Annotated in this window: 82 protein-coding genes (2 of these 82 running past the window's edge); 36 read left to right on the forward strand and 46 right to left on the reverse strand. The window is 70.3% G+C overall.

What is annotated here, in order from left to right; all coding sequences use genetic code 11:
- Nucleotides 1-2887: the 3' portion of an OTU domain-containing protein gene (locus OV427_RS30580; protein ID WP_267859729.1), read on the forward strand. Its footprint begins 1955 nt before the window's first position; only the last 2887 of its 4842 coding nucleotides appear in the window; the start codon falls outside the window, past its left edge; the stop codon is at nt 2885-2887.
- Here OV427_RS30580 and OV427_RS30585 read toward each other — a convergent pair.
- The 7 genes from OV427_RS30585 to OV427_RS30615 are packed head-to-tail and all read right to left on the reverse strand — an operon-like array spanning nt 2853 to nt 12410.
- Nucleotides 2853-4094 (reverse strand): cupin domain-containing protein, encoded by a 1242-nt coding sequence (locus OV427_RS30585; protein WP_267859730.1) that lies wholly within the window; start codon nt 4092-4094, stop codon nt 2853-2855. The two genes, OV427_RS30580 and OV427_RS30585, sit on opposite strands and share 35 nt — an antisense overlap.
- 11 nt (nt 4095-4105) lie before the next feature.
- A complete protein-coding gene (locus tag OV427_RS30590; RefSeq protein ID WP_267859731.1) occupies nt 4106-6241 on the reverse strand; it encodes an ABC transporter ATP-binding protein in 2136 nt (711 codons plus the stop codon).
- Nucleotides 6238-8976: an ATP-binding cassette domain-containing protein gene (locus OV427_RS30595; protein ID WP_267859732.1), complete on the reverse strand. Its 2739-nt coding sequence runs from the start codon at nt 8974-8976 to the stop codon at nt 6238-6240. The genes OV427_RS30590 and OV427_RS30595 overlap by 4 nt, the downstream gene beginning before the upstream one ends.
- On the reverse strand, nt 8973-10163 hold the full coding sequence (locus OV427_RS30600) for an HlyD family secretion protein (RefSeq protein WP_267859733.1): 1191 nt from the start codon (nt 10161-10163) through the stop codon (nt 8973-8975). The genes OV427_RS30595 and OV427_RS30600 overlap by 4 nt, the downstream gene beginning before the upstream one ends.
- A gap of 1 nt (nt 10164) precedes the next feature.
- Entirely contained in the window at nt 10165-11406 is a 1242-nt protein-coding gene (gene fes, locus OV427_RS30605) for an enterochelin esterase (RefSeq protein WP_267859734.1), read from the reverse strand.
- Between the two features lie 26 nt (nt 11407-11432).
- A complete protein-coding gene (locus OV427_RS30610) occupies nt 11433-12188 on the reverse strand; it encodes a hypothetical protein (RefSeq protein ID WP_267859735.1) in 756 nt (251 codons plus the stop codon).
- 36 nt (nt 12189-12224) lie between these two features.
- The gene (locus OV427_RS30615) at nt 12225-12410 is read right to left on the reverse strand and encodes a hypothetical protein (protein ID WP_267859736.1); all 186 of its coding nucleotides are present in this window, start codon (nt 12408-12410) and stop codon (nt 12225-12227) included.
- A 332-nt stretch (nt 12411-12742) separates the two neighbouring features.
- Between OV427_RS30615 and OV427_RS30620 the strand changes: the two genes are divergently transcribed.
- Nucleotides 12743-16300 (forward strand): endopeptidase, encoded by a 3558-nt coding sequence (locus tag OV427_RS30620; protein WP_267859737.1) that lies wholly within the window; start codon nt 12743-12745, stop codon nt 16298-16300.
- Between the two features lie 80 nt (nt 16301-16380).
- Here the strand turns inward: OV427_RS30620 and OV427_RS30625 are convergent, their stop codons facing one another.
- Nucleotides 16381-16731, reverse strand: a complete 351-nt coding sequence (locus OV427_RS30625) for a hypothetical protein (RefSeq protein WP_267859738.1) — start codon at nt 16729-16731, stop codon at nt 16381-16383.
- 237 nt (nt 16732-16968) lie between these two features.
- Between OV427_RS30625 and OV427_RS30630 the strand changes: the two genes are divergently transcribed.
- The 4 genes from OV427_RS30630 to OV427_RS30645 all read left to right on the forward strand — a co-directional run bounded on the left by OV427_RS30630 (nt 16969) and on the right by OV427_RS30645 (nt 25730).
- Nucleotides 16969-18798: a S1C family serine protease gene (locus OV427_RS30630; protein WP_267859739.1), complete on the forward strand. Its 1830-nt coding sequence runs from the start codon at nt 16969-16971 to the stop codon at nt 18796-18798.
- 293 nt (nt 18799-19091) lie between these two features.
- Nucleotides 19092-23591: a myxosortase-dependent M36 family metallopeptidase gene (locus tag OV427_RS30635; protein ID WP_267859740.1), complete on the forward strand. Its 4500-nt coding sequence runs from the start codon at nt 19092-19094 to the stop codon at nt 23589-23591.
- A gap of 162 nt (nt 23592-23753) precedes the next feature.
- A complete protein-coding gene (locus tag OV427_RS30640) occupies nt 23754-25319 on the forward strand; it encodes a hypothetical protein (protein WP_267859741.1) in 1566 nt (521 codons plus the stop codon).
- Nucleotides 25320-25322: 3 nt separating this feature from the next.
- Complete coding sequence (locus OV427_RS30645) at nt 25323-25730, forward strand: hypothetical protein (protein WP_267859742.1); 408 nt, start codon at nt 25323-25325, stop codon at nt 25728-25730.
- Between the two features lie 3 nt (nt 25731-25733).
- Here OV427_RS30645 and OV427_RS30650 read toward each other — a convergent pair whose 3' ends face one another.
- Nucleotides 25734-26927, reverse strand: coding sequence for an alpha/beta hydrolase (locus OV427_RS30650; protein WP_267859743.1), 1194 nt, complete (start codon nt 26925-26927; stop codon nt 25734-25736).
- A gap of 270 nt (nt 26928-27197) precedes the next feature.
- Between OV427_RS30650 and OV427_RS30655 the strand changes: the two genes are divergently transcribed.
- Nucleotides 27198-31232 (forward strand): myxosortase-dependent M36 family metallopeptidase, encoded by a 4035-nt coding sequence (locus OV427_RS30655; protein ID WP_267859744.1) that lies wholly within the window; start codon nt 27198-27200, stop codon nt 31230-31232.
- 127 nt (nt 31233-31359) lie between these two features.
- Here the strand turns inward: OV427_RS30655 and OV427_RS30660 are convergent, their stop codons facing one another.
- Entirely contained in the window at nt 31360-33228 is a 1869-nt protein-coding gene (locus tag OV427_RS30660) for a Hint domain-containing protein (RefSeq protein WP_267859745.1), read from the reverse strand.
- A gap of 323 nt (nt 33229-33551) precedes the next feature.
- Here OV427_RS30660 and OV427_RS30665 point away from each other — a divergent pair, with 323 nt between their 5' ends.
- Complete coding sequence (locus OV427_RS30665) at nt 33552-35525, forward strand: hypothetical protein (RefSeq protein ID WP_267859746.1); 1974 nt, start codon at nt 33552-33554, stop codon at nt 35523-35525.
- A 58-nt stretch (nt 35526-35583) separates the two neighbouring features.
- On the opposite strand, the gene OV427_RS30670 is transcribed toward OV427_RS30665, so the two are convergent.
- The 9 genes from OV427_RS30670 to OV427_RS30710 form a co-directional block, all read right to left on the reverse strand.
- The gene (locus OV427_RS30670) at nt 35584-36492 is read right to left on the reverse strand and encodes a hypothetical protein (protein WP_267859747.1); all 909 of its coding nucleotides are present in this window, start codon (nt 36490-36492) and stop codon (nt 35584-35586) included.
- Nucleotides 36493-36678: 186 nt separating this feature from the next.
- Entirely contained in the window at nt 36679-36936 is a 258-nt protein-coding gene (locus OV427_RS30675) for a hypothetical protein (protein ID WP_267859748.1), read from the reverse strand.
- Between the two features lie 11 nt (nt 36937-36947).
- A complete protein-coding gene (locus OV427_RS30680) occupies nt 36948-37937 on the reverse strand; it encodes an FAD binding domain-containing protein (protein ID WP_267859749.1) in 990 nt (329 codons plus the stop codon).
- Between the two features lie 18 nt (nt 37938-37955).
- Nucleotides 37956-40436, reverse strand: a complete 2481-nt coding sequence (locus OV427_RS30685; protein WP_267859750.1) for a xanthine dehydrogenase family protein molybdopterin-binding subunit — start codon at nt 40434-40436, stop codon at nt 37956-37958.
- The gene (locus tag OV427_RS30690) at nt 40436-41080 is read right to left on the reverse strand and encodes a (2Fe-2S)-binding protein (RefSeq protein ID WP_267859751.1); all 645 of its coding nucleotides are present in this window, start codon (nt 41078-41080) and stop codon (nt 40436-40438) included. Before OV427_RS30690 ends, OV427_RS30685 begins: the two co-directional genes overlap by 1 nt.
- 157 nt (nt 41081-41237) lie before the next feature.
- Nucleotides 41238-43280: a tetratricopeptide repeat protein gene (locus OV427_RS30695; protein ID WP_267859752.1), complete on the reverse strand. Its 2043-nt coding sequence runs from the start codon at nt 43278-43280 to the stop codon at nt 41238-41240.
- Entirely contained in the window at nt 43277-43774 is a 498-nt protein-coding gene (locus OV427_RS30700; protein WP_267859753.1) for a hypothetical protein, read from the reverse strand. Before OV427_RS30700 ends, OV427_RS30695 begins: the two co-directional genes overlap by 4 nt.
- Nucleotides 43771-44364: a hypothetical protein gene (locus tag OV427_RS30705; protein WP_267859754.1), complete on the reverse strand. Its 594-nt coding sequence runs from the start codon at nt 44362-44364 to the stop codon at nt 43771-43773. Before OV427_RS30705 ends, OV427_RS30700 begins: the two co-directional genes overlap by 4 nt.
- Nucleotides 44361-45002: an RNA polymerase sigma factor gene (locus tag OV427_RS30710; RefSeq protein ID WP_267859755.1), complete on the reverse strand. Its 642-nt coding sequence runs from the start codon at nt 45000-45002 to the stop codon at nt 44361-44363. The genes OV427_RS30705 and OV427_RS30710 overlap by 4 nt, the downstream gene beginning before the upstream one ends.
- Before the next feature lie 139 nt (nt 45003-45141).
- On the opposite strand from OV427_RS30710, the gene OV427_RS30715 reads away from it, so the two are divergent.
- The 6 genes from OV427_RS30715 (at nt 45142) to OV427_RS30740 (ending at nt 49869) form a co-directional block, all read left to right on the forward strand.
- Nucleotides 45142-46164 carry a hypothetical protein gene (locus tag OV427_RS30715; protein ID WP_267859756.1) on the forward strand — a complete coding sequence of 341 codons (1023 nt, stop codon included), beginning with the start codon at nt 45142-45144 and terminating at the stop codon, nt 46162-46164.
- 259 nt (nt 46165-46423) lie between these two features.
- On the forward strand, nt 46424-47182 hold the full coding sequence (locus tag OV427_RS30720) for a hypothetical protein (RefSeq protein ID WP_267859757.1): 759 nt from the start codon (nt 46424-46426) through the stop codon (nt 47180-47182).
- Nucleotides 47182-47778, forward strand: coding sequence for a toxin-antitoxin system YwqK family antitoxin (locus tag OV427_RS30725; RefSeq protein ID WP_267859758.1), 597 nt, complete (start codon nt 47182-47184; stop codon nt 47776-47778). The genes OV427_RS30720 and OV427_RS30725 overlap by 1 nt, the downstream gene beginning before the upstream one ends.
- Nucleotides 47759-48919, forward strand: coding sequence for a S1 family peptidase (locus OV427_RS30730; protein ID WP_267859759.1), 1161 nt, complete (start codon nt 47759-47761; stop codon nt 48917-48919). The genes OV427_RS30725 and OV427_RS30730 overlap by 20 nt, the downstream gene beginning before the upstream one ends.
- A gap of 120 nt (nt 48920-49039) precedes the next feature.
- A complete protein-coding gene (locus OV427_RS30735) occupies nt 49040-49666 on the forward strand; it encodes a hypothetical protein (protein WP_267859760.1) in 627 nt (208 codons plus the stop codon).
- The gene (locus tag OV427_RS30740; RefSeq protein ID WP_267859761.1) at nt 49663-49869 is read left to right on the forward strand and encodes a hypothetical protein; all 207 of its coding nucleotides are present in this window, start codon (nt 49663-49665) and stop codon (nt 49867-49869) included. The genes OV427_RS30735 and OV427_RS30740 overlap by 4 nt, the downstream gene beginning before the upstream one ends.
- Here the strand turns inward: OV427_RS30740 and OV427_RS30745 are convergent.
- Complete coding sequence (locus OV427_RS30745; RefSeq protein WP_267859762.1) at nt 49866-50111, reverse strand: hypothetical protein; 246 nt, start codon at nt 50109-50111, stop codon at nt 49866-49868. The genes OV427_RS30740 and OV427_RS30745 overlap by 4 nt on opposite strands.
- A gap of 21 nt (nt 50112-50132) precedes the next feature.
- Here OV427_RS30745 and OV427_RS30750 point away from each other — a divergent pair, with 21 nt between their 5' ends.
- Nucleotides 50133-51413: an MFS transporter gene (locus OV427_RS30750; protein WP_324290008.1), complete on the forward strand. Its 1281-nt coding sequence runs from the start codon at nt 50133-50135 to the stop codon at nt 51411-51413.
- Between the two features lie 165 nt (nt 51414-51578).
- Nucleotides 51579-52403, forward strand: a complete 825-nt coding sequence (locus tag OV427_RS30755) for an SDR family oxidoreductase (RefSeq protein ID WP_267859764.1) — start codon at nt 51579-51581, stop codon at nt 52401-52403.
- Nucleotides 52404-52435: 32 nt separating this feature from the next.
- Here OV427_RS30755 and OV427_RS30760 read toward each other — a convergent pair whose 3' ends face one another.
- The 7 genes from OV427_RS30760 to OV427_RS30790 form a co-directional block, all read right to left on the reverse strand.
- Nucleotides 52436-52576 (reverse strand): hypothetical protein, encoded by a 141-nt coding sequence (locus OV427_RS30760; RefSeq protein ID WP_267859765.1) that lies wholly within the window; start codon nt 52574-52576, stop codon nt 52436-52438.
- Between the two features lie 42 nt (nt 52577-52618).
- Nucleotides 52619-53386 carry a phage tail protein gene (locus OV427_RS30765; protein ID WP_267859766.1) on the reverse strand — a complete coding sequence of 256 codons (768 nt, stop codon included), beginning with the start codon at nt 53384-53386 and terminating at the stop codon, nt 52619-52621.
- Nucleotides 53383-55830 (reverse strand): hypothetical protein, encoded by a 2448-nt coding sequence (locus tag OV427_RS30770; RefSeq protein WP_267859767.1) that lies wholly within the window; start codon nt 55828-55830, stop codon nt 53383-53385. The genes OV427_RS30765 and OV427_RS30770 overlap by 4 nt, the downstream gene beginning before the upstream one ends.
- Nucleotides 55831-56069: 239 nt before the next feature.
- Complete coding sequence (locus OV427_RS30775) at nt 56070-56606, reverse strand: hypothetical protein (RefSeq protein ID WP_267859768.1); 537 nt, start codon at nt 56604-56606, stop codon at nt 56070-56072.
- A gap of 21 nt (nt 56607-56627) precedes the next feature.
- Nucleotides 56628-57158 carry a hypothetical protein gene (locus OV427_RS30780; protein ID WP_267859769.1) on the reverse strand — a complete coding sequence of 177 codons (531 nt, stop codon included), beginning with the start codon at nt 57156-57158 and terminating at the stop codon, nt 56628-56630.
- A 109-nt stretch (nt 57159-57267) separates the two neighbouring features.
- Nucleotides 57268-57813 carry a hypothetical protein gene (locus OV427_RS30785; RefSeq protein WP_267859770.1) on the reverse strand — a complete coding sequence of 182 codons (546 nt, stop codon included), beginning with the start codon at nt 57811-57813 and terminating at the stop codon, nt 57268-57270.
- Nucleotides 57814-57961: 148 nt separating this feature from the next.
- On the reverse strand, nt 57962-58546 hold the full coding sequence (locus tag OV427_RS30790; RefSeq protein ID WP_267859771.1) for an RNA polymerase sigma factor: 585 nt from the start codon (nt 58544-58546) through the stop codon (nt 57962-57964).
- A 219-nt stretch (nt 58547-58765) separates the two neighbouring features.
- Here OV427_RS30790 and OV427_RS30795 point away from each other — a divergent pair, with 219 nt between their 5' ends.
- Nucleotides 58766-59875 (forward strand): hypothetical protein, encoded by a 1110-nt coding sequence (locus OV427_RS30795; RefSeq protein ID WP_267859772.1) that lies wholly within the window; start codon nt 58766-58768, stop codon nt 59873-59875.
- Nucleotides 59876-59981: 106 nt separating this feature from the next.
- Here OV427_RS30795 and OV427_RS30800 read toward each other — a convergent pair whose 3' ends face one another.
- From OV427_RS30800 to OV427_RS30815, 4 genes are all read right to left on the reverse strand, one after another.
- Complete coding sequence (locus tag OV427_RS30800; protein WP_267859773.1) at nt 59982-60563, reverse strand: hypothetical protein; 582 nt, start codon at nt 60561-60563, stop codon at nt 59982-59984.
- A 111-nt stretch (nt 60564-60674) separates the two neighbouring features.
- A complete protein-coding gene (locus tag OV427_RS30805) occupies nt 60675-60902 on the reverse strand; it encodes a hypothetical protein (protein WP_267859774.1) in 228 nt (75 codons plus the stop codon).
- Nucleotides 60903-60962: 60 nt separating this feature from the next.
- A complete protein-coding gene (locus OV427_RS30810; RefSeq protein WP_267859775.1) occupies nt 60963-61907 on the reverse strand; it encodes a hypothetical protein in 945 nt (314 codons plus the stop codon).
- A gap of 166 nt (nt 61908-62073) precedes the next feature.
- Nucleotides 62074-62964 (reverse strand): RNA polymerase factor sigma-32, encoded by an 891-nt coding sequence (locus OV427_RS30815; RefSeq protein ID WP_267859776.1) that lies wholly within the window; start codon nt 62962-62964, stop codon nt 62074-62076.
- Between the two features lie 314 nt (nt 62965-63278).
- On the opposite strand from OV427_RS30815, the gene OV427_RS30820 reads away from it, so the two are divergent.
- The 3 genes from OV427_RS30820 to OV427_RS30830 all read left to right on the forward strand — a co-directional run bounded on the left by OV427_RS30820 (nt 63279) and on the right by OV427_RS30830 (nt 66773).
- Nucleotides 63279-63728 carry a hypothetical protein gene (locus OV427_RS30820; RefSeq protein ID WP_267859777.1) on the forward strand — a complete coding sequence of 150 codons (450 nt, stop codon included), beginning with the start codon at nt 63279-63281 and terminating at the stop codon, nt 63726-63728.
- 146 nt (nt 63729-63874) lie between these two features.
- Nucleotides 63875-65707, forward strand: a complete 1833-nt coding sequence (locus OV427_RS30825; protein WP_267859778.1) for a hypothetical protein — start codon at nt 63875-63877, stop codon at nt 65705-65707.
- 112 nt (nt 65708-65819) lie between these two features.
- On the forward strand, nt 65820-66773 hold the full coding sequence (locus tag OV427_RS30830; RefSeq protein ID WP_267859779.1) for a hypothetical protein: 954 nt from the start codon (nt 65820-65822) through the stop codon (nt 66771-66773).
- A gap of 1 nt (nt 66774) precedes the next feature.
- On the opposite strand, the gene OV427_RS30835 is transcribed toward OV427_RS30830, so the two are convergent.
- A complete protein-coding gene (locus OV427_RS30835; protein ID WP_267859780.1) occupies nt 66775-67182 on the reverse strand; it encodes an AAA family ATPase in 408 nt (135 codons plus the stop codon).
- The gene (locus tag OV427_RS30840; protein WP_267859781.1) at nt 67065-68045 is read right to left on the reverse strand and encodes an AAA family ATPase; all 981 of its coding nucleotides are present in this window, start codon (nt 68043-68045) and stop codon (nt 67065-67067) included. Before OV427_RS30840 ends, OV427_RS30835 begins: the two co-directional genes overlap by 118 nt.
- A gap of 176 nt (nt 68046-68221) precedes the next feature.
- Between OV427_RS30840 and OV427_RS30845 the strand changes: the two genes are divergently transcribed.
- Both OV427_RS30845 and OV427_RS30850 read left to right on the forward strand, forming a co-directional pair.
- Nucleotides 68222-68422 carry a hypothetical protein gene (locus OV427_RS30845; RefSeq protein WP_267859782.1) on the forward strand — a complete coding sequence of 67 codons (201 nt, stop codon included), beginning with the start codon at nt 68222-68224 and terminating at the stop codon, nt 68420-68422.
- A 122-nt stretch (nt 68423-68544) separates the two neighbouring features.
- Entirely contained in the window at nt 68545-69390 is an 846-nt protein-coding gene (locus OV427_RS30850) for a DUF2911 domain-containing protein (RefSeq protein ID WP_267859783.1), read from the forward strand.
- A gap of 29 nt (nt 69391-69419) precedes the next feature.
- Here OV427_RS30850 and bshA read toward each other — a convergent pair whose 3' ends face one another.
- The 3 genes from bshA to bshC are packed head-to-tail and all read right to left on the reverse strand — an operon-like array spanning nt 69420 to nt 72999.
- A complete protein-coding gene (gene bshA, locus OV427_RS30855) occupies nt 69420-70583 on the reverse strand; it encodes an N-acetyl-alpha-D-glucosaminyl L-malate synthase BshA (protein ID WP_267859784.1) in 1164 nt (387 codons plus the stop codon).
- Complete coding sequence (gene bshB1 / locus OV427_RS30860; RefSeq protein WP_267859785.1) at nt 70580-71377, reverse strand: bacillithiol biosynthesis deacetylase BshB1; 798 nt, start codon at nt 71375-71377, stop codon at nt 70580-70582. The genes bshA and bshB1 overlap by 4 nt, the downstream gene beginning before the upstream one ends.
- Nucleotides 71374-72999, reverse strand: coding sequence for a bacillithiol biosynthesis cysteine-adding enzyme BshC (bshC, locus tag OV427_RS30865; RefSeq protein WP_267859786.1), 1626 nt, complete (start codon nt 72997-72999; stop codon nt 71374-71376). The genes bshB1 and bshC overlap by 4 nt, the downstream gene beginning before the upstream one ends.
- A 153-nt stretch (nt 73000-73152) precedes the next feature.
- Between bshC and OV427_RS30870 the strand changes: the two genes are divergently transcribed.
- From OV427_RS30870 to OV427_RS30915, 10 genes are all read left to right on the forward strand, one after another.
- A complete protein-coding gene (locus tag OV427_RS30870; RefSeq protein WP_324290009.1) occupies nt 73153-75639 on the forward strand; it encodes a PIG-L family deacetylase in 2487 nt (828 codons plus the stop codon).
- Entirely contained in the window at nt 75636-75791 is a 156-nt protein-coding gene (locus OV427_RS30875) for a hypothetical protein (protein ID WP_267859788.1), read from the forward strand. Before OV427_RS30870 ends, OV427_RS30875 begins: the two co-directional genes overlap by 4 nt.
- Complete coding sequence (locus OV427_RS30880; RefSeq protein WP_267859789.1) at nt 75788-77500, forward strand: sodium:solute symporter; 1713 nt, start codon at nt 75788-75790, stop codon at nt 77498-77500. Before OV427_RS30875 ends, OV427_RS30880 begins: the two co-directional genes overlap by 4 nt.
- Before the next feature lie 13 nt (nt 77501-77513).
- A complete protein-coding gene (locus OV427_RS30885; protein ID WP_267859790.1) occupies nt 77514-78332 on the forward strand; it encodes a hypothetical protein in 819 nt (272 codons plus the stop codon).
- 164 nt (nt 78333-78496) lie between these two features.
- On the forward strand, nt 78497-82495 hold the full coding sequence (locus OV427_RS30890; RefSeq protein WP_267859791.1) for an annexin: 3999 nt from the start codon (nt 78497-78499) through the stop codon (nt 82493-82495).
- Nucleotides 82496-82506: 11 nt separating this feature from the next.
- Nucleotides 82507-83463, forward strand: a complete 957-nt coding sequence (locus OV427_RS30895; protein ID WP_267859792.1) for a hypothetical protein — start codon at nt 82507-82509, stop codon at nt 83461-83463.
- A gap of 69 nt (nt 83464-83532) precedes the next feature.
- Nucleotides 83533-84843 carry a serine/threonine-protein kinase gene (locus OV427_RS30900; protein ID WP_267859793.1) on the forward strand — a complete coding sequence of 437 codons (1311 nt, stop codon included), beginning with the start codon at nt 83533-83535 and terminating at the stop codon, nt 84841-84843.
- A gap of 182 nt (nt 84844-85025) precedes the next feature.
- Nucleotides 85026-90941 (forward strand): alpha-2-macroglobulin, encoded by a 5916-nt coding sequence (locus OV427_RS30905; protein WP_267859794.1) that lies wholly within the window; start codon nt 85026-85028, stop codon nt 90939-90941.
- Nucleotides 90938-93250: a penicillin-binding protein 1C gene (pbpC, locus tag OV427_RS30910; protein ID WP_267859795.1), complete on the forward strand. Its 2313-nt coding sequence runs from the start codon at nt 90938-90940 to the stop codon at nt 93248-93250. The genes OV427_RS30905 and pbpC overlap by 4 nt, the downstream gene beginning before the upstream one ends.
- A 75-nt stretch (nt 93251-93325) precedes the next feature.
- Nucleotides 93326-94288, forward strand: a complete 963-nt coding sequence (locus OV427_RS30915; RefSeq protein ID WP_267859796.1) for a hypothetical protein — start codon at nt 93326-93328, stop codon at nt 94286-94288.
- A gap of 199 nt (nt 94289-94487) precedes the next feature.
- Here OV427_RS30915 and OV427_RS30920 read toward each other — a convergent pair whose 3' ends face one another.
- From OV427_RS30920 to OV427_RS30930, 3 genes are all read right to left on the reverse strand, one after another.
- Entirely contained in the window at nt 94488-95159 is a 672-nt protein-coding gene (locus OV427_RS30920; RefSeq protein ID WP_267859797.1) for an SRPBCC family protein, read from the reverse strand.
- A 218-nt stretch (nt 95160-95377) separates the two neighbouring features.
- Nucleotides 95378-98767 (reverse strand): DUF4082 domain-containing protein, encoded by a 3390-nt coding sequence (locus tag OV427_RS30925; RefSeq protein ID WP_267859798.1) that lies wholly within the window; start codon nt 98765-98767, stop codon nt 95378-95380.
- 328 nt (nt 98768-99095) lie between these two features.
- Nucleotides 99096-100508, reverse strand: a complete 1413-nt coding sequence (locus tag OV427_RS30930) for an L-serine ammonia-lyase (protein WP_267859799.1) — start codon at nt 100506-100508, stop codon at nt 99096-99098.
- 473 nt (nt 100509-100981) lie between these two features.
- On the opposite strand from OV427_RS30930, the gene OV427_RS30935 reads away from it, so the two are divergent.
- From OV427_RS30935 to OV427_RS30945, 3 genes are all read left to right on the forward strand, one after another.
- Entirely contained in the window at nt 100982-102187 is a 1206-nt protein-coding gene (locus OV427_RS30935; protein ID WP_267859800.1) for a DUF4157 domain-containing protein, read from the forward strand.
- A 1644-nt stretch (nt 102188-103831) separates the two neighbouring features.
- Nucleotides 103832-104425, forward strand: a complete 594-nt coding sequence (locus tag OV427_RS30940; protein ID WP_267859801.1) for a hypothetical protein — start codon at nt 103832-103834, stop codon at nt 104423-104425.
- A gap of 234 nt (nt 104426-104659) precedes the next feature.
- Nucleotides 104660-105157 (forward strand): hypothetical protein, encoded by a 498-nt coding sequence (locus OV427_RS30945; RefSeq protein WP_267859802.1) that lies wholly within the window; start codon nt 104660-104662, stop codon nt 105155-105157.
- A 57-nt stretch (nt 105158-105214) separates the two neighbouring features.
- Here OV427_RS30945 and OV427_RS30950 read toward each other — a convergent pair whose 3' ends face one another.
- Nucleotides 105215-105361, reverse strand: a complete 147-nt coding sequence (locus tag OV427_RS30950; RefSeq protein WP_267859803.1) for a hypothetical protein — start codon at nt 105359-105361, stop codon at nt 105215-105217.
- 132 nt (nt 105362-105493) lie between these two features.
- Between OV427_RS30950 and OV427_RS30955 the strand changes: the two genes are divergently transcribed.
- Complete coding sequence (locus OV427_RS30955) at nt 105494-106603, forward strand: hypothetical protein (protein WP_267859804.1); 1110 nt, start codon at nt 105494-105496, stop codon at nt 106601-106603.
- 96 nt (nt 106604-106699) lie between these two features.
- Here the strand turns inward: OV427_RS30955 and OV427_RS30960 are convergent, their stop codons facing one another.
- The 6 genes from OV427_RS30960 to OV427_RS30985 form a co-directional block, all read right to left on the reverse strand.
- The gene (locus tag OV427_RS30960) at nt 106700-108346 is read right to left on the reverse strand and encodes a DUF4041 domain-containing protein (protein ID WP_267859805.1); all 1647 of its coding nucleotides are present in this window, start codon (nt 108344-108346) and stop codon (nt 106700-106702) included.
- Nucleotides 108347-108474: 128 nt separating this feature from the next.
- On the reverse strand, nt 108475-111318 hold the full coding sequence (locus OV427_RS30965; protein ID WP_267859806.1) for a heavy metal translocating P-type ATPase: 2844 nt from the start codon (nt 111316-111318) through the stop codon (nt 108475-108477).
- Between the two features lie 19 nt (nt 111319-111337).
- A complete protein-coding gene (locus OV427_RS30970) occupies nt 111338-112318 on the reverse strand; it encodes a vWA domain-containing protein (protein ID WP_267859807.1) in 981 nt (326 codons plus the stop codon).
- Entirely contained in the window at nt 112318-113253 is a 936-nt protein-coding gene (locus tag OV427_RS30975) for a vWA domain-containing protein (protein ID WP_267859808.1), read from the reverse strand. The genes OV427_RS30970 and OV427_RS30975 overlap by 1 nt, the downstream gene beginning before the upstream one ends.
- A gap of 65 nt (nt 113254-113318) precedes the next feature.
- Nucleotides 113319-114644 (reverse strand): hypothetical protein, encoded by a 1326-nt coding sequence (locus OV427_RS30980; protein ID WP_267859809.1) that lies wholly within the window; start codon nt 114642-114644, stop codon nt 113319-113321.
- Nucleotides 114645-114776: 132 nt separating this feature from the next.
- A protein-coding gene (locus tag OV427_RS30985; protein WP_267859810.1) for a hypothetical protein crosses the window boundary here: on the reverse strand, nt 114777-115343 show its 3' portion. The gene runs 258 nt beyond the window's last position; only the last 567 of its 825 coding nucleotides appear in the window; its start codon lies beyond the right edge, outside the window — the gene reads right to left on this strand; it ends in the stop codon at nt 114777-114779.

The raw sequence follows: 115343 nt of genomic DNA on the forward strand, positions 1-115343 counted from the left end.
CGTGTCGGGCAGCACGTCGGTCGAGCACTGTGATGGCACGCTGGAGGTCGGCGCGCTGTTCCAGGGCATCAGCGGCAAGGTGGATGCCTACACGGTGTTCCCGGCCCAGGTGGGGACTCAGTCCACCCTGGCCGTCTCGAAGTTCCGGCCCTGGCTGATTCCAGACCTGTTCGAGCAGGATGACACCTCCGCGGAGCTGGTGAAGAAGCTCGTCAACAAGGTGCAGTCGAGTTTTGTCTCGGGCCACTTCAAGACCTCGCACGGTCTGCTCGAGTTCATCCAGGGCCACAACAAGGACTTCACGCCCCAGCACCGGATGAGCGCGAGCGCCTATGACAAGGTTCTCCCCATCTGCGGCAGGGCGGACCGGTGGAAGCTCGGCTTCAAGTCGACCTGGGCGATTCCCTTCCCGCATGCCCTGGCGCTCGAGGAGGAAGCCGAGTTCTTCCGGCCCCGGGAGCAGCTCTCCGCGCCCCTGAAGCCGTTCGCGTTCCTCCTGGCGAAGGAGGCGGGGCAGACCCTCAAGAACCTGCGCGCCTACGCGGAGAAGCCGGCGAAGGCGAAGAAGCTCGAGGAGCTGATGCTGGTCGCGCGAGAGCTGAGCGACCACCTGCCCATCGTCGCGGAGCTGCTGCTCATCGACAACGAGGCCGCCGCGGAGGAGGCGGTCGTCGAGGCGCCCATCGAGCTGTTCAGCGTGAAGCCCGTCGCGTCCAGCGAGCTGGAGGAGCGGGCCACGGCGTACGAGAGCGCGGCGACGCTCCCGGCGCGGGAGAAGGCGCTGGAGGAGCTGACGGGCTGGTGGAGCAAGACCTACGATGCGACCGCCCCGACGGATGCCGCGCAGCGGCGGTTCCAGCGCGCCCTCCAGAAGTGGGACACCATCGTCGAGGCCCGCGAGAAGCGGGCCGACGACGACAGCCGCCAGTCGTCGCGACCGGCCCTCAAGCCGGAGGAGCCGCGAAAGAAGGAGGACAAGAAGACGCTCGCCGTCCACCTCCATTCCGTCGCGCTCGGGGCTCGCGACAACGCGGGTGGGGGCGACTGCCTCTTCCGCAGCCTCGCGCAGCTCGTCTTCGGTGACGAGAACCGCCACGACGAGGTGCGCCAGGCCTGTGTGAACCACCTGGAGGACCTGCTCGCCGGGCGCTCCCTCGACGCGGCCGGCCGCGTGGGCGACATCACCCAGGGAGAGTTCGCCACACGGCTGGGGCAGCTCCACGACTGGCACCGCGTGCAATGGCCGAACGCGCTGGCCTACCGGCGCCTCCCCGGGGTGGACCGCTGGCAGCAGTTCTGCCTCGGCATGAGCCGGGGAGGGGAGTGGGGCGACCTCATCATCCTGTGCGCCGCCTCGCACCTCTTCGGCGTCCGCTTCCGCGTCTACGTGCAGCTCGGGGGCGGCGCCTACTACAACGATGAGGTGGACTTCGTGAACCGCGCGCTCGGAGCGCGTCCGGAGCTGACGCTCGTCAATTACGGCAACTACCACTTCGTCGCGGCGGTGCCGACCGCGCGCGAGGCGCTCATCGACGCCAGGGTGGGTGTGCCCGAGGGCTGGGAAGGGCTGCGCGCGCGTCGCGACCGGGCTCCGCCGCCGCTTCCGCCTCAGCAGCCCGCGCCGGAGACGGGGAAGCCAGCGACCTCCAGCCCCCCCACCACGAGTGCGCCCAGGCCCTCCGGCCGGGTCTTCCGGTGGCCCGCCAACGTGCCCTGGTCGCTCGCCGACGCCAATGGCGCTCCTGGCTGCCTCTTCCTCTTCGGAGAGAATGGGGTGAACAAGGGGAGCCGGATGTTCCAGCCCTCCACCCAGGCCTGCATCCGTCCCGCCGCCAACGCCGTCGGCATCCGCACCTGCTGGAAGCCCGGCGCGGACGAGAGCGACCAGGGCGCGATGCTCGACGGCGAGCTGGCGAAGAACAAGAAGGCGATGGACGAGGACTTCCGGGAGAGCCTCCATCGGCTGCGGACGGGCCGCTACACGACGCTCGTCATCCCCTGGGACACCACGAAGAACATGCCGGCGCTGGGGACGGGCGTCGCGAAGCTCCCGGATCGGGCGAAGAATACCTATGCCCACCTCTGCGAGTGCACCGCCTGGCTGATGAAGTGGGCCGAGGACAACCTGGGGAGGGTGCTCTTCTGCCCCTTGGACACGGGACTCACCGAGCAGAGCTGCAAGAGCGACCCGGAGTCACTGTTCATCCATGAGGTCAACTGCGGCCTCGATAACCCTGACGCCCTGAGGGGGTGGGTGGGGAGGTCCCGCCTGTTGCAGCTTCCGAACGTTGGGCCCGTCCGCACCGGGAGGACATGGTTCCCCCCCATCCAGGATGCGAAGCTGGCGGAGAACACCCGGTTGCTCGGTCTCGACTTCGACGCGCTGGAGATGGCGGTCAAGTCGGGCCGGTTCCGCCGCGTCGTCTACCCCGAGGCAGGCCATGCGCTCGGTCAGGAGGCCGACCTCCAGAACACCGCTCCCAACACCCACGCCTACGTGCAGAAGCGGCTGAAGCAGCTCGCGGACCTGTGCGGCGCGACACCCGCGCCCCTCCTGGCGTCCGTGCCGACGTCGCCGCCGGTGTCGAGCTCTTCATCGCATTCCGACCTGGTGATCGAGGACCTCGACGCCGGGGACGATGACCCGTCGACCCGGGAGGCGGATGGGCGTCCGACCAAGTCCCAACGGACGGCGCGGGAGGGCGATGTCAGCAGCAATCTCCCGAAAGCGGAGCCGGACGCCGACGCGCAACCGCCGGTGGCAGTGCATCTTCCTCCTCCGCAGCAGCCCCCGCTGGAGCAGCAGCCCCCTCCGCAGCAGCCCCCTCCGCAGGAGGAACCCCCGAACCCTTTCAAGCGCCGGAAGACGTTCGTCGAGGAGGAATAGCGGGTCGCCGCCGGTCGTCTTCCGGTGCCCCGTCGGCGACTCGCAGCAGCCCCTCGCGGACGAGGCGCCGGCACAGCGTCACCCGGGCCTCTTCGGTCAGTGTCTCCGGCAGGTCCCGAATCCGGAACCGGGACTGCTCGAGGACGTACCGGAGCGCGGGCTCGCAGAACGCGGGGGCCACCAGCGCGCCTCCGTTGAAGCCCAGGCTCACCTCGTCTCCGTTGCGGGACAGCACGCTCGCGTGTCCCGGCCGGGTCTCCAGCTCGCTGTCCGGGCGGAGCGCACCCAGGTGCTCCAGGGAGCGCAGGTAGCCTCCCGGCCCGGGGCCCACCACCTCGTCCGCCTGCATGAGCTGCGCTTCCAGCGTCTCCAGCAGCGGGTCGAGCGGGCCCAGCCCGCGAATTTCGTCCGACAGTTGCTCCGCGAGCTCGAGGATGCAGGGCACCTGTCGCAGGCCTCGAGTCCGGACGGAAGCGACCGAGCGGCGCCAGTGGGCATGCCTGCTCACCACTGTCCTGACCAGCTCCGCGAGCACCGCGTCCATGAGCAGCGGCCGGACGCCAATCGACAGGTGGACGGAGCAGCAGTCATCGGTGACGGCCGAGTGCGGGGTGCCCCTGGGCAGGTACAGCAAGTCCCCCGCCGTCAGCTCGACTTCGCGGACCGGTGCTCCCCAGTCCTCGGTGCCCATCTTCCGGCCTTCGAGTGGGAAGTCCTCCTGCGCCGCGTACAGGCGCCACCGCTTCCGGCCGGACGTCTGCAGGACGAAGACGTCGTGCCCGTCGTGGTGGGTGCCGAAGCCCTGGGACGCCGGGCCGGTGATGTACGCGTTGCCGTTGGCGTAGCACCGGAGCTGGCGCTGCACGGCATCCACGAGCGCATGCACCGCGGGCCAGCGCCGGTGCACGCCGTTGAGGTTGAGGGTGTAGCCCTCGCGAAAGGCCTGGAACACCGTGCGCGGCGGGGCCTCCTCCTGCTCATGGAAGATGATGTCCGGCTTCCCCATGGCCACCAATCGCAGCTCATTGCCGCGCGGCTTGACGGTGAAGAGGTACTGCTCCACTTCATCGAGCCCGAACAGGCCGGCGTAGTGGTCGGGCGTCTGGCGTTGGACGTGGAGGGGTTCCTTCTCCCAGTACGCCTCCAGGAACGCTGGCAGGGAGAGTGGGTCGAGCAGCTTCGCGATGGCACGGTCGACTTCTGACATGGTGTGGCTCCTCAGGGATGGGCGATGACCATCAGGCTGGGGACCCGGGCCGCGACGCACTGGTAGCAGCGGCGCAGCGTCTCCGGGTCCAATGCGGCGAAGCTCTCGTCCAGTACGAGCAGGTCCGCCTGTTGAATCAGCGCGCGGGCGATGAAGAGGCGGCTGCGCTCCCCGTGGGAGAGCTGCCAGCCCGTCTCTCCGACAATCTGCATGATGCCGGCGGGCATCCGCGCGAGCAGGTCCCCCAGCCCCAGCTCCTCGCAGACGTTCGTTGCCAGCTCCAGGTCCTCCGGCTTCGGCGGCCAGGTCCGGCTCATCAGCAGGTTGAACGCGAGCGTGCCGGAGAACACGTGGTTCTCGTGGAACTGCGGCGCCGCGACGACGCCGTCCCGCCAGCGGTCGGGGCCGAGCGTGCGCCTGTCCAACCCATTCAGCAGCAGCAGTCCCGACTGGGGCTGGCGCAGTCCGGCCAGCAGCGCGCCCAGCGTGGACTTGCCTCCGCCGGAGGGGCCTTCGAGCAGGACGTGCTCGCCCCGGTGCACCCGCACATCGCAGCCGTCCAGCACCGGAGTGCTCCGCTCCGGGTAGCGGAAGACGAGGTGCTGCGCTTCCAGCAGCACGTCATTCCCCCGGGGCCCCGAGGCGGACGCGCTGACCGTGGACAGCACCGGCAGGGCGGCGTCCTCCGTCCGGCTCGCGGCATGGAAGAGGCTGGAAATCTGCTTCCAGGCACTGCCCGACTCGGCGAGCGCGGACAGGCCCATCACCAGCCGGTTGAAGGCGCGCCAGGCCAGCAACACGCCGCCCACGCCGATGGCGAGCGTCACCGGTGCCGTGCCCCCCAGCGCGAGCGACAGGGCAAGGCCCGTCATCCCCAGCAGCAGCCAGCCGCGCGGCATCAGCCCGGTGAGCAGCACCTCGCGCCGGTCCAGGTGCTCCGAGACACGCTGGTACTTTTCGAGCGCGTGGTCCTCGCCGTCGTGCCAGCGCTCCCGGGACTCCTGCGCCAGCCGCGTCCGGTGGCCGACCATGCGCTCGATGAGGTCATTGGTCATCCCCACGCGCGCGTCGTTCCAGCGCTGGCGGGCCTTGATGCAGCGCCAGCCGCCCAGCAGCGTGAGCGCCGTCCATCCGAACAGCAGCAGCGCGGGCACCGGCCCCACGCCGGCAGCCAGCACCGCCACCGCGAAGAGCAACTCCAGCAGCGCGAGGAGCCCCGCGAGCCCGCCATTCAGGGCCATCGCCTCGAAGGCATCGGCCTCCAGCACGCGCCCCAGGAGCTGGCCCGCGCCCTGGCTGCGGACCTGCTCCACGTCCATCCGCAGCGCCCCGGCGAGCAGCCGCTGCTTCAGCAGTCCTCCGGCCCGGACGCTCAGCCGCGCGGACACCTGGTGGGCCAGCATCTGCACCGGCACCTGGGTGAGCAGGAGCATCGCCCACGCGAGCATCCACCCCCGGTCCACCTGTCCCTGGAGCAGTCCCTTTCCGATGAGCCACCACGACAGGAGGCCCAGTGCGTACTGCGTGGTGTGCGCCGCGAGGAGCACCGCGAGCTGTCGGTGGATGCGCGCCTGCCGGAGCTGCGTGCGGAAGGCCCGGCCCGGGGGAAGGCGCAGCAACCAGCCCACGTCGAGCCACAGCGTGCCCAGCCGCTCGCCCAGGATGAGCGTGCGGACCTGGAGACGGCGGCGGGAAGGCACCTGCGCCTGTTCGAGCAGCGCCTCCACCGAGGGCCGCACGGGCGCCTCGATGTCCTCGCAGAGCGCGCCGTGCAGAGCGCTCCATTCGATGACCTCCACCTTCGAGTCCGGGCCCAGCACACGCAGCCGGCCGCGGCGCTCTCCGAGCAGGACGAGGATGCGCGGCTCGGCCTCTCCGGGCAGCTGGATGAGCGCGGGCCCCGCGCGGTGCAGCAGGGCGGGCAGCTCCGCGTAGCGCGTCCCGACGGGCTCCGCCTCGAAGCCCAGGAAGGTGGCGGCGGCCTCAATCCAGGGACCGAGGGGCTGCTCACCCCGCCGGAGACACGCGTCGGGGACGGGCATCCGCGAGATGGAGCGGCCCGGCATGCCGCTGTGGTGCGCGAGTCGCTGGAGGGCCTCGCACAGTCGGGCCACGGGCCAGCAGAGCTCTGAGAGGGATTGCGTCATGCCACGGCCTCCTCCACCCACGTCTTCAGCTCCAGTCGCTCGCGCGGCGCCGTCACCAGGACGCCGTCCACCATCCGGGCGCGAGTCCACGCGTCGTTGGACCAGACCTCCGCCTTCGCCTGGGCCTCGGCTTCGAGCAGGGCGCGGTAGCGCGAGCCCGGCATGGCGGCCAGCACGGACGGCTCGCCGTGCTCCACCACGCGTCCGCCTTCCACCACGAGCACCCGGTCGAAGCCGCGCGTCTCCGCGACGTCGTGGGTGATGCACAGCATCGTCGCGCGGGCCCACTGCCGGCGGGCCCGCTCCAGCAATTCGTGGCGCCGCTCCCGGTCCAGGCCCCGGAAGGGCTCGTCGAGGATGGCCAGCCGGACGTCGGGCCGCAGCAGGGCCCGGCCGAAGCGCACGCGCTGGCCCTCGCCACCCGAGACTCGCGCGCCCCCTTCACCCAGCGACGTCTGGAGTCCATCCGGCAGGCGCTCCAGCACGGAGAGCAGGTCGGCCGACGCGATGACGGGGCTCAGCGACGCGGGCAGCTCCGACGCCGAGCCATACGTGAGGTTGTCCAGGAAGGAGCGGTTCCAGAGCTGGACGGCCGGGTCCACCCACGCGGTCTCCCGCCGCAGTCGCTCCAGCCGCGCGCCGTCGAGCGGCGCGCCGTCCACGAGCAGCGTCCCCGTGGAGGCGCGATGCCAGCCGACCAGCAGGCCCACGAGGCTCGACTTGCCGGCGCCCGAGGGGCCGACAATCGCCACGTGGGTGCCCGGGGCGATGGACAGCGCCACGTCTTCGAGCACCGTGTGCCCGCCCGCCTTGATGCTCACGCCCTGGAAGTCCACGGCCACGCCCGGGTGCTCGGGCCCGGTGGGCCCGGATGCTTCCGCGTCGCCCGAGGTGTCGCCCATCTCGTCGCGCGCCCCGAGCGGCTCCATCAGGCGCAGCGTCACGTTCCGGTGCAGCGGGTACTGCCGGGCGAGCTGCGCGAGCTCCTGTCCCAGCAGCGGCAGGTTGAGCGTCCAGTAGAGGAACAGCAGTGAGCTGCTCTGCGCCCCGGTCCTCGACAGGTGCCCGAAGACGAGCGCCACCGCGAGCCCCAGGGTGGCCAGCGACAGCAGTCCCTCCACCACCACCGACACCCGCTGGAGCGCCGCCGACGAGCGGGCCCACTCCACCACATGGCCCTCATGCTCACGCCGGAGCGAGCGCTCCGCGCCGTGCGCCCGCACCGACACCAGGCCGAGCAGCGCATCGAGATAGAACCGGGAGATGGCGGCGGAGTGGCTGCGCACCCGCAGCTCGCGCTCGGCGAGCACCGGCTGAACCGCGAGCGGCGTCAGCAGTGCGGTGAGCATCAGCCCCAGCGCCAGGAACGCGCTGCCGGGGTCCAGCCAGATGAGGCCCGCGGTGGTGAGCAGCAGCTCGAAGATGCCAAGGACGAGCTGCCCACCCAGCCCGGGCAGCAGGCGCAGCCGGTGCAGGCTGTGGCAGCGCTCGGCCATGTCGGAGTGGGGACGGCTGCTGAAGTAGCGGTCATGCATCCGGGGGAGCTTCTCGAGGAAGGCCATCCGGAAGCGGACCTCGAGCCGCCGGCCCAGCCGACGCATGGACAGGCCGTTGAGCAAATCCAACCCCAGGCAGATGGACAGGAAGACGCAGAGCGCGAGCAGGGCCTGGAGCCACTGCGAGAGGAGGCTGAGCCGGCTGCCGACCTCCATCAGTCCCCGCAGGAGGAGCGCCTCTCCGACGGTGCCGAAGGCGGCCAGTCCCAGGCCCGCGAGCAGCGCGGCCGGCGCGAGCACGCCATCGGTGCGCAGCATGCGCAGCAGCTCGTGTCCGGGACGGGGCGGGGGCTCGGCCAGCGCGGCGGCGAGCTCCTCGGGCAGGCCCTCCTGCGGCGCTCCCGCGGGTGCGGCCTGACGACGGCGGGAGGCGTGCACCAGCACCGCGCCTCGGAAGACGAGCCGTGTGTCCGCCTCGCTCTCGCCCGGAAGGGGCATCACCGGCCAGTAGGGACGGGAGACGGTGATGGGCTCGAAGGGAGACTCCCGCAGCGCCTGGTGGAAGAACGTGTCCACGGCCCGCGCCGCCGGGCGTCCCGCCGTCAGCCCGCCGGAGCGCACGAGGTAGCCGACCATCTTCCGCGTGGCATCCAGCGCCGCGAGCGAATGCCACCCCGCGTCCGCGAGAGCCTCGCGCAGGTGTCCGTCAATCTCGTCATCACCCAGCCCCAGCGCGCGCAATTGGCCCCGGAGCACCGCGAGCATCGTCTCGGAGCCGGCCCAGTCCCGCCACGCGGGCGCCGGGAGCGCGGTGGTGTGCAGGTACACCTCTCCGATGAGCGCGCGGAGCGACACCCAGCGGCGACCCCGGCTGGGGTCCATGACCTGCACCAGCTTGCCGTGACGGCGCCACACCACCACGAAGTGGGTGGCCCCGCTCGGAAGCTGCACGACGACGATGGCGGGCAGCGCCTCGGAGGCCGGCTCGAGCAGGTGGTCGACCGGGAGGAGTTGCTGCTCGGCGTCGAGGCCGCAGCGCCGGGCGACCTCCTCCAGCGTGTCGATGGAAGTGCCATCCACATCCGTCTGGCAGGCCTCGCGCAGGCGGCCGTAGCTGACGGGGATGTCGAAGCCCTCCAGCAGGCACTTGAGGGCCGCGGGGCCGCAGTCCATCCACGAGGACTGGATGACCTCCGGGGCGAAGCGCCGGGGGCCGTCCGTGGGGCGAAGGCGAATCATGAGGCACCTCCCACCGTGGCCGGACGCGGAGTCGACGGAGCGCCCAGCCGCTGTCCCGCCTCGCGGAGAATCAGCGTCGCGGGCGAGAGGTCATCCACGGCGACCTCCAGCGTGCCGGGCAGGCCGTGCTGGCGCGGAATCTTCGAGGAACCGTCGGGCCGCAGCTCGCACTCCACGCGGACCTTCCCGTCCCGCGCTTCCGACGCGAGCCTGCTCACCGTGGCGGTGAGGGCGCCGTACTCCGCCCAGGGGAAGCCCTGGAGGCGCAGCCGGGCCGTCTGCCCGGGGCGGATGCGGCCCAGCGCATCGGAGGGAGGGAAGTCGGCGACGACGCGGAGCTTCCCGGGCGGGACCAGCACCGCCAGCTTGTCCCCGCGCCGCACCTCGGAGCCGGGCTGGAGCCGCGCCACCTCGCCCACCTGTCCGCTCGAAGGGGCGCGCACCACGAACTGCTCCAGGTCGTGGGTGAGGGAGGCGATGCGTGCCTTGGACGTGGTGATGAGCCCCTCCATGGCGGCCTGCTCCCGCTCCAGCCGTGCCACCTGTGCCAGGCCCTGGCTCTGCCGGTTCAGGCGCTCCGACTTGAGGCGGTCGGCCTCCTGCTCGACGGCGTCCAGGGCGGCGCGCCGCTGCTCGCGATCCGCCTTCACCTTGAGGTACTCCAGCTCGCCAATCGCCTGGCTCTTCGCGAGCGGCGCGAGCCGGGACTGCTCCTCGTCGGCGTAGGACAGCGCGGCCTGGGCCTCCCGCTGCCGGGCCCGGGCCTCGCTCAGCCCCGAGCTCGACGCCAGCCCTTCCGCGCCGAGCGCCTTCTGCTGGGCCGCCAGCTCGCTCCGGAGCGTCTCCAGTTGCGGAAGCAGGGTATCGAGGCGGGCCTGCTCCTCCTGGAGCTTCAGCCGCTGGGCATTCGAGTCGAGCTCGAGGAGCACCTCGCCCTTCTCGACCTGCCGGCCGATGTCCAGGCGGCTGGTGAGGACGCGCCCGTCCACCTGGGCCTCCACCGGGAACACGGCGCTGTCCACCTCGAGCCGCGCATTCTCCGAGACCTCGTACACGGTGACGCGCGCGAAGACGAACCACGCGAGCCAGCCGCACACCAGCAGCACCACGAAGACGAGGGCACGGCCTGGCCGCCGGAAGCCGTCCTCACGAAGGGCGCGCAGCGAGTGGGTGAAGTCCGCCGACATGTCAGGCCTCCCGTCCCAGCAGGGACATCAACCCGTCGGCCAGGCCCCCCGGCCAGCCGATGTAGTCATGGCCACCGTTGAGCTCGCGATAGGTGACGTCGTAGCCCCGGGCCCGCAGCACGTCGCGAAGGTGGCGGTTGGCGACGAGCTGGCTCGGGCTGTTCTTCGGGGAGGGGCCGCGCTCCAGGAGTCCGACGTTGAGATAGAAGCGGACGTCCCGGCGGGGCACCGAGGCGAACCGGGAGGTGAGCCACTCGTGCTCCTCCGCGTCTTCCGGTGCCCACCAGAACGAGCCGGACTGCGACAGCACGTTGCCGAAGACCTCCGGGTGGCGCAGCCCTGCGAACGCCGCCGCGAGCCCTCCGTAGCTCCAGCCCCCAATCACCGTCCGGGCGGGCAGGGCGGGGATGCGCAGCTCACCGCACACGCGCGGCAGCAACTGCGTGGCCAGCTCCTCCGCGAAGGTGTCGTTGCACGTCAGCTCCACTTCCCTGTCGGGGTGGTGCAGCAGGAGACAGACCAGCGGGGGGATGCGCCCGTCGGCGACGAGGTTGTCGAGGACGTCCATGACGCCGAGCTCGAGGTGGCCCTCGCCGTCGCAGAGCACCAGCAGCGCGGGCTCCGTCGTCGTCGAGTCACCCAGGGCGCGATACAGCCAGAAGGTGCGCTCACGGCCGGAGCGGGCGTCGCGGAACAGGCCCTGCTCGAGTCGGCCCTCCGGCACGTCCGGGCGGCGCGCGGCCCAGTGTCCGCCCGGCGCGTCCGGCAGCTCGATGACGGACATGGGCGGCAGCGAGGGGTTGGGGGAGAAGTGGCGGGGGTTGAGGGCGTCGGAGCGCCAGACCTTCATCCGCTCCTGGAGGTAGCGGGCCTCCTCGTCGGGCTCCAGCTCGTGGAGCGCGCGGAGCGGCTCGTCGGGGGAGAAGCAGTACGTCGTGCGCAGGTCTCTCCGCACGCGCCAGGTGCGGTGCCACAGGTCCGTGCCGGGCATCCGCTCCAACTGGTTGGGCCCCGGGTTCCAGATGCACTCCAGGCCGGGCACCACCACCACGTTGCGCACCGGCGCCTCCGCCCTCCAGACGAGGGTGAGGAGCAGGTGCTCCCGGTCGCCCTCCAGCGCTTCGAGCAGCGGCGTCCCTTCCCGGGTGAGCTGGTGCCAGAAGGTCTCGACGGCGGAGGTGTCCCCCGCCTCGACACGACGGCGCAGCTCCTGGATGCGCGGACTGATGACAAGCTGGCTCACGATGTCTTCCCCCCTCACGACAAAACTCAGGCGAACGCGGTCTGCGGATTGCCCTTCGCGCGGCCGACCTCCTCCAACGTCAGCTCGTTGAGCTGGACGATGCGGGTGGGAGCGATGTCGAGGATGAAGTCGGCGTCCTCCGACGCCAGGGCCCGGTCGATGAGTTGCGCCGTGTAGCCCACGTGCCGCGACTCGTCCCACATGAGCCGGTCGAGCATGCGCGTCAGGCGCTCCCGCGACTCCTCCGGGCAGTACGTCATGAGCACCGGGCGGGCCAGCAACTGGTTCACCAGGGTGCGAATCTCCGCGACGTTCATCTGGAGCAGGTTGTCCAGGATGGCCTGGCCGCTGTACGGCGGCAGCCGCTCCGGCTTGTCGCCGAAGCGGTAGATGGGCGCGAGCGTCTTGAAGTCGGCCCGGAGCGCATCGGTCACCGTGCCGGGGAAGATGCGCTCCACCATGCTTTGATACATGCGCGAGTGTCGCGCCTCATCCATGGCGTGCTGCTGGATGAGTGAGGAGATGGCTTCGTCGGGTGTCTTTCCGGCCAGGTACCAGAGCTTCCCGGAGCCCCAGCCTTCCGTGGACGCATTGCCCACGATGATGTTCGCGAACCACTCGCGGTCGTGCGCCATCTCCCGGAACTGGTCGCCGTACCAGTCGGCGCTGAAGGGGGGAGGATGCGCCTCGAAGGTGCTCCTGAGGCATTCGCTATAACGCTCGAGCGGTCCGACTCCGTGTTGTCCGAGCGATTCGAGGGTGATTTCAGCAACGACGTTCATGGCGCATCCTCCCTTTCTGCTCTTCACGGGTCCGGGTTACAGGTGCTCAGGCGCGAACGGGGCGTTGCGCGCGAAGTAGATGCAGTCGAACCCCGTGGCGAGGCCGGCGCGCACCGCGGTCTTGATGTTCAGCTTGCCGCTGGACGACTGGCGCGACTCCTCGATGGACTTCAGCTGGGTCTCCTTCAGCTCGAAGGAGATCTGCTCGTTCTGGGTCTGCATGTGATGCACTCCTCATGTTCGGGTTTGAGTCGAGGTCTCGGTGGCCGGGACTGGCCTTCCGCGTCCCTCAACTCGATGGAGCGGGCGAAGCGGGGCGTGTGATGCGCACGGTGCGCGCGTCAGACGCGGCACCTGGTCGCACGCCCTGCTTCCGGAGAACCATCCACCAGTGAACAAGCAGACAGGCCAGACCAGGCCGAAATACTTGGAAATAAAACATATCCGGAAATCAACGCCCCACGGAGGGCGCACGGGGGGTTCGATGGGTTCCGCGCTCCCGGTGTGGGGGCGTCGAAGCCAACCCATCGCCACCGGACTCCTGGGGGGACCGTATGCGCCATCCGTCGAAGTGGGTCGCCTGTCTCGTGTTGTGTCTCAGCGCAGTGGGGTGGGCCCTCCAGCCCGCCCAGCAGAGCACGCTGGCGAGCCAGGCCTTCTTCAAGCCCGAGCTGTACCTCCCCATCTCCAACATGCCGTTGGAGCAGGCCCGCTCGAAGCTGAAGGGCGTGGGGCCGAGCGCGTGGGACGACTTCTTCGCGCGCAACGGCCGTGACTTCCACGTGTACCTGGACCCGCTGACGGGCATGCCCTCCGCCATCCAGGGCTCCATTCCGCTCATCCCCGGCACGGGCGTGGGCAACAAGGTCAGCCTCGGCGGCGTGCAGCAGCAACTGGGCCGTTCCGTGGGGCAGGTGGACGAGGCCGTCGTCGCGGACCTGCTCTTCAAGTTCATCAGCGACAACCAGGCCGCGCTCGGCGTGGACATGCTGCAACTGGGCGAGCCCCGCGTGACGCAAGTCACGGACTCGCTGTGGCAGGTGCTGATTCCCCAGCAGGTGGACGGCATCCCCGTCCGCCATGGCCGCCTCGTGGCCACCCTCAACCATGGCAACCTCGTGCTGCTGGGCACCGAGGCGTGGAGCAACGTCACCGCGCCCACGCGGCCCACGCTGGACGCGCAGCAGGCGCTCACGGCCGGTGGCGAGCGCTTCGGGCTCCTGGAGTCTCCCGGGCAGCTCTGGATGCAGCCCGCCCTGGAGCTCGCCCCGCTGGCCCAGGCCGATGCGAAGGGCTTTGGCGAGGGCTACCGCCACCAGCTCGTGTGGACCTACGGCTTCCAGAATCCGGGGGAGCAGGAGCGCTGGAAGGTGACGGTGGACGCCGACACCGGCGAGGTGCTGGCGCTCGAGGATGACAACCACTACCTGGACGCCACCATCAAGGGCGGCATCTACCCGCTGACCAGCACGGAAATCTGCACCGCGAACGAGGCGTGCGGGACGATGCAGGTCGACACGCCCATGCCGTGGGCCAACACGGGGCTCGCCTCCCCCAACAACTTCACGGACGGCGCCGGTGTCTTCGCCTACAGCTCCGGCACCGTCACCACCACGCTGGCCGGCAAGTACGTGCGCGTCAGCGACACCTGCGGCGCCGTCAGCTCCAGCTCCACCAGCGGCAACGTGCAGATGGGCGGCACCAACGGTCAGCACGACTGCACCACCGGCGGCGGCGGGGCGGGCAACACGCCGGCCTCACGCTCCGCCTTCTACGAGGTGAACCGGATTGCCGAGCTGGCGCGCGGCTGGCTTCCCAGCAACACCTGGCTGAAGGGACAGGTCACCGCCAACGTCAACATCAACAGCACCTGCAATGCCTTCTGGAACGGCTCCACCATCAACTTCTACCGGAGCGGCGGTGGGTGCCGGAACACGGGCGAGATTGCCGCCGTGTTCGACCATGAGTGGGGCCACGGCATGGACGACTTCGACTCCGGTGGCGCGCTCAGCAACTCCAGCGAGGGCTACGCGGACATCGCGTCCATCTACCGGCTGCAGGCCTCCTGCGTGGGCTACGGCTTCTTCCACACCAGCGACCGCGGCTGCGGCAAGACGCCGGACGGCACCGGCTACAACCAGAACGAGGCCCAGACGGGCGCGGCCTGGTGCAACAGCAAGTGCTCGGGCGTGCGTGACGCGGACTACCTGGCGCACGCCAACCAGACGCCGGCCACGCCGCAGAACTTCGTGTGCCCCAAGTGCAGCTCCAGCACGGGGCCCTGTGGCCGGCAGGTGCACTGCGCCGCCGCGCCCGCCCGCCAGGCCGCATGGGACCTGGTTGCGAGGGACCTGCAGGCCGCGCCGTTCAACTACGACTCCAACACCGCCTTCATCCTCGGCAACAAGCTCTTCTACCAGGGCAGCGGCAACATCGGCGCGTGGCACGCCTGCAACTGCACCGCGGGCACGTCCGACGGCTGCGGCGCGAGCCACGGCTACATGCAGTGGCTGGCCGCGGATGACGACAACGGCAACCTGAACGACGGCACGCCGCACATGACGGCCATCCACGCCGCCTTCAACCGCCACGGCATCGCCTGCTCCACGCCCGCGCCCGCCAACTCCGGCTGCGCGAGCGGCCCGGCCACGGCGCCCACCGCCACGGCCACCGGCAGCGACGGCCAGGTGGCGCTGAGCTGGAACGCGGTGCCCAACGCCAGCGAGTACTGGGTGATGAAGACGGAGGGCTACGCCGGCTGCGACTTCGGCAAGGCGAAGGTGGCCACCGTCACCGGCACCAGCTACACCGACGGCGAGGTCGCCAACGACAGGCGGTACTGCTACTCGGTGGTGCCCGCCAGCTCGAGCGCCTGCTTCGGCCGCGCCGCCGCCTGTGTCTGCGCGACGCCGGGCGGCCCCTGCACGCCGCCGGGTGTGGCCACGCTCTCGCTGCCCGCGGACACGGCGATGGACGTGGCGCTGTCGCCGGTGCTCGACTGGGCCGACGTGGCGGGGGCCACCTCCTACGAGGTGCAGGTGGCCACGGACGGCACCTTCACCACCGTGGTGCGCTCGGCCACGGCGCTGGAGGCCAGTACGTGGACCGTGTCTCCCGCGCTCGCCAATGGCACCCGGTACTACTGGCGCGTCCGCGCGGTGAACAACTGCGCCAACGGCACCTACAGCTCCGCCTTCAGCTTCAACACCACGGAGACGACGTGCCAGCCGCCCGCGGCGCCCGCGCTGGCGAGCCCCGGGGACGCGGCGACGGGTGTCGCGCTCTCCCCGGTGCTCGACTGGGGCGACGTGTCGGGCGCCACCTCCTACGAGGTGCAGGTGGCCACCGACAGCGCCTTCACCAGCGTGGCGCGCTCGGCCACGGGGCTCGGTGCCAGCACGTGGACGGTGTCTCCCGCGCTCTCCGCCAACACGCAGTATTTCTGGAGGGCGCGCGCGGTGAGTGGCTGCGGCGCGGGCAACTACAGCGGGGCTTTCCGCTTCACCACCCAGACAGGAGGCGGGACGTGCCAGGCGTCGCTCGCGGCCTATGACGCCTCGCGCGGGACGCCGGCCTGCGGCAACGGGTGCGGGTGTGACACGGGCACGCTGGTGACGAGCCGCGGAAGCCAGTTCCCCACCGCCGAGCCCAACCAGCCCAACGCGCTCGACGGCTGCCCGGATGGGCCCTTCGGCTTCTACCACTTCGACGAGAGCATCGACCGCGTCGTGCTGAAGAGCGTGGACGGCGGCCCCATCACCCCGGGCAAGCAGGTGAAGGTGGACGTGACGGTGTGGTGCTACGACGCGACGGACCGGCTCAACCTCTACTACACGACGAACCCGGCCCTCCCGCTGTGGAGCTCGCTCGCCACGGGACTGGCGTGCACCGGGAGTGGGGCGAAGACGTTCAGCCACACATTCACCGTGGGCAGCGGCGTCGGGCAGCACGCCATCCGGGCCCAGTTCGTGGAGGCCAGCAGCCCGCTGACGAGCTGCACCTTCGGCCTCTACGACGAAAACGATGACGTCGTCTTCGGTGTGGCGGCCGCCGTCGCATCGGGGCAGCCGTCGAAGTCGCCCACGCGGGGACGGGCGCGCGCGGCCCGATAGGTCCGTCGCCGCCCGCCTCCGGCGAGCTCGAGCATGAGGAGGTCCCCTGAAGGACGATGCCGTCCTTCGGGGGACTTCCCTCAGGCCTTGCAGTACCAGGTGATCTGCCGCGACGTCGTCGAGTGATACACGTCGACGTACGTCGTCCCGACGTCGCACGTCGTGTATTCCGTCGAGCTTCCACACAGCCAGCGGAAGCGATTGTCGGACACGTTCACGCGCGTCGTCGTTCCGCGAGGAATGGTGACGTACGAGCCGCTGCTGTTGAGCACCTTCAGCACCGAGCTGCACTGGTCGATCGTGGTCCCCAGCAGGATGGGCTGGGTGACGGTGTCCACCTCGGCGGTGGCGACCTCTGCGTCCTCGTTGCCCACGCCGCACCCGACCAGCAGCGTGGTGGCAGCGCACATCGCAATCATAACTCGCTTCATCGTGGCCTCCAGGGCAGGTGATGATTCACTTGCTGGCGTCGGCGGAGAGCACGGCACATGCCAGCGGGTGGACGACACGGCGCCACTGGGAAGGGGGAAGCCGGGCATGCAGACATTGCCTGGAATGGCCGGCAGGTCTTGCCTCATGGGCCGGCAATCCCTGCCGGGGGGACTGCTGGCGCGCTATGGTCTCTCGCGGACCTGGCGCGGCGGCGCGGAGCAGGTGGCAGCGGGGACATGGCGAAGATGTCGGATTCGGTCGAGGTGAGGTGCCTCCGGTGTGGTGCGCCGGATGCAGGGGAGCGTGCGCGCTGCGTCTGTGGTGCCAGCCTCTTGATGGATGTGGTGCTGAAGGGCGCCATGGTGGACGAGCGCCAGCGCTTCGGGCTCGCGAGAGCGCTGGCCCTGCTCGGCCCTCCGGCGCCCTCGTTCTCCGAGGCCCGGGTGGCGCTGGCGATTCCGGGCAACCGCGTGGTGCGCGGCGTCTCCAGCGCCTTCGCGCAGAAGCTCCTGGCGGTGCTCTCCGCGCATGGCGCCGACGCGTACCTCCAGCCCTCGGAGCTGCCCGAGGCCGCTGCGCCCCGGCGCTCCTCGCGAGCGGCCCTCGCCGCGGCGCTCGGCGTCCTCGTGCTGGGCGGCGTGGCGTTCGGAGCCTGGGCGACCCGCTCGCCCAGGCTTCGGCAGCTCTCCGGCTGGGAACCGGGCACCTCCGCGCAGGAGGCCGTGAAGGCTCCCGAGGAGGGCACCCTCTCCACGCAGGACATCGCCAGGCTCGCCTCGCCTGGCACGGTGAGCCTGCGGTGCGAGGGCAAGACGGGCTCCGGCTTCTTCGTGGACGCGGAGTTGGTGCTGACCAATGAGCACGTGGTCTGCCCGGCCGGGAAGATGATGACGGTGATGTTGCCGGACGGGCGCCAGCTCCTCGGGGAGACGCTGAAGACCGACGTGGACCTGGACCTCGCCACCGTACGCGTGGTGGGGGCCAAGGCGGCGCCGCTGAGGGTGGGCGACGTCACGCGCCTGGAGCCGGGAGACAGGCTCGTCTTCATCGGCAGCCCCAAGGGGCTGGACTTCACCGTGCACGAGGGGAAGGTGGGCTTCGTGGGCCGGGAGTACCTGGGCAACGGGTACGTGCAGTTCAACGCGTCGGTGAATCCTGGCAACAGCGGCGGGCCGCTGCTCGACGGGCGCGGCGAGGTGGTGGGCGTCGTCTCCATGAAGGTCAACGACGCGGACGGCATGGGGCTGGCGCTGCCCATCCCGTATGCCAGCAAGCTCATCACCGTCCCCACCACGCCCGAGTCGACGGCGCGCTGGGATGCGCTGCTGGCGCGGGTGTCGCGCGACGAGCAGCGGGAAATCCAGCGCTACCAGCAGGAGACGGCGGAGCCGGTGCTCCTGTCGGTCCGCCGCGTCGAGCAGCTCGGCCTGGTGGCGTTGCTCATCGAGCGCTTCGACGCGCCCCCGCGCCGCGTGGTGCGCCGGATGGAGCTGGAGTCCGAAGGGCAGAAGTGCTCGCTGACGGTGGACTTCGAGTACTGGCGGCCGGTGCGCGACACGATGTCCGCGGCGGAGGACTCGCGGCGCCTGCGCTGGTTCGCGGCGCGAGGACTGTCGGAGGGCATCCACGTGGGCGCGGCGCGGCTGCCGGTGGAGGACTGCTCGCTCACCGGGGCGGGGAATGCCTCGCTGAAGCTGGAGGGCGCGGGTGCGCAGGCCGAGCGCTTCGACGTCCCGATGAAGGACTTCCACGCTTCGCGTGAGGACTGGAAGCGCAACAAGGGCGGCATCCAGATATGGCAGCAGAGCCTCTGGCAGCGGCGCGAGGAGGCGGACCGCTCCCGGCAGGAGGCCGACGAGTGGCGCAACAACTTCAGCCGGGCGCGGTCCCGCATCGCCACGCTGGAGGAGGAGAAGCGCAAGCTGCTGGCGGCCGAGGCCGCCGGAGGCCCCTCCACCAAGCGGCGCTGGGAGGTGGAGGTGGAGCTGAAGCTCGCCCAGGGGCAGCTCGCGGACCTGGAGCGGTACGCCACCGAGAAGCGCGTGCCCGCCGCGTGGCGGCAGTAGGGCTCGCCGTCGGCTCCGGTAGTCCACGAGAGTGATGGCGTTGGCCGCTTCCCGAGTTCGGGATGCAGCGGCTCCTGGATGGACTCGCCGTGTGGCTCGAGGCGCCGCGGCGCCATGCCCGCCCTGGACGTGGGAGCTCGCACTCACGGTGATAGGAATTGTCGTCAATTCATGGATTGTCTTCGCTTGGAGGCATGGCGCGACGTGTCGTGTGCCAGTTCTCCAGGGTCCGCGCGTATCTCTAGAAGGCTCTAGAAAGAGGGGGCAACGTGACGCGTGGCCAGCTGGCGTTGATGACATTCATTGTGGCGGTGGTGGCACGTCCCGCGTCCGCCGCCCGGGAGCTTCCGACGGTGGATGCCTTTGCGCGCGTCCCCCCGTCCGGGAGCGAGCCGAGCGCCCGGGAGCGAGCGAAGGGCGTCGACGTCGTCCACGAGGAGCCCCGGCTCGGAGTGCCCACCTTCGTCTGGGGTGTGCGTCCCGCGCAGGCCAGCGCGAAGAGCCTCCAGCCGGCGACGCCCGAGCAGGCGGAGCAAGCGGCGCGGAAGTACCTGGACCAGCAGGCCGGGCTGTACCGGCTGGGCAGCACCGACGCGCCCCACCTTCCGGTCAAGGACGTCCACCGCACGCGCAAGGGCGCGAGCATCGTCACCTTCGGGCAGGAGGTGGAAGGCATCGAGGTCTTCCGCCAGTCGCTGAAGGTGCTGCTGGACTCGGACAGCCAGCTCGTCGCCATGTCCGGCTACCTGAGCCCGGTGGCCTCCACCTCGCGGTTCGACAAGAGCGCTCCGGCCTTCACGCTGGAGCCGCGCGAGGCCATTGCCCTGGCCTGGAAGGACCTGCACGGAGACCTGCTCCCCGCGGTGAGCCTGACGCCCACGGGGCGTGCCCAGGGCGCCTACAGCCACTACGCGCTCACCCCGGGGCCGAGGACGGTGGTGTTCTCCTCGCCCGCGCGCGTGAAGAGGGTGTTCTTCCCGCTGCCCGACGTGCTGGTGCCCGCGTACTACGTGGAGCTGGACACCACGCCCGTCACCTCGACGGATGGAGACCGGTACGCCTACGTCATCTCCGCAGCGGACGGCCAGGTGCTCTACCGGCACGACCTGTCCTCGCACCAGAGCTACACCTACCGCGTGTGGGCGGACACCCAGAGTCCCTACCTTCCCCATGACGGCCCGCAGGGCACCGCGGGCTCGCCGCACCCCACGGGCCTGCCAGACGGCTACCAGGCGCCCTTCGTCGCGCCCAACCTGGTGACGCTGCGGAACGCGCCCTTCAGCCGCAATGACCCGTGGCTGCCCGCGGGGGCGACGCAGACGACGGGCAACAACGTGGAGGCCTATGCCGACCTCGCCTCTCCCGACGGCTTCGGCCCGGGCGACCTGCGCGGCACCCTCGGTGGCTCGGGCGTCTTCGGCGACGGCTACGACTTCACGCTCGCGCCGAGCGCCACGGATGCACAGCAGACGAGCCCGGTGGTGCAGCTCTTCTACGTCACCAACTTCCTGCACGACTGGTTCTACGACTCCGGCTTCGACGAGGCGGCGGGCAACGCGCAGGCCGACAACCACGGCCGAGGGGGCATCGAGGGAGACAGCCTCCTCGCCGAGAGCCAGGACTTCCTCGGCCGCAACGGCCCGAACATGTCCACGCCCGCGGACGGCGCGCGGCCCCGGATGGAGCTGCAGGTCTTCGATACGCGCGGGGTCCGGGCCGCAGACGTATTTGGGGAGACGATGATGGGCCGCTATAAACTGGGCGGTGCCACCTTCGGGCCCCAGCAGTTCAACGTCCTGGGCTTCGTCGTCATGGCCCAGGATGGTGTGGCGGGTCCCGGTGGCAGCACGACGGATGCGTGCGAGCCGCTGACCAATGCCGCCGCGGTGGCCGGAGAAATCGCACTCGCGAACCGGGGGGGCTGTGACTACACCGTGCAGGCCGCCACCGCCCAGGCGGCCGGCGCCTTGGCGCTCGTCATCGCCAACGACGGGTTCAATCTGCCGGAGTTCGAGATGTACGGCCGGGATCCTTCCATCACCATCCCCGTCGTCTCCGTATCCTATGGCGTGGGGTCGTCCCTGGCTCGGAGCAGCAAGAATACCAACGTGACGCTCATCCGGCAGGGGGCGGACCGCGACGGCGCGCTCGACAACACCCTCGTCGCCCACGAGTGGGCGCACTACATGTCCAGCCGCCTCGTCGGTGACGCCAACGGCCTGACGAACAACCAGGGCCGCAGCCTGGGCGAGGGCTGGAGCGACTTCGCGGCGCTGTTGATGATGGTCCGTGAGGGAGATGCCCAGTCGTTCTCCAACGATGACTGGAGCGGCGTCTACGCGCAGGGCGCCCACGTCGACAGCGGTGGTGAGAACCAGGGCTATTACTGGGGCAGCCGGCGCTACCCGTACAGCACCAACCCGCGGAAGAACCCGCTCACCTTCCGTCATCTCCAGAAGAACGTCGCCCTGCCTGGCGACATCCCGGTGAGCTTCGGCAGCTTCGGCAATACCAACGCGGAGATTCACTCCTCGGGCGAGGTGTGGGCGGTGATGCTGTGGGAGTGCTACGCCGCGCTGCTGCGGGACAAGCAGCGGCTCACCTTCGCCCAGGCCCAGCAGCGGATGAAGGACTACCTCGTCGCGTCGATGAAGCTCACCCCCAACGCGCCCACCTTCCTGGAGGCGCGCGACGCGCTGCTCGCGGTGGCCTACACCCAGGACACGGCGGACTACCTCCTCTTCGCACGGGCCTTCGCGAAGCGCGGCGCCGGGTCGCGGGCCGTCGCGCCTCCTCGGGATTCGACGGACCATGCCGGGGTGGTGGAGAGCTTCGACATCGGCAAGGACGTGGTCCTGGTCAGCGCGGAGGTGGTCGAGCAGGTGGGGACGACGGCGTCATGTGACGATGACGGGGCGCTCGACACCGGAGAGACGGCGCTCGTGCGGATGACCTTCCGCAACAACGGCATCGCCCGGCTGACGCAGACGAGCGTGACGCTCTCCAGCGACATTGCGAACCTGTCCTTCCCCCAGGGGGCGACGGTGTCCGTGCCGCCCACCGATCCGCTCGAGCTCGTCACCCTGGAGGTGCCGATCCGGCTCTCCGGCCCGGCCACTCCGGGCATCCTTCACCTGACGCTGACGTACCGGGACGCGGAGCAGACGTTCCCGAAGGACCAGAAGCAGATGCTGGTGCTGCGGGTGAACACGGACGAGCTGCCGGGCACGGGCACCGTGGAGACGGGGGACACGTTGAGCTCGCCGTGGCTCCGCGTCGCTTCGCCGGGCGCCCTCCCGTGGACGCGCGAGCAGGCTCTGAACGACCCGAACGGGTTCTTCCACGGCCCGGACAAGGACGGTGTCTCGGACATCTCCCTGGTCTCGCCGCCGCTCCAGCTCTCGGCGACGGCGGCCTTTCGCTTCACCTTCCAGCACCGCTTCCTCTTTGAATCCGGCGACGGAGGCATCCTCGAGCTGAGCGAGGACGACGGAGCGACCTGGACGGACCTCGGCGAGTTCCTGAACCCCCGCCCCAACGGATACGTGAGCGAGAGTGAAGGGAATCCCATCGGGGGCCGGATGGCCTACAACGTCCAGAGCGAGCGCTACCCGGCGTTCATCCCGGTCGTCGCCGACCTCGGCACCGCCCATGCCGGGAAGACGGTGCGCATCCGCTTCCGCATCGGTACGGACCGGACTGTCGGCGAGAAGGGCTGGGACGTGGACGACATCCGGTTCGAGGGGCTGGTGAACACCCCGTTCACGACGTTCGTCCCCCACCTGGGCCAGTGCATCAACCGGGCGCCCGTGGCGAACGCGGGGCCCTCGCAGACGCTCAGCGAGGGACGCCAGGTGACGCTCTCGGGTAGCGGCATGGACCCCGAGGGCGCCGCGCTGACCTACGCGTGGACGCAGACGGCGGGCCCGCAGGTGGTGCTCAGCAGCACGAGCGTGCCGGCGCCCACCTTCACCGCGCCGGAGGTGACGCAGGCCACGGACCTCACCTTCGAGCTGCGGGTCAACGACGGGGTGAGCACGAGCGCTCCGTCCGCGGTGACGGTGCGGGTGAGGAACTTCACCGCGGGGAATCAGGCGCCGGTGGCCGGCGCGTCACCGGCCGCCCCCGTGAACAAGGGGACACGCGTGACGCTCGTGGGGAGCGGCACGGACCCCGAGGGCGTCGCGCTCACCTACGCGTGGACGCAGGTGGGCGGCCCCGCCGTCACCTTGACGGACGCCACCGCTCCGAGCGCGGGCTTCATGGCGCCGCAGGTCGACTCCGACACGGAGCTGTCCTTCCAGCTCGTCGTCAGTGATGGAGAGCTGGACAGCGCGCCCGTCGTGGTGACGGTGCTCGTCTGGGGTACCTTCAATGCGCTGCCGGTGGCCCAGGCGGGTGAGGACCCGAGCGTCGACGAGGGCGCGCAGGTGACGCTCAGCGGCGAGGGCTCGACGGACCCGGACGGCACCGCCCTGACGTATGCCTGGACGCAGGTGGACGGCCCCGCCGTGGACCTCACGGTGGACGGCGCGAATGCCACGTTCACCGCCCCCTCGGTGGACGGGGACACGGAGCTCTCCTTCCAGCTCGAGGTGACGGATGCCCGGGGAGGGCTCAGCGAGGACACGGTGAAGGTGCGCGTGGCGGACGTGCCCGCGCAGGACACGGGCTGTGGCTGCTCCGCGGGGCAGGAGGGCTCCGTGCCCGGGGCCGTCGTCATGCTGCTCGCGGCGCTCGGCTTCGCGATGCGGCGTCCCCGCGCGCGGGCCGTGGCGGTTCCGAAGCACTGACGTCAGTGGGGACGCGCCGGGCGGAGCAAGACCCGGCGCGCCGTGCCCACGGGCTCCTCCCTTGCTGTGTTGCTCGAAACACCCGCGAGCCACCGGGTACTGGACGCGGGAACACGCACTCACAGTAGAATGGGGAAGTCTCGAAAAAGGGGGGCAGTCGAAATGAAGATTCAATCCAGGGTACCCACGCAGACACCACGCAGGCCCGATGAGTCCGGGAAGGAGCCCTCGGGGAAGAGGGCGGAGGGTTCGCCCAGGCCCGCGGGCGAGGCGACGGCGCGCAGGGCCGGCTTCTCGACGGTGAGTGAGTTCGCCCGCCCGAAGCCCGACGTGCAGTCCGAGTTCCGGCGCGAGTTCGGCGCGTTGGCCTCCGACAAGAAGAAGTTCCACGACACCATGCGCACGGTGTTCGGCGACGGCTACAACGCCGTCCAGGCCGAGCAGTACCGGCAGAAGGCGCAGGCCGGAGACTTCAGCTGGCTGCCTCCGGTGAAGCAGGTGCCCGCCGACCAGTTGAATGGGGCCAACGGCGCCTACGACGCCGAGTCCGGCACGGTGTACATCAACCAGGACCTGGACCCCGCGCTGGCCGCGTCGACCTATGTGGAGGAGGCGGGCCACCACCTCGACACGAAGCTCAACTCCAAGGACTCGGCGGGTGACGAGGGCGAGCTGTTCCGCCGCATCCTCTCCGGCGAGAAGCTGACGCCCTCCCAGGTGTCGGAGATTCGCGCCGAGAACGACAAGGGCACCATCTACGTCGACGGCAAGGCGAAGGAGGTCGAGTTCTGGAACCCCTTCAAGGCCGCGGCGAAGGCCGTGGGCAGCGCCGTGAAGGCGGTGGGAGGCGCCATCAGCAGTGCGGCGTCGGCCGTCGGCAACGCCGTGGGCAGTGCCGCGAAGGCCGTGGGCAGCGCGGCCTCGGCGGTGGGTAGCGCCATTGGCGGCGCGGCGAAGGCCGTGGGCAGCGCGGCGAAGTGGGTCGGCGTGCGCCTGTTCGACGGCGTCCGCGGCCTGGCCACGGGCGCGCTCAACACCGTGGTGGGCGCGTTTCGCAACGTCGGTGAGGGGCTCGGCACCTTCTTCGGAGGCGTGGGCAAGCTCTTCCAGGGGAAGTTCGGCGAGGGGTTCAAACAGATGGGCCTGGGTCTGGTGAAGACGTTCGTCCAGACGCCCGTCGACGCGTTCCTGATGATGGGCGGCCGGGCCCTCAGTGCCATCCAGACGCTGATTGGCGTGGAGCCGCCGGGCCGCAAGCTCAGCAGCGACGAAATCGCCACCCTGCGCACCGTCTACGGCGACAGCATCGACTACTCGTCCATGCGCATCAAGGAGGGCAACTCGGGGCTCTTCAGCCTCTCCGGCCGCGCCTTCACCCATGGCAACACCATCTACATCCCGCCGGACGACCTGCCGCTGACGCCCGACCTGCTGGTGCACGAGTCCGCCCACGTCTGGCAGCACCAGAACGGCGGCACGGACTACATGAGCGAGGCGCTGTGGGCGCAGAACGTCGGTGACGGCTACGAGTTCGAGAAGGGCATCAAGGAGGGCAAGTCCTGGAGCCAGCTCAACCCCGAGCAGCAGGCCGAGCTCCTGCAGCAGGCCCAGCGCGCGGGCTTCTTCGACCCCACCAGCGGAGGGACGTTCAACTACAACGGCACGGACTACACCGCCTACCTCAACTCCGCGCTCGCCCAGATTCGCGCGGGCCAGGGAGCCCCGTAGCTCATGAGGTCGTCACGCGCCGCCACGCTGCTGCTCGGCTTCACCCTCCTGCTCTTCACCGCCTGCCGTCCGAGAATCCAGGTGGCGCTGGCGTCCGGGGGCGAGCGGCTTCCGTCCCCCCGCTTCGTGGTGGAGGACCCCGAGCACGAGGACCGTCCCCGCTACGACACCGTGCAGGTGCTGGACCGGGCGGGGCAGGTCTTCTGGCAGGTGCGTGCCGAGCCGTTTGGCGACATGGCCAGCGTCCGTCAGTTCACCTATGGCGAGACGCTCCAGGGCTTCGCCGTACTGGAGGAGCCCAAGCCCCTCCAGCCTGGCGGGCGCTATGTCGTCTTCGTCCTGGGAAGCAACCGGGGCTCCCTCCACTTCGACGTGGACGCGGAAGGCGGTGCCCACGCCGTGGAGCCCTGACTCTCAGGGGTGGGGGCGGGCGCTGGCAGGCACGTACTGCTGGAGGAACCGCCCCACCACGGCCTGCGCGAGCTGGCGGCCGAAGCCGCCGTCCCAGACGTCGAAGGCGTGCTCCGCGTACGGCAGCGTGAAGAACTGGTGCGGCACGCCGGCCTGGGCGAGCCGCGTGGCCAGCACCTGTGAGGCGTGGAGCGGCACCACGGTGTCCGCGCCTCCGTGGACGAGGAGCGTGGGCGGGGCTTTCGGGCCGACGTGCGTGAGCGGGGAGAGCAGCGCGTACAAATCCCGGTGCCCGTCCAGGGGCACACCCGTGAAGCCCTGCAGGACCCGCCGCGAGCCCGCGCGGTGCCCGGCCTGGGAGGCCAGGTCGGTGGGCGCGTAGAAGCTGATGATCGCCTTCACCGACGTGTCCGGAGCGTCGCAGGAGGCGGGAAGCCGCGCGTCGCCCGTGGCGTAGCCGACGAGGGTGGAGAGGTGCCCGCCCGCGGACTCGCCGAACAGGACGAGCCGGTCCGGGTCGATGCCGTAGGTGGCCGCGTGGGCCTTCACCCAGGCGATGCCGCACTGGAGGTCTCCTGGCGCCTTCAGTCCGGCCGCGGGCGGGAAGAGCCGGTAGTCGAGGCTGATGACCGCGTAGCCAAGCGAGGTGAGGAAGCCGGCCCAGGCGCGGGCGTAGCCGCGCTCTCCTCCGCTCCAGCCTCCCCCGTGGACGTAGAGGACCGCGGGCCGGGCGGCGGAGGACGGGACGTCGGGGAGGAACAGGTCGGCATGCAGCTCGACGCCGTCGACGGTGGCGAAGCGCACCGTCTGGCTCGGGAGCGGCCGTTGCGCCACGAGGGGGCGGAAGTATTCGCGGAGGCTGAGCGGGATGCCGTGGGTCCGCGCCATCCACCACGCGGAGGCGGCGGGCATCAACGCCGCGTAGAGCAGGAGCAGCACGGCGGCCACCGAGCCCCAGCGCAGCCAGCCCCACTTCCCGGAATGAATCACATGGGCGGTGAGCAGCGCGGACACGAGCACCGGCAGCAGCAGGAGGAGGCTGTACTCCCGCAGGATGCCCTTGAGCAGGTTCACCAGCGAGGGCGCCCAGGGTGGCGCGAAGAACACCGCCACCAGCAACAGGCAGCCCACGGGGTTCAGGACCGCCAGGACGGTGAGCAGTGGAAGGAGGCGGGAGATGCGGAACAGGCGTTTCATCCGGAAGGGGGCAGGTCGTTCGCGGTGGAAGGCGCATGCTGGCCGGCTTGGAGGTCCACGACAATCATCCATCCGCGGGCCTTCTTCGAGCCGGACCGGGCCTTGGGCGCGTCTTCGGCCGAAAAGCAACCGGGCCCCTCCATTTCCGGCGTACGCCTCGTGAAACCCGGGGGTATTTGCAGTTTGATTGCGACATGAGCTTGCATTGTGCCGTATCTCCTAGAGTTGGTTGGAGGGGGCCGGACTCTGGAATCGGGAGCGTGCAAGGTGATGCGCAGTCTGCTGGTAGCTACGACAATCTTTGTGGCGGTAGGGGGACGACCCGCCCAGGCGGCCCGGGAGCTCCCCGCGGTGGATGCCTTTACACGCAGCCCTCCGTCCGGGAGCGAGCCGAGCGCCCGTGAGCGGGCGAAGGGCGTGGACGTCGCACACGAGGAGCCCCGGCTGGGCGTCCCCACCTTCGTCTGGGGAGCGCGCGCCGCGCAGCCCGGCGCGAAGAGCCTCCGGCCGGTGCCGCCCGAGCAGGTGGCGCGGACGTACCTGGGCGAGCAGGCCGGGCTGTACCGGTTGGGCCGCACCGACGCGCCGCACATCCCCGTGAGGGGCGTCCACCGCGCGAGCAACGGCGCGAGCATCGTCACCTTCGGGCAGGAGGTGGAAGGCATCGAGGTCTTCCGCCAGTCGCTGAAGGTGCTGCTGGACGCGGACAACCAGCTCGTCGCCATGTCCGGCCATCTGAGCCCGGTGGCCTCCAATCCCCGGCTGGAGAAGGAGGCTTCGGCCTTCAGGCTGGAGCCGCGCGAGGCCATTGCCCTCGCGTGGAGGGACCTGCACGGAGACCCGCTGCCCGCGGTGAGCCTGTCGCTCATGGGGCAAGCCCAGGGCGCCTACAGCCACTATGCGCTCAGCCCCGGGCCGCGCCTGGTGGTGTTCTCGTCCCCCGCGCGCGTGAAGCAGGTCTTCTTCCCGCTGCCCGAGGTGCTGGTGCCCGCCTGGTACGTGGAGCTCGACACCACGCCCGTCACCGCGACGGACGGCGACCAGTACGCCTACGTCATCTCCGCGGTGGATGGGCAGGTGCTCTACCGCCACGACCTCTCGTCCCACCAGAGCTACACCTACCGCGTGTGGGCGGACACCCAGAGTCCCCACATTCCGTATGACGGCCCGCAGGGCAACGCGGCGACGCCGCACCCCACGGGCCTGCCGGACGGCTACCAGGCGCCCTTCGTGGCGCCGAACCTCCTGACGCTGCAGAACACGCCCTTCAGCCGCAATGACCCGTGGCTGCCCATGGGGGCCACGCAGACGGTGGGCAACAACGTGGACGCGTATGTCGACCTCGTCGCGCCCAGCGGCTTCGGCGCGGGGGACCTGCGCGGCAGCCTCGGCGGGTCGGGCATCTTCGGCGACGGCTACGACCTGATGCTCGCGCCGAGCGTCACGGACGCGCAGCAGATGAGCTCGGTGGCGCAGATCTTCTACGTCACCAACTTCCTGCACGACTGGTACTACGACTCCGGCTTCGACGAGGCGGCGGGCAACGCGCAGACCGACAACTACGGGCGCGGGGGCCTCGGCGCGGACAACCTCCGCGCGGAGGGGCAGGACTACGTCGGCCGCAACAACGCGAACATGTTCACGCCCTCGGACGGCGCGCGGCCCCGGATGCAGATGTACGTGTACGACACGAAGGGGCCCCGGGGCATGGACGTCTCGCTGGAGCACCCGCTGGGAGGCCGCCTGCCGGTCGGTGTCTCCGCCTTCGGGCCCCAGCAGTTCAATGTCACCGCCGCCGTGGCCTTCGCCGAGGACGGCGTGGCGGGCCCCGAGGGCAGCGTGGCGGACGCGTGCCAGCCGCTGACCAACGCCGCCGCCGTGGCCGGGAGGATTGTCCTCGCGGACATGCAGGGCTGTGACTACACCGTCAAGGCCACCCATGCGCAGGCCGCCGGCGCAGTGGGCCTCGTCATCGTCCCCCAGGGGGAGATCGGGTCGCAGTTCTTCGTGCCCGGCCGGGCGCCCTCCATCACCATCCCCGTCGTCTCGGTGGAGCAGTACGTGGGGGGCTGGTTCCGCTTCCAGGCTCCGGAGAGCGTGACGCTCCTCCGGCAGGGGGCGGACCGCGACGGCACGCTCGACAACACCATCATCGCCCACGAGTGGATGCACTACATGTCCAACCGCCTCATCGGCGACGCCAACGGCCTGACGAACAACCAGGGCCGCAGCATGGGCGAGGGCTGGGGCGACTTCGCGGGCCTGTTGATGGTGGTCCGCGAGGGAGATGACCAGCTGCCCTCCAACGCGAACTTCAACGGCGTCTACGCGCGTGGCGCCTACGTCAACAGCGGCGGTGCGAACCAGGGCTACTACTGGGGCAGCCGGCGCTACCCGTACACGACGGACCTGACGAAGAACCCGCTCACCCTGCGCTACATCGAGAATGGTGTCCGGCTGCCCGCCGGCATCCCGGTGAGCTTCGGCAGCTCCGGTGTGAACAACGCGGAGGTCCACTCCTCGGGTGAGGTGTGGGCGGTGACGCTGTGGGAGTGCTACGCGGCGCTGCTGAGGGACAAGGAGCGCCTCACCTTCGCCCAGGCCCAGCAGCGGATGAAGGAATACCTGGTCGCGTCGATGAAGCTCACCCCCAACGCGCCCACCTTCCTGGAGGCGCGCGACGCGCTGCTGGCCGTGGCCCATGCCACGGACAGGGCGGACTACATCCTCTTCGCCCAGGCCTTCGCGAAGCGCGGCGCCGGGACGCGGGCCGTCGCGCCCTCGCGGGACTCGACGGACCATGTCGGGGTGGTGGAGAGCTTCACCAGCGGCAAGGACGTGCTCCTGGCCAGCGTGGAGGTGGTCGAACAGACGGGGACGGCGCTGTCGTGTGACGACGACGGGACGCTCGACACGGGCGAGACGGTGCGCCTGCGGGTGACCCTGCGCAACAGCGGCATCGAGCGGCTGACGCAGACGAGCGTGACGCTCTCCAGCGACACGACGGACCTGTCCTTCCCGGAGGGCGCGACGGTGTCCGTGCCTCCCACCGACCCGCTCCACCTCGTCACCGTGGAGGTGCCGGTCCGGCTCTCCGGTCCGGCCAGCCCGCGCGTCATCAACCTGACGCTGGCGTACCGGGACGCGGACCAGACGGTTCCCGGGGACCAGACGCAGACCCTCACGCTGAGGGTGAACACGGACGAGTTGCCGGGCACGGGCACCCTGGAGACGGTGGACGCGGCCAACCACCCGTGGCTCCTGGCGGAGCAACAATATCCGGACGCCTTCCCGTGGACGCGCCAGCACGCCGCGGGTGACCAGGACTGGTACTTCCACGGTCCGGACAACGACACCAACTCGGACACCCTCCTCGTCTCGCCGCCCCTCCATGTCTCGGCGACGGGCGCGTTCCGCTTCACCTTCCAGTACCGCCATGTCCTGGAGCAGGACTACGACGGGGCCGTCATCGAGCTGAGCGAGGACGGCGGGCTGACCTGGACGGACCTCGGAGCGTTCCTGAGCCCGTCCTACACCACGCTCATCCAGCCGGAGGGAGGCAATCCCATCGAGAACCGGATGGCCTACAGCGGTGAGAGCGAGGGCTATCCCGCGTTCATCCAGGGTGTCGCCGACCTCGGCACCACCTATGCCGGGAAGACGGTGCTCATCCGCTTCCGAGTCGGCACGGACGCGAGCGTCGGCGCGCGGGGGTGGGACCTGAACGACCTCCAGTTCGAGGGACTGGCGAACACCCCGTTCACGACGTTCGTCCCCCACCGGGGCCAGTGCATCAACCGTGCGCCGGTGGCGAACGCGGGGCCCGCTCAGGTGCGCTATGAGGGCCTCATCGTCCAGCTCACTGGCAGCGGCACGGACCCCGAGGGCGCCGCGCTGACCTACACGTGGACGCAGACGGCGGGGCCGGCGGTGGTGCTCGCCAGTTCGAAGTCGCCGCGGCCCTTCTTCCGCGCGCCAGCGGTGACGAAGGACACGGACTTCACCTTCCAGCTGCGCGTCCACGACGGTGTGAATGTGAGCGCCCCGTCGTCGGTGACGGTGCGGGTGCGGAACATCCCCGGAGGGGGCCCCGCGCCGCTGGACAAGTCCACCCCCGAGCTCGGCGCGGAGGACGCGGCGAGCGTCACCGGGGCCAACGGGCCCGTGACGGAGTCGGCTCCGGGCTGGGGCTGCTCGTCGGGTCCGGAGGGCTCCGTGCCGGGAGCCGCCGTCCTGCTGCTCGCGGCGCTCGGCCTCGCGATGCGGCGTCCCCGCGCGCGGGCCGTGGCGGTTCCGAAGCACTGAAGTCGTCGAGGACGCGCCGGGCGGAGCAAGGCCCGGCGCGTCGTGCTCACGGGCGCGTGCCGCCGTCAGGGGAGGCGAAGGTCCATGCCTCCACTTCCCCTGACGAGGGCCTCACGGAGCCTTGGGCTCAGTGCGCGACGGTGGGCTTGATGCCGTTCTTGAAGTCCTTGTGCCAGGCCTTCGGCAGGCGCTCGAGGAGGGAGAGCTGCGGCCCATCCTTCGGCTGCTGGAGGACGTCCTGCATGCTCAGGTCGCCCACCAGGAAGCCGCCAGCGAAGAGCGTGCGGCCATTCTTCGCCACCTTCAGCAACTCCTGGTCCGTCCCCAGCCGCAGGTTGTACACGCGGGCCTTCTCCGCCGACACGGGGGTGATGGAGGTGAGGGTGGCCGTGCCGCTGTCGGTCTGCACCCGGTCCTTCACCTTCAGGTTCTTCGCGGCGACCACCTCACCCGTGGACTTGATGACCGGGTGCATCTCGGTGAGCGTCACGTCGTGGCCCGCGTTGTCGCGCAGGCGCACGAGCGGCTTGACCTCGTTGCCACGCGCCACGTCCGTCACCGTCAGCACCGTCCCCTGGGCATTGGCGATGACCTGGTCACCCGTCTTCACCTGCTCCACCGTCGTGACGCTGCCGTCGGCCAGCTTCACGCGCGTCCCCTCCGCCATGCAGCTGTTGCGGAAGAAGATGTTGGGGGTGATGCCCGAGGTCGTGGTGGGGTAGGTGACGAAGAACTTCTTGTACACCGTGTTGCAGCGCACCTCGCCGGACACGAGGATGGAGTAGCGGGTCATCTCGTTGACGATGGTCTCCGCCTTGCAGTCGTTCGGGCTGGTGCCCGTGCCGGCCGTGTTGAACAGGCGGTTCATGTTCGTCAGCACGTTGATGTTGCTGGTGGTGCTACCCGTGCCGATGGCGCCGATGAACTGCGCCTCGTTGAGGCAGGTGCGGCCCGACACGCCGGCGATGAGCTGGATGCGCGCGCGGTCGACCTTGGTCACCACGCACTGGAAGCCGCCGAGGGCGCCGCCCACCAGCGTGCCGCGGACGGGCACGTAGAGGTTCTCGTAGTTGTAGGGGGCGTTGAAGGTCCAGTAGTCGCTGCCGTTCAGGATGCCCGGGTTGTTGGGGTAGGTCGCGGCCACACCGGTCGGCGTGGGCGGATACGGCGTCAGGTTGCCGCCCGCGTAGCCGGCGACCGCGTAGTCACAGTCCGCGCCGCCGCGGAGCTGGCAGGCCATGATTTCGGCCTGGGGCGCCTGGGCGAGCACCTTGCGCGGGTGGGTGAAGTCCAGCTTGGGCTGGGAGTCCAGCGCCGCCGCGCGCTCCACGATGTACGAGGTCTGGTCCAGGTTCGCGCCCAGCGCCATCACCAGCGACTCCATGCGCAGGGTGCGGCCCTTGCCCGTGGCCACGGTGGCGGGCGCGGTGACGTCATCGAACGCCAGGCCGTCGCCGTACTCCTCACCGGACGCGGAAGACAGGAGGACGGAGTTCGTCTCCGCGTCGTTCACGTCGTAGTTGAAGAGGTCGGCGTACACGTAGTCCGCGCCGTCCTTGCAGGACACCTGCACCACCGGGAAGAAGGTGGTGTAGCCATTGGCGGTGATGGGCGGGCTGCTGTACTTGAGGAAGTGGTTGCACCACGCTCCCTCCACGGCCAGCGAAGCGTCGCCGCTGGCCTTGCGCGTGAGGGCGCGCTCACGCATGTAGTCCAGCCGCCGGAAGAGCTCCGGCGCGTTCTTCTCGCTCTTGCCAGCCGAGGTCAGCCGGCCGACGAGGAAGGACCAGTCCGCGTCGTCCGACAGGTCCAGGTCGATCTGGTACACGCCGGGCTGCTGGGTGGCGACATCGAACTTCTGCACCAGGCGCTGGGACTCCTTCGGGTTGGCCTGCGGGGGGCTGAGCGGGTTCGACCAGCCCGCGGTCATCAGCATGAGGCCAGCGAGGGGAACGGCCTTGGCCAGCTGCTTCCACATTCCTCGAGTGCTTTGCATGTCCTCTCCTTTGCGGCGTGTACGGCATTTCCCACGTGAGGGGTGTGACACGTGGAAACCCACTAATTCCTCTCCAGGAGCCGGCTGAATCCGGGCCGCTGGCGCTGGCAATCAATCGCGGATATGAATCACATCCGCAGAACAGAAAAAGCCGCGAAAATTGATTTAAATGATAGAGCGGCATGGTGATTGGATAGCCACTTGGTTGCAATAGTGGGTTGTCACGATGCCTTGCGAAAACCGTTCGTGGTCCTGGAGGTCATATGTTTGTGACGTCAACTCCCCGACGTTTGGGTTTGCGGGGCCCTTGCTGCCTGCTTTTCATGCTGTGGGCCCTGCCGCTGCTGTCGGGCTGCTCCTCCGAGGAGTCCGGGGACGGTGACGGCGGCACGTCCCAGCAGGACGCCGGGGTGGACTCGGGCGTGGGTGCGGACGCTGGAGTGGATGCGGGGACGGACGGTGGAGCGGACGCCGGAGGGGACGCGGGGACGGATGCCGGAGGGGACGCGGGGACGGACGGTGGAGCGGACGCGGGGACGGATGCGGGAACAGATGCCGGAGCGGATGCTGGGACGGACGCTGGGACGGTCCAGGACACCGGTGCGGTGTGCAGCGAGGACGGGTGGTGCTGGGCGAATCCCACGCCTCATGGCGAGTCGGTGACGGCGGTGTGGAGCACGGCGGCCGGTGAGCTGTGGGCAGGCGGCCCTGGTGGCCAGGCCCTGCATTGGGATGGCTCGCGCTGGACGGCGCTGGCCACGGGCCTTTCCGGGGACCTGCTCCTCCTGTCCGGCTCCGGTGCCTCCGACGTCTGGGCGGCGGGAGCGGGCGCGGCGCTGGCCCGCTGGGACGGACGCTCCTGGGGCGTCGAGTCCCTGCCGGAGGGAGGCCTTCCGGGTGGACTCTCCATGCTCTCGCCCTCGGACGGGTGGCTCACCCAGCTTCCCTCCACCGAGGCGCCAGACGGACGGCTCTGGCGCCGGACGGCGGCGGGCTGGCGGCTGGTGAGCGGGGCCACGGGCTTCTCCGCGCTGTGGGGCCGCTCATCGACGGAGGTGTGGGCCCTCGCTGGAGGCCAGCGGCTCTCCCGCTGGGATGGAATGGACTGGGTGGGCCTGGGTGGTGCCCTGCCGGTGCCAGGCGCCGGAGGTGAGCGCTACACCGCGCTGTGGATGTCGCCCGACGCCAGCACGGGCTGGGCCGTGGCGACCTCCGGCGCCATCGCGCGCTGGAGCGGCTCGGGGTGGACGGCCATGCAGTCTCCGCGTGCGGTGCGCTTTCATGGTGTCTGGGGCAGCGGCTCCGCTGACGTCTGGCTGGTGGGTGCCCAGGGCACGCTCCTGCATTGGGACGGTCAATCGCTCGCACTGGTCGAGTCCGGAACCCGGGAGGACCTCCTCGCCGTGCATGGCACCGGCCCTGGTAATGTCTGGGTGTCGGGTGGCGGGGGAGCGCTGCTCCACCGGGATGCGCGCGGCTGGCACCTGCTCACGAGGGACCTGGCGCCCGGCGTGAGCTGGAGCGCCGTCACGGGCTCGGCCGCGGACAATGTCTGGGTATTCGGCCGCGCGGGCGCGGACGGTGTCGCCCTTGTCTGGGACGGCGAGGCCTGGCGCGTGGCCACGCCTCCGCCGGGCCCGGTGAGCTGCGCGTGGGTCATCGGCCCCGACGACGTGTGGGCCGTTGGCGCGAGCGCCCATCACTGGAATGGCCAGCAATGGCAGAGCCACGCCCTGCCCGCCGGGCTCGAGCCTCACGGCATCCATGGCACCGGGCCGTCGGACATCTGGATGGTGGGTGCCGGGGGGCGGCGCGCCCTGTGGACGGGCAGTGCCTGGGTGGATGGCGGCACGGCGGACTTCACCCTCCACGATGTCTGGGGACTCTCGCCCGAGCACTACTGGGCGGTGGGCGAGGGCGGAGCGCTCGAGTTCTACAACGGCGCGGTGTGGACTCCCGTGGAGGCCTCCCTCACGCCGCACGCGCTGCGCGGCGTCTGGGGCGTGGGCCCGGAGGACGTCTGGGCGGTGGGCGACGAGGGCGTCCTGGTGCACTACAACGGAGGGACGTTCGACGTGGACACCACCAGCGCCGCGGGCGTGCGGCTCAACGACGTCTGGGGCGGCGCGAGCGATGACGCCTGGGCCGTCGGAGAGGGAGGCGCGGTGTTCCACTTCGACGGCACCCGGTGGCGGCGGCAGCTCAGCGGCACGACGAAGTCACTGGTGGGCACCTGGAGCACGCGCGCCAGCGCGTGGACCGCGGGCAGCGCCGGTCAGGTGCTGCACCGCCGCTAGTCCCGGAATGGCGGGAGGAGGGCGGTGCCCCTCCTCCTCCGGGACATCCCCACTCCGGCTACCGGGAGGTCTCTTCCGGTGCCCTGGCGGAGATCTGGCACGTGGGATATCGCAGCGTGAGGTACGGGTCATTGGTGCTGCAGAGCCGGCACACGGAGCCGTCGCAGTACGAATCGCCGCCACAGCAGTAGCCGTTGCAGACCATGCCGCCATTCGGACAGCAGGTCCGGTCTCCCGAATAGCAGGCGCCGTTGCCCGCGCAGTAGTCGCCCTGGGTGCAGGAGTCGCCGTCGCTGCACGAGCTGCCGTACTGGCGGGGCGCATACTGGCAGGTGCCGTTGGTGCACGTACCCGCCGTGGCGTAGCACTGGCCCGGCGGGCTGTTGCAGGTGATGGGAGTGCCCTGGCACACGCCGCTGCCGCTGCACGTGTCCCCCAGGGTGCAGGCATTCGAGTCATTGCAGGCCGCGCCCACCTGCTTCAGCGGGTACACGCAGGAGGCGCTGTAGCAGGTGCCATTGGGCTCGTGGCACGGGCTCGGGGGCGTGTTGCAGGCGCCGCAGGTCGACGGCACTCCCTGGATGTCGAGCTGGAAGTTGCCACAGGCCACGCCCCGTCCATCCACGGCGATGCGGACCTCCTGGTTGGCGGCCAGGTTGACGGTCACCGTGGACCGGGAGGTACCCCCCGCGTCGTCATTGCAGCCGAGCGACGCGCTGTCGGCCCACCGGGTGATTTCCAGGACGGTGTCGAAGGTGGTCCCCGGCCCCTGGGTGCTGAAGGTGAAGGCGCCGTCATAGGGCGCCACCCAGTGGTGGCTGAACTCCGGAGCGCTGCTGCCGACGCAGGCTGGACTGACCTCGTTCGAGCTGCCGCAGGTCCGCCCGAGTGACACGCCCGTCCCCGTGCGGCTCCGGATGTCGATGTACGAAGACGACACGACCAGCGCCGCTTCCCGGGTGGACATCACGGCCCCGGGGGGCGGGGCTTCGCCAGACACCACAGGTTGCTCGCAGCCGGGAAGAGCAAGGCACCACAGCAGGGTCAATGCTGTCGTGGAAATCCCATACAAACTGGTTCGTGACATGGACGCCCCCTTTTGCAGGAGGCGAAGCCTATCACGGATGCAAGGGATTGAGCCGGGGCTATCTGGCTATTCCAGAATCTTCGGCCCGTCCGTCGGGTCCTCCGTGGGCTCGCGGAAGCAGGCCCGAGCCCCGCCACAGGAGTGCGGGTGCACGATGTCATCATCCGGCCCCACGCTCTCTCCGGTGGCGACGCACCAGAACGTCGCCGTCGACACGTAGCCCGTGTCCCAGTCCACCGCCGCCTCGTACCGGTAGCCCGGCGTCCCCTTGGAGCGCAGGCGCCGGCAGACGGTGGGCGGCTTCGGCTCGCCGTGCGAGTCCATGCGTGCCTCCCTCAGGCCTTCGACGCGGCGAGGACCGTCCTGCGGACCACCGCTTCCAGGACGGGCACCTTGTAGGCGTTCTTGGACAGCGGCGTCGCGCCGCTCACCGCCGCCTTCGCGGCCTGGCGCGCCAGCTCCTCGTCCAGCGGCTTGCCCACCAGCAGCTTCTCGGCCTCCGTCGCACGGCGGGGCGTGGGCGCCACCCAGCCCATGGCAATCGCGGCCTCGCGCACCACCTTGCCGTCCATGCGCAGCACCACCGCGACGTCGCAGATGGGCCAGTCGTAGCTCTCGCGCTCGCCCTGCTTGTGGTACGCGCTCTTCGTCCCCGCCGCGAGCGCGGGGAGGCGCACGCGCGTCAGCACCTCGTTGGGGGCGATGACGGTGTCGCGCGGGCGCTTCATGTCCGGCGGCAGCAGGAACTCGGACACGGGCACCATGCGTGTCTTGCCCCCGGGGCCGGTGAGCTCCACCGACGCGCCGTAGGCCACGAGCGCCGTGGCCGGCGTGGAGGCGTGCACCATCACCGTGCGCTGGTTGTCGAAGATGGCGTGGTACTGGTTCTCCCCCTCGCGCACCCGCTCGACGTCGTTGCCGCCCAGCTGGTGGAAGTGCTCGCTCCGGAAGTACCAGCAGCGGGGCCGCTGGAGCAGGTTGCCACCCAGGGTGGCGGCATTGCGCACCTGGGGCGTGGCCGCGTGCCCGGCCGCGTCCGCGAGCGCCACGTAGCGCCCACGCACCTCGGGCTCTCGGGCAATCCGCGCCAACGTCACCAGGGCGCCCAACTCCAGGCCCTGCTTCGCGTCGAAGCGCACGCCATCCAGGCCCTTGATGGACTTGAGGTTCACCACCCGGTGCGGCGAGACGACGCCATTCTTCATCAAGTCGAGCAGGTCCATGCCGCCGGCCTTCGCCATGACGGGCTGGCGCTCGCTCGACTCTCCCAGCAGGGAGACGGCCTGCTCCACGGATTCCGCGTCGACCCACTCGAAGCTCTGCATGCTTCCTCCGAATCCGTCTCAGGTGGTGCGCAGCGCCGCGAGCACGTTCGCCGGCGTCATCGGGAGCGTGCGGATGCGCTTGCCCGTCGCGTTGTAGAAGGCATTGGCCACCGCCGCCGCTGTCGCCACGTTGGCGGGCTCGGCCACTCCGCGCGCGTCCGTGGAGGACTGCGCGCCGAGCTGCTCCAGGACGATGACCTCGATTTTCGGCACCTCGCGCGAGCCGACAATCTTGTACTGGTCCACGTTGGCGTTGAGCTGGTGGCCGCTGCCCGGGTCCAGGTGGCGCTCCTCGTAGAGCGCGTAGCTGACGCCCTGAATCACGCCGCCGAAAATCTGGCTCTCGGTGAGCTTGGGGTTGATGGGGCGCCCGCAGTCGTGCACGGCGACCACGCGCTCCACCTTGACGATGCCCGTCTCCGTGTCGACCTCGACTTCGGCGAACTGCACCCCGCCGATGCCGTGCCGGCTGATGCTCATGTCCGGGGTGGACATCGCGTAGCCCTCGTAGTCGTCACGGCGGTCGGCGCGGTGGGACAGCTCGCGCACGCCGGACTTCTTCACCGCGTCGCGGAAGGGCAGCGCGGAGGACGCCTTGCCCTTCACCATCACCTTGCCGTCGGCGAAGACGATGTCGTCCGCGCTCGCCTCGAACAGGGGCGCGATTCGCGCGGCCAGCTCGCGGGCACAGCGGTGGGCGGCATTGCGCGCGGCGGGCGTCAGCGAGCTGGTGACGCGGCTGCCGCCCGAGGCCGGCCCCTGCGGGTAGCGCGAGTCACCGACGTACGCGCCGATGTCCTCGGGCCGCAGGCCGAACTCCTCCGCCACCACCTGCGCGAGGATGGTGCGCGTCCCCGTGCCGATGTCCTGCGTCGCGCTGAAGGCCTCGACGGAGCCATCCCCGGACACGCGCACCTCACACGAGGTGTTGCGGTGGACGAGGTAGACCCACTGGGACTGGGCGACGCCCATGCCCCGTTTGATGGGCCCCTTGTCCGAGCCCGCGGGCCGACGCTTGTTCCAGCCGACCTTGTCGGCGCCCACCTTGCGCTCCTGGGCGCGGGCCCGCGCGTCGTCCGTGTCGGAGACGTCAATCTTCGCCCGGAGCGCGAGCGCGTCCATGCCGATGCGCTCGGCCAGCTCGTCGATGGTCTGCTCGAGGGCGAAGATGCCCTGGACCTGGCCGGGCGCACGGAAGGCGGCACAGGGGCCGGCGTTGGTGAAGACGTCGTACTGCTCCACGTGCACGTTGGGGCAGTCGTAGAGCGTGGAGTGGCAGAAGCCGACGCCCGCGCCTCCGGCCACGCCGCCGCTGCCGTAGGCCTGGAGCTGGATTGCGACGAGCGAGCCGTCCTTCTTCGCGCCTACCTTGAGTCGCTGGATGCTGTTGGGGCGATTGCCGCCCGACACGTGCTCCTCGCGGCGGTCCAGAATCATCCGCACCGGGGCCCGGGCCTTGCGCGAGAGGTGGATGGCGAGCAGGCCGTAGTTGCCGATGCCGTACTTCGCGCCGAAGCCGCCTCCGGTGAAGTCGCTGATGACGCGCACCCTGTTCTTCGGAAGTTCGAAGAGCTCGGCGGCCTCGTCCCGCACGCTGGCCACCCACTGGGTGGACGCGTAGAGGGTGAGCAGGTCGTCCTTCCAGTCCGCGACGAGCCCGTGCGGCTCCATGGGCACGTGTGTCTGCACCTGGGTGCGGTACTCCGCTTCGACGACCACCTCGGACTCGCGGAAGCCCTTCGCCACGTCGCCGCGTGGGCCCATGCCTCGCGGCTTCGTGTCCGGGCCGCGCACGTTGCCCTTCTGCGGCAGGCCCGGGGGTGCGCCTCCGCCTCCCGCGGTGGCGGGCTGCTCGGTGGGGCCGGGGAAGACGCGAGGCGCGTCCTCCTTCATCGCCTCTTCGATGCCGGTGACGTGCGGGAGCGGCTCGTACTCCACCTTGATGAGGCGGGCGGCGGCCTCGGCGGCGCGGGGCGAGTCCGCCGCCACCGCGGCGATGGGCTGGCCCGCGTAGCGGACGGTGGGGTAGCGGCCCTGCTCCGCCTTCGGGTCCCTCAGCTTCGCCGTGGAGAGCAGGCGCTCCAGGATGTGGACGGCGCGCACGCCCGGGTAGCGCTCGGCCGCCGAGGTGTCGATGGACTTGATGCGCGCATGCGGCAGCGGCGAGAGGACGCGCTGGCCCCAGAGCATTCCCGGGAGCTGGATGTCGAAGGTGTAGCGGGCACGGCCGGTGACCTTCTCCACGCCGTCCAGGCGGGAGACAGGCTTGCCGATGGACTTCAGCTTCGCGTTCTCCGGCAGGGGCGGCGGCTCGTCGAGCGGTACCCGCCGGGTGACCTCCTTCAGGCCGGCGCCGACGATGCCGTACTGCATTGCCTGCTCTCGCGAGGGGCCCGGGTTGGGCGGGGGTGGCTTCTGCGGGCCTCCGGCCTGCGCCTTCTGGCCGTCGGAGGGCTTCGCGGTGCCCTGCGTTCCGGTGGTGTCCTTGACGTCTTGCATCAGCTCTTCCCCTTGCCCTTGCCGCCCGCCTGGGCTGCCGCGAGGGTGGCCTTGAAGACGTTGGGATAGGTGCCGCACCGGCACAGGTGGCCACTGACCGCCTGCTTCACGTCATCGAGCGTGCACTTCGGGTTGCGCTCCACCAGGGCGGCGCAGCTCATCACCATGCCGGGCGTGCAGAAGCCGCACTGGAGCGCGTCGTTCTCCACGAAGGCCCGCTGCACCGGGTGCAGCTCGTCCCCGCGCGCCAGCCCTTCGATGGTGGTGACCTTCCTGCCGCGGGCGTCGAAGGCCAGCGTCATGCAGCTCGCGGCCACCTCGCCGTCGAGCCACACCGTGCACGCCGAGCAGGCGCCGCGGTCGCAGCCCACCTTCGTCCCCGTCATCCCGAGCTGGTTGCGCAGCAATTCGGCCAGCGTGGTGCCGGGGTCGGCCTGGACGATGACGGGGCGGCCGTTGATGTCGAGCTGGAGGGTGGAGGGCTCGGGTCCGAGGACCGCGGGCCCGGCCTGGGTCGCCGCCTGCGCGGCCGTCTGTACCAGGGTGGCGGTCAGCGCGGAGGCACCCGCGCCGGTGAAGAAGGCGCGGCGGCTGAGCTTGGGCAGCAGGGGCTTGGGGTCGGAGTCATCATCGGATGGGGCCAATGTCGAATGCTCCTCTCGACCCCATCGTTACAGACGCCCTCCGCTGTTCATCAAACCTGTCTGTAACGTTCGCGGCGACAATTTCGGTTTCTCAACGAAACGCGAGGGTTGGGAACAAGGACTGGGGGGATTTCGTCAGACCTCCGTGAACCACCGCTCACCACGAGGTGCCCAGCTCGAGCATCAGCACGTGCTTCTCGTAGTTGCCATTCGTGTAGTCGTAGACATGGCAGAGGTAGTCCGGCGACGTGCAGGCCCCGGGCTTGTCCTCCAGTCGCGTGTCCATGTTGGAGCGGTTCACCAGCAGCTCGTAGCGCGCGGTGAGCTGCAGCCACCGGGACAGCCGCGCGCTCGCGCTGGCGAGCAGCGTGAAGCGCCAGTCCCGGCGTCGCCGCAGGTCCCAGGCCTCTTCGCTCCCATTCAACGGCGTGACGCGCAGGTAGCTGTCGCTCAGGTAGTCGCGCCGCTCCAGCTCGGCGTCGAGGCCCGCGTCGAATGCCGGGCCGAGCACCCGGCGCGTGGACAGGCCCACGGCGTGTCCCGCCCAGCCGAAGGGGATGACGTACGCGCGCGAGGCGCCGGTGGTGTCGGCGGTGGTCTCCTGCACCAGCGTGCCGATGCGGTCCTCGCGGTAGCGGTACCACGCCGTCAGGCTCTGCGACGGCAGGCGGAATTCCTGGGACAGCGTCGCGTCCAGTCGCGGCCCGGTGAGGTAGTCGAACTCGCTGGCCAGTCCCGACTTCCGGGCGAAGGTGAGGTCCAGCCGGGTGCTGGTCAGCTCGCTCTCGTCCACCGCGAGCCAGCCCCAGCCATTCACCGAGGCCTGCAGCCCACGGAAGTCCGCGAGGCCGGTGAAGAACAGGTCGCCTCCAGCGGAGAGGCCCACGCGCACCCGGCGGGCGGCTTCCCACTCCACGGTGGCCGCCGCGCGGTGCAGTTGCAGCGAGTAGTCGCGCACGGCCTCGAGCGTGTAGATGCGCTGGCTTCCGCCGTAGGAGAGGTGGGCGAACAACGCATCCGAGAGACGGAGGCGGGCCGCGAGCCCCACTCCCGCCTCGACGAAAGCGCTGGCGGTCTCCACGTCGCTGCTGGCCCCGGACACGTCGCGAGCCGCCACGCCGACCTGGAGCACGTTGCTGTCGAAGCCTCCGCCCGCTCCGGCGGACAACCGCAGGCTCGGGCCGCTCGCGCGAAGTCCGAAGGAGAGCCGGTCGAGGTACTGGTGCGCGGTGCGCTGGTCCGCCGGGTCGAGTGAGAGCGCGAGGGCCGCGGTGACGTCTTCCCATGCGATGGAGCGTGCTCCCGTCCGCCAGGCGGAGGCTCCGGCCATGAGGCGCGCGCGGCCCGAGCTCGGGTCTTCCTCTGCCGCCCGGAGGAAATGGGCTCGCGCCTCGTCGAAGCGCCCCGCGTCGAAGGACACCAGTCCCTGGCGGTACGCCTCGTCGCTCCGGCTCACGGTGCGTCCCTGGGCCTGGGCGACGAGGGCGCGCAATTCCTCGACCTGGACGGCCTCGCGCTCGGAGGCGCCGGGGGCCGCGCGGTCCGCCCAGGTGGCGGCGCGCTCGGGCGAGCCGGCATCGAGCGCGGCGAAGCCCGCATTCAGCCAGGCGACCCGAGCGAGCGTCGCGTCGGTTCCGGCGTCGGCGAAGGCCTGCTCGGCTTCCTCGAAGCGGCCCAGGGCGTAGAGACAGGCGCCCCGGTTGAAGTTCCAGAGAGCGGGCTCCGGCGCGTCCTCCGCGCGCCCCGCCGCATCGAGCGCTTCCAGGGCCTCGGCGGGCCGGCCCGAGCGAAAGCGGGCGAGCCCTACGAGGTAGAGCGCGGCACCGAGCCTCGGAGGCTGGGCGCCTTCCCGGGCAAGTCGCTCCGCTTCCGCGTAGTCGCCACGAGCGAACGCCTCCTGCGCGGAGGCAAGCGGGTCGGCCGCGGCTGCCTGGGTCACGGGCTCCGGCTGTGCGGAGGCGTCATGAGCGAGCGCCTCCTGCGCGGAGGCAAGCGGGTCGGCCGTGGCTGCCTGGGCCATGAGCTCCGCCTGCGCGGATGCGCCATGCGCGGACGTCACCTGCGTCGGAGCAAGCGGGCCCGTCGTGGCCCCCTGGGCCACATGCACCGTCTCACCACGGGCAAACGCCACCTGCGCCGAGGCAAGCGGAGCTGTCGTGGCCACCAGGGCCACGAGCGCGAGCGCTGGGGCGACCGTCATCGTCGCGGCTGATTGGGCGACGGTGGCGGTGGTTGCGACGAAGGAGGCGGCGGTGCGCCGTCGGTCCGTGGGGACGAAGGAGGCCGCGCGCGCCCGTCACCTCCCGGAGGAGGATGCCCGCCACCACTCCGTCCCGGGCCGGGCGACGGCTTGTTGTCACGGGACTCCGTGCCGGGCGGCGGACGTACCGCATCCCCGCGCGGAGGCGGCGCCGGGCGCTCCATCCGCATACGGCCGAAGATGGTGTCGACCTTCTCTCCAGGCGCGATGACGTCCACCGTATGGGAGCTGTGCACGCGCGCCCCCGGCTCGGAGGAGGGCGGCGACGGTGCAGGCGCGTTCTTCGTCGGAGCCTCCGGAGCTCGCGCCGCACCCGTCTCCGTGGAAGGAGGAGGCGTCGCGGGAGCGGCCTGCTCCTGTGCCCGAGCGGCACCGCCGACGAACAGGACGAGCGCCGCGAAGGCCGCGGCAATCCCTGGCGAAGACCTGTTCATCCGTCCGTCACCTCCAGCACCACGTCGTGCTCGATGCGCTGGCCGCCGGCGCGAGCCTCGGCCGTCACGAGGTAGCGGCCCGGCCGCTGTCCGCGCACCGCGATGGGGATGACGTTGCTACCCGCACTGAGTGCCTGGGTCCACTGGAAGGAGCGCAGCGGCAGTTCCTCGCCGTCCGCCCAGAAGGAGAGCCCCTCCGGAAGGCTCACCTGGAAGTCCGCCTGGGCCACCGCCACGTCCGCCGTGAAGTCCAGCTTGATGACCGCCACCTTGCTCACGGGCACCTGTGTCCCCGGCACCGCGAGCGGGCGAGAAGCCACGGCGGGCGGCGGGGCAGGGGGCGCCCACACCGCGCCCAGCAGCAGGAATGCGGCGACCCCGGCCGCGACACCCACGGAGGGCCAGACGATGGGAGCCCGGTGCCGGAAGAGCCAGCGCACCCAATCCCACCCGGGGGCGGGGTCTGGCGGCCCGGCATCCACCAGGCGCCGATGGAGCGCGGACTGGAAGTCGAAGGAGGGCGGCTCGTCCCGCAGTGCTCCCAGGCGCTCGCGCAGCGCGCGGTCCTCGGTCTCTTCGGGCTCACTCATCTACCGCTCCTCGAACCATGAGACGAAGCATCCCCATTGAATGTTCCCACCGACCCATCCCCATCCTGGCTCCCGGGGGCCTGCCCGCCCGCCAGCAGGGTGCGAAGCTGTGTCCGGCCCCGTGAGAGGCGCGACTTCACCGTGCCCACCGGCACCCCTTCGATGGCGGCCACCTCTTCATAGCTGTACCCCTCGACATCGAAGAGCACCACCGCCGTGCGGAACTCCGCCGGCAGCGCCCGCAGCGCGCGCCACAGCCGCTCCTTCTCCTCCGCCCGCGCGATTCCCTCGTCGGCGGGCTCGGCGCCCGACGGGGCCCGGACGTGCTCCACCTCCAGGGGCTCCTCCAGGGCGCGCTCCCGTCCGGCGCGGCTGCGCGTGGCGTCGAAGAAGACGTTGCGCACCACCGAGTAGAGCCACGTCTTGAAGGCGGACTGGAAGCGGAACGAGCGCAGGCTCTTGTAGACCTTCACCAGCGCTTCCTGCGCCAGGTCGTCCACGTCCGCGTCCGAGGCGGCGAAGGCCCGCGCGAAGCGGCGCACCTGCGGCATGTGCGAAGCGATGAGGAGCTCGAAGGCGCGCACGCTGCCGTCCTGGGCCTCGGTGATGAGTGCGCGCAGCTCGTCGTTCCCGGTCAAGCCACCAGTGTAGCGGTGTGCGTGGCGCGCTCCGCAAGCACGGAAGCGACGAGTGCCGGGAACACGAAATTAATTCCTCTCGTCCCATGGGCGCAGTGGGAAGCGGGCCGGGCACTGGAAACACCAAGGAGCACGAACGATGCGCAGGAACAGGGGCAGTCAGTGGCTTGGAGCACTCGCACTCGCCGCGGGCGCGATGACGGCGGGTTGCAGCTCGGACAAGACGGCCGACGAGGCCACCTCGGATGTCTCGCAGGCCGTGGAGGCCGTCTCGGATTCGAGCGACGCGGTGGAGGTCTCCAGCCTGCTGCACGGCCTGGACAAGTTGCGCCCGCAGGCGGTGGAGGGCTTCCACTGTGATGACAGCCCGGACATCACCACCGTGGAAGTCTGTGGCCAGAGCCTGCCGGCCACCGTGCACCTCGAGTGGACGGACTGCGCCGCGCCCACGCGTCCCGGCGGTGGTCGTGGGCCCGGCGGCGGTGGTGGCGGCCGTGGGCCCGGTGGCGGCGGTGGCAGGCCCCCGCCGGAGGGCACGGACGGCACCGTGCGCGCGCACTCCACCGGGGGGGCCGGCGATGGCGGCGCGCCCGGTGGCCGCGGCCCGCACGGCGGGCCTTCCACCGGCACGGTGGACATCGCGACCACGTACACGGCGCCGGAGAACTGCGAGGGCGCGGTGACGCAGGAGCAGTCCGTCACCTTCCAGATTTCCCGTACGAACTCCGACGGTGAGGTCTCCACGGCGCAGGGCACCACCACCTCCTCCGCGGAGCTGACGCTGGGCGCCCCGCCGCGCCAGAAGGCGACGCAGGCGGATGTGACGCGCACGCGGACGGACGCGTCGGGCGCGGTGGTGAGCTCGGTGCACCTGACGGGCTCCCTGTCCGTCGCGTTCTCAAGTGACACGCCGCCGGTGCGCACCATCGACGGCGCGTACACCGAGGCGTTCCTCGATGGCTCGGAAGGCACCGTCACGCTCGCGGCCATCGTCCGGCCGTCGCGCGACGTCTGCCCGTGGCCCACGTCCGGGACGCTGACGCGCGCCACCGCTGACGGAGAGCACGTGCTGACCTTCGGCCCCGAGTGCGGCGACGCGACGCTCGATGGCACCGCCGTGGACCTGCCCGAGCGCGGCGAGCGAGGTGGGGGCCGCCACTAAGGCGTCTCCGAATGGGGCCGCCACCCAGGCGTCCCCGAGGCACCGCGGCCCGGGGGCGCTTCAGCTTCCCCCTCGCCAGCCCCCCGGGCCGCGGCCTCTTGTCCCGAGTCCCTCCAGTGCCGCCGTGGGTCGCAACCGCCCCCGACTCACTGTACGGGGTGATTCTTATTTTCTGGGTTTTCGGTTTGACCGCCGCTCCTGTGCCTTCCTAGTTTCGCCCTGTTCGTGCGTGAAGCCGACGCGCGGTAGCGAGAACGAGATGAAGGCGCATTGGTTGTGCGGAATGACGGTGGTCCTGGCGATGTCGCTGGCGGGCTGTTCGGACGAGCCCCAGCCGCAGGCGGAAGAGACACAGGGCTTCACGCTCCTCCAGCGTGACGAGACGACGCTCGAGGCCACCTACAGCGCGGGTGGCGCGTCGGTGCGGATGCTGGTGGTGGAGACGGAGTCGAAGGTCGTCGAAGTGACGTACGACTTCGGTGCGCCGGTCATCGGGTTCCACCTCGACTTCAACCAGGGCACGGGCAGCTTCATCCCCAGCGGTGGGGCGCTGGACGCGGCGCAGTCCGAGCTGATGGGGCCGCTGCTGGAAGGCGTCACGAAGCTGGTGGCCGAGACGGACGAGGCCCAGCGCACGCGCGTCGAGGACGCGGCGATGCGCCAGACGAGCTTCATGCAGATTGTCCCGGTGGGCGAGCTGCTCACGGGCTACGAGTTCGTCTCCGAGCGCGGGTGGACGCATCTCTCCTGCACCTGCGGCAACCAGTTCATCGGCTCGGGCTATTACCGTCAGGCGGGCCGGGGCTGCGGTTGCACCGGTGGCTCGGGCGGTGGTTGCAAGGGCCGCTGCGGCCAGGGCTGCGGCATCACCAGCACGCCTCCGTGCGTGGGCACCACGGCGTACACGCAGGACTGTGCCAAGCACGACTACGGCCTGGGCAGCTTCGCGGCGGCGTCCGATGACTACACGTTCGCCAGCAACAACTGCAGCTGCAGCGGCGTGGGCACCTGCGGCTGATGGCTTCCTTCAAGACATGGGTGGCGCTGGCCGCGGTCCTGGGCGTGGCGTCAGGCTGTAGCCGGTCCTCTTCCGGTCCCTGTCCCGATGGCGCGCGGCTGCACGGCCGCGCGCCGCCGGAGGGCACCGTGCAGTGGTGCGCGAAGTCCGACGGCGTGAAGCATGGCCGCTGGGCGGAGTGGCACTCCAACGGCAAGCCCAAGACGGAGGGCCAGTACGTCGACGGGAAGATGGAAGGCCGCTGGGTGAGCTACTTCGAGGACGGCGTGAAGCAGCTCGAGGGCGAGTACCGCGGTGGCCTCAAGCAGGGCCTGTGGACCCTCTATTACGAGGAGGGGCAGAAGAACCGCGAGGAGGTCCACACCGCCGGCTCGAAGGAGCTGAAGTGGACGGCGTGGCGCTCCGACGGGCAGAAGTGGGCCGAGGGCACGCTCGTCGGGCACCAGGCGCAGGGCCCCTATTCCGAGTGGCACCCGAACGGAAAGCTCGCCGTGACGGGGAACTACGCGAACGGCGCGAAGGCGGGTGATTGGAAGTACTTCAACCCCGACGGCCAGCCCACGGAGTCACCGCAGGGTGACTTCGCGAGGGATTGAGCTGGTGGCGCGAGTGAGGCCCGTCCACCCAGGCGGGTTCTTCCTCGCGCTGCTCCTCGTGGTGTCTGGCGCGTGCGACGGACCGCACGCGCCCGGCCCCGTGCAGGCGGCGACGCGGCAGGCAGTGGTGGGAGGCGCGCCCGAGCCCGGCTTTCCGGCGGTAGGCGCCATCGTCCCGGTGTCGCCGACCTGCGGAGACTCCGACGCGGCCTCGCCCGTCACCTGCACCGGAACGCTGGTCGCCCCCCGAGTCGTCCTGACGGCGGCGCACTGCGTGGAGAACGCGGACGCGCCGCAGGTCCTCTCGGTGGTGTTCGCGGCGGAGACCGCGCGGGCGCTCGGCAGGGCGCGCGTGCGCGCCGTCGCGGGCCGGATTCACCCCGACTGGCGGGCGGGGGCGCACGACCTCGGAGTGCTCATCCTGGCCGAGGACGCGCCCGTCCCGCCGGTGCCCCTGCGCGGAGCCCCGCTGCCGGCGGACGTGGTGGGAAGGACGACGTGGGTGGTGGGCTTCGGTCTGGACGAAGCTGGCAGGACGGGCCTGCGCCGCGGTGGCACCGCGCGCGTGACGGCGGTGGACCCGGGGGCCTTCTCCATCGAGTTCGCCCCCGCGATGTCGTGCGGCGGCGACAGCGGCGGCCCCTCATTCCTGGAGATTGACGGCACCGAGCACCTCGTCGGCGTCACCTCGTTCGGGGACCTCGCCTGTACGACGGGCACGAACACGCGCGTGGACGCGCATGCGGACTTCCTCCAGGCAGTCATCGAAGAGGTTGCCCTCTCGCCGCCCACGCGGCCACCGCTCGACGCGACGGTGGATGCGTGCACGGCGCGCTGTGAGGCCCACGCCGACTGCCCGCTGGGCATGGCCTGTGTCGACCAGCCCGGAGGAGGCAGGAGCTGCGCGGTGGCGGGCCTGGAAGCAGGCCGCTTCGGCGCGCCCTGCTCCGAGTCGGATGGCGCGCGGCCCTGCGTGAAGGCGGGCGACGCGTGCCGGCTGTGGCTGCCGTGTGCGGAGGAGACAGTAGACGGAGGGGGCTGCTCGCTGGCGGGGGGCGCCGTCGGGGCGGAGACCTGCGCTACGCTGCTCGCGCTGGCCCTTGGCCTGGCGCGTCGTCGCTCCAGGCCGCACTCCAGGTAGTTCTCGCGTTTCCAGGAAGTGAAAAGTGCGCGAAGGTAGGTAAAGGTCCGCAACCTTTCTTCGCCGTCCGCGATAACTCATCTGTAGGCTTTCTCGCCGCCCCCCGCGAAGGCACTCCCCATGAAGCTCAACCGGAAGACGCCCCCTCCTTCCCCCAAGATCGAGACGACCTCCCCGCCGAAGTCGCCCGCCTCGTCCGTCAAGGGCGGCTCGTCGCCCGGCCCGTCGCGGACGAACTCGGTCTCCTCCCCGTCGACGTCCGCCCCCGCGAAGAAGCAGGACAACTTCGACACCGGGTCTCCGCGCCCGTCGCGCCGGCCGTCCAACGCCAGCACCGAGCAGGTGAACGGTCCGGACGCGAGCGGGGCGAAGAAGCCGACCACCAACGCGGACATCCGCAAGTGGTACGTGGACAAGGTGGCGACCATCCCCGAGCTCGACAAGCAGTGGGCCGCCCAGGGCGTCTCCATGGAGGAGCGGGCGAAGCGCGCGGTGGCCATCCGTCACGACGCCCGGCTCGAGGCGCGGAAGATGATGAGCAGCCCGCTGGAAGTCGCGATGCTGCGCGCCCGGGACTTCTTCACCTACGGCAGCATCAACGGTCCGAGCTTCGACCAACTGGTGAAGAAGGCCGAGGGCAAGGGGCTCCGTGGAGAGGACGTCTTCAAGGAGCTCATCGGCAGCTCGAACCGGACCAACCAGACCGTGAACCAGCACCTCCTCGGACAGACGGGGACCCAATCATGACCGCCGACGAGCTGATGACCCGGAAGCTGAGCTGGGCCAAGGCCAGTGATCCGCTTCACCCCTTCCGCACGCAGGTGGACGGGCACACGCTGACCATCCGCCTGAATGACTTCCCCGAGGAGTCCATGTACTCGCTCCTCATCGACGGCCAGGCGGTCAGCGACTTCGACGACTGGCCGAAAATCTGGAGCCGTCCGAGCTAGTTCCCCGGGCGCGGGCCGAACAGCTCGCGCACCAGGCCCCAGCTGTGGCGCGGCCCGTAGCGCAGGGTGATGAAGACGAGCCCCAGCAGCAACAAGACGAAGGGGCCCACCACGGCCCCGACGACGATGCCAGCGAGCAGCCCGCCGAGGCCCCACAGCACGCCCGCGGAGAAGCCCAGCGTCGCGCCCACCACGCCGCCCAGGACCGCGCCACCCAGGATGATGGGTTCGATGAGGTTCATCGGTCCGTCACTCCCGCGCGATTGAGGTTCCCTGCGCGCGCGTCGCCGTCAATCATCCGGCACATGGACGTGCCCTCGCCAGCGCAGCCCGTGTCTCTCTCCGTCCAGCGCCGCGTGAGGGCGCTCGTCTTCATCACCGTGTTCCTGGACCTGGTGGGCTTCGGGCTCATCATCCCGCTGCTGCCCTTCTACGTGGAGTCCATGGGCGGCACGGCGACGACGGCGGGCGTGCTGCTCGCGCTGTTCTCCTCCGCGCAGCTGGTGGCCACCCCCCTGCTCGGGCGGCTGTCGGACCGCGTGGGCCGGCGCCCCGTCATCCTGCTGAGCCTGCTGGGCAACGCGGTGTCCATGGCGCTCTTCGCGTACGCCACCCACGTGCACCTGCTGCCCGTGCTCTTCACGTCGCGGCTGCTGGCCGGAGCCACCGCGGGCAACCTGGCCGCGTGCCAGGCCGCCGTGGCGGACGTGACGGACCCGGAAGCACGGGCCGCGGGGCTGGGCCGCGTGGGCGCCGGCATCGGCCTGGGCATGGTGCTGGGGCCCGTCATCGGCAGCCAGCTCCATGTCCTGGGCGAGTGGGCGCCGCCGATGGCGGCGGCGGTGCTCGCGGCGGCGGCGATGCTGGGTGTCTTCTTCCTCTTCCCCGAGACGCACCCCGACCATGGTCCCGCGAGTGCGCGCGGCACGCCGGGCCGGAAGAAGGTGCGGCTGGCGGAGGCGCTGGCCCGGCCGGGCATCGCCCCGATGCTCGCGCTCTTCTTCCTCACCTTCATCGGCATGACCAATCTTCAGGTGTCCTTCGGCCTGCTCGCCCAGGTGCGGTTCGGTTGGGGTGAGCGCGAGGTGGGGCGCCTGTTCGCGCTGCTGGGCCTGATGACCTTCGTGCTGCAGGGCTTCGCCATCGGCTGGCTGACGCGCCGGCTGCGCGGAATCACGCTGGTGCTGATGGGCGCCACGCTGATGGGCGTGGGCCTGGCCTGCATCGCCGTGGCGTCGCGCCCGGCCATGCTGGTCGTCGCCATGGTGCTGGTCGGCACGGGCATGGGCATGCTCCAGCCGGTGCTCGCCAGCCTGGCGTCCGCGCTGGCGGGCCCCGAGTTGCAGGGCGGCGTGCTCGGCATCGCCCAATCCGCGGGCGGGCTCGCGCGCGTGGTGGGCCCGGTGTGGAGCGGCTTCCTCTATTCGACAGTCTCTCCCGGTGCGCCCTTCGTGAGCGGCGTCGTCTCCGCCGTGCTGTCGCTGGTGGTGGCGATGGCGCTGCGCAACCGCTTCCCGGCCCAACGCCCGGCTCCCGCCCCGTGAAGCGCTGAGTCATTTCAGTGCACGCGCAAACCTTCATGCGCGTCCGTGAAAACATCCAGTGCCCCGGCATCAAAGACAGTCAATGTCTGTTTTTTCGGCCGGGGAATGCGCAAGTTCCGGAGTCTTCGGCGTTAATAGAGACATCACCCCTGAGGAGGAGCATGCATGAGCAACTCACGAGGCAGGGTGGTTCTCATCACCGGCGCATCCTCTGGAATCGGGCAGGCCTGCGCGGAGTTGCTGGGCGCGAGTGGCCACACGGTGTACGGCACCAGCCGCCGGTCCTCGCCTGACGGCGCGCACCACAAGATGCTGGAGATGGACGTCACGCAGGACGACTCCGTCCAGCGCGCGGTGGAGGCGGTGCTGGCGGCGGAAGGGCGCATCGACGTGGTGGTGAACAACGCCGGCTTCGTCATGGCGGGCGCGGTGGAGGACGTCTCCATCGACGAGGCCCGGCGTCAACTGGACACCAACTTCTTCGGGGTGATGCGCGTGTGCAAGGCGGTGCTGCCGTCGATGCGGGCGCAGCAGTCCGGGCTCATCGTCAACATCAGCTCGCTGGGCGGCGCGGCGGGCCTGCCCTTCCAGGGGCTCTACAGCGCCAGCAAGTTCGCGCTGGAGGGGCTCACGGAGAGCCTCCGCCAGGAGGTGGCGCCCTTCGGCATCGAGGCCACGCTGGTGCAGCCCGGCGACGTGCGCACGCGCGTGCGGGAGAACCGCGTGAAGGCGAGCCAGTCCGGCCCCGGCTCCGCGTACCGCGAGGCCTTCATGAAGGTGCTCACGGCGGTGGAGGTGGAGGAGGGTGAGGGCATCGCCCCGGAGGCCGTCGCGCGCAAGGTGCTGACGCTGACGGAGAAGCGGGGCGTGCGCGTGCGCTACACCGTGGGCCACCTGTCGCAGCGCGCCGCGCTGATGGCCAAGACGCTGCTGCCCTCGCGCACCTTCGAGCAGATGGTGATGTCCCTCTACGGGCTGTCCCGGCGCTGAGCCGCCGACCGCCGGCTCCAGGTGCTGCCCTCCTACCGCCAGCGGACGACGGAGGGCAGCACCATGCCCAGCGCCAGCAGGGTGATGGCCAGCCACAGCGAGGAGCGGCCGTTGATGGCATGGACGATGGCGAGCAGGAGCGCGCCGAGGCCGCAGATGAGGGGGATGGACATGGGCGTGTCGCTTTCAGGGACTGCGCGGTGGGAAGACGTCGCTCACGAGCCGCCGCCCTGGCACGTCTGGGCGCCAGACGGACCCCAGCAGTCCTGCTTGGATGAGCACTGGTAGTTGAAGCCGGGGTTGGGCAGCACGGCCGACTGGGCCTTGATGATGAAGTTCACGTAGACGTTCAGGGCCCGCGTCTCGTTGTCGGACACCTGGTAGGTGGGCGTCGAGTTGTTCGGACCGACGAGCACGTTGGTCGTGGGGCTCGACTGGAACTGGAGGATGTCCGTGGGGACCTCCTCGCAAAGGGTGGGCGGCGGGGGCGGCGGGCTGGCGGGCTGCACGGCGTCGTGCTGGTGCGTGAGGAAGGCGTCGAGCTGCACCGAGCCGACGCTGTTTCCGCTGTTGCCCTGGCCGTCGCTTCCACTCGCCGAATAGCGCGCGTTCAGCCGGCTGGCGGTGTCGGGGTCCCTCGGCTGGCTGGTGTTGCTGACGCCGGGGAAGTTGCGGGTGGCGTCCCGGTTGACGCCGCGCAGGAACGAGCCCCGGTAGTCCGGCAGGTAGAACTGGATGGGGGCCGTGTCGTTTCCTGACTTGGGCGGCGCCCCATACAGCGTGCCGATGGTGTTGTAGAGCTCGGGGTAGGTCGCGTTGTCCACGACGGCGCCGTCGCAGAAGAGCCAGCCCTGCGCCATGAGGTTGGCCTGGGTGCACGCGTTGATGGGCCCGGCGTAGGGCAGCACCGAGCCCACGGGTGACACGACGGCGGTGGGGACCCGCGTGGGGAAGCTGGCGTGCGTGGGCGGAAAGGGAATCATCGGCGTATCTCCGGAAGGGTGGAGCCCTCCCGTAGATAGAGGAGGGACGTGGGGACCTCGACGCGCCAGGGGTGGGTGTCACACGCGGGCTTGCGGTCCATGGCCTCCAGCAGCGCGGTGAGCAGGTCCACCAGCACCTCGGGGACGGGCACCTCTCCGGGTCCCCATGGCGGGAGCTGGCCGTAGGCGAAGTAGTACGCCACCGGCAGCCAATAGTTCGGCGCCACCGGGACGAGCATCCGTGCCGAGCCGGCCCGCAGGAAGCTGAGGAAGCGCGCGTCGGAGTCCTGCGCGTGCGTGGCCAGCCCCATCCAGTCGAAGGTCGGCTCCGTCGGCTTGCTCCCCGTGCCCCACGGGTAGAAGCGGTAGGCCATGTCCTTCCAATCGAAGGCCGCGTCGAAGAAGCGCAGGTAGGGCGGCTGCTGGTCCTCCGGGCGCGGGTGGAGCGCCTGCAGCGCGGCCAGGCCCTTGCTCTTGAGCGCCTCGTGCTCCAGCTCGCGCAGCGTCCACGGGGACTCCCGCAGCCGCTGCCAGCAGCCCTCGTACCAGAGGCGGCAGCAGCGGAGGTAGCCGGCGAGGATGGCCTCGTAGACGCGCAACTGCCACACCTCCCACAGCATGGAGGTCCACGGGGGCGAGGGCGGAGACAGCGACGTGTCCCCGTCGGGAGGAGGCGTCACGCCTTCAGCGCGGTAGTAGGCCTCGAGCAGCTGGTAGTTCGTGTCGTCGATGTCGCGGTGCGAGGTGATGGGAATCCAGAAGCGCTCCGGCGGGAGCGGTGGCGTGGGCAGGCGGCCCGAGGGCTCGAGCAGTTCCTTCAGCGCGCTGGCGGGCTGCGGGACGAGAATCTCCACGATGAGGCGCGCACCCCGCTCGTCGAGGCTCATCCGGTAGATTTTCTTCAGCCACTGGTAGATGCCCACCTGGCGCAGGTCCTTGCCGCGGTTGTCGTGCACGGCGCGGGAGACGCGCTCGTGCTCCTCCATGAGGCGCCGCTCGCGCTGCGTGCCGAGCCGCGCTTCCAGGCGGTTCGCCGCGAGCTGGAGGGTCTTCTGGACGGTGCGGGTGTCGTCGGTGGTGAGCGTGTCCTGGTCGCTCAGCGAGTCTTTGGCGGTGCCGCCCAGCGTGAGCGTCAGGCCGTTGCTGCCGTAGCTGTAGGTGACGTTGGTGAAGTCGCGGGTGAGGGTGTCCGTGGCGGCCAGCGACTCCACCTCGTGCCGCAGGTCCTGGTCCGTCTGCGTCTGGTTGGACTTCGACTCCTCGTCCTTCGACTCGCGCTCGCGGCGGGAGTGCTGCTCGGCGTGGGACTGGTAGCGCTCGGAGAGGACGCGCTTCTCACCCGGCATCACGTTGAGGGTGTAGGCAATCTCTCCCGGCTCGTAGCCCCGGAGCTGCTGGCGGACGAGCTTGAGCAGCCCGAAGCCGAGCAGCTGCGTCCAGCCGGTGTCGTCCCCCGGGGGCGACAGCGGCGAGCCGAGGGTGCTGTCCGCCAGCGGCACGCTGTCGGGGAGCTGCGCGCGGGGCAGCACGACGAGCGCCGAGAGCGCCTGCTTGCGCGGTTGCTCCTCCCTCAGCGTCGCGTCGCCACGCTGGAGCCGCTGGAGGAAGGCGAAGACGCGCAGCGCGTTGATGAGGGCGTCTCCCTCCTGCGTGCGTCCGGGGCTGTTCGCGGCGTGGTTGATGGTCTGGTTCCACAGCGTCGTCTGGAGGTTCTTCGCGTCATCCGAGACCACCCAGGTCCCCGGTGATTGCTTCAGCGCGTCGTGCGCCGTCTTCACCAGCTTCGAGAACTCGCAGAGGCCCTTGATGGCGGAGAGCACGGGATGCAGTCCGGCGAGCTGGCTCGTGGAGACGGGCAGCGGTGGAGGAGGAGGCGGCGGCGGGGGCTCGCAAGCCTGCGCGGGCGGAGCCTCGGCGGCTGGCGGCGCGCTCGTGGCGGTACTCGCGGGGGTGCTCGCCTCCTGGGTCGGGGGCGGCTCGGCGGGCGGGGGGGGCGTCGCCGGCGCGGAGGACGCGGTGTCGGCGGGGTGGAAGATGAAGCGGCCGTCCGTCTCGGGCGAGCCACCCTTCTTCGCGTACTGCATCACCAGGTAGGAGAGGATTTCGACCGACTCCGCCGGGTTGTCGATGACGACGCCGACGGGCTCGTCATGGTTGGGGTGGAAGGGCGGGGCGGGCTGCTCGGTCCACCACTCGGAGATGGTGAGCTCCTGCACCGTCGAGGCGCTGAGCTGCACCTCCGCGCGGAAGTCCACGCGCGGCAGTTGCTGGAAGTGCAGCTCCAGCTCCAGCGTGGCGGGAGGCTGACCGAGCTGCATCCACTTGCGGCGATTCACGGAGTCCAGCTGGAACGACTCCTCCTGGCCGTTGGTCGCGGAGCGCACCGTCCCGCCGACGGCGAGCCCGTCCGGGCTGGCGTGCCAGGTCACGGTGAAGCGGCCCATGCCCGGCAGCTCCACGCGTCCCACCCGCCCACGCTCAAGCGGAGGGGGGAGGTGGCCCGGCGTCTGCGCGACGGGTGCGGACGCATGGACGGAAGCCGGAGCGGGGGCGGGTGGGACGGCGGGCGGCGGAGAGGCCCGGGGCGCGGGGGCCGCCGGAGGAGATGGCGCCGCGGGAGACACGGGCGTGCCGGGGAACGGGGAGCGGCCGGGAATACGCGGAGCCATCTGTCACCATCCTTTCAGGGGACGTCGTAGCTGCTGACGCTGCTGACGCCGCCGCCGCTGACGCCGCCGCTGCTGGCGCTGCCACCACCGGAGGCCACCGGCAGGCCGTTGCCCTGGCCCGTGGACCCGTAGTCATTGCTGCTCGAGGCCTGCATGGGCCACCAGGAGCTGATGCTGTCGGGATGGTCGGGAGACCGGTTGACGTTCCAGCCGCCGATGTTCGTCCGCAGGACGATGTCCGGCGAGAGCTGGATGGTCAGGATGATGGAGACGGGCCCCGACGAACCCATCTGGATCTGCGAGGCCAGGTCCAGGCGGGCCTCGGTCTTCAGCGGCGCCTCGGCGATGGTGCACTGGGGGTTGGAGGTGGACTGCAGCGTGTAGCCGCCGTAGTTGTCCCCGCACTGCGAGTTGAGGGTGACGGAGTACGGGTCCGAGGTCTCCCAGGACAGGGAGAAGCCGTTGTACTCCCAGCTTCCCGAGGCAGCGGGGGTGTCCGTGGCCTTCAAGGGCTGGATGGAGGAGGAGGATTTCGTCGATGGGCTGGGCATGGGGTCTTTCTTCGGAGTGGGTCAGGTGGCGCGCAGACCGGTCTTCCCGGTCTCCTTGTCATGGTAGGCGGTCACGGTGCAGTTCAGGGTCTTCAGGCTCAGGCGGTTGGACATGCAGCCGCCGATGACGGCCTCCATCTCGTAATCGTCCGCCAACCCGAGCGAGCCGGAGTGCTGGGGCGGGAGCTGGAGCAGGCCCCCCAGCTGGGGGCGAAGTCGCTCCACCTGGAAGCACAGCGGCAGCAGGGTGCTGTTCTCGCACCGCAGTTGATGGGGCTGGAGCGGGGGCTCCTGCACCACCTCGAAGAGGGGGCTCTGGTCGTCGTTCCGGCGGAAGGCGAAGAGGCGGAGGGTCGGCCCGTTGAGCACGTCGAGCAACAGGTCATACCGTGCTTCTGGAGCGCTGTTGAACACGCGGACGCGGTACTGCTCGTCCACGTTCTGTCGATACCTGCCCCCCTTGTCGAGCGTGAAGCTGCCCGACAGTCCCGCCTGCTGGCGGAGCCGGAACTGGACGCGCAGGGATGTGTCGTTGATGAGGAGCAGGGTCATCGTCGTCTCGAGCGGCTTCGAATGGGAATCCGGAGAGGCAGCCGTGGGGCGGGGACAGACGGACGGCGGTCGCTGGAAACCTTCCGCCCGTCCCCGCGCGCACGAGCCTTCAGCTCACCGTGAGGGTGTAGCTCTCGTCGTTGTTGTCCGGGGTGACGGTGATGGTCGCGTTCGGGTCCGTGATGGTCACCGTCGCCGTGGTGATGCCGTCGGCGATGGCGTAGCACTGCCACTGCTGCGCGGTGCTCACGGTGGTGTTGTTGTGCTCGTCCACCACGGTGACGATCTGCACCGGCGAGCCCGGCTGGCTGATGGTGAACTGCACCGGGTTGCGCCAGGTGTTCTCGCACACCAGCGCGGAGGGCTGGGTACCGGGGGACTGCACGAGCTGGAAGTCGTAGAAGCCGTCCTCCGTCAGCACCTGCGCCAGCAGCGTGGCGGACGTGTTGTTGAAGGAGAGCGTGTTGGACGTGAGCGAGAAGTCGCCCATCGTCGTGAACGCCTTCACCTGGTAGTTGGTCGTGGTGGGGACGGAGGCCTGCCCACCGGCGTGGACGCCGATGCGGGCAACCTGGTTGGTGCCCTGGGACAGGCGGAACTCCACGGAGGGGGAGTTGGCGGCGGGGACGGAGTTGACGAGCTTGATGGCGGACATGACGGCTCCTGCGTTGTGGGGTAGAGGCCGGGGGCTGCAATCGCGTGAGAGGCCGGCCGGGAAATGCGCCCCCACACGTGAGACATGAAGCTGGGTGTGTCTGGATTTCAGCGTGTGCCGCGTGCTGCGTGTTGCGGCGGCAACGATTTCAGGACGCCTCAGCCTGCTCGTTGTGAACGGCGCGCTTTTCCCGCTGCGAATCCGGCTTCAGATCCGCCAGCACGGTGCGCAGGGCGCGGTACGCGAGCTGGACGCGCTTGCGCACGTTGCAGTTCGTCAGCCCGAGCTGATGGGCGATGTCTTCATAGGACATGTCGTGCAGGAAGCGCATGACGAAGGGCTCGCGCAGCGTCGGTGGAAGCGCCAGGACGTGCTCCCAGACGCAGCTCTCCACCTCGTCGCGCAGCACCAGCGTCTCGGGGGAGGGCGCGGTCGACTCGAGGGTGCCGATGCGATCTACCGGCTCGTCGTCGTCGCTGGAGTCATCATGAAAGCGCTGGCGCCGGCGGTGCGCGTCCACGCAGACGTTGCGCAGCACCGCGCCCAGCCACGCCTTCTCGTTGGTGACCCGGAGCTCCTGCCCGTGCACGGCTTCACACGCGCGGAGCATGGCCGCGCTGTACGCCTCCTCGGCGTCAGCGCGGTTTCCATTCATCATGCAGAGGCTCTGCCGGTAGAGGTACTCGCTATGGCATTGCCAGACACTCCAGAAGCTATCCCTTGAAATGGACATCGCGGCCCGCGGGGCCCAACGCGAATCCGATCAGCAGGTCCGGTGCTGACCGAAGGCGAGGAACCTGAATGTGTGAGTTGCCGTACGGAAGGCACTTCAACGCTTGACCCGAAGCGAAAGGGTCATGGGGCCGCGTGTTCAATATTGATCCGGGGACTGACATGCGGGGCCGCGACGATTTGCATCACAGTTGCTTCGCGCCACGCGTCACCCCATGACGTGAAGACCGCCAACCTCGCCATCCTCCTCACGCGCGTCGTGCATGACACGGCGCGAGAACACCCTCGCACGTTCGACGAGGAGCGACGGCTGCGCGACGCGCACGCGTGGCGCGTGGTGCCGGCGTGTCGCGCCCGCGGAGGTCGGGTATTCAGCACGCGCGGTGGCTCGTTCCTGGTTGCCTTTGCGTCGCCTACCGTCGCGGTCCTGTGCGCCCTGGAAATGCAGACGCGGCGTGCGCGTGATGACACGCACGCGCGGAGACCTGGGCGGTTCGAGTTGCGACAGGTGGTGAGCACGGGTGAGGTGTGGCTGGAGTCGGACGACGTCGGCGGTGAGCCGGCGGACCTGGCGGAGCGGCTGCTGGAGGCCCTCACCGGCGACGGCGTGTACCTCACCGAGTCCACCTGGCTGGTGATGGACAAGGCGCGCATCCCCACGGAGCAGGTGGGCGTCTTCCTGCGCGACGTCGTCCCCGGCGGGGTGCGCGTGTTCCGTGCGCGAGCGCCCGCGAGCGGGCTGGGGCGGGGCCCCGGCTGGCGCGGCGAGGCACGGCGCGGGGTGGCGCGGTTGACCCTGGTGTGCCGCCGACTTGTGCGCCGGGTGCGCGACGTGACGTGGAAGCAGGCGGGGTGGGCGGCGCTGGGGCTGGGGTTTCTGTCGGTGCCCGTGGTGGCCTGGCGCTGGCCTTCACGTTGGGAGTCAGCGCTCGAGGCGGTGGCGCGCGCACCGGAGGCGGAGCGGGCCGTGAAGGCGCGCGAAGCGCAGGAGTTGCTGGGCGCGGAGGAGGACGAAGGTGTGCGCGCCTTCCATCAGGGACAGCTGCGCGAGCTGTTGGGCGAGTCGCGCCTGGCGGTGGAGGACTACCGCGTGGGCGCGGAGGCGGGACATGGCGCCGCGGCGGAGCGCCTGGTGGAGCTGCTGGGCCACGCGGAGTGTCCGGTGCGCGCCGCCGCCGCGCGGGCGCTCGGTGGGCTCTCCGTGGATGGGGCCCGTGAGCCGCTGAGGGAGCTGGCCGAGCGCGGGCCCGGTGATGGCGGCGGTGACAAGTGCGGCTCGCGCCGGGCGGCGGCGCAGGCGCTGCGCAGGTTGGAGGCGGCGTCGCGGTAGGATGCCAGCCACGGGAGCCGGGGCTCGTGAAGAAGCGAAGGGCCGCCCCGCGACTCAGCCGGGGCGGCCCTGCGTCTGCTCGGCGGTGTCGCGCTCGTGGCGCGAGCTACGGGCACTTGCCGTAGTAGGCCTGGTACAGCAGATAGAGCGTCTTGCCGTCGGTGGCGGAGACGTTCTCCTTCGTCGCGAGGACCTGGAGCCAGCTGTAGCAGGGCCAGCCCTGGCTCGGGTCGTTCGGGTCCTTCTTCGCCAGGCAGACATCCGTGTAGAGGGGCGCCGACGGCTGCTCGGAGGAGCCGCCAGTCGGACAGACTCCGGTGTAGCTGGCATAGCGAAGCCAGAGCGAGGTGCCCTGGGCGGTGGAGTCGTCCTCGGCCAGCGAGAAATGCTGGTCGCAGTCACCCAGCCGGCTCGCGCTGATGCAGACCAGGGTGTAGTGCGGCGACTGCCAGATGGGGTCCGAGGTGGCTGCCCGGGTCACGGATGCGCCGACGGGCTTGCCCACGGGCCTGGCGGCGCACCTACCGCCCTGCAGGCGCTGGCCGCGACCACACAGCACCGCACTACAAGGCGCCCCGCCCTTCTGTCCTGACCTGCCGCAGTCACTCCCCTGGGCGAGGGCCGGCGAGGCCAGGAGCGCCATCGAAACGAGGATGCTGCCCATCCACTGCGTGCTCTTGCGAATCATGTTTCCTCCGTCGGAGATGCGTGATGGGGCGCCCACCGGCGAGCCGCGCGGGCGCACCCGGAGACGGGAGGAACACGGAGGAGGCGAGGACGGGACGCGCGGAGGCGCGCGTCACTGCTGCCGGGGTTCGGGCGCTCGGACGACGTACATCGGGAAGCCTTCCAGTTGGTCCGGAAGGCCGCGGGTGTCCGCGTCCTCGGTGACGAAGAGCACGAGGCAGGGTGCGTCGGCCCCTCCGTGCTCGCGTGCGTTGCCCTGGGCGAGCCCGGTGACACCGGGCCTTCGCAGCAGCCCTGGCCCGTGCCGCTCGATGATGTCCCGCAGGTCCTGGTCTGCCATCGTGACTCCTCTTTTCCGCCTCACGGGTGCGCCCGGCACGGGCCGGCGGGCGCTCCGAGTCTAGAGCTTGACCGCGACCGAGCCGCTATCGCCGCCCAGGGACATGAAGGTGGTGATGAACTGGTTCTTGAACACCGCCGTGCCGATGCCCGGGATGCCCACCCTGAGGATGGCGTTCACGTTGGTGATCTGGCCGGTCGTCCGCTCGGTGGTGCGACCCGTCTTCTGCACCTCCATGCCGATGAGGGGCGCCACGGAGCAGTCGTTGCCGGCGAGGCGCACGTCGAGCAGGTTCAGCACCGTGTCGATGGGCGAGTAGAAGCTCTGCGTGGCGCTGTCACCGCCCCACAGCAGGCCGACGGCGGGATTCGCCTTGCTCGGCGCGGGCACGCCGTTGAGCGGCGTGTCGTCGATGGCGGAGGGGTCGGTGGGCGTGGCCAGCGCCGCATCCACCGCGTTGGAGCCCTGAGCCTCGGGGATGATGGGGATGTACCTGGAGAGCTTGGCGATGGTGTTGGCGGGTGCGACGCCACCATCCGCGGGGCCCGGGTAGACGATGGGCGAGCCCAGGGGCGCGGTATTGTTGGCGGCGAGCACGTGGTTGTTGGACAGGATGCGCTTGGAGCCGTCCGAGTTGGCGTAGACCACCGCGCCGAACGTCCCCGCGGTGATGCTGATCTCACCGATGCTGGTGCCGGGATGCGCCGGCCTCACGTTGGAGATGTTGGCGTGCTGGTAGAAGGGACCGGACGCCGGGATGATGTCCGTGAGGACGTCCTGACCGGAGACCGACAGCTTGCCGGGAATCATCACGCTCGAAGGCAGCGTCGCGCGCGACACCTTCTGCGCGACGAAGAGGGTCACCGCGTAGTCTCCGGTGCTCTTGCCGCCCACCTGCTTGAGGCCCACCGCAACGCCCAGGACGTTGGGGTCCTTCATCAGGGAGTCGCCGTAGAGGTTGACGGCACGTACAGCCAGGTTCAGCGGGGTCGTGGGTGCGGCCATGGGACATCTCTCCTTCCTCGCGCTCGCGCGAGGGCTGTGGGGTGCAGCCGGAGAGACGTCGCAGCATCAACGCTTGTGAAGCGGGGGCTTGGAAACACCGCGAGCCAGGGCGCCCACTCTCATGGGCACGCTGGCTCGGGAGCACTGCCGGGATGTCGGATGAGGATCAGGCGGCGAGGGTGGCCTCGTCCACGCCGGCCTCGGCCATCAGCGTGGCGAGCGCGGCCTTGAGCTTGTCCTTGGCGCGGATCTCCAGCTGGCGGGCGCGCTCGCGGGAGAAGCCGAAGTGCTCGCCCAGCTCGCTGAGGGTCATCTCCGCGTCGCCCATGACGCGCTGCTCGATGATGAAGCGCTCGCGCGGGTCCAGGCGGCGCAGGGCGCGCTGCACCAGCTCGCGGGTGAGGTCCGCCTGCTGCTTGTCGGCGACCTCGTCCACCGCGGAGGCGGACTCGGACTCGACGAAGTCCAGGTGCGTGGCGTCACCGTCCTCGCCCATGGGCGCGTCCAGCGACAAGTCACGGCCGCCCATGCGCTGCTCCATCTCGCGCACCTCGGTGGCCTTCACGTTCAGCTTCTTGGCAATCTCCTCGGCGTTGACGATGTGGCCGTCACCGGCGCCCATCTTCTCCAGCTCGCGGCGCGTGCGGGCCAGGCTGAAGAACAGCCGGCGCTGCGCCTGCGTGGTGCCGAGCTTCACCAGGCTCCAGTTCTTGAGGATGCAGTTCTGGATGTACGCGCGAATCCACCACACCGCGTAGGAGATGAGGCGGATGCCCTTGTCCGGGTCGAACTTCTGCACGGCCTTCATCAGGCCGATGTTCGCCTCCTGGATGAGGTCGGACATCTTCAGACCATAGGAGCGGTACTCGTACGCCACCTTCACCACGAAGCGCAGGTTGGCCGTGACGAGGTGGTGGCCCGCGGCCAGGTCGCCCGCGCGGAAGCGGCGGGACAGGTCCTGCTCCTGCGGCTGCGTGAGCAGCGGGTAGCGGTTGATCTCCGAGAGGTACGTGGAGAGCGAGTCGGGGGAGGCGGAGAAGGAGTTGGAGGTCTGCATGGTGTCTCTCGGGGTAAAGAGATCGAAACCTGGGGGTTCGCTCGACTGCGGACGGGGGTGGCCTATCGCAATGCGTGTGCCACGGCCGATCTGCAGCGTTCCCGAGTGGATACGCGGGTTTGCACAAACGCCCCGGGGTGCTTAGGGGCGGTAGTCGGTCGTTTTTACAGGGGGCCGGGAGGAAGTCTCTTCCGAACGTCCACCAGCAAACGTGAGGTTGCGTGGGACGGCCCGCGAGGGGCAGGCAGGCGGACGAGCCCTCGGAGGGCGGGTGTGCTCCTTCTTACCTCCCGCGTCATCTCCACCTTGGAGAGATGGCGGACGTCTTCCAGCTCTTCGCTGTCTCCGCGGTGGTGATGGGTGTGTCGCAGACCCTCGCCCGGGAGCGCATCTTCGCCCCGCTGCGGGAGCGGCTGGGGGGGAAGGACACCTGGCTCGGATACCTGATGTCCTGTCCTTATTGTGTGTCGCACTACGCCGCATTCGCGCTGGTGCCGCTGACGGGGACGTACGCCATCAAGGTCACCGTCGGCGGTTGGCCGGGCACGGTGCTGAGCTGGTTTCTCTCGTCGCTGCTCATCACCGTCATCGCCGCCTTCTTCCGGGTGGTGTTCTGGTTCGTGGACGAGACACAGGGCCTGGTGAAGCGTCGCCAGCGCACGGAGGAGGAGGAGACGGCGACCCGACGCCTCATGCGCAAGCGCGTGGAGCAGACGGTCGCCCCGGAGGACCGGAGTGAGCCTCCACCTCCGGACTCGCACTGACACACGGCCCGAAGGCGCCTCAGGAGACTCGTCCTTCAATTTTGGGGAAACCCTGTAAACTTTGACTTCTCGGTGTCGTGCGGGGCTACTGCGCAGGCGGGCGGGGACGCCCCCTTCACGTGCGTCCGCTCGCGGAGAGCACTCACATGAGAGCGGGTCCATTCCTCAAGCAGGCGCTCGCGGGCGCGGCGCTGATGGCGACGAGCGCCTGCGGTTCTTTGTCTCCGGCCGATGAACTCCCGCCTCCGGCGGACGTGGCCGTCTCGTCGGCGGCCATCGGTGCGACGCGAGGCAACTACCCGGCGCCGCGCTCGCCGGTGATGCTGGGCGTCCACTCGCCCGACATCGCGGGCCAATTGGGCGCGCTGACGGCGATGTTCCCCGGGCGCAAGGGCTGGATTGTGAAGGAGACGTACAGCACCGACGTGAACTGGATTGGGGGCCTGCTGAGCGGCATGGCCATCGCGGCGGGGCAGGGCTTCACGCCAGTGGTGCGCGTGGACTACGCGCGCGACGGCGGCAACATCAACCCGCTGGGCGCGTCGGTGGCGGGCGCCACCATTCCGTGGGAGGGCGGGACGAACAACGGCTCCTGGGGCCGTTGCTACCTCTCGCCGGACCCGAGCGCGCGAGCGGGCGACATCACCACGCCGGGAGGTACCCACAAGGAGTGCTACCTCGACTACCTCCGCCGCGTGCTCACCGCGCCGAACAATGGCGCGGTGCACACGTGGATCATCGGCAACGAGATGAACATGAAGGGCGAGGCGCTGGGCTTCCCCGGCGGCCGGATTCCCTACAACGTCTACGGCGACGTCTACCGTTCCGCGCGGGCGCTCATCCGGGGCACGGCGGGGCACGGGAATGACGTCGTCTATGTCGGCGGCGTCTCGCCCAACGCGACGGACTTCACCTCTGACGTCTATACCTCCGGAAAGGACTACCTCACCGGGATGCTCTACAACCTGCACCCGGTGGACGTGGACGGCATCTCCATCCACGCCTACGCGGGTGGGGTGAGCAATGCGGCCGCGGGCCTGACGACGTTCCGCACGGGCACCACGGGCGCGGGGCTGGGGTACCAGAACACGCTCCAGTGGATTGACGCGCTGGGCTTCTCACAGGTGCCGGTGCTGCTGTCCGAGTGGGCGGCGAACGTCGAGGGCTCCTCCACCGAGAGCCATGTGGCGAGCTTCATCGTCACGGCGCTCAACGACATGAACGCGTGGAACGGGGGCGGTTCGAATCACGACCTCATCGGAGCCGTCTGGTACACGTGGGACGACGGGAACTGGCCGCAGCAGTCGCTGTCGCGCTACCCGGCGATGCGTCAGGCATTCACGAACAACTCCAACACGTTCAACGCGGGAGATGCGAACACGGGCTGGGGCGCGTGCTGGCGGCAGAGCACCTCGCCCTCGCGCTCGTTCCCGGAGACGGGGAAGACGGTGCGCGGGTTGTTCCTGAGCACGTATGACTCGAAGGGCGGGCTGGGCGTGTTCGGCTATCCCATCGCCGAGGAGGACTGTGGGGTGGACACGCGCACCGGGCGCATCCTCTGGCAGCAGTGGTTCCAGCGGCACCGGCTGGAGTACCACCCGGAGCTGCCCTCGGGTTCGCAGGTGGCGCTGGGGGCCATTGGCAGTCAGCTCGCGCGCGAGCGGTATGGCATCAACCCGGATGACTGGACTCCGGGGCAGAGCTCGCCCGGGTCGAACTGCTCGCTCATCGGTCCGTTCGCGGGAGGCGGCAAGTACGTGTGCGGCGCCTTCCGGGACTACTTCAACGCGAAGGGCGTGGCCGTGCTCGGCTATCCCATCTCCAAGGAGCTGGACTTCCTGACGAAGGACAACCGGTGGATTCGCGCGCAGTGGTTCGAGCGGGCACGGCTGGAGTTCAACAGCGCCGTGACGCCCATCCCCATCCAGGGCGGGCTGCTCGGGTGCGAGGCGTCTGGAATCGTCGGGCCGGGGTGCTGAGGACCCGCTCTGGGAGCGCGCCCGGAGCTTCACCCCCGGGCGCGCAACTTCCGTCTCACATTTGTAGACAATGGTGGGCAAGCCCATCGCCCCCGTGGGCTGGAGGTCTCCCATGAGCCCCGTCGACCGCAGCCGCAACCTCTCCGTCCCCACGAGCCCCACTCCGGCCCGCACCACCGCGACGGCGCTGAAGAACCCGATTGGCTCGCTGGTGGATGCCGCGAAGGAGGGCCTGGCCGACCTCCCCCGCTTCGTGAAGATGGGCGCGGACGTCTTCGAGGCCACGCACCTCAGCGAGCTGCGCCGCATCTTCGGCGGCGACGCGAAGCCGGACCGGATGAGCGACGGGAAGTTCGTCGGCGCCAAGGGGCAGTCCTTCCCGCCCGGCACGCCGCTCAAGGACATCCCCGCCGTCACGCCGCTCGACAATCCGAACCCGTCGAAGACCATCCTCTACGTCAACGGCATCATGACCCCCATGGAGGGGCAGCTGAAGGAGATGCAGTCCATCGCGGAGACCGCGGACGCGCGCGTCATCGGCATCCACAATGCCACCCAGGGGCTGGTGACGGACCTGGCCCAGTGCGTGACGGACAAGCTCGACAAGGGCACCAACCCCGCCGTGGACACGCTGGCGGACACCGTCTACGGCGAGCTGAAGGCGGGCCGCGAGGTTCACCTCATGGGCTACAGCCAGGGTGGCCTCATCACCGCGCGCGCCCTGTTCGACGTGGAGCGCCGGCTGCGCATGGAGGACGGCATGTCCAAGCCGCAGGTCGAGCAGCTCATGAGCAAGCTCAGCGTGGAGACCTTCGGCGCCGCGTCCACGCGCTACCCGGACGGCCCCCAGTACGTCCACTACGTCAACAACGCGGACGCCGTGCCCACCCTCACCGGCCTGGGCGGCAGCATCGACCCGGCGGCCTTCCTCAAGGACGCGGGCAAGGGCGCCGTGGTGCACCGCTTCACCGACGGCAACCTCAACCCCATCAGCAACCACATGCTGGACACCCTGTACATGAAGCACCGGGTGGACTTCGACGAGGCGCGCGCGGGGCGCTTCTAGCTCACCAGAAGCCCTGCTCCCGCAGGAGCGCCGCCAGCGGCCGCGCGCCGGGTTGGTGCGCCTCGAAGAGCTGCCCGGCGGCCGCCCACGTGGGATTGGCCCAGGTGCCCGCGCCGCAGAGGAGGAGCGAGCACCTCAGCTCCTCTGCGGAGGAGAACCGCGCGTGCTCGAAGGGCAGCGGGTTCTGGCTCGCGAGGAACACCTGCCGCGTCCCCAGCTCCCGCATGCACGCCTCCACCCACTTCGGGTGCAGGCCGTTGGCCAGCTCGTCCGCGATCGCGAAGTCCTCATTCACATCCAGGTAGTAGAGGAAGGACAAGAGCCGCTTCTGCCCGAAGCCCAGCTCCGCGTGTGACAGCCCCCCGCCGTCGCCGCGCGCGAAGTGGAAGCCGAACCCGCCGAAGCCCACGCGCCCGCCGTTCTCGAACGAGCGCTTCTCCTGCACCTCCACGCGGAACGTCCCCGCCTTGAAGCCCGCCAGGACACGAAGCGCGCCAGGAAGCTCCGCTCGAGCGCGTCGTGCCGGAACACCAGCACGTCTGGCGGCGCCTCGCGCTCCACCTGCTCGCGCAGCCACCCCGGCATCCACGTGGGCAGCGCCATCAGCCCCAGGGGGAAGACCTCTCCGTCCCGCACCTCCATGGCGTAGCGGATGCCGCCGATGCGCTCGAACATCCCGAGCGCCTCATCGAACCGCTGCGGCGCCAGCAGGAAGGTGCGGCGTAGCAGCTCCTTGAGCCGCTCCTTCATGTCGCGGTCGATGTACTGCGCCGTCATGAAGAGCAGCGTCCACACCGAGCGGTCCAGCAGCGACCAGTGCATGGTCCGGGACCACGCGGACTCTCCGTCCACCTTGCAGTCGATGCCCGCCTCGTCGGCGCGCATCACCAGCCTCGAAGCGGGGGACGTGAGCTTGAGGTCCACCTCGATGCGGGGGTGGAGCCCCGACGTGCCCGTCTGCGGCGTGCGCAGCGGCAGCAACTCGGAGCCCTTGCGCGGCGGCTCGGACGGGTCCGGCGTTGCGGCGGTCTGCTCGTTGCGGACGAAGACGTGGAGCTTCATCCCCGGGAAGGTGAGGTCGTATTCCAGTGAGAAGGTCTCATGGACGAGGCTGGAGAAATCCGAGCCGACGACAGTGGAGATGAGCTCCAGCAGCGTGGTCCTCCCGGTGCCGTTCTCTCCCAGCACCAGGTTGAGCGATGGGCTGAATACCAGCTCGGTGCCGGGGGTGACGCTTCGGTAGTGATGGACCACGAGCCTCGTCAGCTTCATCGTGCCGACAGCATGGCCACCCCGGGCGGCAGGGGAAACACTTCCGTGACGTCGAGTGTCCAGTCCGCGCTTCGCCCGCGGGGGCAGGCGCCGCGAGCCCCGCCTCCGGGGTAGGGTGGTGTCTCCTCCAAGCGGCGCGCGGTGCCATCCGCCCGCCGGAAAGGTTCGGTCGGGACATGGACTACCGGAAGCTGTTCCAGGTGCTGGTGATGGGCGGCGCGCTGGTCGGAGGCGCCACGGGCTGCAACCAGGGCAACAAAGCGAATGAAGACCGCTCCGGCAGCACCGAGGGCACGGGCGGCTCCGGCTCCACGGATGCGGGAACCCACGATGCGGGCACCGCGAAGGTGGGTGGCGGCGGCGTGAAGGGCTGGTGACGCACCCGCCCGTATCATGACGCGGTGCGAGCCCGCGTCGAAAGTGTGGAAGGTCCACGTCGCGTCGCTACACTCCGCCCGCTCTTCAACCCAATGGGTTGAGAAAGGACGAAGTGAGGACGATGAAGAACCTGGCCCTCGGATGTCTGCTGTCCGCGCTCGTGGCCCTCGTGGCCACGCCCGCGGCCGCCCAGCTCGAGCTCCCCGCCGCCAGCCCCTCGGCGAAGGTGATGCAGCGGGTGGGCGTCACCGACATCTCCATCGACTATTCCAGCCCGGGAGTGAAGGGCCGGAAGATCTGGGGCGACGTGGTGCCCTTCGACAAGCCGTGGCGCACCGGCGCCAACGCGGCGACGAAGATTACGTTCAGCCGCGACGTGACTTTCGGTGGCAAGGCCGTGCCCGCGGGCACGTACTCCATCGTCACCCTGCCCTCGCAGAAGGGCTGGAAGGTGATGCTGAACAAGGAGCTGGGCCTGTGGGCGACGCCCGCCCCGTACGTGGCTTCCAACGACGTGGCCACCGTGGCCGCCACCACCACCGAGATTCCGAGCCGCGAGCGGCTGGCGTTCATCTTCTCCAACACCACGGATGACGCGACGTCGCTCGACCTGGAGTGGGAGAAGCTGCGCGTCTCGGTGCCCATCCAGGTGGACTCGGCCGCGCACGCGAAGGCCGGCATCCAGGCGGCGGTGGACGGCTCGTCGCGGATGCTCGCCAACGCGGCCCGCTACATGGCCGACACGCAGAAGGACCTCCCGGGCGCGCTGAAGCAGGCGGACGCGTCCGTCGCCATCCAGTCCAACTGGTTCAACCAGTGGATTCGCGCCGACATCCTCGCGCGCATGGGCAACTACGCCGAGGCCCGCAAGGCCGCGCAGGCGTCGTGGGATTTGGGCCAGAAGGACAAGAGCTTCTTCTTCCGCGACCAGGTCTCCAAGGCCCTCGCGGACTGGAAGAACAAGTAGCAGCCCCAGGCCCGCGGACCGGGAGCCCCTCAGCGCTGGGGGGCTCCCCTCGCGAGCCGGCGGTAGAGCGCTTCGTAGCGGTCGATGGCGGGGCCGAGCTGGAAGCGCTCGAGCACCACCTCCCGCGCGCGGCGCGAGAAGGTCCTCCAGCGGGCCGCGTCCTGGACCAGGGTGAGCACGTGCCCGGCCATGGCCGTGAGGTCCCCCACCGGCGCGAGGAAGCCCGTCTCCCAGTGGGTGACGAGCTCGGGGATGCCGCCGATGTCGCTGGCCACCACGGGGACGCCGCAGCTCAGCGCCTCCAGCGCGGCGAGCCCGAAGCTCTCCTGCTCGCTGGGGAGGAGGAAGACGTCCGCCGCGGCGAGCAGCTCCTCGAAGCGGTCCTGCTTGCCCAGGAAGGCGACGCGGCTCTCCAGGCCCAGCCCGCGCAGATGGCGCTCGGCGGAGGTGCGCTCGGGGCCGTCGCCAATCATCACCAGCCGGCAGGGGCGCTGGCGGTGGACCTCGGTGAAGATGCCCACCACGTCGGTGATGCGCTTCACCGCCCGGAAGTTGGAGACGTGGATGAGCACGGGCTCCGGCTCACGCAGGTCCGGGAAGAGGGGCAGCAGGCAGGCGCGGTCCCGCCGGGGTGCGTAGCGCTGCGTGTCCACGAAGTTGAAGATGACGTCGATGGGGACGCTCTCGGGAATGCCGAAGCCCTTCCACGTGGCGCGACGGAGGAAGTCCGACGGCGTGGTCACCGCGTCGCTGCGCAGGATGGAGAAGCGGGTAATCGGCAGGTAGCTGGGGTCGATGCCCACCAGCGTGGTGTCCGTCCCGTGCAGCGTGGTGACGATGCGCGGCGCCTTGTCGCCCAGCACTTCGCGCGCCATCCACGCGGCCGTGGCATGCGGGACGGCGTAGTGGACGTGCAGCACGTCGAGCCGCTCGTAGCTGGCCACCTCAATCATCTTGGAGGCGAGCGCAATCGGGTACGTGCTGGAGTGCTGGAGCGCCGGGTAGTCGCTCTCCGTCACCTCGTGGAAGAAGACCTTGCGGCTGGTGCCGTGCAGGCGCACCGGCAGGTCCTTCGCGATGAAGTGGACGCGGTGGCCCCGGTCCGCCATGGCGAGGCCAATCTCGGTTGCCACCATGCCGCTGCCTCCGAAGGTCGGAAAGCAGGTGATGGCCACGTTGAGCGAGTCAGTCATCGGCGTTGGGGGAAGAACAGGGGGCGCGCGAAGCTATTCCGGCGGAAGTGCTCCACCGGGTCGGCCAGTCCCAGCGTCTCGCGGACGACATACGGCTCGCCGTACGCCACGCCCACCTGCGCGCCGTAGAAGGCGTCCCGGGCTTCCAATGAGGAGAGGGACAGCGGCGAGCCCACCAGCGTGGGCGGCGCGTCCGGGCGGGGCTGTACCTGGCTCGCGTAGCAGCGCACCGCGGCCCGCTTCTGCTCGTACACGGAGGACACGTCCACCACGAAGCTCGGCTCGGCCAGGTGGCGCAGCGGGTAGTAGAGCACCTGCCTCGGCGTGAAGGGCGTGCCGGGGGGCTCCGCCTCGAACTTCCGCACTCCGGCGAAGAACAGTGCGCGCGTCACCAGCGTGCTGGTGGCCTCGTGGTCCGGGTGGCGCTCCTCCTCCCAGGGGACGACGACGAGCTCCGGGCGCAAGCGTCGTAGGACTTCCACCACGCGGGCCACGGCGGCGGTGCGTGCGCGCTCGGGCTCGGGCGATTCGAAACCGGCCCACGGATTCACCCAGCCATCCGGCAGGCCGAGATTCTCCCGGAGGGACAGGCCCAGCGCGCGGGAGGCCGCGTCCGTCTCCTGGGCGCGCGTCTCGGGCGTGCCGCGCGAGCTCTTCTCGCCGCGCGTCAGGTCGATGATGCCCGTGCGGTAGCCCTGGCCCGCCATGCGCGCGAGGAGGCCGCCGCAGAACAACTCCACGTCGTCCGGGTGCGGGCCGAAGGCGAGGACGTCGAGGCCGTAGGACTCGCTCATGGCGTCAAATCCCGGAGGTCGCCGGAGAAGGGCACGCAGGCGTCGAGCACCTGCTGCGTGAGGGCTCGCGTGCCGATGCGACAGGCGAAGGAGGGCATGGCGAGGACGCGCTCCTGTGGCTCGCCATTCGGGGTGAGGTACGTGCGCAGGCGGTCCACCCGCTCGGCGGCGACGCCGTCGCGCCGGGCGAGCGCGCGGGCGTACCGGCCCGTGAGACGGGACACCGCGACGCGGACGGTGCCCCGGGTGCGCTGGAGCGCGTCCTGGAGTGTCGCGTCCAGCGCGAGCATCGAGTCGTTCAAGCGGTCCAGCTCCGCCGCGAAGGCGCCGAAGAGGCGGGCCTCCAGGGCCTCGGGGGACTCGAGCGGCTGCGTGGCATCGCGTGCGGCCAGCCGCGTCAGCAGTTCCTCGCGCGGCGTGCCCACCTCGTCGGGCTGGAGGCCCAGCTTTCCGAGCCACCGCCGGGTGCGGTCATCGAGCACGCGGAAGCGGGCACGCGGCACGATGAGCGGCATCGGCAGGCCCGCATGCGCGTAGAGCGGAGCGAGCTGCGCGAAGTAGGCCACCTCTCCAGGGCCTCCGACATAGGCCGCCGTGGGGAGCCACGTGTCCTGCAGGAGGGGCCGCAGCAGCGCGGACGTGGTGAAGCGCAGGGGCTCCCGCTCCAGCCAGCCGAGCAGCTCGGCCGTCGTGACGGTGTGGCCCTCCGGGTGGCCGACGAGGCTCCAGGTGTCGGGGCCCGCGGGGTCCAGGCGGTAGCGCGGGCCGTCGACACCATCCGGTGAGAAGAAGCCGAGCGGTGAGCCGGGGCGGATGTGGACCTGCTCGGAGAATCCGGCGTCGGTGAGCGCCCGCACCCGGGCGGCGAGCGCGGTGGAGATGGCCTCCGCCTCCAGGATGGCGCGGCGGTGCACGGGCGCGGCGAGCGGCGCGAGGCGAGCGTCCCTCGGGTCGAGGAACACCAGTCCTTCCTCGGCGAACACGTGCGAGAGCACCTCGGTGAAGGCCTCCGCCAGCGTCGCTTCGGGCCGGTAGGCGCGCTCCAGCAAGGCGAGGTGCTCGTGCGCGTGCGGCTCTTCACCCAGCTCGGCGCGCAGCGTGGCCAGGGCGGCGGTGACGCCCGGGCCCAGGTGGCGGTGGGCGATGGGGACTCGCGAGGCGGCGGCGTCGGGCACATCCAACGCCACGCGCAGGGGGCCGCCGGTGGGGCGGGGGATGAAGCAGTGGTCGACCTCCGGCAGGTCGTGGTCCTCCGTCTGGAGCCAGAAGACGGGGACGCAGGGCCGGCCCGTTTCCTTCGAGAGCGCGCGGGCCGCGGTGATGGCGGCGGCGGCCTTGTAGAGGGTGAAGAGCGGGCCGAGGAACAGGCCCATCTGCTGTCCCGTCACGACGGCCACGGTACCGGGGCGTGACAGCAGCTCGAGGTTGCGCTCGCGGGCGGGACTGGGGGCGAGGCGCGCGTTGCGGGCCACGAGCACGTCGAGCAGCACCGGTGACACGGTGCGCGACGCGGCGGCGGCCACGGCCTCGGCACGCGCGTCCGGGTGGCGGAAGCGGTCGGGGAGGAAGGAGAGCGCACGCGCATCTCCACGGAGCCACACGGCAGAGAACGAGGACGTCACGGGGCGGGCTAGATAACAGGTCCGGTGTGGACGGGCACGGCAACGGACACGCACGCGGCGCACTTATTCCCTGGCCAATCGCGTCAACGACAATTGAAGGCGATTGAAGGTCACGCGCGCGGGTGCGAGGGCCTTGTTATAGGGTCCGCCCGAATGCGGAACCTGCTCGGTCTGGGAATGGCGCTGGTCATGAGTCTTGGAGTCGGGTCGACGGCCCTCGCACAGGCGCCGCGACAACCCCACGCGGGAGAAATCGCCGCGGGACTGCGGCGGCTGGGGACGACGGGCAGCGTGCTCTACGTGGCCGCCCACCCGGACGACGAGAACACGCGCTTCCTCGCGTGGCTCGTGGGAGAGCGCGGCCTGCGCGCGGGCTACCTCTCCCTTACGCGCGGCGACGGCGGGCAGAACCTCATCGGCACCGAGCAGGACGCGATGCTCGGGCTCGTCCGCACGTATGAGCTGCTCGCGGCGCGGCGCATTGACGGGGCCGAGCAGCTCTTCACCCGGGCGCGCGACTTCGGCTACACGAAGAGCGCGGACGAGGCGCTGAAAATCTGGGGCCACGACGAGGTGCTGGCGGACGTGGTGCTCGCCATCCGACGCTTCCGGCCGGACGTCATCGTCACGCGCTTCACCACGAATCCGCCGAACCACGGGCACCACACCGCGTCCGCGCTCCTCGCGGCGGAGGCCTTCACCGCGGCCGCCGACCCCAAGCGCTTCCCCGAGCAGCTCTCGGAGGTGAGTCCCTGGAAGGCGGACCGGCTGCTGCACAACACCTCCAACTGGAGCCTGCCCGCCAACGCGGACATGTCCGGCTACCTGAAGGTGGACGTGGGCGGGTACGACGCGCTGCTCGGGCGCTCGTGGGGTGAGGTTTCCGCGGAGAGCCGCAGCCAGCACAAGAGCCAGGGCTTCGGCGTGCCCGCCGAGCGCGGCCCGCTGCTGGAGTACTTCTCGCCGCTGGCCGGGACGCGCCCGAAGGCGGACGTGTTCGAGGGATTGGACTTCACGTGGAAGCGCTGGAGCGGCGCGGAGGCCGTGGCCCGCGCGGTGGACGAGGCGCATAAGGGCTTCGACGTGCGCGCGCCGTATCGCAGCGTGCCCGCGCTCGTTCGCGTCCACGATGCGCTGACGTCGCTGCCGCAAGACAACCCCTGGAGGGCCATCAAGCTGCGTGAGACGGAGGCGCTCATCGCCGCGTGCGCGGGGCTGTTCCTGGAGGCTCGCGCCACGGAGCCCTCGGCCGTGCCTGGCTCGCAGGTGGAGCTGAACCTGATGGCGCTGAACCGCTCGCCCGCCGCGCTCCGGCTGGTGAGCGTGACGCTCCCCGGAGGCGAGTCCGTGGCCGCCGGCACCGAGCTGGCCGTGAATGCACCGTTCAAGCTGACGCGGAAGGTGCCCCTCTCCCAGTACGCGGCCATCACCACGCCGTACTGGATGCGCAAGCCCGTCACGGGCGGCCTCTTCACGCTGGACGAAGCGGACCGCGCGCTCACCGGCAGGCCCGAGGGTGACCCCGCGCTGACGGTGACGTTCGTCTATGAGGCCAACGGCCGGCGCTTCGACGTGACGCGGCCGGTGGTCTTCGTGTGGACGGACCCCGTGCGCGGTGAGCTCTACCGCGCCTTCGAAATCGTCCCCGCCGTCACCGCGACGTTGGAGCAGGACGTGCTGATGTTCCCCAACGGCGCGGCCCGGTCCGTCCCCGTGGTGCTGGCCGCGGGCCGCGCGGACGTCAGCGGCAAGGCCCGGCTGGAGGTGCCCGAGGGCTGGAAGGTCGAGCCCTCGGAGGTGCCATTCCAGTTCGCCGCGCGGGGGGACGAGCGCACCGTGGTCTTCACGGTGCGCCCGCCAGGGGGCGCCACGGGGAAGAGCCGGCTGCGCGCCGTCGTGGAGACCGGAGGGCGCTTCGATTCGTGGCGCGTCCGCACGGTGTCGCACGAGCACCTCCCGCCGCTCGCGGTGCGCCAGCCCTCGGAGGCGACGCTGGTGCCCTTCACGCTGGCCACCAAGGTGAAGCGCATCGGCTACATCCCCGGGCCGGGCGACCGCGTGGCGGAGAGCCTGGCGGCGGTGGGCTACGAGGTGACGGTGCTTCCCGAGGAGCGCCTCGCCGGGGAGAAGCTGGAGCGCTACGACGCCATCCTCGTCGGCGTGCGTGCCTTCAACGCCAACCCGCGCCTCGCCGTGCACCGCGAGCGGCTGCTCAAGTACGTGGAGGGGGGAGGGCGGCTGGTGGTCCAGTACAACACCAACAGCCGCGTCGGCCCGCTCACCACCTTCGTCGGCCCATACCCGCTGGAGATTGGTCGCGACCGCGTGACGGACGAGACGGCGGCGATGGCGCCTGTCACGCCGAACGAGCCGCTGCTGCGTGCTCCCAACACACTTTCCGCCGCGGACTTCGAGGGCTGGGTGCAGGAGCGTGGCCTCTACTTCGCGTCCACGTGGAATGAACACTACCGGCCCGTGTTCGCCATGAACGACGCGGGTGAGGCGCCGCTCAAGGGCTCACTGCTCGTCGCCCGTCATGGCAAGGGCGTCTTCGTGTACACGGGGCTCGCCTTCTTCCGTCAACTCCCCGCCGGAGTTCCCGGCGCGTACCGCCTCCTGGCGAACATCCTCGCGCAATGAGCACCCCTCTGGAGAAGTCCCCGGCGTCCCGGCCCGAGATGGATGACGCGCCACCGCTGCTCGGCTCCTGGCGCAACATCTACTTCGTGGTGCTCGGCACCTTCGTCCTGTTCGTCGCCCTGTTCTGGGCGCTCACCGAGGCGTACTCGTGACACTGCTCGACTGGTTGGTCCTCGTCGGGACGACGGCGTTCATCGTGGTGTGGGGGATGTGGAAGGCCCGGAGCGCCCAGACCACTGAGGACTACCTGCGTGGGGCCCGCGAGCTGAAGTGGCCCACCATCGGCCTCGCGGTGATGGCCACACAGGCCAGCGCGATTACGTTCCTCTCCGTCCCCGGGCAGGCCTACGAGGACGGGATGCGCTTCGTGCAGTTCTATTTCGGGCTGCCGCTCGCGATGGTGCTCATCAGCGCGGTCTTCGTGCCCATCTACTACCGGCTGAACGTCATCACCGCGTACCAGTACCTGGAGTCCCGCTTCGATTTGAAGACGCGGCTGTTGGGTGCGTTCCTCTTCCTCATCCAGCGCGGGCTCGCGGCGGGCATCACCATCTACGCGCCCTCCATCATCCTCTCCTCCATCCTCGGCTGGCCGCTGGAGCCGACGGTGGTGGCCATGGGGGCGCTCGTCATCGTCTACACGGTGGGCGGCGGCTCCAACGCCGTCAGCCAGACGCAGAAGCAGCAGATGGTGGTGATGATGGGCGGCATGGTGGTGGCCGCCCTCGTCATCATCTGGCGACTGCCGGAGCACGTCTCGTTCGGCAAGGCCGTGGACGTGGCGGGCGCCTTCGGCCGGATGAACGTGGTGAGCTTCGACTTCAACGTGCAGGACCGCTACAACTTCTGGTCCGGCATCACCGGCGGCTTCTTCCTGTCGCTGTCGTACTTCGGCACGGACCAGTCGCAGGTGGGGCGCTACCTCACCGGGCGCTCCATCTCCGAGAGCCGGCTGGGGCTGCTCTTCAACGGCGTGCTGAAGATTCCGATGCAGTTCCTCATCCTCTTCGTCGGAGTCCTCGTCTTCGTCTTCTACCAGTTCAGCACGCCGCCCCTGCTGTTCAACGAGCCGCTTCGCGAGCGCGTGCAGGGCACCGCGCAGGCGGGCGAGTTCGCCGCCGTCGAGGCTCGGTGGGAGCAGGTGCATGCGGCCAAGAAGGCCGAGGTGGAGCGCTTCCTCGCGGCCCGTGAGGCGGGGGACGCGGCCGCCGAGTCCACGTCCCGGGAGGCGCTGCGGGGCGCGGCGAAGCAGGCCAGCGACATTCGCAAGGAGGCCAAGGCGGTGGTGGCCCGCGCGCTGCCGGGCGTGGAGACGAAGGACTCGGACTACATTTTCATCGGCTTCGTGAAGCGCTGGCTGCCGAGCGGCCTGTTCGGGCTGCTCATCGCAGTCATCCTCGCGGCGGCGATGAGCTCCATCGCCAGCGAATTGAACGCGCTGGGGGCGACGACGACGGTGGACTTCTACCGCCGCGTCTTCCGCCCGAATGCGTCGGACCGGCACGTGCTGGTGGCGTCCAAGTTGTTCACCGTGTTCTGGGGCCTGGTGGCCGTGAGCTTCGCCACGTTCGCGTCGCTGCTCGACAATCTCATCCAGGCGGTGAACATCCTCGGGTCCATCTTCTATGGGACGGTGCTGGGAATCTTCCTGGTGGCCTTCTTCCTCAAGCACGTGCGCGGGCATGCCGTCTTCGGTGCGGCGGTCATCTCCCAGGCGACGGTGATTGCACTCTTCATGCTCAGCGACATCGGCTACCTGTGGTTCAACGTGATTGGCTGCGCGCTGGTGGTGGTGCTGGGGCTGCTGCTCCAGGCCGTGCTGCCCCGGCAGCCAGAGCCGGTACCCGCCGCGGGCGCGTGATAGCTTTTCGCCCATGAGCCTCGTCACCCAGGGTCGTGAGCCTCGGCGGCAGATGGTGCTTCGGCCCCAGTCCGGGTCGAAGCAGGTCGTCACCGCCGTCCATGCCTCCGCCGTCACCGTGGAGACGGGCGGCCGCTCCGAGCCCGCGCCCCGCGTGCCCGCGACGCGGATGACCTTCATCATCCACGTCCAGTCCGTCTCTCCCGAGGGCGACGTGAGCTACGACTTCACGCTCGACGCGGTGGACCTCCTCGTCCAGCCCGGCACGTCGGAGCAGAATGTCGACGCCATGCGCGACAGCCTGGCCTTCCTGCCGGGCCTCACCGGCAAGGGCACGGCGGGGCGGCGGGGCAACACGCTCGACCTCAACCTGCCCGCAAGCCTGGAGCCCCAGCGCCGCAAGGAATTGAAGGAGCTGGCCACGGCGCTCCAGTTCGTCGGCAACCCGTTCCCGCAGGAGCCCATCGGCGTCGGGGCCCGCTGGGAGCAGCCGCTCTACGGCTCCGGCCCCATGGCGGCCAGCGGCTCCGCCAGCTTCGAGCTGGCCGCCGTCGCCGGTGAGCGCCTCACCACCCGCTTCCTCATCCAGCAGACCTCGCGCGAGCAGCCCGTGCCGCCGGAGTACCAGACGCGTGCGGACGGCGGAGAGCGGATGATGCTGCGCTCCCAGACGAAGGGCGAAACGCTGTTCCGCCTCGACAGGCTGTGGCCCGCCCGCAGCGAGATGGAGATGCGCGTCCAGGCCGACCTGTCCTCCGACAAGGAGGACCCACCACGGCGGATGCGCATCATCACCGACGTGAAGATTCGCCTGGAGGAGCAGGAAGGCTGATCCCACCCCGCACGTCGGCAGGGGGACAGCCGTTCAGGGGGTGAAGCAACTCTGACCCCCTCTTCTCCGATAAACTCTCCAGAGAGACGCGCGGGCTCCACCTGGGGTTGGAGCCCGTGTATTCATTCATCCGCCATGCGCGGACAGTGCGCGGAGTGGGGGCCATGAGAATCAACGAGGGCGGAACCCGAACCACGGGAACTGGCGAGGCAGGTGGTTCCGGTCAGAACTCGGCGGCCGCGGAGGCGGAGCGCGCCGCACGCGAGGCACAGCGCGCCGCGGAAGAGGCCGCTCGCGCCGCGGCGGAGGCGGCCCGGGCCCAGGCGGCACAGGCAGCCCAGGCGCAGGCCCGGGCAGAGGCCGCGGCGAAGAAGGCCCAGGACGCCCTGAAGCAGGCCCAGACGGCGCTCGCGCAGGCGCAGAAGCAGGGCGCTCCGAAGAGCGAGCTGACCCGCGCCGAGCAGGCCGTCGCGCGCGCCAACACCGCCGCGCAGCAGGCCGCCACGTCCGCCCGGAACGCCGGCAACCGCGCGTCCAACGCCAGCTCCTTCGTCCCCGCGCCGCCCCTCGCAGCGCCGCCCACGCAGCGCCAGCCTCCCGCGGGCCCGCCGGGCGTCACTCCCGGCTACACCAAGGAGCAGGCCGCCAAGGACGCCACCGAGCTGTACCGCGCCATGAAGGGCGGACTCACAGGCTGGGGCACCGACGAGGACGCCCTCTTCCGCGCGCTGGACAAGAAGTCGCCGGGGGACATCGCCCTCATCCGCCAGTCCTTCAAGGAGCACTACAACCTCGACCTGGACAGCACCATCCGCGAGGAGCTGAGCGGCGACGACCTCACCCGCGCCAACAGCATCCTCTCCGGCAACAAGGGCAACGCGGGCGCCGCCGCCATCCAGCAGCAGACGGGCTGGTTCGGCGACAAGGACGCCATCCTCAAGACGCTGCAGCAGGCCAGCCCCTCCGAGCGCCAGTCCATCGCCCGCTCCTTCCAGCAGATGTACGGGAAGGACCACAAGGACATCCAGGCCTCCTCGCCCGAGGAGTTCATGCGCAAGGCGCTGGAGCCGAGCCTCAACGGCGCGCAGAAGACGCAGCTGAGCAGCCTGCTCGCCACCACCAGTGCCACCGCGCCCGCGCAGGTGAACCAGCTGGAGGCCAGTGCCGCGCGCTCCAAGGTGAATGACGCGCTCCAGGGCTTCTTCGGCGCCGACAGCCAGAAGGTCTTCGACACCCTCGAGGGCCTGCCGCCCGAGCAGAAGAAGATCCTCCTCGCGGACACCGCCCTCCAGGCGGAGATGCAGAAGAAGCTGTCCAAGGAGGACTACACCCGCGCCCGCGGCATGCTGGAGGGCAACCCCGCCGCCGCGAACGCCGCGAAAATCAACAGCGCGACGCAGGGCTGGTTCGGCGCGGACAAGAGCGCCATCCTCGACGTGCTCAAGAACACGAAGCCGGAGGACCTGCCCGCCCTCAAGGCCGAGTTCCAGAAGCAAACCAATCGCTCGCTGGAGAGCGAGGTGCGGAGCTGGGGCGGCAACGACGCCGCAGTGGGCTTGAGCTACCTCAACCCGCCGGCCGCCAACGACAAGGCGGGCCAGGCCCGCGCGGACGCCCAGCGGCTGCACCGCGCCATGGACGGCGCGGGCACCGACGAGGCGGCCCTGCGCGAGGTGCTGGGCAACAAGTCCAAGGCGCAAATCAATGACATCACCGCCGCCTATCGCGACCTCTACAAGAAGGACCTGCGCTCGGACCTGACGTCGGAGCTGGGCGGCCGCGACAAGTTCGAAATCGTCGACCAGATGTATGACCTGGGCGCGGTGGACATGAACGCGCCGGACGCCGCTCAGCAGCAGGTGGCGCGCCTGCGGGCCCAGCAGAAGTTCGAGCAGAGCGGTGGCCTCGGCGTCATCGACACCATCCAGACGTGGACGAAGGGCGAGTCGGACTCGGCACGCCTGGAGCGCAACCTGGACGCGGCGGAGACGGCCATCGCCTCCGGCAACACGGATGCGGCCAACACCCGCGTGGGCTACTCCACCGACGACGTGAAGGACGTGCAGGAGACGAAGGACAGCACCGCGGACATGGCCGCCACGGCCGCCGTGGTGGTGGTGACGACGGCCGCGGTGGTGGCCACTGGCGGTGCGGCCACGCCGCTCGCCGTCGCGGGCTACGCGGCGCTGGGCGCGGGCACGCGCGTGGCGACGCAGGCGTACTTCAAGGGCGACTCGCTCGGCACCGACGGGCTGATGCAGCAGGGCGCGCTGGGCGCCGTCGAGGGCGCCACCGCCGTGATTCCGCTTCCCAAGGGGCTGGGCGGCGGCTCGGTGGCGGCGGTGGAGGGCGCGGAGCAGGTCGTCAAGCAGACCGTGGCGCAGCGACTGAAGGGCGCGGCCATCCAGGGCGCGTGGGAGGGCGGCATCGGCGGCGCCACCGGCGGCGCGGTGGACCAGGCGATGCAGAGCGAGACCTGGCAGAACGGGCTGATGCCGGGTCTGGCGCAGGTGGGCAACCGCGCGGTGCGCGACGGCACCATCGGCACCGTGTTCGGCGCGGGCACCGGAGTGGCCGTGGACGGCACCATGCAGGGCGTGTCCCGCATGACGCGGCCGCGCGAAATCCCCGTGGTGCAGAACCCGGACCTGCCGGGCAACACCACGCGCGTGCGCTACGACAACGGGCGCGTGCACATCGAGGCGGGGCCCCACGCCACGCCCGCGCAGATTCAGTCGCACCTGGAGACGGCGCGCGCCCTGCAGAAGTACGAGGGGCCGATGGGCCAGATTCGCCAGCTCAAGGACCGCATCACCCAGGCGATGACGGGCCGGCCCGGCTTCGGCACGCAGGGCTTCGAGTCCCAGCTCGAGGTGAAGAAGCTCAAGGGCATCCTCGGCGAGCTGGAGGGGATGCAGCAGCGCATCGACGACCGTATCCGCGCCACGGCCGGCAAGCCCGACGCGGCGACGGTGGCGGAGCGCGCGGCGCTGGAGAAGGAGATTGCCAACGTGGAGGCGCAGTTGCGCATCCACGAGGTGCAGGTGCACTCGCTGGATGTCGGCCGCGGCTACGTGGCCAAGTTCGACAAGAACACCGAGCGCGTCTTCTCCGGCCGCGTCACCGAGCTGAAGCAGATTGAGTCCGGCCTCGGCGCCCTGCGCCCGGACGAGGCCTCGCTCACGAAGCTCATCGACCACGCGGCGGACCTGCAGTCCACCGGTCGGCTGGAGGGCATGGACGACTGGATTCGCGCCACGTCGGCCCAGGCCGGCACGCGCGATGACCTCATCCAGCGCATGGCCGAGCTGAACCGCGCCGTGCAGCAGGCCGAGACGCTGGCGCCCGGACAGCGCATCCGCCTGGACGGGGCGTCGGGCTCCGGTCCGTTCAACCTGAAGCTGGAGGCGGCGGGCCCGGCCCGCACGCCGGGCGCGCTGGAGCAGACGACGCGAGCGGCCTATGCCACGCCGGCGCAGCGCGAGGCGTTCGACGTCTGGGCGGCGCGCACGGCCAGCAGCGGCGCCAACGTGGAGACGGTGCTCGGCCGCATGCCGGAGGCGGTGCGCAACAAGCAGGTGAACGACATCGCCGCGGACATCGCGGCGCTGCGCTCGCCGAGCCGTGCGCGGCACACGGAGAACCTGCTGGACCCCATCAACCCGCAGCTGGCCCACACGGTGAAGAACGGCAACATCACCGTGCACTACGAGGCCCGGCCGCCCGACGCGCACGAGCTGGCGCAGGCCCAGAAGCTCGCGGCGGCGCGGGGCGAGGAGGTGCACATCTTCGGCGACGACGCGGCGGGCCGCTCGTACCCGGGCATCGACGGCACCATCGGCAACCCGAAGCGGCCCATGCAGCTCAAGTTCGTGCCGTCGACCACGGACGCGACCGCGGCCCGGGCCATGGCGCAGGGCGCCCTGGAGCATGCCCAGCACACCGGCATGAAGAACGTGGAGGTCTTCATCGAGGTGGAGGGCAAGACGCGCGCGCAGGTGGCCGCCGCCTGGAATGGACCGTTGACGGGCAACAGCCCGCCGCCCCTGGGTCCGACCGTCGACGGCAACGCCGTCAAGCGCATCGAAATCCAGGCCGCCGACGGCAGGATGGAGGTTGTGTTCAACCCGGCGACCGGGGCCTACTCGTTCAACAACCTCTGACGGAGCCCTGAATGGCTGGCCACTTCATCGACTGCTTTGCGCCCGGCGTCGGCCCCGAGGCCGCGGCGGACCGCATCGCAGCGGCGCTCTCCCGCGTGCAACGCAAGGTGCTCTCGCGCCAGCGGCTCACGCCCGGGGGACAGGCGCCGGTGGCTGGCCCGGGCACGCTGCGCTGGCGCGTCCAGAAGCTGCGCGAGGACGGTGGCAGCTTCCTGGTGGTGGAGGAGACGGGGCCCGCGCGGTGGGATTTGTCCTTCTTCCGCGCCCTGTCCGCCACGGTGGGCGGCATCGTCGTGGCGCGCGAGCACTACAGCCGCGAGGAGCGCCGGGGGCTGGCCACATTTCTGTTCGGCCGCACCGTGGAAGTGGCCGCGCGCGACCCGCAGCACGGCGCCACCACGGTGGGCGGCACCTCGCTGGAGCAGCTCACCGGCACCCGCTCGGTGGACGACGTGTACGAAGCGCGCTTCGCCGAGCTGACCAACACGCTCGCCTTCCGACTCCGTGAGGGCACGGTGCTCGCGGCGGAGGACTGGCAGGTGTCGCCTCCCGTGGAGCGCTTCGCGGCGGAGAAGCCGGCCGCGCAGAGCCAGGCCTTTCTTCCCAACCTCGAGGCCGCGGCCTGGAAGAAGGCGCTGGCGGCGGGCGCGGCCAAGGGCTGGGAGTGGCGCACCGCCACCGTGCGGGGCGCCTCCTTCGTGGAGCTGCGCCGTGACGGGGCCTTCGACGAGGCCGACATGGCGGGCCTCTCCGCGAAGGTGCCGGCGGTGGTGACGGCGCTGGAGGTGCGCGGCGCTGGCGAGCCCTTCCGCTGGTCCGAGGCGGAGAAGGGCAAGGTCGTCGAGCGCGGCACGGGCAGTGGGGCGCCGGAGCTGTTCAAGGTGCTCTACCGCGCGGCCACGCTGGTGGGTGAAGGGCCCGGCATGGTGTTCGGCCGCGGCGCCGAGGGCTGGACGCCCGCGCGCTGAGCGCTGGCCCGTGGTTCGCATCTCCCGGGCCGGGTCCGTAGACTCGGGGCCCACCTGAGGAGGTGTACCGTGGAGCGCATCCAGCCCGTGATGGGCCACCGCGAGGACGCAGGGGCCGCGTGCGTGGTGTGCGAGGCCGCCCTCGACACCTCGCGGTGCGGCCACTGCGGCGCGGCCGTGGCTCCGGGTGGTTACCGCGTCCAGCGGGTCATCTCCCAGTCGGTGCATGGCCGCGTGTACTTCGCGGTGGGGCCGGATGGCCGTGGCGTGGCGCTCAAGGAGTTGCTCTTCGCGCTGGTGCCGGGCACGGAGCAGCTCGACGCGTTCGAGCGCGAGGCCGCCGTGCTGCGCTCGCTGAGCCACCCGGACATCCCCCGCTTCGTCGCGAGCTTCAAGGAGGGCAGCGGGGTGGGGACGCGGCTGTACCTCGCGCAGGAATTCCTGGAGGGCGAGTCGCTCCTCCAGCGCATCGACCGCAAGCGCCTGGACGAGGACGAGGCGTGGACGCTGGCCGCGCAGGTGCTGGAGACTCTCCAGGCCCTGCATCAGCGCACGCCCGCGCTCATCCACCGCGACGTGAAGCCGGCCAACCTCATCCTCCGCCCGGACGGGCGCGCGGCGCTGGTGGACTTCGGCGCGGCCCGGCACCTCGCGCGGGACGTGACGCACGGGTCCACGCTGGTCGGCACCTTCGGGTACATGCCGCCGGAGCAGCTCGGTGGCACGGTGGAGCCCTCGAGCGACCTGTACGCCCTGGGCGCCACGCTGGTGCACGCGCTCAGTGGCCGCATGCCGGCGGACCTGCTCGATGACGGGCTGGCGCTGTCCTTCGAGCAGCACGTCCAGGGCTCCGCGCCGCTCCGGTCGTTCCTCCAGCGGTTGCTGGCTCGGAAGCGCTCGGAGCGGTTCGGCTCCGCGGCGGACGCGCTCACCGCCCTGCGTGCCGCCCGGGCCAGGCCTCCCGAGGCCCCCGGGGTCGGGCAGGGCGAGGTGACCCCCTCGCCCTCCCAGGCAGCCGAAGCCACCACGCAGCCAGTGCCCCTGGCGCAGGAGGCCGAGGCTCGAGTGGTAGGGGAGGGCGTCACCGAGGCCGTCCCGACGCTCTCGAAGCGGCGCATCGTCCGCCGGGTCCTCATGGGCGTGTCCCTGGGCGTGCTGCTCGCCGGAGCGCTCCTCGCGAGCGGGCTCATCGACCAGGACCCCGTCGTGGTGGTGGTGGACCCTCCCGACGCCGTCGCCCCCGTCCGCCCGGGGACGCCGCTCCCTCCGTCGAGGCCCGCGCCTCCGGGCGGCGGCTCGCACCGGAACTTCCGCACGCCCTGGCCGGGCGCGTCCTCCTCTTCGTCTTCCTCCTCGTCCACGTCGTCCGGCTCCCACTAGCGGGCAAGCGGCCAGCCAGCCACGCACGGGCGTGGAGGCGCGGCTGTGCGCGCACAGGCCCCCGTGGCTGGCCGCCCACGTCCCGTGGCTTCGTTCCACGGCCCGACTCGTGCTTACATCCGCCGTAGCTGGCCCCCTGCTTGCTCCTTCCCGGACAGGCATCTCGCGCCGCACCCCACTCCATGTCCTCAAACGAATCGGAACCCACTCCGCCCCGACCGCGGTTCCTCACGCGCGTATTCGGAGAGCTTCGCTGGACCCCGCCCTCCTGGGCCGCCTCGCTGGGCCGTGCCTCTGCCGGCACCGCGCGCCGTGGCATCGACAAGGTCCGTCAGCATCCCAAGCGCTTCGCGCTCTCGCTCCTCGCCCTGGTGCTGCTCGTCGTGGGCGCGGATGCCGGCTACCGCTGGTACCAGAACCGCCCCAAGCCGGTGAGCTACGCGCTCTCCGCCACCAACCCTCCGTTGACGAAGCTGGAGGAGCAGACCCAGCCGATGCCGGTGTATCTGCACTTCACCGGCTCGGTGGCGCGCCTGGAGGCCATCGGCAAGCCCGTCACGGCCGGCATCACGATGACGCCCGTGGTGAAGGGGGAATGGCGCTGGGCCAGTGACCAGATGCTCACCTTCACCCCGGCGGAGGACTGGGCGGTAGGGCAGGAGTACAAGGTCTCGCTGGACCGCACGCTGTTCCCGGACCACGTCCTGCTGGACGCGTACGAGACGACCTTCAAGTCCGCGCCCTTCTCCGCGTCCATCTCCAACCTCGAGTTCTACGAGGACCCGCGCAATCCGAAGGAGAAGCGCGTGGTGGCGACGCTGACGTTCTCCCACGCGGTAGACCCGGCGACGCTGGTGCGCAACCTGTCGCTGCGGCTGGGCGAGGAGAAGCGCGGGCTGCTCGGCGCGAGCTCCGACAGCTTCCCGTTCAACGTCACCTACGACAAGCTCAAGGGACAGGCGTACCTCCAGTCGGACCTCATCTCCATCCCGCAGAACGACACGCCGATGACGCTGATGGTGGCGCCCGGCATCCGCGCGGCGCGGGGCGGTGACGGCACGGCGGACCGGCAGGAGCGCCGCGTCACCATCCCCGGCATGTTCACGTACTTCCACGTGGGCGGCTCCGAGGTGTCGCTCGTGCGCAATGACCGCTACGAGCCGGAGCAGGTACTGGTGCTCAACCTCACCACCGGCGTCACCGAGGCGGAGCTGCGCAAGAATCTCCAGGTCTGGGTGCTCCCCAAGGACCGGCCCGCGAAGGACGGCCAGCCCGTGGTGCCCAACGCCGCGTGGAGTGACTACGGCGTGGCGACCATCGGCGAGGAGCTGCTGCCGGCCTCCGCGAAGCTGAAGCTGGACGCGGTGCCCACGGATTCGGAGTTCGCCACGCTGCACAGCTTCCGCGTCCAGGCGGACGTGGGGCGCTCGCTCTACGTGCGGCTCAACAAGGGCACGCAGTCCGCGGGCGGCTACGTGCTGGCCGAGCGCTACGACACCATCCTTCAGGTGCCGGCCTATCCCGAGGAGGTGAGCATCCTCCACGAGGGCGCGCTGCTCAGCCTCGCGGGCGAGAAGAAGGTGACGGTGATGTCGCGCGACGTGAAGGCGCTGCGCTTCGCGCTCGGCCGCGTGCTGCCGGACCAGCTCAACCACCTGATTACGCAGACGGAAGGGCGCTTCGCCCACCCCGAGTTCAACTCCTACAACTTCAACGAGGAGAACATCTCCGAGTCCTTCAACGAGGTGCGCCCGCTGGAGGGCGCCGGCCGTGGCAAGGCGCAGTACGCCGCGTTCGACCTCGCGCCCTACCTCACGCCGGAGAACGCCTCGTCCTCGCGGCGCGGCCTGTTCTTCTTCAAGGTCCAGAGCTGGGACCCGGTGCACAAGCAGACCACCGGCAAGGAGGACGCGCGGCTCCTGCTGGTGACGGACCTGGGGCTGGTGGTGAAGGACAACGCGGACGGCTCGCATGACGTCTTCGTGCAGAGCCTCGGCGCCGGCCAGCCCGCGGAGGGCGTGACGGTGAGCGTGCTGGGCAAGAACGGCCTGCCGGTGGTGAGCGCCACCACGGACGTGGACGGCCATGCCGCCTTCCCGAAGCTGACGGACTTCGTGCGCGAGCGCGCGCCCATCGTGTACCTGGCGAGCAAGGGCGACGACTTCGCCTTCATCCCCGTCAACCGGTATGACCGGCAGCTCAACTTCAGCCGCTTCGACGTGGGCGGCGTGGAGAGCGGCTCCACGCCGGACCGGCTCTCCGCCTTCCTCTTCTCCGACCGTGGCCTCTACCGCCCCGGGGACACCTTTCACGTGGCCCTGGTGGTGAAGGCGTCCGACTGGAGCCGCCCGCCCACCGGCGTCCCGCTGGAGGCGGCCGTCATCGACCCGCGCGGCCTGGAGGTGCACAAGAAGAAGCTCACCCTCTCCGCCGTGGGCCTGGAGGGGCTCCAGTACACGACGGAGGAGACGTCCCCCACGGGCAACTACCAGGTGAATCTCTACGTGGTGAAGGACGGCAAGCGGGGCAGCCTGCTCGGCTCCACCACCGTACGCGTGGAGGAGTTCCTCCCCGACCGCATGCGCATCACCACGCGCTTCAGCGCCGAGCGCACCGAGGGCTGGGTGCCCCCGAAGGACCTCAAGGGCCAGGTGACGCTGAAGAACCTCTTCGGCATCCCCGCCGCCGACCGGCGCGTGTCCGCCGAGGTGTCCCTCTCCCCGGCGTACCCCAGCTTCCGCAAGTACCCCGGCTATCTCTTCCATGACCCGCTGCGCGCCCAGCGCACCTTCACCGAGCGCCTGGAGGACACCACCACCGACGAGAATGGCGAGGTGGAGCTGGAGCTGGGCCTGGAGAAGTTCGAGAAGGCCACCTGGCGCGTGTCTTTCCTCGCGGAGGGCTACGAGGCGGAGGGCGGGCGCGGCGTGTCGTCCGAGGCGTCGCTGTTGGTGTCGCCGCTGCCGTACCTCGTGGGCTTCAAGCCGGACGGCGGGCTGTACTACCTGAGCCAGGGCTCCGCGCGCTCGGTGGACTTCATCGCCGTGGACCCCACGCTGAAGAAGCTGGCGGTGCAGGGCCTGAAGGCGGAGCTCATCGAGCAGCGCTGGGTGTCCGTCCTCACGCAGCAGTCCAACGGCACGTACCGCTACCAGTCCGTGCGCCGCGACATCACGGTGCGCACGCGTGATCTGCCCATCGCCGAGGCGGGCTTCAAGTACGCGCTGTCCACCGACCAGCCCGGTGACTTCGTGGTGGTGGTGAAGGACGCGGAGGGCACCGAGCTCAGCCGCGTGGAGTACTCCGTGGCGGGCCAGGCCAACCTCACGCGCGCGCTGGAGAAGAACGCGGAGCTGGAGGTGAAGCTCGCGAAGCAGGACTACTCGCCGGGCGACGACATCGAGCTGAGCGTCAAGGCGCCCTACACCGGCGCGGGCCTCATCACGATTGAGAGAGACCGCGTCTACGCGTGGAAATGGTTCAAGGCGGATGCCACCAGCACGGTGCAGACCATCCGCCTGCCGCCGGGCCTGGAGGGCAACGGCTACGTCAACGTGACGTTCGTCCGCGCCATGGACTCGCAGGAAATCTTCATGAGCCCGCTGAGCTACGGCGTGGTTCCGTTCTCCGTGAACCGCGACAGCCGCGCGCTGCAGGTGACGCTCACCAGCGCGGACAAGGCCCGCCCCGGCGAGCCGTACCGCATCCGCTACCGCGGCAACCGCGCCGGCAAGGTGGTGGTGTTCGCGGTGGACGAGGGCATCCTCCAGGTGGCCGGCTACCAGACGCCGGACCCGCTGGCGCACTTCTTCAAGAAGCGCGCGCTCGAGGTGCGCACCGGGCAGATTCTGGACCTGCTGCTGCCGGAGTTCTCCGTGTCCCGGGCGGTGTCCGCCATGGGCGGTGACGACGAGGGCGCGGCCGCCATCGGAAAGAATCTCAACCCCTTCAAGCGCAAGAGGGACAAGCCGGTGGCGTACTGGTCCGGCGTCGTGGACATCGACGAGACGGAGAGGGACCTCGTCTACAACGTGCCGGACTCCTTCAACGGCGAGCTGCGCGTGATGGCCGTCGCCGTGGGCACGGAGTCCGTGGGCTCCGCCAGCAAGCGGGCCATCATCCGCGGGCCGTTCGTGATTACGCCCAGCGTGCCCACCTTCGTCGCGCCCGGGGACGAGTTCAACGTGGGCGTGGCGGTGGCCAACAGCGTGGAGGGCTCCGGCAAGGGCGCGAAGGTGACATTGGAGCTGAAGACGTCCGAGCACCTGGAGGTGCTGGACGAGGCGAAGCGGCCGCTCGACATCGACGAGGGCCGCGAGGCGAGCACGACGTTCCGGGTGCGGGCGAAGTCGGTGCTCGGCTCGGGGACGCTGGCCTTCACCGCGTCCATGGGCAAGGAACGCGTGAAGCAGTCGGTGGACCTGAGCGTGCGACCCGCGGTGCCCTACCTCACCTCGGTGGCGGGCGGCCACCTCAAGGACGGCAAGGCGGACGTGGCGGTGTCCCGGAAGATGCACGGGGCCTACCGGACGCTGGAGGTCAGCGCGTCGCCGCTGCCCCTGGGCCTGGCGCGCGGCCTGTCCACGTATCTGGAGAAGTACCCCTACGGGTGCACCGAGCAGCTCGTCAGCCGCGCCTTCCCGGCGGTGGTGCTGAAGGGCCGGCGTGAGCTGATGGGGCAGGGGCCGCAGGTGGCCGAGGCCTCCTTCGCCGCCGCGCTGCAGACGCTGCGCTCGCGGCAGAACGAGGAGGGCGCCTTCGGCCTGTGGGCGGCCAACTCGTACGCGCCCACGCTGCCGAGCATCTACGCACTGCACTTCCTCACCGAGGCGAAGGAGCGCGGCTTCGCGGTGCCGCCCGAGGTGATGAATCGGGGCCTCACGTGGCTGACCGTGCTGGTGGGCCGTACGCCCTCCGACCTGACCCAGGCGCGCAACATCGCGTATGCGCAGTACGTGCTCACCCGCAACGGCAAGGTGTCCCGCCCGGTGGTGGTGTCGCTGCGCGAGTGGCTGGACACGAATGCCGCGGAGGCCTGGCCCACGGACCTGACGGCTGCGTACCTCGCGGCGACGCACAAGCTGCTCAAGCAGGACAAGGAGGCCGAGGCCGCGCTGAAGAAGGTGCGCGTGGGGACGCCGCAGGAGTCGGACTACGCCTCGCTCTATGACGGGCTCGTCTACGACTCACAGGTGCTCTACCTGTTGTCGCGCCACTTCCCGGAGCGGCTCAAGGCCGTCACCGGCGACATGCTGGTCGGCATGACGAACCCCATCACCGAGGAGCGCTTCAACACGCTGTCCTCCGCGTACGCCATCCTCGGCCTGGAGGCGTATGCCCAGGCGCTGGGCGCGCAGGGGATGCCGTCGCGCAGCGGAGCGGCCATCCTGGAGAAGGTGGCGGACTCGCTCCGTCCCCTCACGATGCCGGACGGCCTCTTCCCGCAGGTGGCCTTCTCCGAGCAGGCCACCGGCGTGCGCGTGCAGGGGCCCACGGATGCGCCGCTGTTCTTCCAGGTGACGCAGGCCGGCTACGACCTTGAAGTCCCCACGCAGCCCATCGTCCAGCGGCTGGAAGTGCAGCGCGAGCTTCAGGGGCTGGACGGCAAGGTGGTGACGGAGGTGCCGCTGGGCGGCGAGGTGGAGGTGCACCTCAAACTGCGCGCGGTGGGCGACAACGTCTCCCACGTGGCCATCACCGACCTGCTGCCCGGTGGCTTCGAGGTGGTGATGGAGAAGCCGGCTGCGCCCTCCGAGGAGGAGTCCGAATCCGAGGAGTCCTCCGAGAGCTCCGAGGACTCCTCCGACGAGGGGGAGGGCGAGGAGTCGTACTACCAGGAGCCCGAGCCCGTCGCGGGCGGCTGGGTGCCGCCGGTGGGCAGCGACCGCTCCTCGTTCTCGCCCGAGTACGTGGACGTGCGCGAGGACCGGGTGGTGCTCTACGGCACGGTGGGCAGCAACGTCTCCGAGTACATCTACCGCATCAAGGCGACCAACACGGGCGCGTTCGTGATGCCGCCGGCCTTCGCCGAGGGCATGTATGACCGCGGCGTGCGTGCGCGCTCGGTGGGCACGAAGGTGACGGTGAGCAAGCCGTGAAGCGAAGGCGGTGGCGCCGGTGGTTGCTGGCGGTGCTGGGGCTCGCGGTGCTGTACGCCGCGGTGCCCCGGCCGCCGCTGCGGGAGGAGTTGGGCTTCTCGCAGGCGGTGTTCGACCGCGAGGGCCGGCTCCTGCGACTCACCCTGTCGCCGGACGAGAAGTACCGGCTCTGGGTGCCGCTGGAGCGGATTCCCCCGGTGCTGGTGGAGGCCACGCTGCTCCACGAGGACCAGCACTTCCGCGAGCACATCGGCGTCAACCCCGTGGCGCTGGGCCGCGCCGTGTGGAGCACGTACCTGGCGCGCGGGCGCCGCATGGGCGGCTCCACGCTCACCATGCAGTTGGCGCGCATCCGCTACGGCATCGAGTCGCGCACGCCGGGCGGCAAGCTGTGGCAGATGTTGCGGGCGCTCCAATTGGAGTGCACCTACTCCAAGGACGAAATCCTGGAGGCGTACCTCAACCTCGCGCCGTACGGGCGCAACGTGGAGGGCGTGGGGGCGGCCAGCCTCGTCTACTTCGCGAAGGACGTGGAGCGGCTGTCTCTGGCGGAGGCGCTCACCCTGTCCGTCGTCCCGCAGAGCCCCGCGCGCAGGGACCCGGGCAAGGACGCCGGTGCACTGACGGCGGCGCGACTGCGCCTGTTCGAGCGGTGGCTCGTGCTCCACCCGGAGGACGGCGAGCGCCGGGCCCTCCTGTCCCAGCCGCTCCCGGTGCGCACGCCGGAGGAGCTGCCCTTCCTCGCGCCGCACTTCGTGGGCCGGGCGCTGCGCGCGAGCCCCGCCGGCTCCAGCGTGAAGAGCACGTTGGACCTGTCCCTGCAGAAGCTGCTGGAGCGCCACGTGCGGCAGTACGTGGAGCGGCGGCGCGAGGTGGGCATCCGCAACGCGGCGGCGATGCTGGTGGACTGGCGCACGTTGGAGGTGCGCGCGGCGGTGGGGTCGGCGGACTTCTTCGACGTAGGCATCGACGGGCAGGTGGACGGCACTCAGGCGAAGCGCTCGCCGGGCTCGGCGCTCAAGCCCTTCATCTACGGGCTGGGCTTCGACCAGGGGCTGCTCCACCCGCGCACCATGCTGAAGGACGCGTCCACCGGCTTCCGGGGGTATGACCCGGAGAACTTCGACGGCGAATACGTGGGGCCGTTGGCGGCGGAGGAGGCGCTGGTGCGCAGCCGCAACATCCCCGCGGTGGCGCTGGCGAAGCAGCTCCGCGCGCCCGGCCTGTACGGCTTCCTGCGGCAGGCGGGAGTCACGGGCCTGCGTGAGGAGTCGTACTACGGCCTGTCGCTCGCGCTGGGTTCCGCGGGCGTATCCATGGTGGAGCTGGTGGAGCTGTACGCCATGCTCGCCAACGGGGGCGTGCTCCGCCCGCTGCGGCTGTCCGTGGATGCGCCCCGCGACGAGGGCGTGCGGATGCTGAGCGCCGAGGCCAGCTTCATGGTGCTGGACTCGCTGGCGAAGGGCCCGCGGCCCGCGCAGTCCTTCCGCGCCGAGTGGGCACGGGACACGGTGCCGGTGTCGTGGAAGACGGGAACGTCCACCGGCTTCCGGGACGCGTGGAGCGTGGGCGTGGTGGGGCCGTACGTGGTGGCGGTGTGGGTGGGCAACTTCGACGGGCAGCCCAACCCTGCCTTCGTGGGGCAGACGGCCGCCGCGCCGCTGATGTTTGAAGTAGTGGACTCGCTGCGCTCGAAGGACTCCGACGTGCGGCGCGTACACCCGTCCCCGCCGCCCGGCGTCAGCCGCGTGCAGGTGTGCGCGCTGTCCGGCGGCATCCCCGGGCGGCACTGTCACCGGAAGGCGAGTACCTGGTTCATCCCGGGCATCTCTCCCATCCGCGCCTGCGACGTGCACCGCGAGGTGCTGGTGGACACGCGTACGGGCTTGAGGACCTGCGCGCCCGGGCCCTCGACGCGCGCGGAGGTGTTCGAGTTCTGGCCGTCGGACCTGCTGCGCCTGTTCCAGAAGGCGGGCATGCCCCGGCGCGTGCCGCCCGCCGAGGACGCGACGTGTGGGCTGGAGCAGCGCGCGAGCGAGGGCACCGCGCCGCAAATCACCACGCCGGAGGAGGGCGTGGACTACAACCTGCGCGTGTCCGCGACGGCGCCGCAGACGGTGCCGCTGGCGGTGGTGACGGACGCGGACGTGCGGCGGGTGTTCTGGTTCGTGGACGAGCAGCTCGTGGGCACCGCGCCGCGCGGCGAGCCCCTGCACTGGTCGGCGCGGCCGGGCACGTACGTGGTGCGGGCCGTGGACGACCAGGGCCGCTCCGACGCGCGCACGCTGACGGTGCGCCTGGTGCCCTGACGACGGTGTCCCGGGGCCTCCGTTGACGGGCAGGGCCCCGGCCTTGAAGTATGCTCCGTCGGGAGAGGGCCGCACATGTCCAACGGGAAGAGGAGGGCCGGCAGTCCGGGGCGCTCCGACGAGACACGCATCGCGCCGGAAGAGGACGCGGACGCGACGCGGGACATCCCCATCCTCACCCGTCCCGAGGAGACGCGCATGGCGCCCCTGGAGACGGGGCCCATCGAGACGCGCATGGCTCCGTTGGGCGCGGGCGACCCGAACGCGACGCGCATGGGCCCCGTGGAGGACAAGCCCGCGCGGGCGGGCAAGGCGGGCGGGAAGGCGCGGGAGCCGGCGGACGTCGCCACGGACATCCAGAGCAAGAAGCCCGCGGGCAAGGCCAGCGCGAAGCCGGCGACGGGCTGGCTGGCGAAGGGCGGGGAGAAGCGGACGAGCCCGGCGCCGGAGAAGGTGGGCGTGGTGCGGCTGAATCCGCTGGAGCCCGCGAAGGGGAAGGGCGCGGCGGAGGAGGAGTCCCCGGCGCTGCGGACGATGTTCGCGAACCACTCGGCGCTGCTCGCTGAGGAGCTGCGGCGTGCGCTGGCCTCGAAGATGTATGGCCGGGGGCCGCACCGGGTGCTGCGCATCGACGAGCCGGAAGGGCCGAGCACGGCGGGCGGGAAGCTGGCGCGGCAGGCGATTTCCCTCGTGCCCCGCAAGGGCAGCTCGCCGTCGCTGATGTGCGGCTGGGTGGACGTGTCCAAGCGCGAGGCGCAGCTTCGCAACTTCGAGGGCGTGGCGAAGCGGTATGAGAGTCACCACGGCCAGCCCCTGGAGATGCAGGCGGAGGAGTACGAGCGCTTCCTGGGGGACGTGGAGGCGGTGCTCACCCAGGCCGTCATCAAGGTTCGCATCATCGTCCCGGAGGAGCAGGCGGCGGTGCGCATCTCCCCTTCAGTCCAGGCGCGGCCGAAGGGAGTCTCCATGCTCTGGGTGGCCACCCTCGCCGTGCTGGCCTTCGTGCTGGGCGTGTTCGTGGGCCGGATGCCCCACTGAGGCTATGCCGGCGGAGGCGCCTCGCGCGCCCAGTGCCGGTGCGCGGCGATGGAGTGCAGCGCAGTGCCCGCGAGGCGTCAGCGAGTGGGCACTGCGGCGCGCTTCAAGTAGAGACAATGTCCACGAGCGCGCGAAACGGCGCCGCGCCCCGGTAGCGGGAACCCGCATCGCACGGGGCGCGGTGAAGCTCAGCGGCTCATCACGGCGTGGGCTCTGCGACGACGGGCGCGCCCTCGGCGGGCTGCGCTGCGGCGGCGGCAGCAGCGGCCTCGGCGGCGGCCTTCTCCGCGGCGGCCTTCTCGGCGGCCACGCGCGCGGCCTCGGCCTCGGCGCGCTGCTTCGCGTCGGCCTCGGCCACCGTCTTCATGCTGGCCAGGCCCCGTTCGAAGTCCCCGCCGACCATCTTGTCCATGTCCATGAACAGGCTGAAGGCCTTGCCCATGAAGTCGTTCTTGCCGGCCATCACCCACGTCACCTCGGTGCCGCCCTCGGCGGGCTTGAACGTGAAGGTGGTGGTGCTGGTGGACGCGAAGGGCTTGATGAACTCCAGCTTGATGCGGACGAGCTCGTTGAGCTTGCTCTCTTCAATGGTCATCCGGCCTTCGCCGACATCGTCGTTGCCGACCCAGGCGTAGACCGCGCCGGTGCCGGACTCCGCGCCGGTGTGCGTGGTCTTCTGCTGCGGGTCCAGCTTCTCCCACGGCGACCACTCCTTCCAGCGGTGGAAGTCATTCACCACTGCGAAGGCGGCGTCGGCCGGCACGGGCAGGGTGGCGCTGCGCTGGACGCTGAACTCGGCGGGACGGGTGGCGATGACGCCGACGAGCACGAGGATGACGGCGGCGAGGCCGCCGAGAATCTTCTTGAGCATGGGGTGTGTGTCCTTTGGACGGGCCCAATGGGGGACGGGCCGGGGCGCGTCATAGAGCCCCCGGGCAACCCGACGCAAGACGCACCCCGCCGCCCCTCTCACCCCTCACGTCGGGTCAGGCGTGTCCACGCACCTCGCGCGAAAACAGAGCGGCCCGGCGCGATGACTCCGCGCCGGGCCGCCGGTGTCTCACCCCGTGGGACGGGGTGGGGAGCGACTCAGTTGTAGGTGGCCGTGTAGGTGCCGGCCTGTGCGCCGTTGATGAACGCGAAGCCCACGCCCTTGATGGTCTGCGCCGCCGTCGTCACCGCCGTGCCGTTGCGGCTCACCGAGACGAGCGTGAGGCCTGTCGCCGTGCGCGTGGGCACCATGAGCGACAGGTTGCGCGCCGGAGAGGCCACGGTGAAGGTGAGCGCCGTGCCGGTGAAGGCGACGGAGGACACCTGCGTGGCCTCGCGCGCGTCCAGCCACGCGAGGAGCTGCTTCGCGGTGATGACGGACACGCCCTCGCGCTGGGCCGAGGCGATGATGGCCGCCGAGCCCGAGGCGCCCGCGGACGGGTCCGAGTCCACGTGCATGTTGGCGTTGAAGGCGCCGTAGTAGCCCTTCGTCCCGAGCGCGTTGGCCAGCAGCGTGTCGATGTGCAGCGGGTAGGACTGGCCCGACTCGTCCGTCATCTGCGTGGCGAGCTGGTAGACGTCGATGGGCGTGCCGTCCACGTCCGCGAAGCGCATGGCCAGGCCCGAGCCGGTGAAGACGCCCGGACGGTCCTGCACCCAGTAGTCCGGCCAGTAGTAGTAGTTGGTGTCCAGCCGGATGCCGTGGCTCAGAGACACCTTCGGCTGCGTGGCCCAGTCACTGAACGCGATGCAGTGCGTGCGGTTGGTGATGGGCGCGGGGATGCCGGGGTACGACGACGCGAAGCTCGCGAGCTGCGGCGTGTAGAACGAGGGGTCCAGCGAGGTGGACGTGTAGTCGCCGCAGTTGGTGTTGATGTGGAGGGCGTACTCGAAGCCCTGCGTCGTGTAGCTCGCCGCCTGCGTCGCGGTGAGCCCGCCGACGAAGTCGTAGACGGTGCCGCGCACGCACTGCCAGTCGTCCACGTTGCAGCCGGTGGGGCTGGCCGTCAGGTAGTTCTGCCAGCGCTGGGTGATGGCGCCGCCCGGGTGGCCGTCGCCCGTCATCACGACCACCGCCTTCTTCGCGCTGGGGAAGTACCAGAGGCGCGGCAGCGGGGTGGCGCTGGTGAGGTGAATCAGGTTGGCCAGCAGCCGCTGCTGCTCGTCCGCCTGGGGAATCTGCACCTTGGCCAGGTTCACCCAGTCCGGCTTCGGGTCGAAGGACGCGTTGCCGTAGAACATGTCGCTGGCGCGTGCCCCCGGGCCAATGGAGGAGCCGTCGCGGTTCTGTCCCTGCCACGCAGGGTTGCCCTGGCGCGTGAGGACGACGGACTTCGCCAGGTCGAAGGCGAAGGCGATGGCCCTGCCGCTGCCCACCGTGCGCAGGGTGATGGCCGCGTACGTCGTGGGCGTGGTGGCGTCCGAGTACAGCGTGGCCACCGCGCGCGTGCCGGACACCACGGTGTGGCGGTCCGCGGTGCCGTGGTACTGCATCGTCTCCGCGGTGAGGCCGGTGCCCGGCGCCTGGGTGGTGTCGATGAGGAGGTAGCCGTCGTCCTGCGTGCCCGCGGAGGGGTTGAGGCCGAGCAGCGTGTCGAGGTTGGCCGCGGGGCGCATGGCGATGAGGCTGCCGCCCGCGTTCACCCAGTTGGTGACGAGCGTCACCTGGGCCGCGCTCAGCGTCTCCTCGCCGAGGATGAGCACCTTGTAGTCATTGAGCGACACCGAGCCGCCGATGTTGCCCGCGTCGGTGGTGGCGAAGGTGGTGAGCCCTTCCGCCTTGAGCACTTCCTTCAGGTAGTCGGTGAAGTGGTTGGTCGGGTCGGTGGCCACCAGCACCGGGCCGGAGCCGAAGAGGCCCGGGCGGGGCAGGGCGCTGGTCGGCTCGAAGACCACGTCCACCCAGTAGTTGGAGTTCTGGTAGCTGCTGTTGGGGAAGGTGGACAGCGCGCCATAGGCGAACACGCCGTTGCCGCCGCTCGTCGTCCCGGGCAGCGCGTGCAGGGGCGGCGCGTCCACGCCGCTGGCCAGGCCGTTGGAGTCGAAGGAGTAGCCGCCGAACGGCGCGAGGTACGAGGCCACGTACGTGGTGCCCGCGGTGATGGACACCGGCGTGGCGAAGCTCACCTGCTGCCAGCCCGCGGCCGTCTCGCTGATGAAGGTGGCGCTGGCCAGGTTCGCCCCGGCGCTGCTCCACAAGTTGCCCACGTGCGTGCCGGTGTTGCCCACGCCCTTGTAGAAGCGCAGGCCCTTCACCCTGCCGTCCACGTCCGCTCGGAACTTCACGCCCACTTCGATGGAGGACGTGTCGTTGGCCGTGGCGGTGACCGGCGTCGCGGTGGCGGGGAAGAGGCTGTACGTGTTGCCGGCCGGAGGCGGAGTCGGCGGCGGCGCGCCCGTGGCCTGGAAGACCACGTCCACCCAATAGTTGGAGTTCTGGAAGCTGTCGGTGGGGAGGGTGCCGGCGGGGCCGTACTTGAAGACGCCGTTGCCGCCGCTGACGGTGCCGGGCAGCGCGTACAGGGGTGGAGCATTCAAGCCCGCCGCGAGCCCGCCGTTGTCGAAGGCGTAGGATCCGACGGGCGCGTGGTACGAGGCGATGTACGTGGTGTTGGCGGCGATGGCCACCGGCGTCGCGAAGGTCACCTGCTGCCAGCCAGAGGCCGTCTCGCTGGTGAAGGTGGCGGTGCCCAGCAGCGCACCCGCGGCGCTCCACAGGTTGCCCACGTGGGTGCCCGTGTTGGCCGTGCCCTTGTAGAAGCGGATGCCCAGCACGTTGCCGCTCACGTCGGTCTTGAACTTCACGCCCAGCTCCACCGCGGTGGAGTCATTGGTCACCGAGGCGACGGTGGGCGTGGCGGTGGTCGGCCAGAGGGTGACGGGCGCCGCCGGGCGGAAGACCACGTCCACCCAGTAGTTGGAGTCGTGGAAGCTGTTGGTGGGGAAGGTGCCCGAGGGGCCGTACGCGAAGGTGCCGTTGCCACCGTTGGTGGGCCCGGCCAGCGCGTGCATGGGCGGCGCATCCGCGCCCGCGGACAGCCCGAAGTCGGTGAAGGCATAGGCGCCACCCGGTGCGTGGTACGAGGCAACGTAGGTGGTGCCAGCGGTGACGGGCACCGGCGTGGTGAGCGTCACCTGCTGCCAGCCGGAGGCCGTCTCGCTGGTGAAGGTGGCGGTGGCCAGCAGCGCACCGGCGGCGCTCCAGACATGGCCCACGTGCGCGCCGGTGTTGCTCGCGCCCTTGTAGAAGCGCAGGCCGACGATGTCGCCATTCACGTCGGCCTTGAACTTCACGCCCAACTCCACTGCGGCGAAGTCGTTGGTCACCGAGGCGACGGCCGGCGTGCTGTTCGCGGGGAAGATGGAATACGTCGGCTGCGCCCACGCGCCGCCCACGGGCAGCGCCGTCAGGACGAAGGCGAGCGCGAGGGTCAGACGTGTGAGCAGGTGTTGGATGACCCGGGTGGGTCCTGGCTGGATGTTTGTCATTGGATGGGTTCCTCGAGCGCCGCGGGGGCGTGCGCTGGTGCGGTAGGGGTAACCGCGACTTCCCATCTTTCCGCCTGTTTGCAGCATTCACAATGCAACGAAGGGGTGTCCCGTCTGACAGGGGCTCGGGCCGGGTGGCCCCATGCAACTTTTCCTGGCCTGGTGAGAAAATAGAGACGTTCTCAAATCGAGGCCGGCCGGCGTGACTACCGCGCCCATCGAGCTGCGCTTCCCCATGTACATGCGCGGGTAGTCCGCCCGGTGCTTCGGGTGTAGCGACGCGGCGGCTCCTGGAGACGGGGGCCGCCGTGCTCGTTCCAGCGGACCGTCAGCACTCCGGGAGGCCGACGCTCAGGTTGGCCACTTCCAGCACGTTGACGGCGAGGCCGCCGCGCGCCGTCTCCTTGTACTTGTCCTTCATGTCGCGGCCGGTGTCGCGCATCGTCTTGATGACCTTGTCCAGGCTGACGAAGTGCTTCCCGTCGCCGGACATGGACATGCGCGTGGCGTTGATGGCCTTCACGGACGCCATCGCGTTGCGCTCGATGCACGGCACCTGCACGAGCCCGCCGATGGGGTCGCACGTGAGCCCCAGGTTGTGCTCCATGGCGATTTCCGCCGCGTTCTCCACGTGCAGCGGCGAGCCGCCCAGCACCTCGGTGAGCCCACCGGCGGCCATGGAGCACGCGCTGCCCACCTCGCCCTGGCAGCCCACCTCCGCGCCGCTGATGGAGGCGTTCTCCTTGTAGAGCACGCCGATGGCGCCGGCCGTGAGGAGGTAGCGCACCACGCCGTCGTCGTTCGCTCCCGGCACGAAGCGCCAGTAGTAGTGCAGCACCGCGGGGATGATGCCCGCCGCGCCGTTGGTGGGCGCGGTGACGACGCGGCCGCCCGCGGCGTTCTCCTCGTTGACGGCGAGCGCGTAGAGGTTCACCCAGTCCAGCACGGTGAGCGGGTTGGTGAGCCCGGCCTCGGGACGGCTGAGCAGCCGCTGGTACATGGCCGCGGCGCGCCGCTCCACCTTGAGGCCTCCGGGGAGGATGCCGCCGCTGGTGCAGCCCCGGCGCACGCAGGCCTGCATGACCTCCCAGATGCGCAGCAGCCCGGAGCGAATCTCCTCCTCGCTGCGCCACGTCTTCTCGTTGGCCAGCATGATGGAGCTGATGGGCAGGCGCTCGCGCTCGCAGTGGGCCAGCAGCTCGGCGGCTGAATGGAAGGGGAAGGGCTGGGACGTGGTGTCCGGGCGAATCGGGCTCTGGCCGTCGGCCGCCGTCTCGTCCACCACGAAGCCTCCACCCACGGAGTAGTAGACGCGCGAGTCCAATTCCGTGCCGTCCGCGGCGAAGGCGGAGAAGCGCATGCCGTTCGGGTGGTAGGGCAGCGTGCGGCGGCGGTGCATCACCAGGTGCTCGCCGTCCTTGAAGGTGACCTCGCGCTGGCCGAGCACGGCCACGCGGCCTTCCGCGCGCCAGCGGGAGACGATGGCGGGAATGGACTCCACGTCCACGCCCTCGGGCGTCTCACCGCGCAGGCCGAGCAACACCGCCTTGTCGCTGCCGTGCCCCTTGCCGGTGGCGCCGAGCGAGCCGAAGAGCTCCACCTTGAGCTTGGAGAGCCGCTCCAGCTTGCCGCCCTCCGCGAGCCGCTGCGCGAACGTTCGTGCGGCGCGCATGGGCCCCACGGTGTGCGAGCTGGAGGGACCGATGCCAATCTTGAAGAGGTCGAAGACGCTGACGGCCATGGGGGGCGGAACATGCCACGTTTCGCATTCCCTCCCAGTGCTTGCGGGAGAAGTCGCTGTCCGCGTCCGGACGGACAGCGCTCATTGGGATGCCAACGAGCGGTCGGTCGCACGTACGCTGGCCGAGCGCCGTGACGCACTCGTGGCAACGCAGCGCGTTGGCGGGCGTCGGGTGCGGTCGGGTGGGACGCCAGCGCCATCACCGCGTGGAGGGCTTCTGGCAGTGATACCCGGTTCGACAGGCGTCAGAGCGGGTGCCTATGCTTTTCGCATGCGCGTGCCCGGGGGACTGACGTCACGGCAGGCGGTGCGGCAGCGGCAGGGGCCGCGCGCGCCCATGGCCCCATCCCTTCGCGCCTCCTGGCCCGCTGTCACTCCCGGAGAGGGCTGACGCATGCCAGCCCCCGCGCGCGCGCCGGCCCGAGGTCCTTCCGCGGCGTCCGCGCGCCCCGGCTCCCGCGCGCACGGGGACGGTGGCCACCTCCGCCAACGCACCGGGCGGCGCGGCCGTTCGCCTGGGTGGTGCTGCCCGGCGGAGCCCCCGCCTCCTGCGCGCCATGGCCCACCTGCGGCAGGAGCCGGAGTCCTCCGCGCAGGCCGTGAGTGCGTCGCCGGAGGCCCGTCCCATGATGGCGGCGCCTCCGCTGCCCGGGGCTCCTGGCGGCGGTGCGCCGCTGGCACCTCCGGTGCGCAGCGCCGCCGAGCGCAGCTTCGGGGTCGACTTCGACGCGGTGCGCGTGCACACGGATGCGCGCGCGGGCACCGCCGCGGAGCAGCTCTCCGCGCGGGCCTTCACCTACGGCAACCACGTCTTCCTCGGCCAGGGCGAGCAGGCCACGGACGTCCGGCTGTTGTCGCACGAGCTCGCGCACGTCGTGCAGCAGGAGGGCGCTTCGGCGGTGCAGAAGTCTTCCCAGGGGCAGGATGGCCCGCACGAGCGTGAAGCGGACCGCGCCTCGCAGGCGGCGACCCGGGGCGAGTCGTTCAACGTCAGCGGGCGGACCTCGGGGCCCGGGGTGCAGCGGCTGGGCCTCAGCGACGCGCTCGACTACTTCGCGGACCGGGCCAACAACATCCCCGGCTACCGCATGTTCACCATCATCCTCGGGGTGAACCCCATCAACATGGGCCGCGTGGAGCGCAGCGCGGCCAACATCCTCCGCGCGGTGGTGGAGTTCATGCCCGGCGGCGGGCTCATCACCCAGGCGCTCGACAACCACGGCGTCTTCGAGCGCGCGGGCGCGTGGGTGGAGCAGCAGATCCAATCCCTGGGCGTGACGGGCGGCGCCATCCGGGACGCCATCAACCGCTTCCTCGACTCGCTGAGCTGGCGCGACATCTTCAACCTGGGCGGCGTGTGGGAGCGCGCCCGGCGCATCTTCACGGAGCCCATCGACCGCATCATCAGCACCGCCCGCGCCATGGTGAGCGGCATCGTCCAGATGGTGAAGGACGCCATCCTGCGTCCCCTGGCGCGGCTGGCCGAGGGCACCCGCGGCTACGATTTGCTCAAGGCCGTCAGAAGCTGGTGCGCGCCGTGGGCGAGCCGGCCGTGCGGGCGATGGAGACGGCGTTCAGCCTCGTCCGGACGCTCGTCACCCAGGGGCCCGCCGCCGCGTGGGAGCAGATTCAGCAGAGCCTGTCGAACCTGCGGGAGATGGTCATGGAGCAGGTCATGACCTTCGTGCGCGACAGGGTAGTGCAGGCGGCGATTACGCGCCTGGTGACGAGCCTCAACCCGGCGGGCGCGTTCATCCAGGCCATCATCGCCACCTACAACACGGTGATGTTCTTCGTGGAGCGGCTGCGGCAGATCTCCCAGGTCGCTGCGTCCGTCATCGACTCGCTCGCGGCGATTGCCAGCGGCGCGATTGGCCCCGCAGCCAACCGTGTCGAGCAGACGATGGCCAGGCTGCTCACGCTGGTCATCAGCTTCCTGGCGCGCATCGCCGGCCTGGGGCGGGTGAGCGACGCGGTGACGAACGTCGTCAACCGCGTGCGTCAGCCCATCGACCGGGCGCTGGACAGGGTGGTGGACTGGATTGTCGCGCAGGCGCGGCGGCTGGGGCGGTTCATCGCCAGCTCCGTCCGGGGCGCGGACACACGCACGCCCGAGGAGAAGCAGCGCGACCTGGACCGCGCGGTCCGCGAGCTGCGTCCTCGCGTGGAGCCGCTCATCCGGCGCGGAGCGCCACGGCTGCTGGTCATGGCCCGCCTGGCGATGTGGCGGGTCCAGTACCGGCTGACGACGCTCTCCTTCGAGGGCCGGCGGATGGTGGCGACCATCAACCCGGAAGCCACGATGTACGACAACCTCACGGAGGTCCTCATCGGGCGCGCGCTGGAGCCCCGGCTGGTGGCGGCCCGCGCCAGCTTCCTGCGGGAGCTGGGCTCCGCCTCTCCGTCCACGTCGCCCTTCGCCCAGCAGCTCGCGGCGGCGCAGGCCGCGGCCCGGGGTGGGCAGACTGCCCCGCAGCGCCTGGGCCCCGAGCAGATCAACCTGCTCGCGGACCGCATCCGCTCCGGGGACGTGACGCTCCAGCCCCCGCCGCTCGTCGGGCGGCAGCAGGTGCAGCGACAGCAGCTCTTCGACCCGGCGATCCAGGGCTTCACCACCGAGGTGCGCCTCCCCGCCGCCGGTGGTCCCCCGCAGGGACAGAACTTCCTGGTGCCGACGCTCGGCGCCTACGCGCAGGGCCACCTGCCCGGCGGACGCGCGCCGCTCCCGTTCCCCCAGACGGATCCCCTCTACAACGACCGCACCCGCTACAACTGGAACCCGTCTTACGGGCCGTCGGTGAACCTGGTGATGGAGCAGGGGCAGAGGACACCGGACATCGGCGGCCTGCGCATCGTCGAGAGCGCTCGCGCGCCGGGTGGCCTGCCGGCGTACCGGGTGGCCACCGCGCTGCAACAGGCCGGGGTCCTCTCGGAGCAGGATGTCACCTACGGCCGCCAGGCGGGCATGGCGGTGGGCGGCTCCGCGCAGCAGGGCGAGGCCGCGTTCCGGCGTTTCGCCCTGGGCCAGCCTTCCCTCGCGAACGCACCCACGCGCGTGCGGCAGGGCAGCTATGCGGTCCTCTTCGATTCGCTCCTGCAGGCGCTCCGCAGCGACCAGACGCGGCTGGTGGTCGTGGCGGGCGGCGCCTCGCTCGTCGAGGTCGGTGCGGCGTTCGACCGCTGGCTGGCGACGACCGTCCGGGACCGGCAGATCCAGGACACGACCGATTCGCGGCAGGCCGGCGCGCTGCTGACGGACCGGCTGCATCGCTTCATGCAGTCCGCGTCGTCGTCCACCTGAGCAACTGGAAGGGGGAGTCCCGATGCCAGACCTGGTCTTCAAGTCGCCGCCTCCAGACGTCGAGCTGCTGGAGTCGGTCGACCGGCTCCTGCGGGACTGGGGGACGAAGTCGCCGGACCTCCAGTTCGTCTCCAACGGAGTCGTGCACCAGTCGCCCGGAGTCGTCGTCTTCCAATGGACACATGCGGCGGACCCGAACCTCATCATCACTGTCACGCTCGATGACGTCCGCCGTGCGCGCTACCTCCACGTGGCGGCGGCGGACCCCGACTCTGCCGCGCTCCTGACCACCGGGCTGGGACGTCGGTTCTCCACGTACTCCGTCGAGGAACTGAGGGACGCCGTTCGCCGCGAGGGTGCGAATGACCCGGCGGCCTTTGTCCGATTGGCGATGGTGCTCGACCGCGAGGACGAAGCGTCGAGCCGGCTCATCCAGGAGGGGCTCGAATCACCAGACACGGAGGTGAGGGCCAACGCCGCGACGGCGGTCATGCACCTGCGCTGGCCCGGGTTCCGTGACGCGGTCCTCCGGGCGCGGTTGCGTGAGACGGATGCCGGTTTCGCCAACCTGCTGGAGGCGCTCTCTCGCGGGTACGCGGCGGACGCACCGGGCTGAGCGCCGCGGGTTCGTGGGCAGGCCCATGTGATTGGTATGGGATTGACGCTCCGCGTGTTGCGGCGGACGTCACATCCATGTGTGGGTTTGTGACTTCGCACGTCACATGGGAAGCGGGTGCTCGCGCAACTCCAGACGGAGCGCGGGGTGGCTTGCTTCATGCTTCGGGCGCGGGCTCCACCTCCGGTACCGCCCCGCCAGTGGGGCCCCTCCGGTCACCTGAAGGAGCTACAGATGAAGAAGACGCTCGTAACCTTTGTTGCTGCCATTGCCGTCGCGGGCTTCGGTGCCTCCGTGCATGCCGCCGCCTATGGAGGTGGCTTCGTCAAGACCTACGGAGGTGGCACCCCCACCAACCCGAACCCGACGTTCCACGGCAACTGCACGGCTACGCTGCAGCAGTTCGCCGTGGGCGGGGACGGCGGGCCTGACTACAAAACTGTGATCAACTGGACGACGGTGTCGGCGTCTACCCCTGGCGAGTGCAACTCCATCGTCAATTCGTACCTCAACAGCAACAGTGGCGGATTCTGGTTGCTCAGCCCGTACACCCCCCGGTGTGCATGCTCCTCGCCCGGCATGGCGCGAGCCATTGCCCTCGGCGACACCTTGAGCTGGACGCAGGCGCAGGACGACGCGATGAGCGCGGAGCTGGCCGAGCTGAAGGAGGAGTACCGCGTCGATGAGTACTACGAGCGCGTCCAGCAGCTCGTGGAAGAGCGGATGCAGTAGTCCCGCCTCCATCCGCGCCCTGGCGCCCGGCGGGACTCCCCGCCGGAGCGCCGTGTGTCATGTCACGGCGCGCTCCGCGGCGGACACGGCGGCCTTTCGTCTCGGAGACGCCGCGCGTTCCTCCTCGAGGATGGCGAGCGTCTTCCGGTACTCGGCGGCCTCGGCCAGCCGTGTCAGCTCGAACTCTCCATGGTGCTTGCGCACGGCCTGCGCAATCTCTTCGAGTGTGACGCGGAGGGCTCCGTGCTCGGAGTCTTGGAAAGGCAGAGAACTATTTCCCGCCCCGCCCGTTGAAGCCTCTCATCACACCGCGCACCTGCCTGGAGAGGCTGTTCCATGTTCTTCGTCCGTACCCTGCGCGCCGCGCTCGTCGGCGTGCTGTGCCTTGCCTTGCCCGCGCTCGCCGGTGACCCGCCGCTGGGCGAGGCGAAGATGTCCACCGCCAACAAGGCGGCGGCGAAGGTGCTGAAGGCCCGGATGCAGGAGGAGCGCCCGGAGGACTACGCCGTCCTCCAGAAGGTGGAGGCCGCCGAGGTGGTGGTGGTCTCCGGCGAGTATGACCGCGTGGAGGACGTGCTGCGCGAGGTGGGCGTGCCGCACGTCGTGGTGACGCCGATGCAGCTCGCGCGCACCCCGCTGAACGCGAAGCAGCTCCTCATCATCAACTGCTCGGGCAGCCTGGGGCCGAAGGGGCTCGAGAAGGTGCGCAAGTTCGTCAACGCGGGTGGCTTCCTCTACACCACGGACTGGGCGCTGACGAACGTGGTGGAGAAGGCCTTCCCCGGCTTCATCGCCTTCAACGGCCGCGAGACGGCGGACGACGTGGTGGAGGTGCAGGTGAAGGAGTCCAGCGGCAGCAACCTGCTCAAGCACCTGCACCTGGCGAATGCGAATCCCAAGTGGTGGCTGGAGGGCTCGTCCTACCCCATCCGAGTCCTCGCACCGGACAAGGTGGAGGTGCTGGTGGAGAGCCGGGAGATGAAGAAGAAGTACGGCGCGGCGCCGGTGGCGGTGATGTTCCGCTACGGCGACGGCAAGGTGCTGCACATCGCGAGTCACTTCTACCTGCAGCGCAACCAGGTGCGCTCGGTGGCCGAGGCGAAGAAGGGCGGGGCGTACCTGAAGGAGGACGCGAAGTTGTCCAAGAAGGCCGCGGAGGCGCTCGCGAACGACGAGGACGTGAAGAACGCCCAGGCCGGGGATCTCCAGAGCGCCTACGCCGCGCAGCAGATGACGAGCAACCTCGTCATCGAGCGGAAGAAGGACCAGGCGCGCATCGACCAGCTCTACAGCAAGACGCTGGCGCAGCCGGCTCCGGCGAGCCGGGCCAGCGCGGGACTGGGCTCGGGAACGCGCGTGAAGGTGGTGGAGCAGAAGGGCGAGAAGGTGAAGGTGCGCTCCATGGAGGGCGACGAGGCGTGGGTCGACTTGGCGGCGGTGAAGTAGCCGCCTCGGAGCGGTGCGCATCCGGTTGTGCCACTTCCCACCTCCGCCGCGCTTGGCGGGAGTCTCCATTGCGCACTCCCGTCAGCGCTCCCTGCGTCACGCCACGGCGCGCTCCGATGCGGACACAGGAGTCTTCTTTCCCGAATCTCTCCCGAGTTCCTCCGAGATGATGGCGAGCGTCTTACGGTACTCCTCGGCCTCCGCCAGTCGCGTCAGCTCGAACTCGCCATGGTGCTCGCGGACGGCCTGGGCAATCTCATCGAGCGTGACGCGGAAGAATTCCTTGCGCTCGTTGATGCGGTTGACGCGCCGGGTGGCGAAGGTGCGGTGCAGTGCCGCCTCCAGTGCCGGAGCATCCGAGGTGCGGATGATGGCGTGGACGTCGAACTCAAAGGGCACGGAGGCGTCTCCCAGCTCGTCGATGCGGTCCTGGGGCACGAGGCGCCGCGTCATGCCCAGCTTGTAGACGTCCTCTCCGAAGGAGCCGATGTTGGAGATGACGTAGACGTGCCCCGTGCGAGTCAGCTGCGCCTGAGAGATGGCCCGCGTACGCTCCTGGTCCTCGGCCACCCTGCGCTCAAGCTCTGCGATGCGCTCCAGGAGCTTCTGCTGCTCGGCGCCCTGGCTCTTCTCCAGCTCGGTGCGTGCCTTGCGCAGGGCTTCTTCGTCACGCCGGGCCTCGCGCTCGGCTTCGAGCTTTGCCTTCTCCAGCTCGCGCTGCGCGGCCTCCTCCTCGCGCATCTGCTCGCGGATGCGGCGTTGCTCCTCTTTCTCCTCCTGCACCTTCTCTTCGTATTCGTGGGCGAGCCGGAGTTCCTCCAGCTTGAGGTCCACGTACTTGTCGGAGATGAAGCACTGCTGGATTTCGGTGAGGCCGCTGATGACCTCGGCCGCCTTCTGGATGCGCGCCTCCATGGCCTTGATGTTCTTGTAGGTCACCTTGGCGACGCAGGCATCCGCTTCGCCATTGAAGGCGCGGAGCATCAACTTCAGGGTGCGCTCCGTTTGCTTGCGCCCCTCCGCCTTGCTGCCGTTGACCTCCCACTCGATGCGGCAGAAGGCAGCTGTCTTGTCCTTCAGCATCGCCTTCTGCCGGTCTCGAATGGCATCGAGGCGCAGCTCGTACTTCTCGGAAGAGGACAGGTTGTAGATGGGCTTGTAGAGCCCGTAGGAGCGGAGGACTGCTTCTTCTTCCAGGGGACGGAGTTCCGCCTTCAGCCTGGCAATCGCGGCATCGAGCTGGGTCTGCTCCGAGCGGACCTGCTGGCGCCGGGCCTCGGTCTCCCTGATTGCCGCATCCGTCTGCTCACGCGCACGCCTCAGGTCCGACTCCAGTTGGCCCAGTGCCTGCTGGCGGCGATTCACCGCCTCCTGAACGATGGCGCCCGCCCGGTCGTGGGCGCGGGCCAGCTCCGCATCCATTCGAGTCCGGTCCAGGCGAATGGACTCATCGGCTGCGGCCTTGGCCCGCTCCAGGTCGGCCCGGGCGCCCCGGCTGGTGGCCTCGGCTTCCTGCCGACTTCTTGCTAACTCCGCCGCGGCCTGGTTTCGTTCCAGCGCGAGCGCGTGCTCGGACGCCGCCTTCGCGCGCTCCAATTCGGCCAGGATGCGCTGGCGCTCGACTTCCGCGTCGAGCACGGGCTTGAAGCGCTGCTGCAGAGACCGAAGTCGGAAGAAGGTCCTGGCAAGAAGCCCGGCCAGCACCGCGCTCAGGAGCGCGGGCACCACGATTTCAGGCTGCATTGACTCCCCCCATGAAGAGCCTCCTCACCGGAGGCTGGCCAAGCCTGCGCCAATCATCGGTATGAGGAAAGTCAGGGTGAGGCAGCCCCAGTGTGTCTGGGAATACCCCTGGGGGAGTAGATGAGGTCTCAGCCCGCCACGGGCTGCACGCCCACCGCGGCCGCGGGCGCGGGCTTCATGGCCTGCGGGCGGATGGTGAGCAGGCGCAGGCCGTTGAAGACCACCAGGAGCGTGCTGCCCTCGTGGAGCACCACGGCCTGGCTGATCTGCGTGAGGCCGAAGACGGCGGCGATGATGAGGATGCCGCTGATGCCCAGCGCGATGACCAGGTTCTGCTGCATCACCATCGTCGCCTGACGCGCCAGCCCCAGCGCGAAGGGCAGCCGCGACAGGTCGTCGCTCATCAGCACCACGTCCGCCGTCTCCAGCGCCGCGTCCGAGCCCGCCCCACCCATCGCCACGCCCACCGCCGCCGCGGCCAGGGCGGGCGCGTCGTTCACGCCGTCACCCACCATGGCCACCGAGCCCTTGCGCCCCATCTCCCGTACCGCCGTTACCTTATCGGCCGGCATCAGCGGCGCCTTCGCCTCGTCCAGCCCCACCTGCTCGGCGATGGACTTCGCCACCCGTGCGTTGTCGCCGGACAGCATCACCGTCCGCTCGATGCCGGAGTCCTTCAGCGTCTGCACCACGTGCCGCGCACCCGCGCGCAGCGTGTCCGCCATGCCCAGCACGCCCAGGTAGCGCCCCGCCTTGCGCACCACCATGGTCGTCTGGCCGGCCTCCTCCAGCTTCGCGACTTCCGCTGCGATCTCCGCCGGGACGGCCTCACCCTCGAACAGTGCGAGGCTGCCCACGTCCACCATCGCCTCCCCGACCTTTGCGCGAATGCCCTTGCCGTGGATGGCCTCGCAGTCGCTCCCAGCCGGCGCCTGGATGCCCGCCTCCGCCGCGGCCTCCACCACCGCCTTCGCCAGCGGGTGTGCGGAGAGCGACTCCACCGCCGCCGCCGTGCCCAGCAACTCCTCTCGCGACACGCCCTGCGCCGGCACCGTGCTCAAGAGCTTCGGCCGGCCCACCGTCAGCGTGCCCGTCTTGTCGAAGGCGATGGCGTTCACCTTCGCCAGCAGTTCCAGGTAGATGCCACCCTTCACCAGCACGCCGCCTCGCGCCGCCGCCGCCACCGCGGAGAGCACCGCCGACGGCGTGGAGATGGCCAGCGCGCACGGCGAGGCCGCCACCAGCAGCGACACCGCCCGGAGGATGGCCTCCTTCACCGGCGTGCCCAAGAGCACCAGCACCACCGGGAACACCACCGCGCCAATCATCACCAGCGGCGCCACCGTGCGCTCCAGCCGCTGCGCGAAGCGCTGGTTGGGGCCCTTCTGCGCCTCCGCCTCCGCCACCATGTCCACCACGCGCGCGAGCACCGACTCCGAGGACAGCCGCGTGACTTCCACCTCCAGCAGGCCCTCGCAGTTGATGGTGCCGGAGAACACCTCGTCCCCCGCCTTCTTCGCGACGGGGAGCGACTCGCCCGTAATCGCCGCCTGCTCCAGCGAGCTCTTGCCCTCGCGGATGATGCCGTCCAGCGGGACGCGGTCGCCGGGGCGCACGACGACGCGCTCGCCGCGCTGCACGTCACCCACCGGCACCTCCACCACGTCGGCGCCGCGGCGCACGCGCGCCACCTCGGGACGGAGCGCTCCCAGCGACTCGATGGATCGCCGCGCGCGGTCCATGGCCCGGTGCTCCAGCGCGTGGCCCGCGGCGAAGAGGAAGAGCAGGAAGGCGCCCTCGAACCAGGCGCCCAACACCGCCGCGCCCAGGGCCGCCACCACCATCATCGTCTCGATGTCGATGCGCAGCTGGAGCAGCGACTTCACCGAGCCCCGGATGGCGAAGAAGCCACCGCTCGCCATGGACAGCGCCCAGACAATCGTGGGCACCAGGGCGGGGAGCCCCGCGAACTTTTCAATCGCCCAGCCGGCCACCAGCAGCACGCCGGAGACCACCACCAGCGGCATCTCCAGCAGTGGCGCCAGGCCGCCCCCGTGCGCGTGGTGCGAGCAGGCATGGCCGCTGGTGGGCACCTCCAGCGCGTAGCCGAGCGCCTTCGCCTTCGCCTCCACGTCCTTCAGCGTGACTTCCTCGCTGTCGTACTCCAGGACGAGCCGCTCGCTGGCGTACGCCACGCTCGCGGAGAGCACGCCCTTCAGCTTCCCCAGCCCGTGCTCGATGGCGGTGGCCGCGTCGGCCGAGGTCATCCCGCGCACGAACCATGTCTGGTGCTTGTAGCGCTCCGCCACCTCGGCGCCGGTGCGCTGCGCGGCGGTGAGGAGCTGCGACGCGCTTACCACCTCCGGCTTGTAGTGGATGCACACCTCGGGATGGCCCGCGTCCCTTCGCAGGTGCACGTCGGTGACGCCGCGGTGCGCTTCAATCGCGGCCTCCAGCTTCTGGAAGCGGCCGACGTCGTCTGTCTCGCCCGGCAGCGCGCCCTCCAGGTCGAGCTGGAGCGCCGCGCCGCCACCCTCCGCGGGGCGGTGCCCGGGAGGTCGGATGCGCTTGGGCTTCGGGTGATGGTGGTGCCCGTGGTCGTGGTCATGGTCGCAGCTGGCGCCATGCTCGTGGCCATGGTCATGACCATGGTCGTGGTCATGGTTGCAGCCGGGGCCGTGCTCATGCTTCTCGCCGTGGGCGTGCGCAGGGTCATGACCGTGGTCGTGGTCATGGTTGCAGCCGGGCCCGTGCACGTGCTTCTCCGCCTTCGCCGGGCCGATGACCTTCAGCTCCTTGAAGGACAACTTCCCGACGGGCTTCACCGCCGCCAGGGACGGGCCGTGATTGCAGCCCGGTCCGTGGACGTGAGGCTCGCCATGTCCGTGCTCGTGCGCGTGGTCGTGGTCATGCTCGCAGCCAGGGCCGTGGACGTGGCCGGACGACGCGTTGCTCTTCTTCTGCTCGGACATGGCGTGGTTCTTCCTGAGGCTAGTGGCGGTGGCCGCCGTGCTTGCGGGACGGGGCGGGGGAGGGGGCACTCACGGGCTCGGGCTGCTTCGCCTCTTCCTCCTCGTGGTGGTCCTCGTCCTCGTGCTCCTCGGGAATGGGCTGGGTGAACTTCTGTCCCGCCACCTCCAGGGTGAAGGCCTTGCACGTGACGGGTACGTCGAACTCGAGCACCGCCGGCAGCCGGCCCTCGTACGACTTCAGGATTTTTCCCTGCTCGTCGTAGATGGTGCCGCCGGCCGCGACCGTCATCGTCTCGTCCACCAGCACCGCCACCAGCTCCGCCATCTCCTCCATGCGGTCGGCGATGCGGTGGCACCAGAGATGGCCCACGCCCGGATACGTCTCGTGGGAAATCTCCTCCATCTGCTCCTCGTCCACCTGGTCGCCCACGCCGACGAACACGAAGTTCATCCGGGGCAGGCGGCCCGCCGCGATTTCCTTCGCGACCTGCGTGGCGTAGGCCCGCACGTCGTTGCCGTCGGACAGCTGCGAGTCGGTGATGATGACCGCGAGCCCCTGGCGCGCGCCCTTCGTCACCTGCTGCTTCATGTGCGCCACGAAGTCGCGCAGCACGGGCAGCATCACCGTGGCCTTGCCGTAGAAGCGAGGCCCCGGGAAGCGGAAGTCCTTCGCTTGCGCCGCGGTGAGGTCCCCCAGCTGCTCCAGCTGGCTGCCGTCCCCCGTGGCCCAGTAGGCGACGCGCACGCCGCCGTCGCGGTCCTTGCTCGCGAGGTACTCGAGCATCCACCGCATCTGCGGCTCGACCAGGTTCTTCACCGGCGCCAGCTTCGCCAGCACGCCGCGCGGCCCGTACTCGTCCTCCATGCTCGCCGAGCCGTCCATGTAGAGGGCCACATCCAGCCCCTCCACCGTCGGGTCATGCAGCAGCGTGGCGACGACCTTGTTTCCCATCCGGTGCACGTCCGAGAACGGACGGACGATGGCTTCGTGGCCGGCCATCAGTGGTGGTCCTCGTCGTCGTCGTGGTGGTCCTCGTCCGGCAGCGGCTGGGTGAAGCGCTGGCCGTTCACCTCCAGGGTGAAGCTCTCAGCGCCCTCGGGCAGGTCGAACTCCAGCACGGCCGGGAGGCGGCCCTCGTACGTCTTCACCACCTTGCCCTTGTCGTCGTAGATGGTGCCGCCAGCCGCGACGGTCATGTTCTCGTCCACCAGCACCGCGACGAGCTCCGCCACCTGGGTGATTTCCTTGGCGATGCGGTGGCACCACAGGTGGCCGACGCCCGGGTACTCGGTGTGGGCGATGCGCTCCAGCTGCTCCTCGTCGATGCCGTCACCCACGCCCACGAGGACGAAGTTGAGGCGCGGCAGCTTGCCGGCGGCAATCTCCTTGGCCACCTGCTCGGAGAACTTCTCCACTTCCTCCGCGTCGTGGAGCTGGCCGTCGGTGACGATGACCGCGCACCCGCGGCGGGCGCCGTGGGGCACCTGCTCCTTGAGGTAGCGCACGTAGTCCTTCAGCGCAGGCGCCAGGAACGTGTGGCTCCCGAGCTTCTTCGCGCCGGGGAACTTGTACTGCTTCACGTCCACGCCCTTCAGCTCACCCACCACTTCCACGTCCCGGCCGGACGCGCCCGAGGCCCAGTAGGCCACGCGCAGCATGCCGTTGCGGTCCTTCGTCGCCAGGTACTCGAGCATCCACTGCACCTGCGGCTCGACCTGGTTGGCGGCCTCCTTCAGCGGCGCGCCGCGAATCCACTCCAGGAAGCTGCGCTGGGGCGTGTTGTACTTGTACTCCTCCTGCATGCTGCCCGACGCGTCCATGTAGATGGCCACGTCCAGGCCCTCGACGGTGGGGTCATGCAGCAGTACCGCGCGAACCTTCCCCTCCTCGACATGGAGGTCGGAAAACGGCTCTACCGGCTTCTCGTGTCCCATGTGTTCCCCCTGCGGATGTGGGGCGACGGTACAGCCCCCCAGGCAGGCGTCGCAATGGCGGGCCGTCAGTCGTCGAAGTCGGACATCCAGTCCGGCTTCTTCTCCGCTGGCGAGGAGGGGGCCGAGGGAGCCTTGGGCTTCGCGGGCGCTGGGGGGGCAGGCGGGGCCCCGCCGAAGTCCTTCATCCACGTGGGTGTGCCGGGCTTCGCGGGCGGGGGCGGGGCGGTGAAGCCCGGCTTCGCGCGCGTCAGCTTCGGCTGCGCGCCGCCGGGGTGCGACGCGGCGTGCGCGTCCAGGAAGTCCCGCATCCAGTCATCCGGGCGCGGCGGCTTCGGCGGCTCGCGAGGGGGCAGGGGCCGCATGGGCATCGGCGCCGCCGCCATGGGCAGGGGCGTGCCTCGTGCGACGGGCGCACTGCCCCCGGCCCGGCTCAGCGCGCGGAGCACCCGCTCCGTCTCGCTCGGCCAGCCAGGGAGGGATTCGAGTGCCTTGCGCGCCACCTCGAGGAAGCCGGGCGCGCCCGCCTCCGTGGGCACCTTCACCTTCTCCGCGCGCAGCCACTCCGCCATGCGCGTGAGCAGGCCCGGGTGGTTGCGGCGGAGGATGGCCACGTCGCCCTTCACCTCGTAGCCGCGCATCTCCAGGTCGGCGATGGCCATGGCGCGGCTGGGGACGGGCAGCTCCATCCGCGCGAGCGGCTCCGGGCCTCCGTGGGCGTGCGCGTCCTCCTGCAGTTGCGTGAGGACGTCGTGGAGGATGCGCGCCACCATGGGGCCGTTGGAGGCATTGCCCACCTGCAGCTCGGGCGGCACCGCGGGCCAGGCGAGCACCAGCCCGCGGCCTTCCGCGAGGCGCTCGGGCCGGTCTCCGGGCAGCAGCGCGTGGTAGCCGCGCGGCGCGGCCGGGCTCTCCGGTGTCTGCACGTAGTGGAAGGCGTCCGCCGCGCCGTGCACCAGCCCGGCCAGCACGTCCCCGCGCGTCACCGTGAGCTGCCCGGGCACGCGCATGGGCGCGTCGCCGGGCCACGGGCCGGACAGGTGGCCGTAGAGGTACACGGGGTCGTTGAAGCCCTCCGCGTTGGCGGGGTGTTCCACCAACTCCACGGCGAAGAAGTACAGCTCCGAGGCGGCGATGCGGCGGGGCGTGCGGCCGGACGCCACTTCGTGGTGCGTGAGCTGGGCGCGCGTGGCGGCGGGGAGCAACTCCCGCTCGCTCGCGGGCACGACGTGCACGTTGCCCACGGCGTCGACGCCGACCACCCACTCCTGCTCCAGCAGGTGGGGCGCCTCCAGGCGGAACGCGTCCACCACGTGCGTCATCTCGGCGGCGTCCGAGCGGACGGGCTCGGCCGCGCTGGCGGCATGGGGGACGAAGTAGCGGGGATGGCTCACGGCGGAGGGAACGCTGTCCCAACCGGGCGGTTCTCGCAAGGGCGGGACCCCGCTGAAATGAAACGGGCCGGACGGAGCGTCTCAGGAGACGTTCCACCCGGCCCGCGAAGGCCGAAGCCGTGAAGCGAAGCGCTACTGGTCGTCGCAGGGCGTGCCCAGGCGCATGCCCTCGTAGACACCCAGGTCGTTGTAGATGAGCGGCAGGTTCTCGTGCACGGGCACCTGGCGCAACTCGAACGTCTTCTTGGTGTTCTCGATCCACATCGAGGACTTGTCGCGGTCCAGCACCAGCCGCAGCTCGCCCTTCTTGGTGGAGAAGATTTCGCCCTCGGAGTCGGAGACGACGTTGGTCATCTTCTGCGGCTTGAGGGTGCCGCGCGGGCCGATGAAGACGCGGTAGCTCTTCTGCTGCGACGGCTGGTAGCCGCGGTCCACGAAGTAGTAGTTGCCCTTCGTGTCACGCAGCAGCGCGTGGGGCGTGTACTGCTGCGGGTTGGGCTGGAACGTGGCCTTGCGCAACATCTCCGCGGCCTGCGCGCCGTCCACCAGCGTGAGGGGAATCTTCTTGGTGCCGCACCGCAGGTCGCAGGACTTCTCCTTCGTGTCCAGGTCCACCGAGGAGATGACCCGGTAGTCCATGCCGCGGAAGTTGGGGTTGGAGTCCTTGTTGAAGAAGCGCGGGTCCAGGAAGGAGTTCGA

This window comes from Pyxidicoccus sp. MSG2 (assembly GCF_026626705.1).
GTDB lineage: Bacteria > Myxococcota > Myxococcia > Myxococcales > Myxococcaceae > Myxococcus.

Excerpts from the sequence above, each read along its gene's own strand:
- OV427_RS30610 (WP_267859735.1), bottom strand. The coding sequence starts at position 12,188 with ATGAACGTCGTTGCTGAAATCACCCTCGAATCGCTCGGACAACACGGA.
- OV427_RS30940 (WP_267859801.1), top strand. The coding sequence starts at position 103,832 with ATGCCAGACCTGGTCTTCAAGTCGCCGCCTCCAGACGTCGAGCTGCTG.
- OV427_RS30725 (WP_267859758.1), top strand. The coding sequence starts at position 47,182 with ATGGCTTCCTTCAAGACATGGGTGGCGCTGGCCGCGGTCCTGGGCGTG.
- OV427_RS30660 (WP_267859745.1), bottom strand. The coding sequence starts at position 33,228 with ATGCAAAGCACTCGAGGAATGTGGAAGCAGCTGGCCAAGGCCGTTCCC.
- OV427_RS30640 (WP_267859741.1), top strand. The coding sequence starts at position 23,754 with ATGAAGATTCAATCCAGGGTACCCACGCAGACACCACGCAGGCCCGAT.
- OV427_RS30630 (WP_267859739.1), top strand. The coding sequence starts at position 16,969 with ATGGCGAAGATGTCGGATTCGGTCGAGGTGAGGTGCCTCCGGTGTGGT.
- OV427_RS30745 (WP_267859762.1), bottom strand. The coding sequence starts at position 50,111 with ATGAACCTCATCGAACCCATCATCCTGGGTGGCGCGGTCCTGGGCGGC.
- OV427_RS30825 (WP_267859778.1), top strand. The coding sequence starts at position 63,875 with ATGAGAGCGGGTCCATTCCTCAAGCAGGCGCTCGCGGGCGCGGCGCTG.
- OV427_RS30585 (WP_267859730.1), bottom strand. The coding sequence starts at position 4,094 with ATGTCAGAAGTCGACCGTGCCATCGCGAAGCTGCTCGACCCACTCTCC.
- OV427_RS30790 (WP_267859771.1), bottom strand. The coding sequence starts at position 58,546 with ATGTCCATTTCAAGGGATAGCTTCTGGAGTGTCTGGCAATGCCATAGC.
- OV427_RS30895 (WP_267859792.1), top strand. The coding sequence starts at position 82,507 with ATGGCTGGCCACTTCATCGACTGCTTTGCGCCCGGCGTCGGCCCCGAG.
- OV427_RS30645 (WP_267859742.1), top strand. The coding sequence starts at position 25,323 with ATGAGGTCGTCACGCGCCGCCACGCTGCTGCTCGGCTTCACCCTCCTG.
- OV427_RS30670 (WP_267859747.1), bottom strand. The coding sequence starts at position 36,492 with ATGTCCACCCGGGAAGCGGCGCTGGTCGTGTCGTCTTCGTACATCGAC.
- OV427_RS30805 (WP_267859774.1), bottom strand. The coding sequence starts at position 60,902 with ATGGCAGACCAGGACCTGCGGGACATCATCGAGCGGCACGGGCCAGGG.
- OV427_RS30695 (WP_267859752.1), bottom strand. The coding sequence starts at position 43,280 with ATGACGGTCGCCCCAGCGCTCGCGCTCGTGGCCCTGGTGGCCACGACA.
- OV427_RS30945 (WP_267859802.1), top strand. The coding sequence starts at position 104,660 with ATGAAGAAGACGCTCGTAACCTTTGTTGCTGCCATTGCCGTCGCGGGC.
- OV427_RS30715 (WP_267859756.1), top strand. The coding sequence starts at position 45,142 with ATGCGCAGGAACAGGGGCAGTCAGTGGCTTGGAGCACTCGCACTCGCC.
- OV427_RS30735 (WP_267859760.1), top strand. The coding sequence starts at position 49,040 with ATGAAGCTCAACCGGAAGACGCCCCCTCCTTCCCCCAAGATCGAGACG.
- OV427_RS30890 (WP_267859791.1), top strand. The coding sequence starts at position 78,497 with ATGAGAATCAACGAGGGCGGAACCCGAACCACGGGAACTGGCGAGGCA.
- OV427_RS30705 (WP_267859754.1), bottom strand. The coding sequence starts at position 44,364 with ATGAGTGAGCCCGAAGAGACCGAGGACCGCGCGCTGCGCGAGCGCCTG.
- OV427_RS30595 (WP_267859732.1), bottom strand. The coding sequence starts at position 8,976 with ATGATTCGCCTTCGCCCCACGGACGGCCCCCGGCGCTTCGCCCCGGAG.
- OV427_RS30625 (WP_267859738.1), bottom strand. The coding sequence starts at position 16,731 with ATGAAGCGAGTTATGATTGCGATGTGCGCTGCCACCACGCTGCTGGTC.
- OV427_RS30615 (WP_267859736.1), bottom strand. The coding sequence starts at position 12,410 with ATGCAGACCCAGAACGAGCAGATCTCCTTCGAGCTGAAGGAGACCCAG.
- OV427_RS30760 (WP_267859765.1), bottom strand. The coding sequence starts at position 52,576 with ATGTCCATCCCCCTCATCTGCGGCCTCGGCGCGCTCCTGCTCGCCATC.
- OV427_RS30970 (WP_267859807.1), bottom strand. The coding sequence starts at position 112,318 with ATGGCCGGCCACGAAGCCATCGTCCGTCCGTTCTCGGACGTGCACCGG.
- bshB1 (WP_267859785.1), bottom strand. The coding sequence starts at position 71,377 with ATGAGCGAGTCCTACGGCCTCGACGTCCTCGCCTTCGGCCCGCACCCG.
- OV427_RS30845 (WP_267859782.1), top strand. The coding sequence starts at position 68,222 with ATGGACTACCGGAAGCTGTTCCAGGTGCTGGTGATGGGCGGCGCGCTG.
- OV427_RS30665 (WP_267859746.1), top strand. The coding sequence starts at position 33,552 with ATGCTGTGGGCCCTGCCGCTGCTGTCGGGCTGCTCCTCCGAGGAGTCC.
- OV427_RS30800 (WP_267859773.1), bottom strand. The coding sequence starts at position 60,563 with ATGATTCGCAAGAGCACGCAGTGGATGGGCAGCATCCTCGTTTCGATG.
- OV427_RS30700 (WP_267859753.1), bottom strand. The coding sequence starts at position 43,774 with ATGAACAGGTCTTCGCCAGGGATTGCCGCGGCCTTCGCGGCGCTCGTC.
- OV427_RS30930 (WP_267859799.1), bottom strand. The coding sequence starts at position 100,508 with ATGGCCGTCAGCGTCTTCGACCTCTTCAAGATTGGCATCGGTCCCTCC.
- OV427_RS30870 (WP_324290009.1), top strand. The coding sequence starts at position 73,153 with ATGCGGAACCTGCTCGGTCTGGGAATGGCGCTGGTCATGAGTCTTGGA.
- OV427_RS30920 (WP_267859797.1), bottom strand. The coding sequence starts at position 95,159 with ATGCTCAAGAAGATTCTCGGCGGCCTCGCCGCCGTCATCCTCGTGCTC.
- OV427_RS30785 (WP_267859770.1), bottom strand. The coding sequence starts at position 57,813 with ATGTCCGCCATCAAGCTCGTCAACTCCGTCCCCGCCGCCAACTCCCCC.
- OV427_RS30925 (WP_267859798.1), bottom strand. The coding sequence starts at position 98,767 with ATGACAAACATCCAGCCAGGACCCACCCGGGTCATCCAACACCTGCTC.
- OV427_RS30850 (WP_267859783.1), top strand. The coding sequence starts at position 68,545 with ATGAAGAACCTGGCCCTCGGATGTCTGCTGTCCGCGCTCGTGGCCCTC.
- OV427_RS30885 (WP_267859790.1), top strand. The coding sequence starts at position 77,514 with ATGAGCCTCGTCACCCAGGGTCGTGAGCCTCGGCGGCAGATGGTGCTT.
- OV427_RS30965 (WP_267859806.1), bottom strand. The coding sequence starts at position 111,318 with ATGTCCGAGCAGAAGAAGAGCAACGCGTCGTCCGGCCACGTCCACGGC.
- OV427_RS30775 (WP_267859768.1), bottom strand. The coding sequence starts at position 56,606 with ATGCCCAGCCCATCGACGAAATCCTCCTCCTCCATCCAGCCCTTGAAG.
- OV427_RS30600 (WP_267859733.1), bottom strand. The coding sequence starts at position 10,163 with ATGTCGGCGGACTTCACCCACTCGCTGCGCGCCCTTCGTGAGGACGGC.
- OV427_RS30765 (WP_267859766.1), bottom strand. The coding sequence starts at position 53,386 with ATGATTCCCTTTCCGCCCACGCACGCCAGCTTCCCCACGCGGGTCCCC.
- OV427_RS30810 (WP_267859775.1), bottom strand. The coding sequence starts at position 61,907 with ATGGCCGCACCCACGACCCCGCTGAACCTGGCTGTACGTGCCGTCAAC.
- OV427_RS30770 (WP_267859767.1), bottom strand. The coding sequence starts at position 55,830 with ATGGGCCGCTTCACCGTGACCTGGCACGCCAGCCCGGACGGGCTCGCC.
- OV427_RS30635 (WP_267859740.1), top strand. The coding sequence starts at position 19,092 with ATGACATTCATTGTGGCGGTGGTGGCACGTCCCGCGTCCGCCGCCCGG.
- OV427_RS30740 (WP_267859761.1), top strand. The coding sequence starts at position 49,663 with ATGACCGCCGACGAGCTGATGACCCGGAAGCTGAGCTGGGCCAAGGCC.
- OV427_RS30590 (WP_267859731.1), bottom strand. The coding sequence starts at position 6,241 with ATGACGCAATCCCTCTCAGAGCTCTGCTGGCCCGTGGCCCGACTGTGC.
- bshA (WP_267859784.1), bottom strand. The coding sequence starts at position 70,583 with ATGACTGACTCGCTCAACGTGGCCATCACCTGCTTTCCGACCTTCGGA.
- OV427_RS30820 (WP_267859777.1), top strand. The coding sequence starts at position 63,279 with ATGGCGGACGTCTTCCAGCTCTTCGCTGTCTCCGCGGTGGTGATGGGT.
- OV427_RS30685 (WP_267859750.1), bottom strand. The coding sequence starts at position 40,436 with ATGCAAGACGTCAAGGACACCACCGGAACGCAGGGCACCGCGAAGCCC.
- OV427_RS30840 (WP_267859781.1), bottom strand. The coding sequence starts at position 68,045 with ATGAAGCTGACGAGGCTCGTGGTCCATCACTACCGAAGCGTCACCCCC.
- OV427_RS30815 (WP_267859776.1), bottom strand. The coding sequence starts at position 62,964 with ATGCAGACCTCCAACTCCTTCTCCGCCTCCCCCGACTCGCTCTCCACG.
- OV427_RS30780 (WP_267859769.1), bottom strand. The coding sequence starts at position 57,158 with ATGACCCTGCTCCTCATCAACGACACATCCCTGCGCGTCCAGTTCCGG.
- OV427_RS30655 (WP_267859744.1), top strand. The coding sequence starts at position 27,198 with ATGCGCAGTCTGCTGGTAGCTACGACAATCTTTGTGGCGGTAGGGGGA.
- OV427_RS30680 (WP_267859749.1), bottom strand. The coding sequence starts at position 37,937 with ATGCAGAGCTTCGAGTGGGTCGACGCGGAATCCGTGGAGCAGGCCGTC.
- OV427_RS30830 (WP_267859779.1), top strand. The coding sequence starts at position 65,820 with ATGAGCCCCGTCGACCGCAGCCGCAACCTCTCCGTCCCCACGAGCCCC.
- OV427_RS30875 (WP_267859788.1), top strand. The coding sequence starts at position 75,636 with ATGAGCACCCCTCTGGAGAAGTCCCCGGCGTCCCGGCCCGAGATGGAT.
- OV427_RS30975 (WP_267859808.1), bottom strand. The coding sequence starts at position 113,253 with ATGGGACACGAGAAGCCGGTAGAGCCGTTTTCCGACCTCCATGTCGAG.
- OV427_RS30755 (WP_267859764.1), top strand. The coding sequence starts at position 51,579 with ATGAGCAACTCACGAGGCAGGGTGGTTCTCATCACCGGCGCATCCTCT.
- OV427_RS30915 (WP_267859796.1), top strand. The coding sequence starts at position 93,326 with ATGTCCAACGGGAAGAGGAGGGCCGGCAGTCCGGGGCGCTCCGACGAG.
- OV427_RS30620 (WP_267859737.1), top strand. The coding sequence starts at position 12,743 with ATGCGCCATCCGTCGAAGTGGGTCGCCTGTCTCGTGTTGTGTCTCAGC.
- OV427_RS30960 (WP_267859805.1), bottom strand. The coding sequence starts at position 108,346 with ATGCAGCCTGAAATCGTGGTGCCCGCGCTCCTGAGCGCGGTGCTGGCC.
- OV427_RS30955 (WP_267859804.1), top strand. The coding sequence starts at position 105,494 with ATGTTCTTCGTCCGTACCCTGCGCGCCGCGCTCGTCGGCGTGCTGTGC.
- OV427_RS30675 (WP_267859748.1), bottom strand. The coding sequence starts at position 36,936 with ATGGACTCGCACGGCGAGCCGAAGCCGCCCACCGTCTGCCGGCGCCTG.
- OV427_RS30905 (WP_267859794.1), top strand. The coding sequence starts at position 85,026 with ATGTCCTCAAACGAATCGGAACCCACTCCGCCCCGACCGCGGTTCCTC.
- OV427_RS30650 (WP_267859743.1), bottom strand. The coding sequence starts at position 26,927 with ATGAAACGCCTGTTCCGCATCTCCCGCCTCCTTCCACTGCTCACCGTC.
- OV427_RS30720 (WP_267859757.1), top strand. The coding sequence starts at position 46,424 with ATGAAGGCGCATTGGTTGTGCGGAATGACGGTGGTCCTGGCGATGTCG.